We start from the raw sequence: 106176 nt of genomic DNA, 5'->3' as shown, positions 1-106176 counted from the left end.
AGGTCGAGATGGCCAGGAAGTTCGGCATGACCGACTTCATCAACCCGCGCGAGGTCGGCAACGACAAGGTCGTGCAGGCGATCGTCGACCTCACCGGCGGCGGGGCGGACTTCTCGTTTGATGCCACCGGCAACACCGATGTGATGCGCCAGGCGCTGGAATGCTGCCATCGCGGCTGGGGTGAATCGATCGTCATCGGCGTCGCCGAGGCCGGCAAGGAGATTGCGACCCGCCCGTTCCAGTTGGTCACCGGGCGCGTCTGGAAGGGCACGGCGTTCGGCGGCGCGCGCGGGCGCACCGATGTACCGAAAATCGTCGACTGGTACATGGAGGGCAAGATCAACATCGACGACCTGATCACGCACAAGCTCTCGCTCGACGAGATCAACACCGGCTTCGACCTGATGCATGAGGGCAAGTCGATCCGCAGCGTCGTCGTCTATTGAGCGGTCGCTTTCTGGCCTCATCAATGGGGCAGTGAGAGCGCCGGAATCGCCATTCGGCGTGGTTTCCGTCATGGTCGCCCTTGTGGCGACCATCCGCGTCCCTGCCGGCCCTAGATCACGGCTGGGACGTGGATTCCGGGGCCCAGCCCGGGCATGACGATAAAGGCGACCTTCCAGCGCGCGGCATCGAAAGGACACCCATGGAACTCCTCTCCAGCTCAAAGGCCTTTGGCGGCTCGCAGCGTGTCTATCGCCATGACAGCGTCGCCTGCGCCTGCCCGATGACCTTCGCGATCTTCCTCCCCCACCAGAGCGAGGAGCGCCCGGTTCCGCTGCTCTGGTATCTCTCGGGTCTGACCTGCACGCACCAGAACGTCATGGACAAGGGCGAGTACCGCGCCGCGGCAGCCGCCAACGGTATCGCCATCATCTGCCCCGACACCTCTCCGCGCGGCGAAAGCGTGCCTGACGAGCCCGACAACTGGCAGTTCGGCTCGGGCGCGGGCTTCTATCTCGACGCCACGCAGCAGCCCTATGCGAAGAACTATCGCATGGAGAGCTATATCCGCGACGAACTGCCCGATCTCGCCGCTCACCACTTCCCGCTCGACATGGGCCGGCAGGGTATCTTCGGCCATTCCATGGGCGGCCATGGCGCAATCACGCTCGCGCTGAAAAACCCGATGCGCTACGCCTCGGTCTCCGCCTTTGCGCCAATCACGCAGCCTTCCACCGCCGGCTGGTCGCGCCCGGCCCTGGAGAAATACCTGGGAACCGACGAGGCGGGCTGGCGGGCCTATGACTCGACCGCGCTGATCGCAGACGGGCATCGCGTCAAGGACCTGCTGGTCGACCAGGGGACCGCCGACGGTTTCCTCGAGGAGGGCTTGCGCCCGGCGTTGCTGGAACTGGCCTGTCTTCAGGCCGGCATCCCGCTCGAGCTCAACATGCGCGACGGCTACGACCACTCCTACAATTTCATCTCGACCTTCATGGCTCAGCACATCGCCTGGCACGCGCAGCGACTGGTGGCCTGAACGACGCTCCACCTGGAACGCGGAGAGCTCGACGACGTTGATTCCCCGCAGGCCCATGACCGGGTCCGGGGGTACGCACCATGTCGTCGACTGAACTGCTGACGGATCGCTCGCTGTTCACCCGCCTCTCGCAGGCGACGGCGCGCTGGGCCGGCAAGCCGGTCACCTTCGTCCTGGCGGTCGGCATCATCATCGCCTGGGGAATTTCGGGGCCGATCTTCGGCTTCAACGACACCTGGCAGCTGGTGATCAACACCTCGACCACCATCGTGACCTTCCTGATGGTGTTCATCATCCAGAACAGCCAGAACCGCGACACCGCCGCGATGCAGATCAAGCTGGACGAGTTGATCATCCGGCTCGAAGGCGCCCGCGAGGAGTTGATGGACCTCGAGGAGCTCGACGAGGACAAGATCGAGGCGATCCGCGCCGAATTCGAGAAGCGCGCCGCGAAGGCGCGCAGTGCGGGGACAATGGCCCCCACGTCGCCAATCAAGGGCGAAGCTGGCTCAGGCTAAATCGTCATTCCGAGCAGAGCGTAGCAATCCAGAAAAGTACAGCGCTCTGCCGCCCCTGGATTGCTTCGTCGCATGCGCTCCTCGCAATGACGGGAAGCTGTCAGACCACGACCGTCATGCCGCCATCGACCATCAGCAGATGGCCGTTGACGTAGTTCGACGCTTCCGCCGAAAGGAATATCGCCGCGCCGATCAGTTCCTTGGTCTCGCCCCAGCGACCGGCCGGGGTGCGGCTGCTGACCCAGGCCGAAAACGCCTCGTCGGCAATCAGCGCCTTGTTGATCTCGGTGGCGAAATAACCTGGGCCGATCGCGTTGACCTGGATGTTGTGTTTGCCGAGTTCGGCGGCCAACCCACGCGTCATCATCTTCACCGCGCCCTTCGAGGCGGTATAGGGCACGATGCTGGCGCGCCCGAGCTCGCTCATCACCGAGCCGATATTGATGACCTTGCCGCGGCCGCGCGGAACCATCCGCTTGGTCACCGCCTGCGCCACGTAGAACACCGAATGCAGGTTGGTCGCCATCACCTCGTGCCAGCCATCGACCGGGAACTCGGTGAAAGGCGCGCGCTTCTGCATGCCGGCATTATTGATCAGGATGTCGATCGGGCCGATCTCGGCCTCGATCTTCGCGACGCCCGCCTCGACGGCGGCGTGGTCGGTCACGTCGAACGGCGCGATCGAGACCTTGCGGCCGGTCGCCGCGATCACGGCGCGGGCGGCCTCGAGCTTGGCGGCATTGCGTCCGTTGAGCACGACATGCGCGCCGGCTTCCGAAAGTCCCTCGGCCAATGCCAGACCAATGCCCTGGCCCGAGCCGGTGATGAGGGCGACCTTGCCCTCAAGGCTGAACAGCGACAACGACATCGGCATATCTCCAGTTGGCAGTAATCGTCGGTGCGCATATTGCGTTTGCGCGGCGAACCCGTATTTCGGTAAGCACCTTTCAATCGATTAGACAACTGGCCGAAGCGGCCGCAATCTCTCGAAACCCTCATCCCGAGGAGCCGCGGTAGCGGGGCCATCACGGATATCCAGAGGGTCGCCCTGCGGCACCCGGAGACGCAAAGCCGGCGGCTTGCTCTGGGACGGAGGCAGACGATGCGGCAGGCCCGGCAGGATAGAGGAAAAATCATGCGCGCCGTCGTCATCCACTCCGAGAAGGATCTACGCGTCGAGGCAGCCAGCGTCGCGGAGATGGGCCCGCTCGACGTGCGCGTCCGCATCGAGGCCGGCGGCATCTGCGGCTCCGACCTGCACTACTACCTGCATGGCGGCTTCGGCACGATCCGGGTGCGCGAGCCGCTGATCCTGGGCCACGAGATCGCCGGCACTGTCGAGGCCGTGGGCGCCGAGGTTTCGCGCGTGAAGCCGGGCGATCGCGTCGCGGTCAATCCGAGCCGCGCCTGCGGCCACTGCCGCTATTGCCAGACCGGTCAGCAGCAGCACTGCACGGACATGCTGTTCTATGGCAGCGCCATGCGTTTCCCCCATGTGCAGGGCGGCTTCCGCGATGTGCTGGTGGTCGAGGAGCGCCAGGCCGTGAAGGTCGCGCCCGGCGTCAGCGCCGCGATGGCCGCCTTTGCCGAGCCCCTCTCTGTCTGCCTGCACGCGGCCAAGCGCGCCGGCCCGCTTCTGGGCAAGCGCGTACTCGTCACCGGCTCGGGCCCGATTGGCGTCCTCGCCATGGTCGCAGCCAAGGCAGCCGGTGCGGCCGAGATCGTTGCGACCGATGTCGTCGACGCTCCGCTTCCGACCGCACTGAAGATGGGCGCGACGCAGGCGATCAATGTCATGGCCGAGCCGGACCGGCTGAAGGCCGAGTATGGCGCCGACAAGGGCGCCTTCGACGTGATGTTCGAGGCCTCGGGCAACCAGCATGCCCTGACCGGAGCCTTCGACGTCGTGCGGCCCGGTGGCGTGATCGTGCAGATCGGCGTGGGCGGCAATTTCACGCTGCCGATGAACGTGCTCGTGGCCAAGGAATTCGACCTGCGCGGTTCCTTCCGCTTCCATGAGGAGTTCGACTGGGCCGTCGCGATGCTGGGCTCGGGCGCCATCGACCTGTCGCCGCTGCTGACCGCCTCCATCCCCGTCGACCGGGCCGTCGAGGCCTTCGATCTCGCCGCCGACAAGTCGCGGGCGATGAAGGTCCAGCTCGACTTCGCCTGAACCGCGCAGCGAGCCCTGAATCGAAACCGCCGCGCTGGCCTCCAGCGCGGCGGTTTCTCGTTGAACCCAGACCCTAGAAGAGGCCTTCGATCCGCCCTGCTCCGTCGATATGGATGCGCTCGGCGGCAGGCTCGCGCGGCAGGCCCGGCATGGTCATGATGTCTCCGCAGATCGCCACGACGAAGCCGGCTCCCGCCGAAAGCCTGACCTCGCGCACCGGCACCTGATGGCCGGAAGGCGCGCCGCGCAGCGTCGGGTCGGCCGAGAACGAGTACTGCGTCTTGGCGACGCAAACCGGCAGCGCACCATAGCCACCCGCTTCCAGTTCGGCGAAGCGGGCCCGCACCTTGGCACCTGCAACGAGGCCGGCAGCGCCGTAGATCTCGCGCGCAACCGTCTCCAGCTTCTCCCAGAGCGGCATCGCATCGGGATAGAGCGGCTCGAAATCGGCCTCGCCGCCTTCGGCCAGCGTCGCCACCTTGCGCGCGAGTTCCTCGGCGCCGGCCGCGCCCTCCGCCCAATGCCGACAGATCACAGCCTCCACACCGAGATGATTGCGGCAGAAGCTGGCGATCAGCGCATGTTCGGCGGCCGTATCGCTGCTGAAATTGTTGATCGCCACGATCGGCGGCACACCGAATTTGCGGATGTTCTCGACATGGCGGGCGAGATTGGCGAGGCCGGCCTCGACCGCAGCCAGGTTCTCCTTGCCGAGATCGTCCTTGGCGACGCCACCATGCATCTTCAGCGCGCGTACCGTCGCGACCACCACCGCGGCCGCCGGCTTAAGCCCCGCCTTGCGGCATTTGATGTCGAAGAACTTTTCCGCGCCGAGATCGGCACCGAACCCCGCTTCGGTCACCACGTAATCGGCGAGCTTGAGCGCCGCGCGCGTCGCGATCACCGAATTGCAGCCATGGGCGATGTTCGCGAAGGGTCCGCCATGGACGAAGGCGGGCGTGCCTGCCAGCGTCTGCACGAGATTGGGCATGAGCGCGTCCTTGAGCAGCACGCTCATGGCACCCGTCGCCTTGAGATCGCCGGCTGTCACCGGCCGCTTCTCGCGCCCGCGTCCGACAACAATCCGGCCGAGCCGCTTCTCGAGGTCGGCCATGTCGGTCGCCAGGCAGAAGATCGCCATGACCTCGGAGGCGACGGTGATGTCGAATCCGTCCTCGCGCGGAAAGCCGTTGCCGGCCCCGCCCAGCGAGGACACGATCGAGCGCAAGGCCCTGTCGTTCATGTCCATGACCCGGCGCCAGGTGACATGGCGGGTGTCGAAGCCCAGGCCGTTTCCCCAGTAGATGTGGTTGTCGACCATCGCCGCAAGCAGGTTGTGCGCGCTGGTGATGGCGTGGAAGTCGCCGGTGAAGTGCAGGTTGATCTGCTCCATCGGCACCACTTGCGCATGGCCGCCGCCGGCCGCGCCGCCCTTCATCCCGAAGGAGGGCCCCAGAGAAGGCTCGCGCAAGGCGATGATGCTGCGCTTGCCGATGCGCGCGAGGGCATCGCCGAGCCCGACCGTGGTCGTGGTCTTGCCCTCGCCCGCCGGCGTCGGGCTGATCGCGGTGACGAGGATGAGCTTGCCGTCGGGCTTGGCGGCGAAGCCGGGAATGGCGGAGGTATCGACCTTGGCGATGAACTTGCCATAGGGGCTCAGCGCGTCCTGCGGAATTCCGGCCTTTTCGGCAATAGCCGTGATCGGCTGTAGTGTCGCCGCGCGTGCAATCTCGATATCGGTCGGCATCGGGTCCCCTCATGGCGTGCCCGTGAACATCCCACCCATGAGCGTTCCGAAAGCGGGCGCGCTTTCGCGGGCGGGAGACTGCCGCGAAAGCGACCGGCCTGCCACTGCTTTCAAGGCTTTGCCAACAGTTCAGTCTCTGCCCGAACGTCATTTGACGCAGCCTCACGTCCGGATCGATGCTAGCAGCTCGGAGCTCTCGACCTCGGGCTCGACGAACCGATCGGCTGACTTGCGCGTCGGCTAGTGACGTGCCGCAATAGGCACCGGCGTTCGGGCTCCTGTCGATGGCATGGCGGTTCGGCCCGCGGGGGAGTGACTATGGCTAAACGGATTGGGCCGCATGGCGGCGGCGAGGTCGGCGCATTGCTGCGCGGCTGGTCCGGGCGGGAATGCGCGCTCGGCGCACCCCAGGATTGGCCAGACGTGCTGGCCTCGGCTGTGCAACTGATCCTGACCTCGCCGGCGCCCATGACCATTTTGTGGGGGGAGCCCGGCGTCCTGATCTATAACGATGCCTATTCGGTCATCGCCGGCGCCCGGCATCCCCAGATCCTGGGGCAGAGCGTGTTCGAGGCCTGGCCGGAGATCGCCGATTTCCATCGCATGGTGATGGCGCACGTCCAGAGGGGCGAGCCACTCTCCTATCGCGACCTGGATCTCGTCCTGCACCGAAACGGGGTTGCGGAAGACACCTGGCTGAATGTCGATTACGGCCCGATCTTCGATGAGACCGGCGCTGTCGCCGGTATCCTCGCCGCCGTCACGGAGACGACTGCGACCGTCAAGGCGGGCCTCGCCCGAGAAGCGGCCGAGCAGATGTTGCGCAAGCGCGAGCAGGAGCTTGCCCAGGTCCAGAAGATCGGCCGGATCGGCGGATTCGAGGTCGATCTGCGGACCGGTTTCCGGAACACCCGTTCGCCCGAGTACATGCTTCTCCACGGCCTCCCCCCCGAATCCGCGAATGAGACCCATGATGAATGGGTCCAACGCATCCACCCCCACGAGCGCGCCATGGTCGAGACGCATTTCAGGGAGACGATCGCCGGCACAACGCGCGACTATCACGCCGAGTACCGCATCATCCGCCCCTCCGATGGCGAAGTGCGCTGGATCGGCGCACTCGCGCAGATCGACCGCGACTACGACGGCTCGCCCCAGCGGCTCGTGGGCGCCCATATCGACATCACCGAGCGCAAGGAAGCGGAGGCTCAGCAGCGTCTGCTGATGCAGGAGCTGTCGCATCGCGTGAAGAACTCGCTCGCCATGGTGCAGGCGATCGCCTCGCAGACGCTTCGCAACGCGACATCCCTCGAGACCGCTCGGGTGACCTTTTCGGAAAGGCTGGCGGCCCTGTCGCGGGCGCATGACCTGCTCGTCGGCGGCGGTTGGGCCAATGCCGCGCTGTCGCAGGTCATCGAGAGCGTGGTCGCCATTCAAGGCGAGCCCGGGCGTTTCGCGATCCAGGGCCCCGAGGTCGTGCTGGGCCCCAAGGCGGCGCTCGCCCTCACCCTCATCCTCCACGAGCTCGCGACCAACGCGGTGAAATACGGCGCGCTGTCGAACGCGACCGGGCGCGTGGTATTGCACTGGCGTCTCGACGAGATCGACGGCGAGACCCAGTTCCGCCTGCGCTGGCAGGAGGAAGGCGGCCCTCCGGTCGTGGTCCCGACGCGACGCGGCTTCGGCTCGCGCCTGATCGAGCGCAGCTTCCCGACCGTGAAGGGCAGAACGCAGCTCGCGTTCCCGCCGGCCGGGATCGTCTTTACGCTGGACGCACCGGTCTCGGCCCTGAAGGACGACGACGAGGACAGCGCCTGAGGACTCGTTTCTCGCGGAGCGAGAAGGCCTGGATCGAACGCGTCGCCGGCTCAGGCCATCAGATGGGCATTCTGCGGATATAGGATCCTGCGCGCCTCGTCGTCCATTTCGGTCTTGAACGCGAAGCGTGTCTTGAGTGCCATCACCCGCTGCGCCGCCGGACGCGCCGAAATCTCGTCGAGATGGCGCTTGACGTTGGGCAGCCGCAAAAAAGCCTCGTCACCGAGCGCGAACGGGGCGCGGGTCGACCAGCCCCAGAGAGACATGTCGATCAACGTATAGCTGTCGCCCAGCATGTAGCGGTGCTTGGCCAGCCGCTCCTCGACGATGCCCCAATGCCGCTCGGCCTCGCGGGAATAGCGGTTGATGGCATAGGGAATCTTCTCCGGCGCCGCCCGGGTGAAGTGAACGGCCTGCCCGCAATAGGGGCCGATACCGGTTGCAATGAACATCAGCCAGGACAGCATCTGCGCCCGCGCCTCCGGCCTGTCGTCCGGCAGGAACTGGCCGGTCTTCTCCGCGAGGTAGAGCAGGATGGCGCTGCTGTCGAAGATGGTCGCGTCGCCATCCGTCAGTGCCGGCGTCTTGGCATTGGGATTGATCGCGAGGAATTCCGGCTTGAACTGGTCGCCCTTTCGGGTGTCGACGGGCACGATCTCGTAGGGCAGCCCGGCCTCTTCCAGGAAGAGCGCGACTTTGTCGGGATTGGGCGACGGATGGTAGTAGAATCTGATCATCGATGAACTCCCTGAAACCGGCCGCCACAGCCACTTATAGCGCTGGACGACGGCCGGCCAAGTGTCCACCCGCGTTCTCGCCCACAGCAGGCGGCTGTGCTATCCGCCTTGCGCCCGTCGATAGGCCTGAAGGATTTGCGATATGCCAAAACGCCCCGTGATGCTGATGATCCTCGACGGCTGGGGCTGGCGCGAGGAGGCCCGGGACAATGCCGTCCTGCTGGCCGACACTCCGAATTTCGATCGTTTCTGGGCAACCTCGCCGCACGCATTCCTGACGACTTCGGGCCTCGATGTCGGCCTGCCCGGCGGGCAGATGGGTAACTCCGAGGTAGGGCACCTCAATCTCGGCGCCGGCCGCGTGGTGATGCAGGACCTGCCGCGCATCAACCAGGCGATCGCAGACGGATCGATCGAGGCGGCGCTGGAACAGTCGGGCCTGCTCGCCGCACTGAAGGCGAGCGGCGGCACCTGCCATCTGCTCGGCCTGGTCTCGCCCGGCGGCGTCCATGCGCATCAGGAGCACGCGGTCGCGCTGGCGCAGATCCTGGTCCGCCACGGAATTTCCGTCAGCGTGCATGTCTTCACCGACGGCCGAGACACGCCCCCGCAATCGGCAGCGGCGTATGTGGCCGCCTTCAGCGCAGCCCTGCCGCAAGGCGCGCGCATCGCGACGCTGTCGGGCCGCTATTACGCGATGGACCGCGACAACCGCTGGGAACGTGTCGAGCAGGCCTGGCGCGCCATCGTGCTCGGCGAAGGGCGCCCCTTTGCCGATGCACAAGCCGCCATTGCCGATGCCTATGCCAGCGGAACAACCGACGAGTTCATCCTCCCGGCCGTGATCTCCGGCTATGCCGGCATCCGCGATGGCGATGGGCTGCTCAGCTTCAACTTCCGTTCCGACCGCATCCGCGAGATCCTGGCTCCGATGCTGCAGCCGGGCTTCAGCGGTTTCGAGCGGCCGCGCCGTCCGCTGCTCGCCAAGGCCGTGAGCATGACGGCCTACAGCGCCGAGCTCAGCCCGCTGATGCCTGCACTGTTCCAGCCTCAGACACTCGCCAACGGCCTCGGCGAAACCGTGTCCAAGGCAGGCCTGGCGCAGGTCCGGATGGCGGAGACGGAGAAATACCCCCACGTCACCTACTTCTTCAACGGCGGCGAGGAGACGCCCTATCCCGGCGAGGACCGCGTCATGGTGCCCTCCCCCAAGGTCGCGACCTATGATCTCCAGCCGGAGATGTCGGCACCCGAACTGACCCAGCGTGCCGTGGAGGCCATCGGATCGGGCCGCTACGACCTTGTCGTGCTCAACTTCGCCAACCCCGACATGGTCGGCCATACCGGCGTGCTGGCGGCGGCGATCAAGGCGGTCGAGACAGTCGATGCCGGGCTCGGGCAAATTGCCGAAGCGGTCATCGCGGCGGGCGGGGCGGTGCTCGTCACCGCCGACCATGGCAATTGCGAACTGATGGTCGACCCGGTCACCGGCGAGCCCCATACGGCCCACACCACGAATCCCGTCCCGATCATGCTGATCGGCGGCGACGCCTCTGCGTTAGCCGATGGCCGGCTCGGCGACATCGCGCCGACGCTTCTGGCCCTGATGGGGTTGCCGCAGCCTGCCGAGATGACCGGCCGTTCGCTGCTGCGCTGAGTCGAAAAGCGAAACGGCGCGGACCTGGGTCCGCGCCGTCGTCGATGGACGCGATCTCTCGCGATATCAGTATTTGCGGATCGTGGGAGCCGGTGCGAAGGCGACCGGACGCTCGGTCGGGCCGCAGCAATCGGGCTCGCCGAAATTCCAGCGCATGCCGATCTTGATGTCGTGGCTCTCGAGGTTCTTGGCCTTCAGCGGGGTGTAGCTCTCCGGCAGGAAGGCATTCTGGATATGGCCGGACTGCGCATCGCCGAGGTTCAGGTAGCGATACCCGACTTCGAGGGTGAGGTTCTTGTTCACCTCGTAGCCGAGACCGGCCATGAGCGCCCAGGCGACACCCGACTTGCTGCCGCTGCCAGCCGTGCCCAGCGTTGCCGAGGACGGACCGCCGGCATAGACGATGCCCTGGTCGGTCATGCCGCCGATGCGGTTGTTGGCGTAGCCGATACCGGCGCCGATATAGGGCGTCAGGCAGTTCCAGGTGCCCAGATCGACGTAGCCGTTGAAGAGCGCCACCATTGAGGTGACATTGCCCTTGTAGGTATTCGTCTGCTGAACGTTGGTGAAGCCGTTGCTGTAGGTCAGGTAGTCGTTGACGCCGACGGTCGCGCCACCGCGATACTCAAAGGTGCCGTCGATACGGAACCAGTTGTTGAAGCGATAGCCGACACCCGCGCCTGCGAAGACCGAGTGGCTCTCGCTGTCCCCGAAGAAGCTGCCGCCGGCATTGATGACGTCGCGCTGCTCGTATTTCTGGATCTTCAGCTGGCCGACGCCGAAATCGCCGCGCAGGTAGATGCCGCTGCTGATCGAACCCTTGAGGCCCAGCGGTTCCGGCGGCGGCGGGGGCGGATAGCCGAGATCGGCGGCATTGGCTAGCGCGGAGGCGCCGACAGCCATCGCGCCCGCCAGCGCAAGAGTCTTCAGGCTGCCCATGGCAGTATCCTTCGTGTTTGCGCGACGCCAAGGAACGCAGCTCGCGCGAGTTACCGATGGGAAGGACGATGCCAGATATTTCTTAAACGAGGCTTAACCCTAACCTTTAACCTCAAGAAAGCCTGAACTTCTCCTTTATACTTGCCGAATAGTTAACGCGGAAACCGCGAGGCAAGCGCCCTCGCACAGCGCGGAAGGCGCCGTATCGGCTCGTTGGAGAGCTGGAAAGATGCGGGGCGACGCGCGAAACCGACGTCGCAATGATGTCGGCGGGGGCTGCCCGCGCTTAGGCGGCAGCCTTGGTCACGGCATCGACGACATCGTCGACCGCGCGCATGACGAGGTCGCGGTCATCGCCCTCGGCCATCACGCGGATCAGCGGCTCTGTGCCCGACGGACGGATCACCAGGCGCCCGCTTGAACCCAGCAACTGGCGCGCCGCCTCGATGGCGTTGACCACGGGCTGCTCCTTGAGCGGCTGCCCCTGCTTGTAGCGCACGTTCTTGAGGATCTGCGGCACCGGTTCGAAGCAGTGGCAGATCTCCGAGACCGGCTTGTCCATGCGCTTGACCACAGCGAGCAGTTGCAGCGCCGCGACAAGCCCGTCGCCGGTCGTGGCGTAGTCGGACAGGATGATGTGGCCGGACTGCTCACCGCCGAGATTGAAGCCGTTGGCGCGCATGTGTTCGAGCACATAGCGATCGCCCACCGCAGTGCGTGCCAGCGAAAGGCCGAGCCCGGCCAGGTAGCGCTCGAGACCGAGATTGGACATCACCGTCGCGACGATGCCTGGCGCCGACAGGCGGCCGTCCTCCAGCCAGGACCGTGCGATCACCGCCATGAGCTGGTCGCCATCAACGGCCTGCCCCTGCTCGTCGACGATCAGCACCCGGTCGGCATCGCCGTCGAGCGCGATCCCGATATCGGCGCGCAATTCGCGCACCTTGGCGATCAGCGCGTCGGGCGAGGTCGAGCCGACATCCTTGTTGATGTTGAAGCCGTCGGGTTCGACGCCGATCGCGATGACCTCAGCGCCAAGCTCCCAGAGCGCCTCGGGGGCGACCTTGTAGGCCGCGCCATTGGCGCAATCGACGACGATGCGCAGGCCTTCCAGGCTCATGTTGCGCGGCAGGGTGTGCTTGGCGGATTCGATATAGCGCGCGTGTACGCTGTCGATGCGCTTGGCCCGCCCGAGCTTCGGCGAGGCCGACAGCCGGGGCGCCATGTCGGAGTCGATCAGCGCCGCGATCTCGGCCTCGACCTCGTCGTTGAGCTTGTAGCCGTCGGGACCGAACAGCTTGATTCCGTTGTCCTCATAGGCGTTGTGCGAGGCCGAGATCATGACGCCAAGATCGGCGCGCATCGACCGTGTCAGCATCGCCACCGCCGGCGTCGGCATCGGGCCGAGCAGCATCACGTCCATGCCCACTGAGGTGAAGCCGGCGACCATGGCGTATTCGATCATATAGCCCGACAGGCGGGTATCCTTGCCGATGACGACGCGGTGCCGGTACTCGCCCCGCCGGAAGGCGATGCCGGCGGCCTGGCCGACCTTGAGCGCGAGATCAGGCGTGATCACGCCATTGGCGCGACCACGGATGCCATCGGTTCCAAAGTATTTGCGTGTCATTTCAAATCCGTCCGGGCGGCGCGAGGCGCGCGATCTGGCCCTGTTCTATAGCCGCAATTGGTTTCTGCCTTCTCACGATTTGTGACGAATCCTATCGGCTGGCTGCTCCGGGGCGCTGGGGGCCGCAGCGCAAAACGAAAGAGGCGGCCCGCAGGCCGCCTCGTCCAGTTATCCAATCCGCCTGCGGTCAAACCTGCGGCTGCGGCTCCAGCGGCGCATCAGGCTCGCCGCGCTTGCGACCCTTGCCGGCGCTCGGAACGGCCGAGCCGCGTGGCGCATGCGGGGTGTCGTCGGCCTCGCGCGTCGGGCGCTTGCCGGCGATCAGGTCGCGGATCTCGTCGCCGGTCAGCGTCTCGAACTCGAGCAGCGCCTCGGCTACCGCGACGAACTGCTCGTGATGTTCGGTCAGGATTGCGGTCGCGTCGAGATAGCCCTGATGCACGAGCTTGCGCACCTCGGAGTCGATCTTCTGGGCGGTCGCTTCCGACAGGCTCTGGGTACGGCCCATCGACATGCCCAGGAACACTTCCTCCTGGTTGTCGCCATAGGCGACCATGCCGAGTTCCTTCGAGTAGCCCATCTGCGTGACCATGGCCTTGGCCATCTTTGTCGCCTGCTGGATGTCGCCGGTCGCGCCCGAGGTGACGTTCTCCATGCCGAAGGTCATCTCCTCCGCGACGCGACCACCCATGGCGACTGCGAGCTGCGAGGTGAATTCCTTGTACTTCATCGAGTAGCGATCGCCTTCCGGCAGGAACTTGACCATGCCCAGCGCACGTCCGCGCGGGATGATCGTTGCCTTGTGTACCGGGATGCCGGCCGGGACATAGAGACCGACGATGGCGTGGCCGGCCTCGTGATAGGCGGTCAGCTTCTTCTCTTCCTCCGACATCGCCATGGATTTGCGCTCTGCGCCCATCATGACCTTGTCCTTGGCGTCCTCGAACTCGGCATGGGTGACCATGCGCTTGGCGCGACGCGCCGCGAGCAGGGCCGCCTCGTTGACGAGGTTCATCAGATCCGCGCCCGAGAAGCCCGGGGTACCACGTGCCAGGATCTTGAGGTCGACGTCGGGCGCCAGCGGCACCTTGCGGACATGGACCTTCAGGATCTTCTCGCGGCCGGCAACGTCGGGGTTCGGCACCACGATCTGGCGATCGAAGCGGCCCGGACGCAGCAGCGCGGGATCGAGCACGTCGGGACGGTTGGTGGCGGCGATGATGATCACGCCTTCATTCGCCTCGAAGCCGTCCATCTCGACCAGAAGCTGGTTCAGCGTCTGCTCGCGCTCGTCATTGCCGCCGCCGAGACCGGCGCCGCGATGACGGCCGACAGCGTCGATTTCGTCGATGAAGATGATGCAGGGCGCGTTCTTCTTGGCCTGTTCGAACATGTCGCGGACACGGCTGGCGCCGACGCCGACGAACATCTCGACGAAATCCGAACCCGAGATGGTGAAGAACGGCACATTGGCTTCACCCGCGACAGCGCGTGCCGTCAGGGTCTTGCCGGTGCCGGGAGGGCCGACCAGCAGCACACCGCGCGGAATACGTCCGCCGAGACGCTGGAACTTCTGGGGGTCTCGCAGGAACTCGACGATCTCCTGGAGGTCTTCCTTGGCCTCGTCGATACCAGCGACATCTTCGAAGGTGACGCGGCCATGCGCTTCGGTGAGGAGTTTGGCCTTGGACTTGCCGAACCCCATGGCGCGGCCCGCACCGTTCTGCATCTGGCGGGACATGAAGATCCACAGGCCGATGAAGATGACGAAGGGCAGCGAGTTCACGAGCAGCGCGACGAACCAGGGCGTGCCCTCTGACGGTGCACGGGCCGAGACCTGAACGCCCTTCTGGGCCAGCGTCTTGAGCAGGGCCGGGTCGCCATAGGGAGCATAGGTCACGAAGGTCCGGCCATCGGAGAAGCTGCCGGAGATCTCCTGGCCTGCGACCACCACATTGGCGATGCGGCCGGCCTCCGACTCATTGATGAGCTGGCTGTAGGGGATCTCGTTCGTGCTGGCACGCTGGCTCGGGCTCTGGAACAGCGTCACGAGCGCCAGCACCAGGAGGAAGATCACCACCCAGAGGGCGAAATTTCGGAAATTCGGATTCATCATCTGTCCGATCAGGCCACCGGGAAGCGCCGGAGAGGCCGGGGGTTTGCCAAGCTAATCTAGGTGGCGCATGCCCCCTTGCCAAGGGAAACGGGGCAAATGCCACGACCTTATGATGGCGAAGGGTGAATGCCGCGCTTCCGCACCGGCTCGCGCCGCACCTCGAGTACTCCGTCGCGCCGCAGCGCCAGCACGCAGCCCGACAGCGTCCGCGTCATTGCGTCCCCTGCACGCACCGCTTCCCGCAGCGCAGCAAGGCAGGCTTCCAGCCGCTCAAGCCGCCCCAGCCTGTCACCGGCGACCCGGTCGAGCGCCCGTGCGACGACCCGCAAGGCTATCTCTTCGGGTTCGTCGAGCAAGGCCTGGAATCGCAGCGCGACGGTGTCGGACGCCGCATCTTCGTGAGCCAGTTCCGGCCAGAGGCGCTGGGCGCGCTGCGCCAGCGCGTCGTCCATGCGTGCGATCCGGCTCGCCAGTTGCCCGAGACGCCCGGCATCGAGCCCGGCTTCCGCCAGCGTCGGCATCAGCATCCGCCAGCGCACGCGCTCGAAGCTCCGGTTGGCGTTGCTGGGGTCCTGCGCGAAGGCAAGTCCGCGCGACTCGACGGTCGCGACCAGCCTGTCCTTCCCGACGGAGAGCAGCGGCCGGGCAATGACGAACCCGTCGCGCATGACCCGCGCCCGCATGCCTGCAAGCCCCGAAGGCCCCGAGCCGTGCGCCATCCGCATCATCAGCGTCTCGGCCTGGTCATCGAGCGTGTGGGCGGTAACGATCACCGCGCCACCCAGCCGCTTCGCCTCAATCGCCAGAAGTTCGTAGCGCGCCGAGCGCGCGCGCGCCTGCAGGGCCGTTTCGGGCTTGTCGCCCTGCCAGGTCAGTATCGCGTGTGGCACGCCTAGCCTGCCACAGAGTTCCGTGACCGCCCTCGCCTCTCCGGCGGACGCCTCGCGCAGGCCGTGGTCGACTGTGGCGGCGGCGATGCGCGGGCGGCCAGAGTATCCGGCCCATTCGCACAGCAGGGCAAGAAGAGCGACGGAGTCAGGCCCGCCGGAAACCGCGACCAGCAGGGCCTGTTCATGAACGAGCCCGGCAAAGAGCGTCTCTGCCTCGGCGGCGGTGACCGGGGCGGGTGCAACGACGATCGTGGCCGGCCCGCTCACGCGCAGCCGGAACGCCGGCGCTCGCGCTGGACGCCCTGGCGCACGGCGTTGGAGGCCGCGGGATAGTCGACATTCACCTTGGCGTAGGTGGCGCAGGCCTGGTCCTTGGCGCCGAGCCCGTTAAGCGCCATGCCCAGCCGGAGCAGGCTGTCGGGCGCCTTCGCCGAACGCGGATTTTCACGCGAGATCTTCAGGAACTGCTCGGCCGCCTCGCGATAGCGCTGGCGCTGGAGATAGCTCTCGCCGAGCCAATAGGTCGCATCGGCCGCAAGCCGGTCGCGCGGAAAGCTCTGCAGGAACTGCCGGAAGCCCATCTCGGCCTGCTCGTATTCCTTGCGCAGCACGGAAGCATAGGCGAGGTCGTAGGTCTCCTTGGCGGAAGTGGCTCCACCGGTTGCCGCCACGCTCTGGCCGCGCGGCGCGCCCTGCGGCAGCCCGCCCTGCGGCACGACACGGCCGACACCCTGAAGATCGAGGGGCCCCTGGCCGGGGCCGCCTGCGACGTCATCCTCGATGATGTCGCCGATCCCACCGTTCAGGGAGCGCGGAGCACCGGCGGCGCCCTGCTGCTGCGTCGGGTCGAAGGCGTCGCTGCGGCGCTGGCGCTGTGCCGGAGGTGCGGCCGGCGCGGCAGACGGCGCAGCGCCACCCGCACGCGCTCCGCCACGCTCGCTGAGGCGGAAGTCGACGTCTTCCTGGAACTTGCGCAACTGCTCGCTCAGCCGCTTGTTCTCGAATTGCAGCTGTTCGATCTGCCCCGAAAGCTGGCGCATCTGGTTCTCGAGACGGCCGGTGCGGATCGTGAGGTCCGAGACGTCCTGCGCCGAAGCCCCGGAGGCAAACCAGCCGGTCGCCAGGAGCGCCAGGCACATGGCGCCGAGGTTGCGGGAAATGGCGGTGCGGAAGATCATCACAATAACCAGTCTGCCAGCGAAGCTGGCCTATAACATGCGGCGACCACGGCTAAAATATGGAAAGCCGGCGCTTTCCGAGTGGGAAAGCGCCGGCTTTGGAGTGTTCAGACGGCTGGCTCGCTCAAACGCCGCCAGCGCCGTCCAGCACAGTCACCGAGCGCCGGTTCTGCGACCAGCACGAGATGTCGTTGCAGACGGCGACCGGGCGCTCCTTGCCGTAGGAGACGATGCGCATGCGGTTGCCCTGGATGCCGCGCGAGGAGAGATAGTCGCGCACCGTCTGGGCGCGGCGCGCCGAGAGCGAGAAGTTGTATTCGCGGGTGCCGCGCTCGTCGGCATGGCCTTCGACGACGAAGGTGTAGCGCGGATAGCGCTGCAGCCAGGCCGACTGCTTGTCCAGGGTCGAGACGGCGGTCGAGGTCAGGTCGGTGGAGTCGGTCTCGAAGAAGACGCGGTCGCCGACATTGACGACGAAGTCCTGGGTGCTGCCGGGCGTAGCGGCGCCGCCTGCTCCGAAGCCGCTGCCATTGGCATCGGCGTTCTGGTCCTTGGCGCAGGCGCCAAGAGCCAGCGTTGCGGCGATGGCAGCGGCGAAGCGAACGGCACGTCCGCTGGCGAAGAAAGTGGCGAGCATGGGAAACTCCGGGACGAATGAAGATGTCGACGCAAGCTCAAGAGCCTTGCACTTGCGTCATCAATGAAGCGTCAACCTAAACGAGACCTTGCCAGATCAAGGCGAAGTGGCGGCATTGCGGCGTATGGTTAACCAATTCGGATGAAATGTCGGTTCTCGCGCGATGTGGCAAATCCGCACCGCCCCGAGATCAGGAGCCGCCCGGCGTCGCTCAGCGCGCCGCGGTCAGCAGCGGCGACCAGGTCGGGTCCGAAGCGAACGCGGGGGTCGGCACCGGCACTTCGACGCGGCCAGTGATGTCGACCATGTAGAGCTTGCCACCCGACTGGCCGCCGGGATCGCGGAAGAACATGATGTACTGGCCGTTCGGAGCCCAATTCGGCGCCTCGTTGTGGAAACCTTCCGTCAGCAGGCGTTCGCCCGTGCCGTCCGGGCGCATGACGCCGATGGCGAAGCCACCGCTGCCGCGACGCGTGAAGGCGATCAGGTCGCCGCGCGGCGACCATGAAGGTTGCGAATAGGAGCCCTGCCCGAAGGATAGGCGCTTCCCCTCGCCACCGCCCGATCCCATCAAGTAGAGTTGCTGCGAACCGCCGCGATCGCTCTCGAACACGATCTGCGCGCCGTCGGGCGAATAGGACGGCGAAGTGTCGATCGCGCCCGTCGAGGTCAGCCGCGTCGTGGTGCGAGAGCCGATGTCCATCGCGTACAGGTTGGCGTTGCCGCCCTGCTGCAGACTGAGCGCGATACGCGCGCCATTGGGGGAGAAGCGTGGGCTCGAGGTCATGTCGGGGAAATTGCCGACGACCTGGCGCTGCCCGGTTTCGATGTTCAGGACATGCACGCGCGGCTGCTCGCCCAGGCGCTGCGACATGTAGGTCACTTCTTGGGAGACCGGCGAGTAGCGCGGGGTCACCACCGAGACATCGCCATTCGTCAGGTAGCGCACATTGGCACCGTCCTGGTCCATGATCGCGAGCCGCTTGCGGCGGTTCTCCTTGGTGCCGGACTCGTCGACGAACACGACGCGCGTGTCGAAGAAGCCGCCCACGCCGGTGATCTTGGTGAAGATCGCGTCCGAAATGATGTGGCCGACGCGCCGGGCATTGTTGGGGTCGGTGAAATATTGCTGCCCGTCCGTCTGCGTGCCCGTCGAGACGTCCCAGAGCCGGAACTCCGCGCGGATGCGGCCGGAATCACGCGAGACGCGACCGGTCACGAGGGCCTGCACGCCAGCGGCCTTCCAGAGCTCAAACTGCGGCGCCGCATCGAAGGGCGGGTTCTTCTCGGGGTGCCGGCCCTTGTCGATCGGCGTGAAATAGCCGCAGCGCTTGAGATTGTTGGTGATCACGCCGGAGACCAGGACACCGCCCTCGCCCGCGAAATCCGCGATCGCGATCGGCAATGGCTGGAAGGAGCCGCCGCGCAGGTCGATCACGAGTTCGGCACGCGCAGCCGCAGGCACCAGCAGCGAGGCGCCGGCCAGCGCCAGCGCGCGGCGGCGGGTCAGGCCGGTTCCAGCGACATCGGTCACATCGGACTGCGCCGACTGAAGTCCGGCCGGCAGGAATTTTGTGGGAAAGCGGGTCACAGCACGTCCCTTGCGTCGAAGTTGACGACGACGTCTCGCCAGTCGTCGTAGTAGGAGGCGAATTGAGCCGGAATGCGCAAAGGCGCGCAGCGGCGGGTTGCGGTCAGGGCCGAATCGGCCGCTACGCGAAACAGCGGATCCGACGAGGAGTTGATCACGCCGGGCGTGCCCGCCAGCGACCCGTCGGTATTGAGTTTCATGCGCACCGACGGCACGACCTGACCCTTGGCGTTGGCCAGCGCGATCGGCACGTTCCAGCACTTCAGGAGCTGGTCCTGGATGATCCCGACCAGTTGCGCCCGCAGCGAAGGGCTCAGCTTCTGCGCGGAGCCGCGCTCGGTGCCCAGCGAGGCCGTGCGATTAACCTGCGGCGCCGACGAACCCGACGATTGCGCCGGCTGCTTGGACTGAAGCAGCTTGTCGATATCGTTGGCATTGAAATTCTTGGCGATCTCGGCCTCGCGCTTGGCCTTGGCCTCAGCCTCCTGCTTGGCCTTGGCGGCAGCAGCGATCTTGGCTTTCGCCTCAGCTTCGGCCTTCGCCTTTGCCTGGGCCTCGGCCTTTTCCTTGGCCTCCTCCTCGGCTTCAGCCTTCGCAACCGCATCGGCCTTCGCCTTTGCGGCAGCGGCCTGCGCGCGCACCTTCTCGGCTTCGGCCTTGGCGAGCGCATCGGCCTTCGCCTTGGTTTCGGCCTCCGTCTTTGCCTTGGCGGCAGCCTTGGCCTCTTCCTCCGCCTTCTTGGCCTGGGATGCGAGCTCGGCCTCCTCGGCCAGGCGCGCGAGCTCCTCGCGCTTCTCCTGGGCTTCGGCCTTGGCCTGCGCCTCGCTCTTCTGCGGCGGCTGCGGCTTCACGGGCTCCGGCGGCTTGGGCAGCGGCTCAGCCTTGGGCAGCGCGGCGGCGCGCGTTGGCGGAGGCGGAGCCGTGGCATTCTCATCGGCGGTCTTGAGGTCGGCCGGGCGCGTCGGCGGCGCCGGCGTGTCCTGCTTGGCCTCGCCCGCTTCCTTACGCTCGACGATCTCGGACTGGCGCTCGGCGCGCGGGGTCGGCTGGGCCTGGACCTTCTCGGCCTTGCGCTCGCCGCGTGTGACCTGGTTCAGCGTGCTGGGGTCGACGACCTCGACGGCGATCGCCTCCTCATTCTCCGGCAAGGGCGCAGGCGCCGAGAACGCCAGCAACCCCGCGACGAGAAACGTCGCGTGGCCCAGCGCCGACATCACCATGCCCGGTTCGGAGGTCGATAGCTTCACAGCCGTTGAGCCCTCACTTATGCCAGTTCTCAGCGCGCCGGTTCGGTGACCAGCGCGACGCGCTTGAAACCGGCCGACGTGATGGTCGACATCACCGAGGCGACGCGGCCGTAATCGACCATGCGATCGCCGCGGACATAGACGCGCTGATCGTAGCCGTCCTTGGCAAGACCCTGCAGCTTCATCACCAGGTCAGGCTCCAGCGTCGGCTGGTCCTGCAGGAAGATCTGGCCCTTGCCGTCGATGGCGATGGTGATCGGCTTCTGGTCGACATTGATCGGCTTGGCGCCGGTCTGCGGCAGGTCCAGCGGCACGCCAGTCGCGATCAGCGGCGCCGCGACCATGAAGATGATCAGCAACACCAGCATGACGTCGATGAATGGCGTCATGTTGATCTCGGCGATGGCGCCGTGACGACGACCGCGCTTGCCGCGTCGTCCGCCGGACTTGGCCCTGGATGCTGCTGACATGCCCATTTCGCTAACCCCTCAGGCCGCCAGCCGTTCGTCGATCTGCCGCGACAGGATCGCGGAGAACTCGTCGGCAAAGGCCTCGAGGCGGTTCTGGGCCTTGGCGACCTCGGCTTGCAGCTTGTTGTAGGCCATCAGCGCGGGAATGGCGGCGAAGAGGCCGATCGCGGTGGCAAACAGCGCCTCGGCGATGCCCGGCGCGACGACGGCGAGCGACGAATTCTTGGAGACCGCGATCGCGGTGAACGAATGCATGATGCCCCAGACCGTGCCGAACAGGCCGATGAAGGGCGCAGCCGACGCGATCGTCGAAAGCACCAACAGCTTCGACTCGAGCCGTTCGGTCTCGCGCTGAATGGTGACGTCGAGCACCTTGTCGATGCGCTGGGACAGGCTGGCGACCGAGCGCCCGCCATTCTCGAAGGAGCGCTTCCACTCCCGCATCGCAGCGACGAAGACCGCAGCCATGTCGTTGGCCGGCTTGTTCGAGAGATCGCGATAGAGGTCTTCGAGCGAGCGCCCGGACCAGAAACCTTCCTCGAAGGCATCCATGTCCTTGCGGGTGCGGCGATACAGGATGGTCTTGTCGATGATGATCGACCAGCACCAGATCGATGCACCGATCAGGCCCATCATGACGAGCTTGACGACGATATGGGCGTGCCAGAACAGTGTCCAGAACGACATATCGATCGGCGGCGCCGCTTGCACGACATCGGCGGGGTTCATCTATGTCATTCCTTCTGCCTGGCGACCCGGCACAGCCTTGCCGCACGCGTCGCGGAAGACCCGCGCCGCCGCCCGATCCGCGATCCGGGGAACTGCCTGCCTCCGTCAATCGCTTGTGAATCCGGCGAAAGATGGGCGCAAACAGGGTTTCCTACGGAACGCTGCTCCGCACCGAGTTAAGCCTCCGGCAAGGTTAATGCCCGGTATACGCCACAGCTGAACCCGCTGCGTCGAGAGCGCGCAGGGCCAGAAAAGCAAAAAAAGCCCGCCCCGGTTTTCCGGGGCGGGCTTAGCTACTCTACGTCAGCGCATGAGAGCGTGCGGTTAGTGGGCTGGCGGAGGCGTCACATCGCCGGCGCGGCGCTCTGCCATGAACTGGTCGAACTCGGCCTTGTCGCGGGCCATGCGCAGGCGCCCAAGGAAGTCCTGGAACTCGCGCTGTTCGTCCTCGAGACGGCGCAGCGTCTCATGACGATACTCGTCGAAGGCGCGGTTTCCGCTCGCAGGACCGCGATTCCAACCGCCGCCGAAGCCTCCGCCCTCGCCGCCCATGCGCTGGCGCAGACGCTCCATCTTATCCTGCAGACGGCTCATCCTATATTCGTATCGTCCGGCATGCCCGCAACCCATGCGTCCACTCCCTAACGTAAAGGCCAGGGTCGCCAGACCCAAGGGCCACCACACGATGAAGCCGAGAACCGTGAAGGCGATCCAGGCTCCTCGTCCAAACTCGTCCAGCTTCGCAACAATCGGCATCTCGACCCTCTCTGATCAAGCGTGAATGTAAATCACATTTACATAATTGGATGCAACGGCGCGGCTTGTCAAGATCGTAGCGAAAAAAGCGCGTTTCAGGCGCCTTTGGCGGGTCCCAGGCCCAGCCCCTGCAGATAGATGAGCATGCCAGCCTCGAGCAGTTCGGCCGCCGTCATCGGCAGCGGCCGCCGGCCGCCATCCGCGCGCCCGAACAGCGCCGCAACGCCATGCGACATCGACCAGACATGCAGCGCCATCATCAGTGCAGGTGGACGATTGCCGGCCGGGAGCAAAGCGATCAGCGCCTCCGATGCCTGGCGGAGCCCCTGGAAGGCCCGATCGGCGGCGCTCCGTAGTTCCGGACTGGCATCGAGCGGCACCCCCGCCTCGAACATCGCGGAATAATAGGCGGGCTCGTCATGGGCAAAGGCTAGATAGGCCCGGCCAATGCGGTGGAAAGCCGTCTCGGGATCGGGTTTTCCCTGGTCCCAGGCGCGCGCCAGGGCGGCTTCGAAAACCTCGAAACCGCGCGCAGCGACATCGGCGAGCAGGGCATCCTTGTCGCGGTAGTGCCGGTAAGGCGCAGCCGGGCTGACCCCGGCGACCCGCGCCGCTTCGGCGAAGGTGAAGCCGTTGGGACCCTTCTCGCCGATCAGGCCGAGCGCGGCACGCACCAGCTCCTCCTTGAGGTTGCCGTGATGATAGCCGCGGGGCGGATCGGGGTTGTTGCGCTTCCAGCTCATGTATCGAGCGCTAACATGGCACTGGGCGGCCGTCGACCGCTCAGTCTTCCAGCATCAGTCGCCGGCGCAGGCCATCGGGAATGCGCCGTGCCCTGCCGCCACCGACGCAGGCGACGAGGACCTGTGCCGTGATCAGCACGTCACCGCCGCGCAGCACGCGCTGCTCCACATCCATCGTCGCCCCGCGCGCCGCCACGGATCGCGTCTCGACGGTCAGCAGGTCGTCCATCACGGCGGGCCGCAGGAAATCGATTGTCATCCTCCGGACGGCAAATCCGAGCGCAGTCTCGCCATCGAAGAGCTCGCGCTGCTCGATGCCGAGCGAGCGGATCAGTTCGGTGCGGCCACGCTCCATGAAGCGCAGATAAGAGGCGTGATAGACGACGCCCGAGAAGTCGGTGTCCTCGTAGTAGACGCGAACGGAGAGGCGGTGGGTCTGGCTCATGGTGTTCCGAAACGGATTCAGGGCGATCGGGCATGCATAAGCCAATGCCCGCTCCATCGGAATGGTCGGAACCGCCGGGCGGCCCCGGCGTTTCTCCATTTCGTGATTTCAGCAAGGGAGGTCCGGATATGGCCCAATCAAACAAGGCGACCGCGAGGCTGCTGGACAAGACCGAACGCGACCTCGTCGCCGCGACCGGGCGGACGATGATCGGCGAGCGTTCCGACGCGGAGCTGACCGACCTCGCCGCCAAGTTGCGCGAACGTCGTGACAAGGCCCGCGACGGCGCGAGGCGGCAGAAGCGCGAGATGCGCGGCAAGGCCGAGCCGAAGGGCGCAAAGGCTGCCAGCGACAACACCGGGACCAAGGCGAAGGCCGATGCCCTGACCGCCGCGCTAAAGCGCCTCGGTGCCGAGCGCACGCGCCGGGCCGAGAAGGCCAAGGCCCCGAGCCAGCGCAGCCTCGCCAGGAAGGCGCTCGCGCTCAAGCAGCGCGAACGCTCGCGCAGCCAGCCAAAAGACCGCACGCCAGGCAAGGGCATGCAGCCCATCGAAAATCCGAAAGCGGCAAAATCCGGTGCCTTGAACGATGCCGGCGCGCGGCCTGCAATGATGCGCGCCAAGATCGCTCGCCAGTGACGACCCCGGTCAGGGTGTGCAGGGCTTCTTCATGAAAGATCCGCACGAATAAGGCTGCGAAAGCGATTGGCGGACGCCGAGATCCCTGCCGTCATGGCGGTTCACGATATCGTCGATCCGCCAGTCGCCATCTTCCTCGATCAGGCTGAAGCGCACGCTCGTCGGCTGCTTGAAGCTGGTAAAGCTGGCCGTGACCTCGGCCTTGCCGCCTTCGGGCTTGCGCGTCACCGCGACGCGCAGGCCTTTGACCTCGCCGTCCTGCCCGCCGATGAACGGGTCGTAGCCGAGATGGCCGATCTCCTGCGCCTCTTCCTGGTAGAGATCGTCGCGGGCGAACATGTCCGCGAGGCCGCGGCTGATCAGCCTGTCGCGGTGGGGCGGGCGCCAGGGCGGCTCCACCCCGTCGCCGTTGGGCCCCAACTGCTTCACGACGATGGCATAGGCCTCTCGCACCGGCGCCTCGGGACCGGCGCCGGCCGCGACAGCCGCGCTCAGCGAAAGCCCGAAAACGACGACAGCACCGACCCGCCTCAGCAAACGACGCATCAATCCTCCTCCGCGTCTCCAAACAGACCGAACTGGCCGGTCTCCCGGCTCGGCTCTGGCATACCCAGATGCCGGAACGCATGCGGCGTCAGCAGGCGGCCGCGCGGCGTGCGCTGGATGAAGCCCTGTTGCAGGAGGAAGGGCTCGATGATCTCCTCGATCGCATCGCGCGGCTCCGAGAGCGAGGCGGCGATCGTCTCGATCCCGACAGGCCCGCCACCGAAATTGACGGCCACCATCGTCAGATAGCGCCGGTCCATCTGGTCGAGGCCGATCGCGTCGACATCGAGCAGGGTCAGCGCCTTGTCGGCGACCTTGCGGGTGACGATCGGGTCGCCGTCGACGATGGCGAAATCGCGCACGCGCCGCAGCAGACGGCCGGCGATGCGCGGCGTTCCGCGCGAGCGCTTGGCGATCTCGTTGGCGCCATCGTCCGACATCGCGATGCCGAATACGCGCGCGCCACGCGCCACGATGCCCTGCAACTCCTGCACGGTGTAGAACTGCAGCCGGATCGGGATGCCAAAGCGGTCGCGCAGCGGCGTCGTCAGCAGGCCTGCGCGGGTTGTCGCGCCCACCAGCGTGAACTTCGGCAGGTCGATCTTGACCGAGCGGGCAGCGGGTCCCTCGCCGATGATCAGGTCGAGCTGGTAATCCTCCATCGCGGGATAGAGGATTTCCTCGACCGCCGGGCTGAGGCGGTGGATCTCGTCGATGAAGAGCACGTCGCGCTCCTCGAGATTGGTCAATTGCGCCGCGAGGTCGCCGGCCTTGGCGATCACCGGGCCGGAGGTCGAACGGAAATTCACGCCGAGCTCGCGTGCCACGATCTGAGCCAGCGTCGTCTTGCCCAAGCCCGGCGGCCCGACGAAGAGGACGTGGTCCAGCGCATCGCCGCGCGTCTTGGCAGCGTTGATGAAGACCTGGAGATTGGCGCGCGCGGCAGCCTGCCCGGTAAAGTCGGACAGCGACAGCGGCCGCAGCGAGGTCTCGCTGTCGTCGTCGCGACGCTCAGGCATCACAAGGCGGCGCGGCTCGCTCACAATGCGATCTCCAGTTCGAGCGCATCGCGCACGGGGATGTCCATATAGCCGGTCCGCACGATCGTGGGGATCACCGAGCGATACACGTCGATTGCCTCGACATAGAGGCCCGAAAACCGAAAGCCGTGCCTTTGATAGAAGGTAAGCCCCGGAATATTGTCGTTGGTCACCATGGCGCGCAGCCTGACCGCGCCCTTGGCGCGCGCGGCGGCCTTGACGGCTTCGAGCAGCTCGACGGCGATGCCCTTGCCGGGATTGAGCGACAGCAGCGCACAGAGAAGGGCGGTGTCGCCATCGGTCGTCCAGCTTGCGAGCGCGAGCGTCGCGCCCTGATCGTCTTGGAGCCCAAGCAGGTCGATCTCGGCACAGTCATAGGTGTTCAGGCCGATCATCATGCGATGAGAGCCCCAATTGGCCATCATCAGCGCAAGGAAGTCGTGTTTGTCCTCGACCGGACGGATGATGAAGGGAGGCGCGCCGGCGCTCATTTGGAGAGCTCCTTCAGGCCCAGCTTGATCAGTTGCGCGGTACCGGCGCCCTCGCCCGCCTCTCGCGCCGCGGCAGCGACCGCGGCAACGGCCTGCGCCTGCGGATAGCCGAGATTGCTCAGCGCCGAGACGGCATCGGCCACAGGCTGAGGTAGTTTGCGATCCGCCAACGCGCCGGCGAGTTGCGCCACGCCCGGGTCGATATGGCCGAAGGCGGGCGCCTTGTCCTTGAGCTCCGCGCAAAGCCGCTGGGCGAGCTTGGGCCCGACGCCGGGCGCGCGCGCCACCGCTGCCTTGTCATTGGTGGCGATCGCGGTAGCGAGCGCGGCTGGCTCGAGCGTCGACAGGATGGCGAGCGCGACCTTGGCGCCGACGCCCTGCACCACCTGCATCAGGCGAAACCAGTCGCGCTCATTGTCGGACATGAAGCCGTAGAGACGGATTGCGTCCTCGCGCACATGCGTCTCGATCGAGAGCGCGGCCGCCTCCCCGGGCTTGGGCAGGCGCTGCAGTGTCCGCGACGAGCACTGCACGACATAGCCGACGCCCTGGACGTCGAGGATGACGTGATCCTCGCCATAGGAATCGATGACGCCTTTCAGCTTGCCGATCATATGCGGATTCCGCTGCGTTTCATCCGGGTGAGGCTCATCTCAGGCGCTCGCACGCATCTGCGCCACGAGCGAGCGCATGCCGCGATGCTGGGCATGGCAGATCGCCACGGCGAGCGCATCCGCCGCATCGGCCGATGTGGTGTTCGCCTTCGGCAATAGCACGCGGATCATCATCTGGACCTGCTTTTTGTCGGCGTGACCGACACCCACGACGGTCTTCTTGACGAGATTGGCGGCATATTCGGCGACGCTCAGCCCTGCGATTGCGGGGACCACCATCGCGATGCCGCGCGCCTGGCCAAGCTTCAGCGCCGATTGCGGATCGCGATTGACGAATGTTTCCTCGACCGCGACCTCGTCGGGTTCATAGGAGGTGATCACCCTGGCGAGGCCGTCGTGAAGCTGCCGCAGGCGCTCAGACAGCGGCAGCGTGCCGTCGCTCTCGACGCAGCCGCAGCCGACGAAGGAGAGCTTGCTGCCCTCGGAGAGGACGATCCCCCAGCCCGTCTTCCGAAGGCCCGGGTCGATGCCGAGAATGCGAATCAGTGGCGCCATGACGGGCTCAGCCTAATGCTTGTTTTCGTTTTGTGCTCGTCCAGCCTTCGCATCGATTCAGTGAGCAGATTGATAACATCACAAGGAAACGCTTGATCGCCTGCACGATCGGACGATGGTGAGCGCAGCCTTTGCCTCCGCTTGCGTGATCCGATGCCCGCCCTCCTCGCCTCAATGTTTCCCGGCCTTTCAGCGACGGGCATCGCAATCCTGCTTGCAGCCACCCTGCTCGGCGGGCTCGTACGCGGCTTCACCGGCTTCGGTTTCGCCATGGTGTTCATGCCCTTGGCCTCGATCGTGCTCGGCCCGGTCGCGGCGCTCGGCCTGATCTGGTTCATCGACCTGCCCTTCGCATTGCCCATAGCCGCGCGCAGCGCCAAGCAGGCGGAATGGCGCGAGGTGCTGCCGCTGCTGCTGACCGCGACGCTCGCCCTGCCCGCCGGCATCTGGCTGCTGATCTGGCTCGACCGCGAAACCATGCGCTGGATCCTGGCGGCGCTGGTGCTGACGGCGGTCGCGCTGATGGCCTCGGGCTGGCGCTATCACGGCCGCCCCGGCATCCCTCTTTCGCTCGGCGTCGGGGTGCTCTCGGGGCTGTTCAACGGCATGGCCTCGATCGGCGGCATGCCGCTCGCCGTGTTCTGGCTCGGCGCCCAGCGCAACGACCGTCACAAGAGCCGCGCCAACCTCCAGACCTTTTTCGGGATCTCGACGCTGATCTCGGGCGCCGTGCTCTGGTACAAGGGCATCCTCACCCTTCAGGCGGCGATGACGGCGTTGCCGTTGTTCGCAGTCTACGGAGCCGGCCTGTGGGCCGGCGTACATGGCTTTCGCGTGTCCTCGGAGGAGGGATTCCGCAAGATCGCCTATCTCGTGATCTTCCTCAGCGCCTTCGTCAGCCTGCCGTTCTGGGACGGGCTGATCGGGCGGTAGGCCTCGCCGTCATTGCGAGCGTAGCGAAGCAATCCAGGGGCGGCCGAGCTCTACGTCCGACTGGATTGCTTCGCTACGCTCGCAATGACGGTGTGCTCGATGCCTCAGGCGCCGAGCTTTGCCATGATGTCGTCGGCGATCTCGAAATTGGCGAAGACGTTCTGGACGTCGTCGTCATTGTCGAGCGCTTCCATCAGGCGCATCATCGAGGCCGCCTTCTCTTCGTCCAGCGGGGCCGTCGTGGTCGGGCGCCAGACCGGCTTGGCCGAGGCAGGCGCACCCAGCGCCGTTTCCAGCGCCTTGGAGACCTCGTTCAGGGAATCGAAGGCGCACAGGATGGTGTGGCCGTTCTCGTCGCTGATGACATCGTCGGCGCCGGCTTCGATCGCCGCTTCCATGACCTTGTCTGCGTCGCCGGCGGTCAGCGGATAGCTGACCTCGCCGACGCGATTGAACATGAACGACACCGAGTTGCTCTCGCCCATCGCGCCGCCCGACTTGGTGAAGTAGGAGCGCACGGCGGAGGCGGTGCGGTTGCGGTTGTCGGTCAGCGCCTCGACGATGACGGCGGCACCGCCGGGGCCATAGCCCTCGTAGCGAACCTCGTCGTAGTTGTCGCCCTCGCCGCCGGCCGCCTTGTTGATGGCGCGCTGGATGTTGTCCTTGGGCATGTTTTCCGCGCGCGCGGCGATCACAGCCATGCGCAGGCGCGGATTCATGTTGGGGTCGGGCATGCCCAGCTTGGCGGCGACGGTGATTTCGCGTCCGAGCTTCGAGAACAGCTTGGCGCGTACCGCGTCCTGCTTGCCCTTGCGGTGCATGATGTTCTTGAACTGGGAATGGCCGGCCATGGGAATTCAGCCTCTTGGTCTGAGATCGGTCGAGATGGCACCTATAGCTCTTGCAAGAGCGTGCGGCGGATTGTCGGCCTTATAGGCGCTTTTGCGCGCAGGCAAGACGGCATGGCGCGATGATGACGCGTAGACTTGCCTGACACCACGTTGGCGCAGCATATCATGGGTGGCGTCCCCAGCCCGAGTATCCCAATGCGTCTCGAAACACCCAACCAGCCAGCCGGCGGCTCATCCTTTCTCGGCGCCGATATCGTCTCCGTCGATGCCGTCCCCGCGGGTGCGGTCGCTACGATCGGCATTCCCGGCGCGACGCCCTATGGGTCGGGCGCCCCGCTCTGCGGCCCGGCGCCAGCGGCCATCCGCGCCGCAAGCCAGCGCCATGTCGCTAATCGCGGTCATTTCGATTTCGACCTGGGCGGCCCGCTGCTTCCCGCCGGCGCTACGCTGGTGGATTGCGGCGACATCGCCTTCGAACCCAGCGACTTCGCCGGAAACCGCGCACGCATACAGGCGACCTTCGCCGCCCTGCTCAAGCGGGGCGCGGCGCCGCTGTTGCTCGGCGGCGATGACAGCGTGCAGATTCCAGCACTCGCGGCCTTCGCCGCGCATACCGACATCACCATCCTCCAAATCGATGCGCATATCGACTGGCGCGACGAGGTCCAGGGCGAGCGCCTGGGCCTCTCGAGCACGATGCGACGGACCTCGGAACTGCCGGGCGTCAAGAAGATGGTCCAGGTCGGCGCACGCGGCATGGGCAGCGCCCGCCCCTCCGACGTCGCCGACGCGCGCATTGCCGGCGCCGAACTCATCGACATGCACACACTGCGGGCGAAGGGATTCGGCCACGCCATCCAATGCGTGCCGCAGGGCCGGCCGGTCGTCGTCTGCCTCGACCTCGACGGGCTCGACCCAGCGGTTATGCCAGCGGTTTCGGGCTTCGCGCCGGGTGGCCTCGGCTATGGCGATGTCGTCGCACTGCTCACCGGCGTCGCCGAGTGCGCGCCGATCATCGGCTTCAACATCGTCGAGCTCGTGCCGGAAAACGATATTGGCGACCTCGGCGTCCGCACGGCCTGCAAGCTGGCGATGCTGGCCGCGGGACTGCTGGCGCGGAGCGTGAGATCCTAGCCGCCCGAAGTCCTCATCCCGAGAAGCCGTTCCGGCAGGAATGGCTTCTCGGGATGAGGACTGAGGAGAAGCGGGCGGGTGGCAGCCTACTTCAGCCATCCCGTCGGCAGCGCCTCGCTCAGATGTGGCCCGACCCTGACCGGCCAGACGGCCCTGGCGAGGCCCGTAGCATCGTCGATCTCGACGGCGACGCCCGACAGGGTGCCCTCACCGGTTGCGGGCTCGAGCCTTGCACCCGGCGTCTTGTGCAGGAAGCGCCGGATCGGCTCATCCTTCTGCATGCCGAGGATCGAATCGTAGTCGCCGCACATGCCGGCATCTGACTGGTAGGCGGTGCCGCCTGGCAGGATACGCGTATCGGCGGTCGGCGAATGGGTATGCGTGCCGACGACGAGGCTGGCACGCCCGTCGAGGAAATAGCCCGCCGCCTGCTTCTCGCTGGTCGCCTCGGCGTGGAAATCGACGATCACGGCATCGGCGACCTCGCCCAGCGGGCAGGCACCCAGTTCGCGTTCCATGGCGGCGAAGGGGTCGTCGAGCGCATCCATGAAGACGCGCCCCATCGCATTGACCACGAGGACGCGGGCGCCGTTGCGGGCCTCGATCACGGTTGCACCACGGCCCGGCGTGCCCTTGGGATAATTCGCCGGCCGCACCAGCCTGTCCTGGCGTTCGATGAAGACGAGCGCCTCGCGCTGGTCCCAGGAGTGATTGCCGAGCGTGACGGCGTCGGCGCCGGCCGCGAGCAACTCGTCGCAGATCGCCTCCGTGATGCCGAATCCTCCTGCGGCGTTCTCGCCATTGATCACGACGCAGTCGAGCGACCAATCCTTGCGAAGGCCCGGCAGGCGTTCCTGCACGGCGATCCGTCCAGGACGGCCGACGACATCACCAAGGAAGAGAAAGCGCATGAGAGGGGTTCCAGAGGGGTTTCGAAGAGCAACGTTGCCGCTTCCGTGACCCGAACCGCCTCAAGAATCAACCTGAGCGCTTGAGCCGCGCGTGATCATGTCCCGCTCGGTGACAATCCAGTCCAGCCGGCGGTCATGGTCTTCATCGGGCACATTCTCGACCTCCTGGGCGGCGTAGGCGATGCCGATCGTCAGCGCCGGGCCAATCTCCGAGAGCGCGCGGTCATAATAGCCGCGACCATAGCCGATCCGGTGGCAGCGGCGGTCGAAGGCGGCCATGGGCACCAGCAGGATTCCGGGCTGTATCTCGCGCTGGGCGGGATCTGGGACCAGCGTTCCGAAGCCGCCGGGAACCAGCGGTTCATAGGGCGCCCAGCGCCGGAAGATCATGCGGCGGTCGACGATGGCCGGCAGGCACAACGGCACGCCGCGCTCATGCAGAGCCTCGAGCACCGGACGCGGATCGGCCTCCGAGCGCATCGGCCAATAAGCCGAGACCGGGCCGATATCCCGCCCATCCGCACGCGGATGGTCCACAGTACCCAGTAAGGTGTCGAAGATGGCGAGGACGCACTGCGTGATGGCGCTATCCCATTCGAGCCGGTCATCGATCTCCAGATCGTCGCGGCGCGACAGCGCCTTGGCCCTCAGGGCCGACTTGCGCATCCGGATCTCGTCGGTGGGAGCGTCTGTCATGGGAGAAAAGTGCGGAGCCACCTTGGCCGTGGAGTTTCGATCCCGGGACACCTACAAAGTAGGTGGGCGCCGTGTGTCCGGGTCCAGGGACCCAGTCAGGGACAGCTCCCTAGGGAGTCGTATGGGCCCGGGAATACATGCTCTGCACGCACCAGCCAGCCCCGCCCGGACAATGTAGGCAATGCATCGCCAAAGCGCCAGTGGCAGATTGGTCGCGATGCGCCTCAACCCACAGGGCTGGGGATCAGGCTGCGCGCGATCCCCTCGATCCGCTCGGCAGCCAGCGCCAGCGCCTCGGCAGCCCGCTCCTCGAGCTCGCCGATGCGCTGGTCGGCGGCGCCGGCATCGCCCTCGCGCGCCGACAGCTGCGTCTCGAGCGCAGCCACCCGCTGCTTCAGTTCCGAGACCTCGTCGGCCACCATCAGGGCCGCCATGACATGCAGGCGCATGTCGCCGATCTCTCCGAAGGCCTGCCTCATCTCGTCGATCTTGCCGTCATAAAGCAGGGCAAGCCCCTCCAGATGCGGCTCCTCGCCCTCGCCGCACGCCATGCGATAGGCCTTGCCGGCGATGGTCACGTTGACTTGCGGCATTCCCGCCTCCGCTCAAATGTCCTGGTCGGCAGGTTCCGGCGTCGCCCGCGCGATCACCGCGCCGACGACGTTCATGGCCCGCTCCAGGCGCTGGTCGACGTCGGCCGCGGCGGTCTCGACCGCACCCAGGCGCGACATCGCGCCGTCGAGTTCGGAGGCGAGCCTTGCGCGGTCGTCCTGCATCAGGGTCAGTTCGGTTTCCAGATTGGCGCGCCCCCGCTCCGCCTCGGTGCGGCGACGGGCAGCGGCTTCCAGCTGCGACAGCGCGCTGTCGAGGCGCGCCAGGGCGTTCTCCAGCATCAGGCTAGCCACAGTCCATCTCCCCTCTTGAAAGCCGGCTCTACGATTCGAGAGACTAGCGCAAATCGCAGCGCGAGTGTGAATCGCCGGAGGCCGCGACGCTTCCGATCCCAAGGGTTTGCTGGGGATTGCTCAGGCGATGGATGGGGCCTGCCGTCCACTGACGTTATGGCAAGGACGTCTCTATCGAATTGACTCCGGTCGCGCCCGCAGCCTAATCCGACCGCGAACGTCAGATTGCCGAGAGCATGATCAATCGACCGCCGCCGTCCTGCCGCTGCGCAGGGGCCGGTTGCGGCCTTGTCCCCATTGCCGGCGGGAGCCAGAGATACTCATGACATCGATCGACCGCACGCAGCACGACAAGCTCGCCAACGCCATTCGCGGCCTCGCCATGGACGGCGTCGAGCAGGCGAAGTCCGGCCACCCCGGCCTGCCCATGGGCGCGGCCGATGTCGCGACCGTGCTGTTCACCCGCATCATGAAGTATGACGCCGCCGATCCGCGCTGGCCCGACCGGGACCGCTTCGTGCTCTCGGCCGGCCACGGCTCGATGCTGCTCTACGCGCTGCTCTATCTCACCGGCACGCCCGGCCTGGAGCTCGACGACCTCAAGAAGTTCCGCCAGCTGGAATCGAAGACCCCGGGCCATCCCGAGAACTTCATGACCGCAGGAGTCGAGACCACGACCGGTCCCCTCGGCCAGGGCCTGGCCACCTCGGTCGGCATGGCGATGGCCGAGCGCATGCTCGCCGCCGAGTTCGGCAAGAAGGTCGTCGACCACCATACCTATGTGCTCGCCTCCGACGGCGACCTGATGGAGGGCATCAGCCAGGAGGCCATCGCGCTGGCCGGCCACCAGAAGCTCAACAAGCTGATCGTGATGTGGGACGACAACGGCATCTCGATCGACGGCCCGCTCTCGATCTCCGACAATGTCGACCAGGTCGCGCGCTTCAAGGCCTGCGGCTGGCGCTCGGAGCGCGTCGACGGCCATGATCCCGAGGCGATCGAGGCAGCGATCCGTCGCGCCCAGAAGTCGACCAAGCCCACCATGATCGCCTGCAAGACCGTGATCGGCTTCGGCGCGCCCAAGAAGGCCGGCACCTCCAAGGCCCATGGCGAGCCGCTCGGCGCCGAGGAACTCGCCGCCGCCAAGAAGGCGCTCGGCATCACCGGCGGCCCCTTCGAGGTCGCTGCCGATGTGCTCAAGGCCTGGCGCGGCTTTGGCGCTGCCGGCGCCAACGCCCATGCCAACTGGCGCAGCATTTTCGGCGTCCTGCCCGAGCGCAAGCGCAATGATTTCGAGCGCCGCCTGGCCCACAAGGTCCCCGCCAAGCTCGAGAAGGTCATCGTCGCGCACAAGAAGGCGCTGATTGCGAATCCCGTCACCGTCGCGACCCGCAAGGCCTCCGAGCTCGCGCTCGAGGTGATCGTGCCCGTGATGCCGGAAATGGTCATCGGCTCGGCCGACCTGACCCCGTCCAACAACACCCGCACCAGCCACGCGGTCGACTTCACCCTGAAGACGCCCAAGGGCCGCTATGTCCGCTACGGCATCCGCGAGCACGGCATGGCCGCCGCGATGAACGGCATCACCCTGCATGGCGGCTTCCGCACGGCGGGCGGCACCTTCCTCGTCTTCGCCGACTATGCCCGCCCGTCGATGCGCCTCGCCGCCCTGATGGGGCTGCCGGTGGTCTATGTCATGACCCATGACTCGATCGGCCTGGGCGAGGACGGCCCGACCCACCAGCCCGTCGAGCAGATCGCCTCGCTGCGCGCCATGCCCAACATGCGCGTCTTCCGCCCGGCCGACGCCATCGAGACGGCGGAAGCCTGGCAGTATGCGCTCGAGCACACCACCGGCCCGACCGTGCTCGCCCTCTCGCGGCAGAACCTGCCGCAACTGCGCACCGATGCCAACGCCACCAACCGCTCGGCTAAGGGCGGCTACGAGTTGCTCGCGGCAGAGGGCGGCAAGGCGCAGGTCTCGCTGTTCGCCTCCGGCTCGGAGCTGGAAATCGCAGTCGCTGCCCGCAAGCTGCTGGCCGAGAAGGGCGTGCGCGCCCGTGTCGTCTCCGTGCCCTCGCTCGAGCTGCTGCTGGAGCAGGACGAGGCCACCCAGGCCGCGATCATCGGCTCCGCGCCCATCAAGATCGCGATCGAGGCCGGGGTGCGCTTCGGCTGGGATGCCGTGATCGGCCATGACGGCGGTTTCGTCGGCATGAACTCCTTCGGCGCCAGCGGCCCCTACAAGGACGTCTACAAGCATTTCGGCATTACGCCTGACGCATTGGTCGAAGCCGCGATGAAGCGGCATAACGTCTGAAACTCAGGGTCGAGCTCTTGCAATCGGCCTGCTTCTGGCCGATTTGCCCCTGATCCATGACGACAAGAGCCGGAAACCGGCGAAGGAGAGGATTGAGATGACGGTCAAGGTGGCGATCAACGGCTTCGGCCGTATCGGACGCAACGTTTTGCGTGCAATCATCGAGTCGAAGCGTCGGGATATCGAAGTCGTCGCAATCAACGATCTCGGCCCCGTCGAGACCAATGCCCATCTCTTCCGCTTCGACTCTGTCCACGGCCGCTTCCCCGGCACCGTGACCGTCTCCGGCGATACCATCGACGTCGGTCGCGGCCCGATCAAAGTCACCGCGATCCGCGATCCCAAGGACCTGCCGCACAAGGCGCTGGGCGTCGACATCGCGTTCGAATGCACCGGCATCTTCACGACCCGCGACAAGGCCGCCGCACACCTTGCGGCCGGCGCCAAGCGCGTGCTCGTCTCGGCTCCCTGCGAGGGTGCAGACCTGACCGTAGTCTTCGGCGTCAACCACCACGAGCTGACGAGCGAGCATCTCGTGGTCTCGAACGCCTCCTGCACCACCAACTGCCTGGCTCCGGTGGTCCGCGTGCTTCATGACGCCGTCGGCATCGACAAGGGCTTCATGACCACGATCCACGCCTATACCGGCGACCAGCCGACGCTCGACACCATGCACAAGGATCTCTATCGGGGCCGCGCCGCCGCGCTCTCGATGATCCCGACCTCGACGGGCGCCGCCAAGGCGATCGGCCTGGTGATCCCCGAGCTCAAGGGCCGGCTCGACGGCTCCTCAGTGCGCGTGCCGACCCCGAACGTCTCGGTCGTCGACTTCAAGTTCATCGCCAAGCGCAAGACCACGGTCGAGAAGATCAATGACGCGATCATCAAGGCCAGCAAGCGCGGCCCGCTGAAGGGCATCCTGGCCGTCACCGACCAGCCCAACGTCTCGATCGACTTCAACCACGACCCGGCCTCGTCGACCTTCGCGCTCGACCAGACCAAGGTCATGGACGACAAGTTCGTCTCGATCCTGTCCTGGTACGACAATGAGTGGGGCTTCTCGAACCGCATGAGCGACACCGCCGTCGCGATGGCGAAACTCATCTGAGCCGTCTTATCAAGGCCACGTTCCTGTCTCAGGTCGTGGCCTTGTTTTTCTCAACCGCAGGAACGGACAGAGCATGGCCAAGATCGAGCCCACAGTCGCAGGTTCGCCCATCCCGGACGAAGGCATCGTGATTGCGCCGCAGCCCAATCCATCTCCCCTGTCGGTCGTTCCCAGCCCCAGCGTGAGCGTTCCCGTCGCCACGACGCCGGCGACCCCCATGACCGAGCCGCGCCAGCTCGACCAGCTCTCCCGCATCGAGGAGAAGGCCGCACGCATCGAGGAGAAGTTCGCCCGCTACGAGGCCGTCCTGACCCGCGCCGAAGCCTCGCTCGAGCGCAGCGCCCACAAGGTCGATGCCGCCGCCGGGACGATGGATTTTGCCTCTATCCGCGGCGAGATAGCCGCCATGCGTGACCGCGTCGACGCCACGCCGCGCGCAGCGACGCTCTTCACCACGGCGATCGTGACCGCCGTTCTCACCGTTATCCTCACCGTCCTGGTGCTGAAATTCGGCGTTCCAGGCGTCATGCCCAAGCTGCTGCCGTGACCGATCCCGTGACCGCCTTCAAGACCCTCGACGACGCCGATCTCTCCGGCAAGCGCGTGCTTGTCCGTGTCGACCTGAACGTTCCCATGGAGGACGGAAAGGTCACAGACAGCACCCGCATCGACCGTGTGCTGCCGACCATCAGGGAAATCTCCGCCAAGGGCGGCAAGGTGGTCCTGCTGGCGCATTTCGGCCGGCCCAAGGGCCACGACGCCAAGGACAGCCTGAAGCCGGTCGCGGTGGCGCTCTCCCATGCGCTCGAAAAGCCGGTGATCTTCGTCGATGACTGCATCGGCGAGGACGTCGCCAAGGCTGTGGCCGCCGCCAAGAACGGCGAGGTCCTGCTGCTCGAAAACACCCGCTTCCATGCCGGCGACGAGAAGAACGACCCGGACTTCGTCAAGGCGCTCGCCGCCAATGGCGACCTCTTCGTCAACGACGCCTTCTCGGCCGCGCACCGGGCCCATGCCTCGACAGAGGGTCTCGCCCATGTGCTGCCGGCCTATGCCGGGCGCTCCATGCAGGCAGAGCTCGAGGCGCTGAGCGCCGGTCTCGACAATCCCGCCCGCCCCGTGATGGCGATCGTCGGTGGTGCAAAAGTCTCCACCAAGCTCGAACTCCTCGGCAATCTCGTGCGGAAGGTCGACGTGCTCGCCATCGGCGGCGGCATGGCCAACACCTTCCTCGCGGCGCGCGGCGTCAATGTCGGCAAGTCGCTCTGCGAGCACGACCTCGTCGCCACCGCACGCGAGATCGAGGAGAAGGCCAAGGCCGCCGGTTGCGAAATCATGCTGCCGGTCGACGCGCTGGTCGCCCGCGAGTTCAAGGCCCATCCCGGCCATCGCGTCGTGCCAGTCGGCAAGGTCGACGCCGATGAGATGATCCTGGACGCAGGCCCGCTCAGCGTCGCCGAGGTCGTGCTCAAGCTCGCCCACGTCAAGACGCTGGTCTGGAACGGACCCTTCGGCGCGTTCGAACTACCGCCCTTCGATACCGCCACCGTCACCGTCGCAAAGGCGGCTGCCAAGCGTGTGCAGGCCGGCGAACTGGTGGCCGTTGCAGGCGGTGGCGACACCGTCGCCGCGATGAACCATGCCGGCGTGGCCGAGCAGCTGACCTATGTCTCGACCGCGGGCGGCGCCTTCCTCGAATGGATGGAAGGCAAGGCCCTGCCGGGCGTCGAGGCGCTCAGGAAGGCGTGAAGGAAGACCGCCGCCGCTCTCGTGGCTTGCGGCGGCACCCCCACTATTGGGGACGCTTTCTCGTGCCCAGGCCTTTCGCCGAAGCGGTGTCTCTTCAGTGCGACGCCGTCATTGGCCATTGATAGCCGAAGCGGCGGCAGGCACGGTCCGCAAGCGATCTGCCCGGCCCCTTGCCGCTGAACGCGCGTCGACAGCTGCCGCGCTGGCGGCAGGGAACCTGCTGTTCGGGCGTCACGAGCAGACGAGTTTGGTCGCGACCGACGCTCAGGGACGGACATCCGCTGAGCGCCGGCTCTGGAAAGCCGCTTCAGCCGGCTCACCGGCGCGGAATCCGAGACGATTTCTTATCTGACGGACTCGACGACAACACAGCCGTCGCCACCATCCGCGACGCAATACGCGTTTGCTCTTTTCCTGGCTTCGGCAACCGAGATATTGCCCCCCGGCCCCTTCCAGCCACACCCCTTGCTCCTGCCTTTCGCAAATGCTTTCGGAGAATCTGACGCAAAGTATTTGTCGTAGAGTTTCTCACAGGCTCGCGTCAGCCCTGCTGGTTCAGCCAGAACAGTCGGAACAGGCAGAATAAAAACGCTGATAGCTGCAGCGCAACAAAATTTAATCACGACATTCACGATAATTCCCCCCGGAAAATAACCCAGAGAGAATGCCCAGCCAAGCGAATGGGAGCAACATGAAAATCGTGATCATCGACGAAGGATCTAAGTCGGATTCGAGCTGCAACGCTTCGAGCCCTCAGGCCGTGGCTAGCGAGCGTCATGAACGTGCGGTAATGGAGCGTGACAGGTTTCTACCGGAGAGAAAAAGAACATGGCCCGCATCACGCTCCGCCAATTGCTCGACCACGCCGCCGAAAACGACTACGGCGTGCCCGCCTTCAACATCAACAACATGGAGCAGGCCCTGGCCATCATGGCCGCGGCGGACGCGACCGACGCCCCCGTCATCATCCAGGCCTCGCGCGGCGCCCGCTCCTACGCCAACGACATCATGCTCAAGCACATGATGGACGCGGTCACCGAGATCTATCCCCACATCCCCGTCTGCGTGCATCTCGACCACGGCAACGAGCCCGCGACCTGCATGACCGCGATCCAGGCCGGCTTTACCTCGGTTATGATGGACGGCTCGCTTCATGCCGACGGCAAGACACCGGGCGACTGGGACTACAATGTCGGCGTCACCCGCAAGGTCACGGAGATGGCCCATCTCGGCGGCATCTCGGTCGAGGGTGAGCTCGGCGTTCTCGGCTCGCTGGAATCCGGCGAGGGCGAGAAGGAGGACGGCCACGGCTTCGAGGGCAAGCTCTCCCATGACCAGCTCCTGACCAACCCGGAAGAGGCGGTGAAGTTTGTTGCCGAGACCAAGGTCGATGCGCTCGCCATCGCCATGGGCACCTCTCACGGCGCCTACAAGTTCACCCGCAAGCCCGACGGCGCGATCCTGGCGATGCATGTCATCGAGGAGATCCACGCCAAACTGCCGAACATGCATCTCGTCATGCACGGCTCGTCGAGCGTGCCGCAGGACCTGCAGGACATCATCAACCAGTATGGCGGCAAGATGCCCCAGACCTGGGGCGTGCCGGTCGAGGAGATCCAGCGAGGCATCAAGCACGGCGTCCGCAAGATCAACATCGACACCGACAACCGCATGGCCATGACCGGCCAGATCCGGAAGATCCTGTCGGAAAACCCCGGCGAGTTCGACCCGCGCAAATATCTGAAGCCCGCCATGGAGGCGATGACCGCGCTCTGCAGGAAGCGGCTCGAAGAGTTCAACACCGCCGGCCAGGCCAGCAAGATCAAGCGCGTCGCGACCACCGCCGAAATGGCCAAGCGCTACGCCAAGGGCGATCTCGACCCGACCTTCAGCGGCAAGGCAGCCTGATTCTCGAACCGTCATCGCGAGCGCAGTGAAGCAATCCAGCGTCGTAAAGCACGATCGCTGCTGGATTGCTTCCTCACTGCGCTCCTCGCAATGACGTGTAGGTAACGACAGCAAAACGCCCGGCATCGCTGCCGGGCGTTTCGCGTTTCGAACCCATGTGGCCCCGACGGCCCGGCTCACACCCCGATCTTGCCGCCACCTGTCCTGGTGATCGCCACCACGGACGGCCGCACCGGCATGTCGGGCTTGAAATCGGGCCAGCGCGTCGAGAGGTCCTCGTAATAGGACCGGCGGCCGAAGGCCGGCCAGTCCGGCCCGTCATCGCCGGGGTGCTGCACGGCGACGAAGGCGGTCGTGTCGTCTGGCGTGAAGCAGGGCCCGCAGAGTTCCGCGCCATGCGGCACCCGGTAGAACAGTTTCGAGGTACGCCGCGCCTCGCCTTCCGTATCGACCGCCCAGAGCCCGTCGGTGCGCCCGGTCTCGGGCAGGCTGTTGCCGTCGGTTGCGACCCAGAGCCGCCCGGCGGAATCGACGACGGCGTTGTCGGGCATGCCGAACCAGCCGTTCTTGGATGTCTCGGTCGAGAACGTGGCGCCGACCGCAGCGACCGCCGGATCGCCGCATTTCAGCAGGATTTCCCATCGGCCCGTGGTGGCGCTGAAGTCGCCGCCATCCTCGGTGATCTCGACGATATGGCCGAAGGCGTTCTTGGCGCGCGGATTGGCGGCGTCGACCTGGTCGTCCTTGCGGCTCGTATTGTTGGTCAGCATCACATAGACGCGGCCCGTCACCGCGTTGGGCGTGATGTCCTCCGGGCGGTCCATCTTGGTCGCGCCCAGCAGGTCCGCAGCCCGGCGCGTCTCGATCAGCACGTCAGCCTGGCTCTGGAAGCCGTTGGCGGCCGTCAGCGGCCCCTCGCCGAAGACGAGCGGCAGCCACGCCACAATGCCATCGGCCGAGAACCGCGCGACATGAAGCGTGCCGCTGTCGAACAGATCGAGATTGGCGGCGCGGTTGCCGGCGTCGAAGCGGCCCGCCGTCACGAATTTATAGACATAGTCGAAGCGCTCATCGTCGCCGAGATAGGCGACCACCCGGCCATCCCGGGAGACGATGCTGTCGGCGCCTTCATGCTTGAAGCGCCCCATCGCCGTGCGCTTCTTCGGCACCGAATTGGGATCGAACGGATCGACCTCGACCACCCAGCCGAAGCGGTTGGCCTCGTTGGGCTCCGTGGCGAGATCGAACCGGCTGTCGAAGCGGCCCCAGCCATAGGGAGCCGAGGGTACGGCGAGCCGCTTGTAGTTAGCCTCCTCGCGATGGCCGTCGGGCAGCTTGCCGGAGAAGTAGCCGTGGAAATTCTCCTCGCCGGAGACAAAGGTGCCCCAGGGCGTCAGCGCGCCCGAGCAGTTGTTCAGCGTCCCCAACACCTTGCGTCCCGTAGCGTCCGCGCTTGTCCTGACGCGATCATGCCCTGCGACGGGGCCGGTAAGCTGCATCTCGGTCGAAGCCGTGATGCGCCGGTTGTAGCGGGACTCGCGCACCAGCGCCCATTTGCCGTCGGTCCTGCGTATCTCGGCGACGGTCGCACCATGCGCCATGGCCTCGATCGCGAAGCGCTCGGGCGTGGCGTTCTTCATCACCGGCTTGCCGTCCTTGATCTCCACGACGCCGGGGAACATCAGATGCGGGTTGGTGTATTCGTGATTGACGAAGAGCAGCCCATGGCCGGACGGGTCGGCCGTGCCGGGCATCGGCACATAGCCGACGAAGTCGTTGTTGTAGCCGAACTGTTTCGCCTGTGCCTCGGGCGTCTGGCGCGCGGGATCGAACTCGGGCGCGTCGGGGGTCAGCGGGTCTCCCCAGCGCAGAACCACATCGGCATCGTAGCCCTCGGCGACGTGGTGATCGGCATCGACCCCGACCTCGACCTCCTTGAAGGCGAAAGCCGATCCCTTGTCCGATCCCTTGGCAGGCGCCTGCGCCCTTGCATCGTCGGCAGTCGCGAGCGCGACCGAGCCGACACTCGCCGAGATCGCCGATACCGCCAGCGCGCCCCTGAGCAGCCCCCGGCGCGAGAAGCGCTGCGAGATCAGTTCGCCCATTGTCGGGTTGTCCGTCGGGTTCTGCGGCGCAGCATCCTCATGTTCGAGCAGGCTCGCACCGAAAGTCGATTCATAGGCCGTGTCTTCGCTCATGGTCTTGGCTCCCGCGCCCGCATCAACTTCCGATTGGACGAAGTCGAAAGCTAGGGGCCGGCGTTGACAGTCCCGTGACAGGCAGGCGCGCCATGACGGGCATGCCCTTCCGAGCGCTCCCGATTTCTGATTGAACTGTGGTCCTGCCCCGCCACAAGAGCCACCATGTCGATTGTCTTTTCTGCGCTGGTCGCCGTCTTCGTCGGCTTTGCGGCCTCCGTCGCCGTCGTTCTCGCCGCCGCCCAGGCCGTGGGCGCGACGCCGGCCCAGACGGTCTCGTGGATCGCGGGCCTCGCCCTCGCCAAGGGCACGGCCAGCCTCTGGCTGTCATGGCGCCATCGCCTGCCTATCATCTGCGCCTGGTCGACGCCGGGCGCAGCCCTGATCGCCGCGACGAGCGGCATCGACTTCGCCGCCGCCATCGGCGCCTTCCTGGTCGCCGCGGCGCTGATGATGCTGACGGCCGCCTTCCGGCCGCTGGGCGCGCTGATCGAGAAGATCCCGATGCCTATCGCAGCCGCGATGCTCGCGGGGGTGATCTTCCGCTTCGTCGTCGCAGTCTTCGACGAGATGAAGCTGAACCCGGCGCTTGTCCTGCCGCTGCTGCTGGTCTTCCTCGTCGCCCGACTGCTGAACCCGTTCCTCGGCGTCATAGCCGCGCTGGCCGCAGGCATTGCGATCAGCTTCGCCGGCGGCCTTGCGAGTTGGCCTGCCGGAGGTTTGACGCTGACCGGCCTCGAATTCGTCATGCCGCGCTTCGATATTGCCGCCATGGTCGGCATCGGCATCCCGCTCTATCTCGTCACGATGGCAGCGCAGAACCTGCCTGGCTTCGCCGTGCTGCGCGCCTCGGGCTATGACAACCCACCGACATCGGCCGCGTTGTTCGTCACCGGCCTGACCTCCTTCCTGACGGCGCCATTCGGCGCCCACATGGTCAACATGGCCGCGATATCAGCCTCGATCTGCACCGGGGCCGACACCCATCCCGATCCGCGGCAGCGCTGGAAGGCCGGCGTGCTGTACGGTCTCCTGTGGATCGCCGTCGCGGGCTGCGCCGGGCTGCTGCTCGCGCTCGTCGTCGCCATGCCCAAGGCGCTGATCGTCGCGGTTGCCGGCCTTGGCCTCGTCGGCTCGCTGACCGGCGCGCTCGCGCAGGCGATGTCCTCGGATACGCACCGTTTCGCGGCCGTCATCGCCTTCAGTGTCGCGGCCTCCAGCCTGACACTGTTCGGCGTGGGCTCGGCCTTCTGGAGTCTCGTCGCCGGGCTGGCAGTCTTGACATTGGACCTCGCTGCGGGCCGTTTGCGCGCAAGATGACAAACGCACCCACACCCACTCGCCTGATGCTCGTCACCCCGCCGGTCGCGGACGCCGAGGCCATGGCCTTCCGCCTCATGCAGGCCTTTGCCGGCGGCGATGTCGCCGCCGTGCTGCTGCGCCTGACCGAGGGCGACGAGCGCAGCAAGATCGAGCGCGTCAAGCGCCTCGCGGGCCCCGTCCAGGCCAACAATGTCGCGCTGGTGCTCGAAGGCACGGCGCTCGTTGCGAGCCGTGGCGGCGCCGACGGCGTCCACCTGACAGATGGCCCGGAGGCCATCGCCGAGGCGCGCTCCAGCCTGAAGGACGAGCGCATCGTGGGCGCCGGCGCCCTGCGCGCCCGCCACGACGCCATGGATGCAGGCGAAGCCGGCGTCGACTATGTGATGTTCGGGGACCCGCGTCCCGATGGCTCGCTGCCGCCGCTGCCCGCCGTGATCGAGCGCGCCTCGTGGTGGGCCGACATCTTCGAGACACCTTGCGTCGCCTATGCGCCGGACGCCGAATCGATACCCGCCCTCGTCGAGACAGGCGCCGAATTCCTGGCACTCGGCGCCTGGGCCTTCGACGAAGGCAGCGACATCCGCGCGCTGGTCGAGCAGGCCAATGCCGCCATCGCCGCGCGCGCGGCGCGGAAATCGGCGCGATGAAATCGGCCCGCCGCGGTCTCCTGCTCGCCAGCCTGCTGTCTGCGGCAGCCGGCGCGGCGCAGGCTGCCGCGCCCGACCTCGCCTATGGCGCCTACCAGGCCGGCCACTACCGCCGCGCGCTCGAAGAGGCCCTGAAGCGCGTCGAGGCCGACACCACCGACTCCGCCGGCATGACCCTGATCGGCGAGATCTATCGCCAGGGCATCGGCGTGCCACCCAGCGCCGCCATCGCGACCGAATGGTTCGAGCGCGCGGCCGAGCGGGGCGACGTCAACGCCACCTATGCGCTCGCCAACGCTCTGCTGGACGAGCGCAACCCCAAGCGCGATCCGGCGCGTGGTGGCGCGCTGATGCAGAAGGCCGCTGCCGCCGGCCATGCCGCGGCCAACTACAATCTCGCCCTCGCCCTGCTCGCCACCGGGCGCGACGAGGACAGCGCCCGCGCCGTACCCAGCCTGCAGATCGCGGCGGCGGCCAATATCGGTGACGCCCTGCACGCGCTCGGCATCCTCGCCAAGCAGGGCCGCGGCATGCCCGAGAGCGAAACCGTTGCCGCGCAATGGATGGCCAAGGCGAGCGCCACCGGGCATGTCGCCGGCGAGGTCGAGTATGCGATCATGCTGTTCAATGGCAGCGGGGTCGCCAAGGACGAGGTCGCAGCCGCGAAGCTTTTCCTGCGCGCGGCCAACAAGGGCAACCCGATCGCGCAGAACCGGCTGGCCCGGCTCTACCAGAGCGGCCGTGGCATCCCCCCCGACTCGATCGAGGCCGCGGCCTGGCATCTCGCCGCCCGCGCCCAGGGGCTCGACGACCCCATGCTCGACCAGCTTTTCGACCGCCTGAATCCCGAGCAGCAGAACCGCGCGGCACAGCTTGCCGCAACCCGGATCGAAGGCGCGGCCTTGACGACGCCCGGCCAGACGAGCAAGTGACAGGTTCAATTCCATAATCGTGCGGCCATCTGGTCGACGCCGCGCCGCGCAGCCGCGCCAGAGGTATCCATGATCCGCTCCCCCCTGATGACCGTGATGACGGACGCCGTGATGAAGGCGTCGCGTTCCCTCAAGCGCGATTTCGGCGAGATCGAAAATCTGCAGGTGCTCGCCAAGGGCCCCGGCGACTTCGTCTCCAAGGCCGATACGAAGGCCGAGGAAATCCTCCGCGCCTCGCTCGAGCGGGCCCGCCCCGGCTACGGCTTCGTGATGGAGGAGAGCGGCATCGTCGCCGGCACCGACGAGAGCAACCGCTGGCATATCGACCCGCTCGACGGCACGCACAACTTCCTGCGCGGCATTCCGCACTGGAACATCTCGGTAGCGCTGGAGCGCGACAACCAGTTCATCGCCGGCGTCGTCTACGATGCCGCCAAGGACGAGCTGTTCATCGCCGAGAAGGGCAAGGGCGCCTATGTCAACAACCGCCGCATGCGCGTCTCGGGCCGTCGCGAGCCGGCCGAGATGCTGATCGGCATGGGCGTTCCCCATATCGGGAAGGGCGGGCATCCGCTGTTCCTGCACGAGCTCGGCGCCGTGATGACCCGCTTCGCCAATGTCCGCCGCATGGGCTCCGCGGCTCTCGACATCGCCTATGTCGCAGCCGGGCGCATGGACGCCTATTGGGAGCGCGGCCTCAACACCTGGGATTTCGCGGCCGGCGCCGTGATGATCCGCGAGGCCGGCGGCACCTTCGGCACGCTCGACGGCAAGCAGCCGACAATGGCCAAGGACATCATCTGCGGCAACGAGGTCGGCGAGCAGTCGCTGCGCGCGGCCCTCAAGACTGCTGGCTGACACCACTCCCCCTCATTCGCGCTTGATCCTTGCGGCACGGGAGGCGACAGTCCCCGTGCGGCAGGATGCTAACGGAAGACGAAGCATGGCGAATGAGGAGATGGTGGCCGAGGGAATTCCGGCCGCACCGCCGCGGGATGAAACCCGCTTTTCGCGCCCGCTGCGCTACGTCATCCGCGCAATCCTCTTTCTCGCCCTGATCGGCTTCCTCGGTTTCATCCTTCAGGGTGGGCTCCGAGGCGCGTTCATGACCAATCCAGGCCTGAACGGCCTGATTTTGGGCTCGCTCTTCGTCGGCATCCTGATCGCGCTGCGCGAACTCTGGCGCATCCACAGCGAGGCCCGCGCCGCGACGCGGCTGGCGGCCGACCCCGCACAGGCCGAAATACGGCGCGGCCAGGTCATCTCTCCGCTCGGCAGCGTGCTGCCGGCGCTCGACCGGCGCAGCCTTGCCCCCGCCCAGGCCGCGACCCTGCTCGAATCGATTGCGGTCAGGCTCGACGACGGCCGCGAAGTGCTGCGTTACCTAGGCGGTCTCCTGGTTTTCCTCGGCCTGCTCGGCACCTTCTGGGGCCTGCTCGACACCGTCTCCTCGGTCGGCAACGTCATCAAGTCGCTGCGCACCGGCGCGGAGGCCGGCGTGCTGTTCGACGAGCTCAAGGCCGGCCTTGCCGCGCCGCTCGCCGGCATGGGCCTGTCGTTCTCCTCCTCGCTGTTCGGCATTGCAGGCTCGCTGATCCTCGGCTTCCTCGAACTGCAGGTCGCACAGGCGCAGCGCCGCTTCCGCAACGAGATCGAAAGCTGGCTGGGGACCCGCACCGCGAGCGCGTCCGGCGTCGCGCAGGGCTATCAGCCCCTGGCGGACACTGCCCTGAACGAGCGCTTCGAAAAGCTCAGCAGCGCCATGATCGAGGGCGGCGCCAACAATCGCGCCGCGACGCAGGCGCTGGCCAACCTCGCGGAGGGCATCCAGGGCCTGGTCCAGCACATGCGCTCCGAGCAGCAGCTCATTCGCGACTGGGTCGAGGCACAAGCGGCCCGTGAAAAGGATCTCAAGCGCCTGATCGACCGCCTCACCGCCGACAGCGTCAGCGAGCCCTGACACCGACCCTCGCAGTGCAGCGGCGCGCCACGGCGCGCTGACCCCCAGGAGCCTCCAGCATGGCCCTTTCCCGTTCCCACCGCCGCTACGAGGTCAATTTCTGGCCCGGCTTCGTCGATGCGCTTTCGACCATGCTGATCGGCATCGTCTTCCTGCTGTCCGTCTTCGTGCTCGGGCAGTTCTTCCTGTCGCAGGAGTTGACCGGGAAGGACACCGTGCTCGAGCGCCTCAACCGCCAGATCTCCGAACTCACCGACATGCTGGCACTGGAGCGCTCGTCCAACCGGCAGGCCCAGGAAAGCCTGACGCTGCTGCAATCGACGCTCACCCGCGAACAGGGAGAGCGCAGCCGTGTCCAGGGCATGCTGGACTCGCAGACCAGCAACGCCCCTGCCCAGCTCGCCGATACCCAAAAGGCGCTTGAGGCCGAAAAGCAGCTCTCGGAGCGGGCCCAGGCGACCGTCGAGATGGTCAACCAGCAGATCCTCGCGATGCGCCGCCAACTCGCGGCGCTGGAGGAGGCGCTGAACGCGTCTGAAGCCAAGGACAAGGATTCCCAGGCCCGCATCTCGGAACTCGGCTCGCGCCTGAACGTCGCGATGGCACAGCGCGTCCAGGAACTGGCGCGCTATCGCTCGGACTTCTTCGGACGCCTGCGCCAGGTGCTGGGTACGCGCCCCGACATTCGCGTCGTCGGCGACCGCTTCGTCTTTCAGTCGGAGGTCTTCTTCGATGCCGGCCAGGCCGTGCTGAAACCGGAAGGTCGCGGCGAGCTCGACAAGCTCGCCACCATCCTGGTCGATCTCGGCCGCGAGATGCCGCCGGATATCCCATGGATCCTCCGGGTCGACGGCCACACGGACAACAGGCCGATCCGCTCGGCCCAGTTCCCCTCGAACTGGCATCTCTCATCGGCGCGTGCCATCGCCGTGGTCGAATACCTGATCACGCGCGGCCTTCCCAGCGACCGCATCGCCGCGACCGGCTTCGGAGAATACCAGCCGCTCGACGTCGCCAACACCGACGAGGCCTTCCGCCGCAACCGCCGGATCGAGTTCAAGATCACCGAGCGGTAAGCGAGTTGCTTGGCAGACCCAGAACGCCCACCCCTGCCAGCCCGGACGCATCGGAGCGGAGATCCGGGATGGAATCCCGGATCCGTGTCCAGTAGGGTTCAGGGCTGGATCCCAGGTCTCCCTGCGGTCGCCCGGGATGACTGCGCGCTTGCTCTCGAATGGAACGCGCCCTCGCGCAGCTCAGGCTTCCTCGAGCCCGAACTGCAACGCTGCCAGCCTCGCATAGAGCCCGCCCTGCGCCTTGAGCTGCGCATGCGTGCCCTCCTCGACGACGCGGCCCTCATCCATCACCAGGATACGGTCGGCCGATAGAATGGTCGCGAGGCGATGCGCCACGACCAAAGTTGTGCGCCCCTGCATCAGCGCGTCGAGCGCATCCTGCACGGCGCGCTCGCTTTCTGAATCCAGCGCACTCGTCGCCTCGTCGAGCAGCAGGATCGGCGCATCCTTGAGGACCGCGCGCGCGATGGCCAGGCGCTGGCGCTGGCCACCGGACAGGGTGACGCCGCGCTCGCCAACCACCGTGTCGTAGCCGTCGGGCAGGTTCTGGATGAAGCCGTCGGCCGCGGCCAGGCGTGCCGCCTCCTCGACTTCGGCCCGGCTGGCGTCAGGCCGCCCATAGGCGATGTTGTCGGCGACGGAGACGCCGAACACGGTCGGCTCCTGCGGGACCAGCGCGAAGCGTGCCCGCCACGCCTCCGGGTCGGCCTGGGGGGCCGCCACGCCATCGACTGTCACGCGCCCCGACGACGGGTCGTAGAAGCGCAGCGCGAGTTGCAGCACCGTGCTCTTGCCGGCGCCTGACGGCCCCACCAGAGCGATCCGCTCGCCCGGCCTGACCGTGAAGCTGAGGTCCGACAATGCCGTGACCGCGCGCGAAGGATAGTTGAACGAGACGCCCTCGAAGGCGAGTTCGCCGCGCGAAGGCTGCGGCATCGGCTTGGGGTTGGGTGGTGCCGCGATGGCTGGCTTGGTGGCGAGGATCTCGCCGAGCCGTCCAGCCGCGCCTGCGGCGGCCGAGATCTCGCCATAGACCTCCGAGAGCTGTCCCAGCGAGCTCGCCGCCATCACGGCATAAAGGATGAACTGCGAGAGCCGCCCGCCGGTCATGCGCCCCTCGAACACCTCCGTCGCGCCGGTCCACAGCACCCAGACCACGCTGGCGCTGACCAGGAAGATCGCGACGCCCGAAAGCAGCGCGCGCGAGGCCGTGGCGCTGCGCGAGGCGTCGAACGCCTCGTTGGAGGCCTTGGCAAAGCGCGCCGCCGTCTGCCGCGCTGCGCCGAAGGACTGCATGGTGCGGATCGCACCGACAGCCTCCGAGGCGAAGGCGGAGGCATCCGCCAGCCGGTCCTGCGCCGCGCGCGCGCGCCGGCGCACGGAACGGCCCGACAACACCAGCGGCAGGACGATCAGCGGGATCGCCGCGATGACGATCGCCGAAAGCTGCGGGCTGGTGAAGATCATCAGCCCGATCGCGCCGACCACCATGATGCCGTTGCGCAGCGCGATGGAGGCCGTCGAACCGAAGGTCGACTTGATCTGCGTTGTGTCGGCGGTGAGGCGCGAGACCAGATCGCCCGCGCGGCTGGAATCGAAGAAGGCCGGCTCGAGCCGCGTCAGATGCGCGAACACATCCGAGCGCAGGTCGGCGACGATGCGCTCGCCCACCGTCATAACGAGATAGAAGCGCGCCGAGCTGGCCAGCGCCAGCGCGGCCACGATTCCGATCAGCAGGATGAAGTAGCTGTTGGCCAGGCGCTGCTCGCCCCCGGAGAAGCCGACATCGATCACGCGCCGCACCGCCACGGGCAGCGCGAGCGTCGCGACGGACGCTACCACCAGCGCCAGCACGGCAAGCGCGATGCGCCCCTTCTGCGCCGCCGCATAGGGCCAGAATGAGGACAGCGAACGGAAATCTGGCCGCGGTTTCTTGTCGTCTTTATCGGCCTCGGTCACGCGTCTTTGTCCTGTCATGCTTGCACTGTCGGCGCGGCTGGGATATGTGCACGCGACTTCACGACAGGCTCATACGAATTATTCGACGGGCCGGCAAAGCACGTCTGCTCATCGATCTGCGTCCGATGGTTGATGCAGGCCCGTTTTAGGACACTGAGGATTTCGCCATGGCCAAGACCGGCATCCATCCCGATTACCACACCATCAAGGTCGTCATGACCAATGGCACCGAATATTCGACGCGTTCGACGTACGGCAAGGAGGGCGACACCCTCAATCTCGACATCGATCCGTCCACCCACCCGGCCTGGACCGGTGGCACGCAGACGATGCTCGACCGTGCTGGCCGCGTTTCGCGCTTCAACTCGCGCTTCGGTGCGTTCGGCGCGCTCGGCAAGAAGTGATCCGGTGGCGATCGAAAGATCGCCTCTGATCCTGAATCAGAAAAGGCCCGGCCTCATCGGCCGGGCCWTTTCTGTTATGGCGGCAATTGGTCGCGGATAAAGGGGACAGCCGGCAGACGTCGCGCGACGCAGTCCCGGCGACGCGACGTTTCGCCGCCGCCGGATTGCCTCGCTGCGCCCCGCGACGACGCGCAACGTCAGTGCGCCAGGCTCAGCCTTGCCTGAAGGCGCGTGAGCTGGTCCTGGACCGGATTGGCCTGCCAGGCAGGGACGATCGACATCTGGCCTTCGAGATGGCGGATGCGGTCCTGCAGCCTGATCGAATGCGCCATCAGATTGCGCAGCCCCTGGGGCAGCAGAGCGGCATCCTCATGGGCCGGCGTGACCATCGGCTCGGAAATCCGCACCTTGTTGTTTTCGGCGCGAGCCTGCTCGGCGGTCATCTCGCCCTCGGCAACCGCGCGCTGGACCAGCAGCCAGGATGCGATCTGCATCAGCCGCGTCGTCAGGCGCATGCTCTCGGTGGCGTAATTCAGCGAAATCTCGCGCGGCAGCGCCGCGGAATCAGCACGGCCCTCGCCGTCAAGATAGGCGGCGGTCTGCTCGACCAGCCCCATGCCCTCGCGGAACAGCAGCATGAACCCGTCAGATTTGACGTAGCCGCGGGCAAACGAAATCGCGCCGTCATCGATATGCGGCTCAAGCATCAACTGGTCGTTCATTCCGGTGTCCCCTCGCGGCACAATTCCGTGTGCGTCTGAGACGCAGCCACGGTTCATGCCGACAACAGCGCAAGGATAGCGCCGATGCGGTTCGGAGGCTGCGGTAAGATTGTGTTAACCTTAACGGCGGTATGAGACCAAAAAAAGAGCCGCCTCGAAGGCGGCTCGAAGGTCAACAGGGAGGCGTCAAACAGAGTGGGCAGGAGCCACTCGACATCCAGACAAACTGGATGATCAGATTCATACTTTGGAATCGTTAAGGGACGGTTAAGAGCCGTACCCACTGCCCCCTTTTCAGGCAGGCTTTCGGAAAAACGCATCCGCGGCCGAGCGCGAGGCGTCCTTCCTGGCCCGAGCCTCCCCGAGGCGCTCGATCTCGGCTTTCAGGGCCGCGACGCGCTGATCGATTTCTGCCAGCGACAGCATCGACAGGTCCTGCCCGATCTCGTGGACAGATTTGGCCTTCGGACGGTCATCCTCTGGAAAGATCGACATGGCTGCCTCACATTCGGTCTTCGATGGCGGCGCACAGTAGTCGTGTCCGCCCCGCAACTCCACACCCGGCAAGGCGCGCTCGACATCCGGCCGCGCCGGACCAGCCTACGCCTCGACAGGACCCAGCCGCCATGACCGCCCTGCCCCAGACCATGACAGCAATCGGCTTCGCGGCCCCCGGGGGCCCGGAGGTGCTCAAGCCCCAAGCCCGCCCGGTGCCGCAGCCGGGTCCAGGCGAGGTGCTCGTCGCGGTAGCAGCCGCCGGGATCAACCGCCCCGACGTCCTCCAACGCAAGGGCGGCTATGCCCCGCCGCCCGGCGCCTCCGACATTCCGGGTCTCGAGATCGCCGGCCGGGTCGTCGCCCTGGGCGAAGGCGCCAAGCGCTTTGCCATCGGCGACAGCGTCTGCGGCCTCGTGGCAGGCGGCGGCTACGCCCAATATGCCACCGTGCATGAGAGCAACGCCCTGCCCGTGCCGACCGGGTTGTCGGTGATCGAGGCGGGAGCCATCCCCGAGACCTTCTTCACCGTCTGGGTCAACGTCTTCCAGCGCGGTGGCCTGAAGGCTGGCGAGAGCTTCATGGTGCATGGCGGCACCTCGGGCATCGGCACGACGGCGATCCAGCTTGCAAAGGCGTTTGGCGCCACGGTGCTCGCAACCGCCGGCTCGGCTGAAAAGTGCCAGGCCTGCCGCGAACTCGGCGCCGAGCATGCGATCAACTATCGCGAGGAGGATTTCGTCGCCGCGGCCAGGCAGGCCACGGGCGGTCGTGGCGTCGACCTGATCCTCGACATGGTCGGCGGCGACTACATCAACCGAAATTACGAGGCCGCCGCCGAAAGCGGACGCATCGCCCAGATCGCCTTCCTCAACGGCCCCAAGGCCGAGGTCGACTTCCGCAGGCTCATGATGAAGCGCCTGAGCCATACCGGCTCGACCCTGCGTCCCCGCAGCATTGCCGAGAAGGCCGTTATCGCGGACGATCTCAAGGCACGGGTCTGGCCCCTCCTCGAGGCTGGCCGCTGCAAGCCCGTCATCCACAAGACCTTTCCGTTCGCCGAAGCAGCCGCTGCCCAAGCCCTGATGGAAAGCAACGCGCATATCGGAAAGATCGTGCTGGTGATGTGAGAATGGGTGATGCCTGCCGCTCCTGAACGCGTCATCATCATCCCGCGCGACGGGCAGACGGCCCGGACTGACGGCGGCGGAGGATGCAAGGGCCTCGCTGCACGCTTTTTCTTGGACACCTGCCCCGCCCTCGCTTATAAGCCCGCCATCCTGTTCATCGTCGATGATTTGGATGGCCGGCCGGGGAGGCCGGTCTGCGCATGAGAGCTATTGTCCGCGACGCTGATCCGGCCCAAGCCGCCGACTTTCGAGATTCAGGAGACGTCCCGTGTCACAACCCCCGCTGATGCCTAAAGCCACCGCGGTATGGCTCGTCGAAAACACCTCCCTGACCTTCGAGCAGATCGCCGAGTTCTGCAAACTGCACCCGCTCGAAGTGCGCGGCATCGCCGACGGCGAAGTCGCGGCCGGCATCAAGGGCCTCGACCCCATCAACTCCGGACAGCTCACCCGCGAGGAACTCGAGCGCGCCGCCAAGAACCCCAGCCATCACCTCAAGCTCGCCGAGCGCAAGGTGAAGGTGCCCGAGATGAAGAAGTCCAAGGGCCCGCGCTACACGCCGGTGTCCAAGCGCCAAGACCGCCCGAACGCGATCCTCTGGCTGCTGCGCAACCACCCCGAGCTCAAGGACGCGCAGGTCATCCGCCTCATCGGCACGACCAAGTCGACGATCGCCCAGATCCGCGACCGCACGCACTGGAACGCCCAGACCCTGACGCCGATCGACCCGGTCAGCCTCGGCCTGTGCTCGCAGATCGATCTCGACTTCGAGGTCGGCCGCGCCGCCAAGGACCGTCCCGCGGCGATCGCCGAGATCGGCTCGACGCTGCTGTCGGCGGAGGAAACCACCGCCCCGGCGCCCGCCCCGCTCAGCCAGACCTTCGCCGACATGGGCAAGCCCAAGCGCGAGGAAGAGGCGGCGATCGACGTCGCTTCCGTGTTCGCCAAGCTCAAGCAGATGCGGCGTCCCGCCGAAGACAAAGACGACGAGTGAGTTTCATGGGCCGCTGCTTGCAGCGGCCCATTTCTTTAGTGGGCTTAGCCATGAGCGAGACCGACGCCGCGATCGCGTTCAGCTTCCTCGGCACGGGCGCGCCGCCCGTCAGCCTGCGCCGCAGCGGGCCTGCCCACCTGATCGAGACCGATGAGTGCAAGGTCCTGATCGATTGCGGCTCCGGCGTCAGCCAGCGCCTCGTCGCGGCCGGCGCGCGTGGCGCCGATATCGATCTCCTGATCGTCACCCACGAGCATTCCGATCATCTCGTCGATTTCTACCAACTCGTCGTCTCGAGCTGGCATCAGGGCCGCAGCAAGCCCTGGCGCGTGCTTGCACCTGCCCCGGCGCTCGCGAACATGCAGGCGCAGTACCAGGCCTTCGCCCGCGAGCGCGCGCTGCGCATCGCCTTCGAGAAGCGCCCCGACGCGTCCGGCCTCCAGATCGTCTTCGAGGACTTGCGCGAAGGTCGCATCTCCGGTCTCGGGCGTCTCGCCATCGACGCTTTCCTCGTGGACCATCATCCCGTCGAGCCCGCCTTCGGACTGACCCTGTCTATGGCAGACACGCGGATCGTCTTCTCCGGGGACACGCGCCTGACGCCCGCGCTGGAGCGGGCCGCGCAGGGCTGCGACCTTCTGGTCAGCGAAGTGTTCGTTGCCAGCGAGATGCCGGTCGTTGCCGGCGTCCGCTCCGCCGAGACGGTCGCCTCGGTGCAGAGCTATCACATGACTCCGGCCGTGGTGGCGGGGCTTGCAGCGCGCACCGGCGCCAGGGCACTCGCCTTGACCCATATCGTGCCGCCGGCGGCGGATACTGCCGCACTTGCCCGCGAAGTCCGGCAGGCTGGGTATCTCGGGCCCCTGATCGTGGGCGAGGACCTCATGCGTCTGGAATGGCCAGAACGCCTGCTGCGCTGGAACGGCGCGACAATCGGCTTCTGACGCAGCACCTTTCGGCAGATCGGGCCGTCAGCCCGGGCGAAGCGAAGCGCAGACCCGGCAGCCCTATACGAGCCCCCTGCCCTTGATCACGGCGGCGATCTCGGCGAGCACGCCCGGATCCTCGATCGTCGCCGGCATGGCGTAATCCTCGCCGTCGGCGATCTTCTTCATCGTCGAGCGCAGGATCTTCCCCGAACGCGTCTTGGGCAGCCGGTTGACCGTCAGCGCCAGCTTGAACGCCGCCACCGGGCCGATCCGCTCGCGCACCAGCGCGACGAGTTCCCTCTCGACCTCGGCCGCGCTCTGGGTAACGCCAAATTTCAGCACGACGAAGCCACAGGGCTGCTCGCCCTTCAGCGCGTCCTTGATCCCGACGACCGCACATTCCGCCACGGCCGGGTGCGAGGCCAACACCTCCTCCATCCCACCGGTCGAAAGCCGATGGCCCGCGACATTGATGATGTCGTCGGTGCGGCCCATGATGAAGACATAGCCGTCCGCGTCGATATAGCCGGCATCGGAGCTGTTGTAGTAACCCGGGAAGGCCGCGAGATAGGCTTCCCTGAAGCGCGCATCGTCACGCCAGAGCGTCGGCAGCGCGCAGGGCGGCAGCGGCAGCTTGACGACGATGGAGCCCATCTTGCCAGCCGGCACGGGCTGCCCGCCCTCATCGACGCAGCGCACGTCATAGCCCGGCAGCGGAACAGTCGGCGAGCCCGGCTTCACGGCAAGATGCTCGAGCCCGATCGGGTTGCCGACGATGCAGGAACCGGTCTCGGTCTGCCACCAATGGTCGATCACCGGGACTTTCAGGATCTCGGCGGCCCAGTTCAGCGTGTCCGGATCTGCCCGCTCGCCGGCGAGGAACAGGGCCCGGAATTGCGAGAGGTCGTGCCCCGCCAGATGCCGGGCCTGCGGGTCCTCCTTGCGGATCGCGCGAAAGGCCGTGGGCGCGGTGAACAGCGCAACCGCCTTGTGCTCGGCAATGATCCGCCAATAGGCACCCGGGTCGGGCGTCCCCACTGGCTTGCCCTCGTAGAGGATCGTGGTCGCGCCCTGCAGCAGCGGTCCGTAGACGATATAGGAATGCCCCACGACCCATCCGACATCCGAGGCAGTGAACATCACCTCGCCAGGCTTCACGTCGTAAAGGTTGTCCATGGTCCACTTCAGCGCGACCATATGGCCGCCATTGTCGCGCACCACGCCCTTGGGCTTGCCCGTCGTGCCCGAGGTGTAGAGCACGTAGAGCGGATCGGTCGCCGCGACCTCGACGCAATCGGCCCTGCGCCCGTTCGCCTTGGCGGCGGCGACGAGCGCGCGCCAGTTCCTGTCGCGACTGACCCGCATCGACGCGTCGGCCTGCGGCCGTTGCAGGACCAGGCAGGCCTCCGGCTTGTGCGTCGCCAGTTCGATCGCCCCGTCGAGCAGCGGTTTGTACTCGACCACGCGCGACGGCTCGATGCCGCACGACGCCGTCAGGATCAGCCGGGGCTCGGCATCGTCGATGCGAGTCGCGAGCTCCGTGGCGGCGAAGCCCCCGAACACCACCGAATGCACCGCGCCGATGCGGGCGCAGGCCAGCATCGCGAACACCGCCTCCGGGATCATCGGCATGTAGAGGATGACGCGGTCGCCCTTGGCCACGCCGAGGTCCTGCAGCACCGCCGCCAGCGCGGCCACCTCGCCCAGCATCTGGGCGTAGCTGAAGATGGTCTTGGTGCCGGTGACCGGGCTGTCATGGATCAGCGCTGGCTGGTCGCCGCGTCCGTCCCGGACATGGCGGTCGAGCGCGTTGAAACAGGTGTTGCAGGTCGCATCGGGAAACCAGCGACCATAGGCGCCCTGCCCGGCATCGAAGATCGTCTCCGGCTGCCTGATCCATTCGATTGCCTGGGCCGCGCTGCGCCAGAATCCCTCTGGATCGGCCTGCCAGCTTGCATAGGTCTCGGCGTAGCCGCTTGCATGCGAGGCATTCATGGAACGCGTATCCTCTTCGCCCTGTTCTGGCCTACACCCGCCGGGAAGCGACAGCGGTGGAGGCTCATTTTGCGCGGGATCGTGCTCATTCGATACCGCAGGCGCAAGCGTCGTCCTCTCAGACTTTCGCCGCGCCCTCCGGTTTTGCAAGCTGCGACATCGCGAATGGGGCAGATCATCCCACGATGACTTTCGACCCCACCTTTTTCGCCGCCATGGTGCCCGCCGTCATTCTCATGGGGCTGTCGAAGGGCGGCTTCTCCGGCCTCGGCCTGCTCTCGCTGCCCCTGATGGCGCTCGTCGTCTCGCCCGTGACAGCCGCCGCCATCATGCTGCCGCTGCTGATCTCCCAGGATGTCGTCACGGTCTGGTCCTATCGCCGCGAGTTCGACCGCCGCAATCTCGCCGTGCTTGCGCCGGGGGCGCTCCTCGGCGTGCTGGCGGGCTATCTGCTGGCCGCGAAAGTCTCCGACGCCGCCGTCGGCTTCGCTGTCGGTGTGATTTCCGTTGGCTTCGCGCTGCGCAGGCTGACGAGCGCAGGCAAGCCCCCGCCGCCCGTGGCCCGCGCGACTCTCGCATCCGGGACGCTTTGGGGCTGGATCTGCGGCTTCACGAGCATGATCGCCCATGCCGGCGGACCGCCCTTCCAGATCTTCGTCATGCCGCAGCGCCTGCCACCGGCGGTCTTCGTGGGCACCGGCGCAATCTTCTTTGCCGCCATGAACCTGATCAAGGTCGCGCCCTATCTCGCTCTTGGCCAGTTCTCGCAGCAGAACCTCGTGGCCTCCGCCGCCTTGTTTCCGGTCGCGATCGCCTCGACCTTCGCGGGGGTCTGGTTGGTTCGCCGCGTTCCGGCCGAGCGCTTCTACACCATCATCTACTGGCTCCTGCTGGCGATAGGGTCCAAGCTGATCCTCGACGGGATCCTGTCGCTGGCCCGGGTCGCGTAGCCCAGCGCCGCCGAGTCCGAACCCGACCCCGGACGTCCCTGCCACGGAACCGGCCCGCGCACCCTGTCATTTGGTCGATGCCGCGCCGCCAACAAAACCGGTGACCGGATCATCCGGCAGACGCTAGGCTGCCTGCAGTCACAGGGAGAACAGCGCGACGATGGCCATCAGCGCATACGACACCGACCTCGACCGCAACCCGGCGAACTTCCAGCCGCTGACCCCGCTGGGTTTCCTGGAACGCGCGGCCAGCGTCTTCCCGGCGCATACCGCGATCATCCACGGCCCTCTGCGGCGCTCCTATGCGGAGTTCTATGCCCGTTCGCGCCGGCTCGCCTCGGCCTTGGCCAGGCACGGCATAGGCAAGAACGACACCGTCGCGGCGCTGCTCCCCAATACGCCGGCCATGCTCGAATGCCACTACGGCGTGCCGATGTGCGGCGCGGTGTTGAACACGCTCAACACCCGTCTCGACGCCGGCATCATCGCCTTCTCGCTCGACCATGGCGAGGCCAAGGCCGTGATCGTCGACCGTGAACTGGCCAGCACGATGAAGGCCGCCTTGGCGCTGTGCCAGGCCAGGCCGCTTGTCATCGACTACGATGACCCCGTCTATGATGGCCCCGGCGAGCGCATCGGCGGCATCGAGTACGAGGATTTCCTGGCGCTGGGCGATCCGGATTTCGACTGGCTGATGCCGGCCGACGAATGGGACGCGATCGCGCTGAACTACACCTCGGGCACCACCGGCGACCCCAAGGGCGTGGTCTACCATCACCGCGGCGCCAATCTGCTGGCGACCTCAAACGTCATCACCGGCGCCATGGCGAGGCATCCCGTCTATCTCTGGACGCTGCCCATGTTCCACTGCAATGGCTGGTGCTTTCCCTGGACGATCTCCGTGCTCGCGGGCACGCATGTCTGCCTGCGCCAGGTCCGCGCCAAGGCGATGTATGACGCACTCGCCGACCATGGTGTGACCCATCTCTGCGGCGCACCGATCGTGATGTCGGCGCTGCTGAACGCTTCTGCCGAGGAGCGTCGTGAGTTCACCCAGACAGTCTCCTTCTTCACAGCCGCCGCCCCGCCGCCCGAGGCCGTGCTGGGCGCGATGCAGGCCGCGGGCTTTGCAGTGACCCATCTCTACGGCCTGACCGAGATCTATGGCCCCGCCGTCGTCAACGACTGGAACCAGGACTGGGACGCCCTGCCCGCACCCGAGCAGGCCGCGCTGAAGGCGCGCCAAGGCGTGCGCTACCCCGCGCTCGAGGCGCTCGACGTGCTCGATCCCGAGACGCTGCAGCCCGTCCCGCGCGACGGCGCCACGCTGGGCGAGGTGATGATGCGCGGCAATGTCGTGATGAAGGGCTATCTCAAGAACCCGAAGGCGACGCGGGATGCCTTCGCCGGCGGCTGGTTCCATTCCGGCGATCTCGGCGTGCGCTTTGCTGACGGCTACATCCAGCTCAAGGACCGCTCCAAGGACATCATCATCTCGGGCGGCGAGAACATCTCCTCGATCGAGGTGGAGGATGCACTCTACAAGCACCCCTCGGTCCAGGTCGCCGCCGTGGTGGCGCGTCCTGACGACAAATGGGGCGAAACCCCATGCGCCTTCGTCGAGCTCAAGCCCGGCCTCAGCGCAACCGAGGCGGAGATCGTCGCCTGGTGCCGGGGCCTGCTGGCCGCATTCAAATGCCCGAGAACCGTGGTGTTCATCGAGGTCCCCAAGACCTCGACCGGCAAGATCCAGAAATTCCGGCTGCGCGAGATCGCGCGCGCCCTCTAGGCCCGACTGCGCGTACCCCAAACGAAAAAGGCCGGCCCCGAGAGGGCCGGCCTGATCTCGCTGAAAGTCCGGTTCAGCAGGCCGCCGCGGCCCGCCTGTAGTCCCTAATGGAGAGTTCGATCCGGGATCGTTTGCCGCACCCGCTCGATCTCCTCCTTGAGCATCAGCTTCTTGCGCTTCAGTTCAACCACACTGAGACCGTCCGAAGATGGGCTCGAAACCGCCTGAGCGATGGCTTCCTCGAGCTGGCGATGCTTGCGTTCGAGTTCGACGAGGTGGGTCTGAAGCGACATCTGGATCCTCCTGATGAGCGATTTGACGGTTAACTCTGACACAGAGCCGGCTTCACGTCTGCGGGGCTATCTCGCACCGCACCATGAGTTTCTGTGATCGTGAACGGCTCCTGTCCTCGAAGGCGCGAATGTGATGCGCCCCAGCCTTGCAGACGCCCGGCGCACTTGCGGGCGGGCCGGCTGGTCCGCATAGTCACCGCCAAACGCGGCGATGATGAGATGGCCTGATGGAATTCGAGATCAGCCCGGAAGAGGTCGAGGCCTTTACGGCGGAGCTGGCGCGGCTGCGCGAGGAACATCGCGATCTCGACAGCGCCATCGACGCGCTCGAGCGGGTCGGTGCCGTGAACCAGATCCAGGTGCAGCGCCTCAAGAAGCGCAAGCTCTACCTCAAGGATCGGATCTCGCAGATCGAGGATGCGCTGACCCCCGATATCATCGCCTGAAGGGCGCCAAGGCTCCGTCTGCCGGATTTGTAGTCACCGCGCCGCTGATTTCGCTGATTCGCCGCTTGCCTCCGCAGGCTGTGGCAGTCTAGATCGCGCGCTTCCCCCCTTAAGCCTCGGAAGCGTTCCGTTTCATGGCCCAGATCAGCCCACCCGTCGCCATCATCATGGGCAGCCAGTCCGACTGGGCGACGATGCGCCATGCGGCCGAGACGCTCGACGCGCTCGGCATCGGGCATGATGTCCGCATCGTCTCGGCCCACCGCACCCCGGACCGGATGTTTACCTTCGCGCGCGGCGCCAAGGCCGAGGGCTTCAAGGTCGTCATCGCCGGCGCCGGCGGCGCGGCGCATCTGCCCGGCATGACCGCCTCGCTGACGCCGCTGCCGGTTTTCGGCGTGCCCGTCGAATCGAAAGCCCTCTCGGGCAAGGACAGCCTGCTCTCGATCGTGCAGATGCCGGCCGGCATTCCGGTCGGGACGCTTGCCATCGGCCGGGCCGGAGCGGTCAATGCGGCCCTGCTCGCAGCAGCCGTGCTCGCCCTGAACGACGACGCGCTGGCCGAGCGCCTCGACGCCTGGCGCGCGCGCCAGAGCAAGGCGGTCAATGAGCGCCCCGTAAAGGACGACGCATGAGCCCGCTCGCTTCAGCCGCCCTCGCCCCCGGCGCGGTCCTCGGCATTCTCGGCGGCGGCCAGCTCGCACGCATGCTGGCTCTGGCTGCAGCCGATCTCGGCATCCGCGCCCATATCTTCGCGCCCGAGCAGGACAGCCCGGCCTTCGACGTCGCCGCAACCCACAGCATCGGCGCCTATGACGACGAGGCGGCGCTAGCCCGCTTCGCCGAGGCAGTCGACGTCGTCACCTACGAATTCGAGAACGTGCCCGCCCAGACGGCAGCCTATCTCGCCGCGCGCAAGCCACTGCATCCCGGCGCGCGTGCGCTCGGGGTGACGCAGGACCGGCTGAGCGAAAAGCGCTTCATCTCGGAGCTCGGCTTGAGCGTGGCTCCGTTCCGCGCGGTCGATTCGCTCGGCGATCTCGAGGCCGCCGTCGCCGAGCTCGGCCGTCCCAGCGTGCTCAAGACCCGCCGCTTCGGCTATGACGGCAAGGGCCAGGTCAAGATCACCGCTGAGAGCGACCTTGCCGAGGCTCACAAGGCCATTGCGGCCGCTCCAGCCGTGCTGGAGGGCTTCGTCCCCTTCACGCGCGAAGTCTCGGTCGTGGCCGCGCGAGGGGCCGATGGCGCATTCGCGGCCTTCGACGTCTGCGAGAACGAGCATCGCGACCATATCCTCGCCTTCACGCGCATCCCGGCCCGATTGTCCTCGCCAGCCCAGGCGGCCGCCATCGCCGCGGCAGGCAAGATCGGCGAGGCGCTCGGCTATGTCGGCGTCTTCGCAGTCGAGCTCTTCGTGGTGGGCGATGGCACCGACGAGCGCATCATCGTCAACGAGATCGCGCCCCGCGTCCATAATTCCGGGCACTGGACGAGCGAAGGCGCCGAGACCTCGCAGTTCCACCAGCATGTTCGCGCCGTCTGCGGCTTCCCGCTCGGCTCGGCCGCACGCCGCGGCGCCGTCGAAATGGAGAATCTGATCGGCGATGCCGTCCTGCGCTGGCCCCAGCTTCTGGCCGAGCCGGGCGCGCACCTGCATCTCTACGGCAAGCGCGAGGCGCGCCCCGGACGCAAGATGGGCCACGTCACCCGCGTTCGCGCGGAAACCGCCTGAGGACGAGTGAAGGCCGGCGCATATTTGCCGCCTTGCAGCGTGGACAGCCCGCCGGAATTCTGGTATCCGCACGGCCTTCCGTCGGGCCTTCAGGTTCGGCGTCCCGAACTTCTTTGACCAACCCGCTAAAGACGGACACTTTCACGTGCAGGTTCTCGTTCGCGACAACAATGTCGACCAGGCTCTCCGCGCCCTCAAGAAGAAGCTTCAGCGCGAAGGCGTATTCCGCGAGATGAAGCTTCGCGGCCATTACGAGAAGCCGTCCGAGAAGAAGGCTCGCGAGAAGGCCGAGGCCGTTCGTCGCGCCCGCAAGCTGATGCGCAAGAAGCTTCAGCGCGAAGGCCTGCTGCCGGCTCCGGTGAAGCCCAAGCGCCCCTGATTCTCCGCAGGACGCAGCCGTGAGGCAGCCTCCGCCGGGATCATCGCGACACGAACCGCGCCTGGAGCCAGCTCCGGGCGCTGTTGCATTTCAGGTCGCGTTAACCGAGTCTTGGCATGAGGCAGGCGTCCTGGTTGAGCGGCGCTGTCGGCTGGGGAGCGCAATCGGGTCGCGGGCATCATGCGCGACCGCAAAGGCACGGAACCGGACCGATGAGGCATAATATGGACGCAAGGCATCATCTCGAATCGATCGGCGGACTCGCCGGCGGCAAGCGCCTCCTGGCCGCTGCCTGTCTGGCGCTCGCGCTGGGTGGCTGCGAGACGGTGTCCGGCGTCGGTTCGCAGCAGGGCGTAGCGGAAGTCGATACGGTCTCGGCCGCGGATGCCAGCGTCAACATCGGCTCGCTCAGCGAGGTGATCAGCCGCAATCCCAACGACCCCAACGCCTACAACACGCGCGGCGCCGCCTATGCCCGCACCGGCCGCTTCTCGGATGCGGTCGCGGACTTCACCAAGGCGGTCCAGCTCGATCCCAATCTCGCCTCGGCCTACACGAATCGCGCCCTCGCCTTGCGCCAGAGCGGCCGCAACGACGCTGCCATGGCCGACTTCAACCGCGCCACGACGGCCAATCCGAACTACGCCCCGGCCTATATCGGACGCGCCAATCTGCTGCGCCTGCAGGGCAACGGCCAGCAGGCACTGGCCGACCTGAACACTGCCATCCGCCTGAACCCGGAATCGGCCGAGGCTTTCCATGCACGCGGGCTGGTCTACCAGAAGGAAGGCCAGCACCAGTACGCGATCTCGGATTTCGATTCGGTGATCGACCGTAATCCCTACAACGCACCGCCCTATACGGCGCGCGGCCAGAGCCTCAACGCGGTCGGCAAGTATGACGCCGCCATCGAGGATTTCACGGCTTCCCTCAACGTCGACAACCGCAATGCCGAGGCCTGGGCCGGGCGCGGCTTCGCCAGCGAGAAGCTCGGCAAGAAGACGGAAGCCAGCGAGAACTACCAGCGTGCGCTCAGCCTCGACGGCAGCAATGCGACGGCTCGCGCCGGCCAGGCCCGCCTCGGCGGCGGTGGCATCGGCGGCCTCTTCCGCAGCTGAGCGGATCGATCGCCAGGAGACATGAAAAAGGGCGGCGCAATGCGCCGCCCTTTTTTGTCCGCTGCGTTCCTCCTCAGCCGAAGCGGCGCATCGGCTCGATGTTGCTGGCTTCGCGGGTCCTCGTTGCGCCGCCGATCTTGAAGCTCTCGACGAGATCGACGAGCCGCGATGTCGCCGTCTGCAGTTCCTGCGCGACATCGGCGCTCTCATCGGCCATCGCGGAGTTGCGCTGGGTCATGTCGTCCATATGGGCGACGACCTTCGCCACCTCCTCGACCGCGCTGGCCTGCTCCTGCGAGGCGCTCGCAATGTCGGAGAGGGCTGCAGCCACGCTGTTGGAGGACGACACGATCTGCGCGAGGGCCTTGCCGACATCCTTGACCAGGCCGACCCCGGTCAGGACCTCGCCGGTCGAGTTGGCGATCAGCGCCTTGATGTCGTTGGCGGCCGCGCTGGAGCGCTGCGCGAGGGCACGGACTTCCGATGCGACGACCGCAAAGCCCTTGCCGGCATCACCGGCTCTGGCCGCTTCCACGGCCGCGTTGAGCGCCAGCAGGTTCGTCTGGAAGGCGATCCCGTCGATGACCGTGACGATCTCCGAGATCGAGGACGATGCCTTCTCGATCCGCTCCATCGCGGCGACCGCCCCCTCTGCAACCGCGCCACCCTGATCGGCAGCGGCCTTGGCCATCTCGCCGAGGCCCGTCGCCTCCGCGGCGCGTCCGGCGCTATGCTTGACGGAGGCTGCAAGCTCCTCGGTGGTCGCGGCCGTTTCCTGCAGGCTGCTGGCCTGCTCTTCCGTGCGCTGGGCGAGCGCCCGGCTGTCTCCGCTGATCCGCAGGGAGCCCTCGCCGATCGTCTTGGCAATCTCGGAGGTCGTGCTGATGATGCCCGAGACGGTCTCGACGAGATCGTTGATCCCGGAGCAGAGCGACTTGATATCGCCTGACTTGCCGTCGAGCTGGATGCGCTGGGTGAGGTCGCGATTGGCCGCAGCCTGGATGATGACGCGGGTCTCGGCCACAGCCTGCTGCAAGGCCTCCTGGGCCTCGCGCGCTGCTGTGATGTCGCTGGCGTACTTCACGACCTTGAACGGCTCGCCGAGGGCATTCATCACCGGATTGTAGGTCGCCTGGATCCACACCTTGCGGCCGCCCTTGGCGACCCGGAGATATTGGCCCTCGTCGAACTCGCCGCGCGAGAGCTTGGCCCAGAACTGCGCATAGGCAGGGCTGGTGCGCTCGCTGCTCTCGATGAACATCGAGTGGTGCTTGCCCTTGATCTCGTCGAGCCCATAGCCCAGCGCGCCCAGGAAATTCGCATTGGCATCGATGATGGTGCCCTGGAGATCGAACTCGATGACGGCCTGCGACTTGCGGATCGCGGCGACCTGGCCTTCGAAATCCGAGATCACGGCTTTGACTGCGGTGATGTCGGTCGCGAACTTCACCACCTTGAAGGGCTTGCCGCTGCGGTCGAGGATCGGCGTATAGGTGGCCTGCAGCCAGATCCGCTTGCCGGCCTTGCCGACTCGCAGGAACTGGGCTTCCGCCACCTCGCCCCGGCGCAGCCCCGCCCAGAATTCCTTGTAGGCCGCTCCCTGCACGTCCGAGGGCTCGACGAACATCGAGTGATGCTGCCCGACGATCTCGCCGAGATCATAGCCTATCGTGCGCAGGAACAGGCTGTTCGCGACGAGGATGCGACCGTCGAGATCGAACTCGATGACGGCTTGCGATCGGCGAATAGCGTCGGCCTCTGCCGCAGCCCCATTCCAGAAAATCATGAAAAGCCCCCAATTCACTTTGGTGCAATGGGCTCGCGCTGGAGCCAGTCGTTCGATCAAAAGATTCCTTGGGTCCATCCCTAACAAAGACGTCGTGAAATATTGATTAATGCCGACACTATCTCGCCAATCATGTGCGTCAGCTTGAGGCATATGCACGAGACCAGCCTATAGATTCAGAGTATATGTGAATATATACATTGATATAGGCCGCTCAGTATAAGCCAGGCCTTAGGCCTCAAACGCACCCCTCGGCGCCTCAGGTCGCATCGATCGGCGAAATCCGGCGTCATTCTTGCGGAAAACGCGTCGAGATCGGCGAAGAACGCCGGAAATCGCACAAGATCGGAGCGCCGGCGCACTGCGGTTGTCTCGACGATTGTCCTTATCTCCTTAGGTAGAGCGCAAGGTATCTCGCCGACAATGACGCTGGATGACCATGGAGTTTACCTCAATGATGCCTGCAACCGAGCGAAAGCACGTCAACCGGCCCGCGCGCTGGGTGTGCAGCGCCGACATCACGATCACCGACCATGGCGGCCGTGAGTTGTTCGCCCGCCTCGCCAACATCTCGGACATGGGCTTCATGGCCGAGGCCGAGGAGCCCGTGCGCATCGGCTCGATCATCGATGTCGAATTGCCCGGACGCGGCCCCGTGCGCGCCGAGGTTCGCTGGTCCGAGGGCTGGCGCTTCGGATGCCAGATCCTGCCGGCCTGAGCCGGCAACGCGGTCAGTCGAGGATTTTTGCCATCTCGAACGCGAAGGCCTCGAAACCAGCACGGCGATAGGCCGTCAGGGCCAGGTCGTTGCCGGTGAGCACGCCGAGCTGCAGCACCTTGCAGCCGGCTTGCCGTGCGAAGCGCTCCGCCTCCCCCAACAGCGCCTGCCCGATACCCGTGCCGCGGCTGGAAGCCGAGACGACGATGTTCTCGATATAGACGTGGTCGCGCAGGGGCTCGTTCACATAGGGACCGGTGCGCCCCTTGCGCACCGCGAGATAGCCGACGACGCTGTCATCCTGGACGGCGACGACGAGGGCGCCGCCATACTGGGCAGCCTTCTCGGTGTCGTCGGCGAGGCAGGCGGCGGCCGCCTCGGGCCCCGTAGCGCGCTGGGGGTTGAGCGAGCCCTCATGGGAGGTCAGTTCGAGCAGCAGTGCGAGCACGGCCCCCCTGTCGCTCGGCTCCATCGGACGCAGGATGAGGGTCACAAGCGTCAGGCTCCCGACAAAAAGGCCGGCGCGAGGCCGGCCCTTGCAACAAGGACGATCGCGTCGGCGCCTAGTGCGCCATCGCCTTGACGATGTCGTCGGTGACCTTCTTGGCGTCGCCGAACAGCATCATCGTGTTGGGCCGGAAGAACAGCTCGTTCTCGACGCCGGCATAGCCCGCCGCCATGCCGCGCTTGATGAAGAGCACGGTCTTGGCTTTCTCAACGTCGAGGATCGGCATGCCGTAGATCGGCGAGGCCTTGTCGGTCTTGGCCGCCGGGTTGGTCACGTCGTTGGCGCCGATGACGAAGGCCACGTCGGCCTGGCCGAATTCCGAGTTGATGTCCTCGAGCTCGAAGACCTCGTCATAGGGCACATTGGCCTCTGCCAGCAGCACGTTCATGTGGCCCGGCATGCGGCCAGCCACGGGATGGATGGCGTATTTGACCTCGACGCCCTCCTTCTTGAGCAGGTCGACCATCTCGCGCAGCGTGTGCTGGGCCTGGGCCACCGCCATGCCGTAGCCCGGCACGATGATGACCTTGGCGGCATTCTTCATGATGTAGGCAGCGTCGTCCGCCGAGCCCTGCTTGACGGGCCGCGCCTCGACCGTGCCCGCAGCAGCAGCCGAATCGTCGCCACCGAAGCCGCCGAGGATGACGGAGATGAAGCTGCGGTTCATCGCCTTGCACATGATGTAGGACAGGATCGCGCCAGACGAGCCCACGAGCGCGCCGGTGATGATCAGCGCCATGTTGCCCAGCGTGAAGCCGATGCCGGCCGCTGCCCAGCCGGAATAGGAGTTCAGCATCGAGACGACGACGGGCATGTCCGCGCCGCCGATCGGGATGATCAGCAGCACGCCGAGCGCAAACGAGACCAGCACGATCAGCCAGAAGACGACATGGCTCTCGGTCTTGATGAAGATCAGCAGCAGCACGACCAGTGCGATGCCGAGCCCGATATTGATGCCGTGGCGCTGCGGCAGCATGATCGGCTTGCCGCTCATGCGCCCGTCAAGTTTCAGGAAGGCGATGATCGAGCCGGTGAAGGTGATCGCGCCGATCGCAACGCCCAGGCCCATCTCGAACAGGCTGCCGCCATGGATGCCGCCGACGCGGCCGATGCCGAAGGCTTCCGGAGCATACAGCGCGGCTGCCGCGACCAGCACCGCCGCAAGCCCGACCAGCGAGTGGAAGAAGGCGACGAGTTGCGGCATCTGCGTCATCTGCACGCGCTTGGCCATGAAGGCGCCGATGCCACCGCCGATGGCGATGCCGAGGATCACGTAGAGCCAGCCCGAGAAGCCCGCCGGCGGAAAGAACACGACGGTGGTGGCGATGGCGATGCCCATGCCCACCATGCCGTAGAAATTGCCCTGCCGCGAGGTCGTGGGATGCGACAGGCCGCGCAGGGCCATGATGAAGAGGACGCCGGAGACGACGTAGAGAAGGGCGGACAGATTGGCGGCCATCGGCGCTCAGCCCTTCTTCTTGTACATCGAAAGCATGCGCTCGGTGACGAGGAAGCCGCCGAAGATGTTCACCGAGGCGAGGACCAGCGCGATGAAGCCGAAGATCTTGGCCCAGAGCGGCCCGTCGCCCATGGCTGGGGCAGTCGACACGCCCACCGCCAACAGCGCACCGACCACGATCACCGAGGAGATAGCGTTGGTGACCGACATCAGCGGCGTATGCAGCGCCGGCGTCACCGACCAGACCACATAGTAGCCGACGAACACCGCGAGTACGAAGATCGCGAGCCGGAACACGGTCGGATCGACGAAACCGCCTGTCGCAGCGCTGGCGCCCGCGGCGAGGCCTTCGGCGTGCTGAGCCGCGAGTTCGGCCGCATGCCGTGCGGCAGCGGCGACGGAGCGGGCCTGTTCAGCCGCCTGTTCGGGTGTCGGATTAGCCATTCTGGACGCTCCCCTCGACGACAGGCACGGGCTCAGGCGCAGGCGTCACCGCAGGCTTGGCCGCGAAATTCGGATGGATCACCGCGCCATCCCTGGTCAGGGCGGTCGCCTTCACCAGTTCGTCGTCCCAATTGACCGCAAGCGCTTTCGCGGATTTGTCGATCAGGGTCTCGACGAAGGCGAAGAGGTTCTTGGCGTAGAGCTGCGACGAGGTCGCGGCCAGCCGGCCCGGCACGTTGAGATGGCCCACGATCTTGACGCCGTTGGGCGTGACCACGGTCTCACCGGGCTTGGCGAGTTCGCAATTGCCGCCGCGCTCGACAGCCAGGTCGATGATGACAGAGCCGGCCTTCATGCTCTCGACCATCGCGGCGGAGATCAACTTTGGCGCCGGGCGTCCGGGGATCAGCGCGGTGGTGATCACGATGTCCTGCTTCGCGATATGGCTCGCGGTCAGCTCGGCCTGCTTCGCCTGATAGTCCTTGGACATTTCCTTGGCGTAGCCGCCGGCCGTCTGCGCTTGCTTGAACTCGTCGTCCTCGACGGCCAGGAACTTCGCACCCAGCGATTCGACCTGTTCCTTGGTCGCCGGACGCACATCGGTCGCGGTGACGATCGCGCCCAGGCGTCGCGCGGTGGCGATCGCCTGCAGTCCGGCGACGCCGACGCCCATGATGAAGATGCGCGCAGCCGGGACAGTGCCGGCCGCGGTCATCATCATCGGCAGCGCCCGGCCATATTCACCGGCGCCGTCGATCACCGCCCGATAGCCGGCGAGATTGGCCTGCGAGGAGAGAACGTCCATCACCTGCGCGCGGGTGATGCGCGGCATGAACTCCATGGCGAAGGCCGCGACATTGGCCTTGGACAAGGCCTCGACGGCGGCTTCGTTGCCATAGGGGTCCATGATGCCGATGACGAGAGCGCCAGCCGGAAGACCGGCGATCTCGCTTTCGGCAGGGCGCCGGACCTTGAGCACGATGGCCGCGCCGGCCAGTGCCTCGGCAGCGGTGGTCGCGATCGTCGCGCCAGCCGCCTGATAGTCCGCGTCGCTGATCCCCGAGGCGAGCCCCGCTCTGGTCTCGATCGCGACCTCGGCACCAAGGCCGATGAACTTGCGGACGGTCTCCGGCGTCACGGCGACGCGGGTTTCCGCCCCTTGCGTTTCGGCTGGCACGGCGATGCGCATGACGGCGTAACCTCTCGAACGCTCTGGGGCAGGGCTCAGTGCACGGCGGGCAGAAGAACCAGCGCCAGCAGCATCAGGACGAAAGGCACGGCAGGAGCCTTCCAGGCGATCGACTTCGAAGCGATGCCGATACCGGTGGTGACGACCGTCAGCAGCGTGCCGATCAGCGCGACGCCCCAGGCATGCTTGGTGCCGCCGACGGCGAGAGCCGCGACGATGGCGAGGCAGGCGACAGTGCCGACTTCGGCGAAATGGACGAAGCCGACATAGGTACGCTCATGCTCAGCGTAATCCATTTCCGGAATGTCGGCGGTGTGGTGTCCGTGGTCGGCCATGTAACGAGGTCCCGAGACTGAAAAAGTACTTATGCCGTGTAGCGCAGACGCGAAGGGTCTGGCAACGCGTCGCAACGCCACCGCGGTTCATCGCCGAGCACGGCATCGGGACTGGTGCCGAAGCGTCACAATCAGCGCCGGCGGCCAGTTGGTCACGGAGGCCGTCAGGCCGTCGGGACGAGCCCTGCCCGCTCGAGTGCCTGCGCCTGACGGCTGGCGACCTGGTCCAGCGAGAAATTCTCGATCTCCGCCTCGAAGAGTCGGTGGAAGTTCAACTCCGCGTCGAGATGCAGGAACACGCCGCCCAGCCCGATTGCTGCGCGATCCATGAAGACGAATTCGCGCGGCACGCGGACCGGGCCGCGCTTCTTCAGGGCCTGATGGACCTGGAAGGCCTGCTTGCGGCCATATTCGGCCGGGCTGACGCCCTCCGCGATGCGGCGCGTGCGGTCTTCCAGAAGCGGCCCGTAGATGAAGCGCGCCCAGATGTTCAGGGTCTCGACGAGCTCCTTGGTCAGCCCCTTGAAGCCCCAGGTCTCATAGGCATGGACGACGCGCGCCTCGTCGCCTTCGAGCAGCCCGCGATAGAGGTCGACGACGCCGCCGACAAAGGACGGCGGGAAGATGCGGATGCAGCCATAGTCGAGCAGGTTGATGCCCTGCGGCTCGCCGCCTTCCGAAAACACCGTGTAGTTGCCCAGATGCGGATCGCCATGGATGACGCCGTGATGACTGAAGGGCCGCCACCAGGCCTTGAACATCGCCGTCGAGATGCGGTCGCGCGCGGCCTGCCCGTCCTGCTTGTGGTCGAGGATGCGGTCGCCCTCGAGCCAATGCATGGTCAGGAGCCGGCGCGTCGAGAGCGACGTATCCAGCGCGGGCACCCGGACCTGCGGGGTGTCGGCCAGGATCTCGCGATAGAGCGCGACATGCTTGGCCTCGCGGACATAGTCGAGCTCCTCGCGAACCCGCGCCCCGATCTCCTTGGCGATCTCGCTGGTGTCGATGATCGGATCCATGCGCCGGTGCAGCGCGAACAGGATGTCGAGCTGGGCGATGTCGGCCTCGACTGCCGATTCCATGTCGGGATATTGCAGCTTGCAGGCGAGCGCGACGCCATCGCGGGTGGTCGCCCGATGCACCTGGCCGAGCGAGGCGGCGGCGGCCGGCTTCAGGTCGAACTCGCCGAAGCGTTCGCGCCATGCCGGGCCGAGTTCGGCCATCATCCGGCGCTTGACGAAGGCCGCGCCCATTGGCGGCGCCTGCGATTGCAGCTTCTGCAACTCTGCTGCGTATTCCGGCGGCACGACGTCGGGAATGGTGGCGACGAGCTGCGCCACCTTCATGATCGGGCCCTTCAGCCCGCCCAATGCCTTGGCCAGGGCCTCGGCGTTGGACAGGTTGCGGCCTTCGAGCCCGAACAGCCGGGTGCCGGCGATGCGCGCAGCTACGCCCCCGACATTGGCCCCGACGCGCGCATAACGCGCGGCGCGGGCAGAGAACCGGTTGGCTTCGCTATCGCGTTCGGACATGAGATTCTCGGGTTATCGGGCCAAAACCGTCATCTGCATGTAGGTCTGCGCGACGCGAACGCCAGTGCTGCCTATTTGCCTCAGCCGCGCGCGGCGAGGTCCGCCCGCACCTCGGCTGCGCTCGCGACGCGGCCGCCGGCAGCCTCGACCAGCCTGGCCGTTTCCGAGACCAACTGGGCATTCGTCTTGCTGCAGCCGAAATGCGCATCCTCTAGCCCGGCGCGGACATGGACGCCGCGCGCCACTGCCGGGCCGATCAGCCCGGTGAGATCGACGCCGAGCCCCGCGATCATCGCGGGCGCGCCGGGCGCATCCTCGGCCAGCAGCGCCAGATGCGCGTCGAGCGCATATTCCTTCGGCGGAAAGCCCCAGGCGAAGGTGTCGGAGAACATCAGCCGATAGATCGGCGTCGGCATCCCGGGATAGGCCTTCGCCAGGGCTGCGCCCAGACGCGTGAAGCCCGGCTCATAGATCGCGTAGCTCGGATGCACCTTGTGGCGCTGCGCTACCTCCATGCCCTCGCGGATATGTTCGCCGGGGTTCTGGTAGATGAAGCCGGGCTCGCCATCGGGAATGCCGGCGAAGGTCGTCCAGTTGCAGGAGCCGGGGTCGAGCACGCCCCACTCCGCCAAACCGCGCTTCGCCAGTTCCTCGAGATGCGTGTAGCGGCCGGAGCCGATGATATCGCCGGCATAGCCTGAGCCGAGGATCGGGATCGTCGGGTAGACGATGGCGTCGACCTTCGCTCGGATACCCTCGATCGCCTGCGCGTAGAGCTCCCAATCATCGCGCTGCCGGCCCGTCTCGAGGTCGTAGACATGCAGGTGGACGATCGACGCACCCGCCTCCACCGCCGCGATACCGTCGGCGACGATGTCGGGGATGGTGATCGGGATGCCCGGCTGGCGCTCCTTGCCCCAGGGACCGTTGATGGCGGCTTCAATCCAGATAGGCGTAGTCAAGATAGGCAATCCTTCGGCCAATTGTCGCGCATCTGGCGGGTTCCCCCGCCCGCGCCTGCCGCTCCGGCAGCGCGTTTCATCATCGCCTCCGGACCGGGTGAAAGTCCACCCGACACCGCTGCATTCCCCGCGATCTTGCCATCACGACCGGCCCGCGCGCCTAATACGGCACGGGAACGATGGACACACCTGATGCTTGAGCGCCACCAGACCTATGAGCAGACCTTCGACCGCTTCGCCTGGCACATCCCGGAGCGCTTCAATATCGGCGTGGCAGCCTGCGACCGCCATGCCGATGGTAACGGCAGGCCGGCGCTGATCTATGAGGACGGGTCCGATGTCGTCACGATCAGCTTCGACGCGCTCAAGCGCAGCAGCAACCGCCTCTCCAACACGCTCCGGGGGCACGGCATCGAGCGGGGTGAGCGCGTCGGCATCCTGTTGCCGCAGCGGCCCGAAACCGCGATGGCGCATCTCGCCGCCTACAAGATGGGCGCGATCGCGCTGCCGCTGTTCATCCAGTTCGGCCCGGAGGCCCTTGAGCACAGGCTGCAGCATAGCGGCGCCAGTGCGCTGATCACCGATACCGAGAACCTCCCCAAGATCGAGGCGATCCGCGACCTGCTGCCCGACCTCAGGCGGATCTTCGTGGTCGATGGCCGCCATGCCGCCGGGGACCATCTCGACTTCGAGGCCGAGATGGCAAAGGCCTCGGACGACTTCACTCCGGTCGATACGGCGGCCGACGACCCCGCGCTGATCATCTACACCTCGGGCACGACGGGGAAACCGAAGGGCGCTCTGCATGCCCACCGCGTCCTGCTCGGGCATCTCCCGGGCGTGCAACTGCCGCAGGAATTCTTTCCGCAAGCCGGCGACCTGTTCTGGACGCCCGCCGACTGGGCCTGGATCGGCGGGTTGCTCGACGTGCTGTTGCCGAGCCTCTATTTCGGCGTGCCGGTACTGGCCTCGCGCGCCCGCAAGTTCGATCCCGAGGCCGCCTTCGCGCTGATGGCGCGGCGCAACGTGCGAAACGCCTTCCTGCCGCCCACCGCGCTGAAGCTGATGCGGCAGGTCGGGTCGCCCCGGCGCTTCGGCTACGCGATGCGCTCGATCGGCTCGGGCGGCGAGACCCTTGGTGCCGACATGCTGGCCTGGAGCCGCGACGCCTTCGGCTTCGAGGTCAACGAGTTCTACGGCCAGACCGAGGCGAACCTGCTCGTCGGCAATTGTGCCAGCCTGTTTCCGGTCAGACCGGGCTCGATGGGCCGCGCCATACCCGGCCACCGCGTCGCGGTCATATCGCCAGACGGCGAGAGGCTGGGGCCGGGCGAGCAGGGCCTGATCGCGGTGGCTCGGCCCGATCCAGTGATGATGCTGGAATACTGGCGCCAGCCCGAAGAAACCGCGGCAAAATTCGTCGGCGACTGGCTCGTCACCGGCGACACCGGCTCATGCGACGAGGACGGCTATCTCTGGTTCGGCGGCCGCGACGACGACATCATCTCGTCGGGCTCCTACCGTATCGGCCCCGGCGACATCGAGGACTGCATCATGCGCCACCCGGCCGTGCTGATGGTCGCGGTCATCGGCGTGCCCGACCCCGTGCGCACCGAAGTCGTGAAGGCGTTCGTGCAGCCGAAGCCCGGCGTCGCGCCGACCGATGCGCTGGCCGCCGAGATCCAGGATTTCGTGAAGACGCGCCTCGCCGCCTACCAGTATCCCCGCGCGATCGAGTTCGTCACCGAACTGCCGATGACCCCTACCGGAAAGATCCGGCGCAAGGATCTGCGGGATCGGGAGATCGAGCGGACGTGTAAGGGATGATCTTGTGTCCTCCTCAACGTCATCCCGGACAAGCCGCGAAGCGGCGCCGATCCGGGATCCATTCCAGAGCCTAACCGTTATGCGGTCCGGAATGGATCCCGGGTCTTCGCTGCGCTGCGCCCGGGATGACGGCGCGCTCTTATGACTCCACTTCGAGCACCAGCTCGAAGGTCATCAGCACCGGATTGTCGCCGCGCTTGAGCCTGCCGCTGGCGGTGGCGCCGGTATAATCAACCAGCGCGACGCCGATGTCCGACGTCGCCTGACCATCCCGCACAGCGACATGGCCCGAGGTGATCGCGACCTCGGTGGCAAAGTTCTCGACGCTTCGGCCGTCTGCAAAGCGCGCGCCGATCGTCGAGCCGACGCCGCCGCGGATCGTGGCGCGCGCCACGCCCTGCGCCACGCAGAACTCCTCCAGGGCCGTCGAAAAATCGACATTCGGGCGCACCCGCACGGCAAAGAACCGCCCGTCCCGCGTCGCGCTCATGGATTGCGCGCTCACCGGTCCAAACAGCTTGAAATTGGTCTCCGGGTCGGGCGCGGCTATGAAGGCGGCACTGTCGAGCCCGACCGCCTGCACGGTGATCGCCTCGGCCAGCACGGTCTCGTCGGGCAGGATGTGACCGCCGCTGTGCTTGCCGTCGGCTTCCGTCCAGAGCGCGTGGCAGTGGAAGAACGGCGCTCCATCGCGCAGGCCGAAGGTCATCACGCCGGTCTCGATGCGCGCCACTCCGGCCGGGCGAAACATCTCGCTGTAGAAGGCCGCATGCTCGGGCGTCTTCGAGAGCGCCGGCATGACATAGACGAACGGCGCGAGCGCCGCTCCATCCACCCGCGCCACGCCGCTGCTGAAGCCGGCGGCCGCAAAGCTGCGCCGCACGGCCTCCAACAGAGTCAGGCCGGGCTGCAATTGCATGTTGAAGCGCTGGCCATGGCTCTCGACGGCGACGACGCGCTCTTCGGACGCCGGTCCCGGCTGCTGGATCCGCCTCACGAGGTTTTCCCCCGGAGCCATTCGAGTTCGCCACGCGCCTCCAGCTCGTCCCGCACCAGGCGCTTGGGCACCTTGCCGTAACCGGATTTTGGCAAGGCCTCCCAGAAGAAGAAGCGTTTTGGCATCTTGTAGCGCGCGATCTTGTCGCTCAGGAATTCGGCGATTTCGGCCTCCGTCGCGCGCTGCCCTGTTCGCGTCACGCAGACGGCCACCCCGATCTCGCCCCAGACCGGATCGGGCAGGCCGAGCACCGCGACCTCCGCGATCCCCGGATGGGTCAGGATCTTCTCCTCGATTTCCCGCGGATAGATGTTGGAGCCGCCGGAGATGTACATGTCCGAGGCGCGCCCCGTGATGTAGACGAACCCTTGCGCGTCCATATGGCCGAGGTCCCCGGTGCGGAACCAGCCGTCGCGGAAGGATTTCGCATTGGCCTCGGCGTTGTCGTAATAGCCGGCGAACACCGCCGGCCCGATCACGCAGATCTCGCCCTGCTCTCCCGCCGGCATCTCACGCCCGTCATCGCCCTGGATCTGCACCTGCATGCCAGTGCGCTCGTAGCCGCAGGTGCCGATCCGCGCATTCGGGCCGTCCTCGGGCTCGTGCAGGGCCGGCGGCAGCACGGTGATGTTGCCGGTGACCTCGCCCAGCCCGAAATACTGCACGATGACCTTGCCGAGCTTGGCCAGCGCCGCCTTCTGGTCCTCGCGATACATCGGCGCGCCGGCATAGATGATGTAGCGCAGGCTGGAATGGTCGTGGGCGTCGACGGCCGGATGCTCGACCAGCATCTTCAGGATCGTCGGCACCGTGAAGATGTTGCTGATGCGATAACGCTCGATCAGGCGGTAGGCCTCGTCGATATCGAAGCGCTCGGTGGAGAGCAGGATCGAGGGCGCGCCGCGCGCCGAAATCATCAACTGGTGTACGCCCGCGCCATGGGAGAGCGGCGCCACGACCAGCGAGGCATCCGTGTGGTCGATGCCCGGCACGAGATCGCAGAGATGGTTGGTGACGACGAAGCTCATCTGGCCATGCGTCAGCACCGCGGCCTTCGAGCGCCCGGTCGTGCCCGAGGTGAAGAAGAACCAGCAGGGATCGTCATGCTCGACGGCAACGTTCTCGACCCGCTCGCCTGTATGCCGCGCGATCACCGCGTCGGCATCGATCTCGCCGAACTCACCTCCCCCGATACGCCAGATGAAGTCGGGCGCCGGCGTCACAGCCGCGACGGCCGCCGCATGGGCCGGAAAATCGCCATGGCAGATGAAGCCCTTGGCCCCGGACGACATCGCGAGATAGGCGACCTCATCGGGCAGAAGTCGGAAATTCGTGGGCACCCAGACGGCGCCGAGCCGGAAGGTGGCGAACATCGAGACGAACATCGTCGTGCAGTTCTTCGAATGAACCAGCACGCGGTCGCCCTTGCCGATGCCGCGCGCGCGCAGGCCGGCGGCCAGCGCCGAGACCTGGCGGTCGAGTTCGGACCAGCTCCAGCTACGCTCGCCCCAGATGAAACCCGGCAGGTCGGCGTGGCGGCGTGCGTTTTGGGTGGCGATGTGGGCGAGGTTCATCACCCGCCGGGTCATCGGCGTGACGCCGCCCGCTATCGCGGAAGCAGTCTGGTTCAAATCAGGCACTCCTGAGTCTGGCAGTGGGTCGGACAGGCGCGCTCGGAGCGACGGCTGCGGCTGGGACGTGTTTGGACAGGAACATCTCTGCGAGCAGCGCCTCCATCCGGGAGACCTCCGCGGCCAGATGCTGCGCGAGCTCGATCTGGCGGCCGTGATGCATGCGGCTGTCGATGGCCGCCAGGCTGAAGGCACCCGCCACCCGTCCATCGGGATAGCGGAAGGCAGCCCCGATGCCCCAGGAACTGGCCACGAGCCGGCCCGGGTTGAGCGAGTAGCCGCGCTGGCGCGTCAGGGCGAGATCGGTCCGAATCTGGTCGGGCGGAAAGCCCGGATAATTTTGCAGCAGCACCCGTGCATTGGCGGCCATGACGCGGTCCACATCATCGTCGGGCAATCCCGCCAGCATCGCCAGAGACCCAGCTCCGACGCCGAGCGGATGCTGGTCGCCGGCCTGCAGCGCATGGGTCCGCACGGGAAAGGTGCCCTCCTCGCGGTGAAGGCAGATCGCATAGGTCTCGCGCCGGACGGACAGGAAGCTGGTGTCGAGGGTGGTGTCCGAGAGCCTGCGAAGGCTGGCCATGCCCAGTTCGAGAAGGCCATGGCGCCGCCCCGCCAGCACGCCGAGCACGAAAGCCTCCTCGCCCAGGCAATAATGCCGCGTCTTCGCCTCCTGCTCGACCAGGCCCGCGCGCATGAGCGCCATCAGCAGACGTCGGGCCGTCGGCTTGTTCAGTCCGCTTTCCGAGACGATCACGTTGAGCGGCAAGCCACCGGCAGGCTCCCGCCCGATCAGCGAGAGCAGCCGCAGGGCGCGATCGACGCTCTGCGATCCCGACGCATCGGCGCGCGATCCAATCAACTCCTGCACTCCGGCGCTTCCCTAATACCAGTCCATGATGTGGACCTTGTAATTGTCAGTGGAGCCTAGATCGGTGGTTTCCAGATTGCAATGCGATCTCGCTTGTGTAATCTCGCGGCCGTCCGACTGGGAGAACATCCACAGTATGGACCGCGCTGAAAGCTGACCAACAAGCTCGAAACGGCGCGCCAGGGAGGATTGAATGATGTCGTCGCAGGAAGTCCGCTTGCCGGGCGCCAGGCCTGTGCCTGGATACGCAGCACCGCAATCGGTCGGCGCCGACCGCGCCTGCTCGACCGGTCAAGGCTGAGCATCGCCATGGTTGATGTCGCCGACCGGATCGCCCTGCCCGAAGACCCCATGGAAACAAACGCGGTCACCTCGGGCTCCGCATTCATGCGCCCGATCGAGATCGTTGCAGCCGCTCTCGTGGCGCTGATCATCTGCGTGCTCCTGCTCGGCGTGACCTCGCGTTACGTCTTCTCCCTTCCCGTGATCTGGATCGACGAGGTCGCGTCGATCTCCTTCCTCTGGCTCGCCATGCTGGGCTCGGCGATCGCGATCGACCGCAACGAGCATCTTCGCCTGACGCTCTTCGTCGGCATGATGCCGGCGCGCCTGAGCCAGTTCGTCCAGACGCTGGCGCTGCTTCTGGTCGCAGCTTTCCTGCTGGCGATGATCTATCCGGCGATCGACTATGCCATCGAGGAAAGCTTCGTCACCTCGGCTGCGCTCAACATTCCCAACAGCTGGCGCGTTTCGGCGCTGGCCTTCGGCATCGGTGCGATGTTCCTGCTGGCGCTGCGCCATGCCGTGCGAACCGCGAAGATGTCCGACCTCGTGCTGGCAATCGCCCTGATCGCAGCAGCAGGCTGCGCGCTCTGGCTGATGACGCCGGTCTTCAAGGGCCTGGGCTACACCAATATCCTGATCTTCCTGCTGGTTCTGGTGGCGCTTTGCCTGGTGGCCGGCGTGCCGATCGCCTTCTGCTTCGGGCTGGGAACGCTGTGCTTCCTGACCTTCTCCACCAACGTGCCCGTCGTCGTCATGATCGGGCGCATGGATGAGGGCATGTCGAGCATCATCCTGCTCTCGGTGCCGATCTTCGTGATGCTCGGCTGCATCCTCGACGCCACCGGCATGGGCAAGGCGATCGTCGATTTCCTCGCCTCGATGCTGGGCCATGTGCGCGCGGGCATGTCCTATGTCCTGCTCGGCTCGCTGTTCCTGGTCTCGGGCATCTCCGGCTCGAAGGTCTCCGACATGGCGACTGTGGCGCCGGCCCTGTTCCCGGAGATGAAGCGCCGCGGCTACCAGCCCAAGGAACTCATCGCCCTGCTCTCGACGGGCGCGGCCATGGCCGACACGGTGCCGCCCTCGATCGTGCTGATCGTGCTCGGCTCGGTCGCGGGCGTCTCCATTGCCGGCCTGTTCAATGCCGGCTTTGCCATCGCCATGGTACTGCTGCTGGCACTGGCGGTTCTCGCCCGCTGGAAAGCGCGCAAGGAAGACCTCAAGGGCGTGCGCCGCGTCTCGATGTCGATCGTCGGCAAGACCGCGCTGATCGCAGGCCCGGCGCTGGTGCTGCCCTTCATCATCCGCGCCGCGGTCGGTGGCGGCATCGCGACCGCCACGGAAGTCTCGACCATCGCCGTGCTCTACGCGCTGATCGTCGGCATCGTCATGTATGGCGGCATCGGCTGGAAGAAATTTTACGCCATGCTCGTCGAGACCGCCGCCCTGTCGGGCGCGATCCTGATGATCCTGGGCACCGCGCTGGCCATGGCCTGGGCCCTGACGCAGACCGGCTTTGCCCGCGACCTCGCCAATTTCATGGTCGGCCTGCCCGGCGGCTGGCTCACCTTCATGGCCGTGACGATCGTCGTCTTCATGATCCTGGGCTGCGTGCTGGAAGGCCTGCCCGCGATCGTGCTGATGGCGCCGCTGATGTTCCCGATCGCCAAGAACCTCGGCATCAACGACGTGCATTATTCGATGGTCGTCGTCACTGCGATGAACATCGGCCTGATGACTCCGCCGATCGGCATCGGCTTCTATATCGCCTGCAAGATCGGCAACGTTTCGCCCGACGAGGCCATGGGCGCGATCTGGCCCTATCTCGTCGCGCTGCTGGCGGGCCTGATCGTCATCGCGGTCGTGCCGGGCCTGTCGACCTGGGTGCTCTGACCTAAGCGGGAAAGGGCCGCCTTATTTCCAATTGCCGGACGCAGGCGCGGCCGGCCAAGATCACCACCACCAAAACAAAAAAGCACCCCACGGAGAAACGCTCATGACCATTTCACGCCGCACCCTGCTGCAGGGCACAGCCGCAGCCTCGGCCATCGGAACCTTCTCGATCGGCCGCGCGGAGGCCCAGGCCGCCGAATTCACCTATAAGTACGCCAACAACCTGCCCGTCGCGCACCCGATGAACATCCGCGCCAACGAAGCGGCGGAGAAGATCAAGCAGGCGACCAACGGCCGCGTCGTCCTCCAGATCTTTCCCAACAACCAGCTCGGTTCCGACACCGACATGCTGAGCCAGGTCCGCTCGGGCGGCGTCGAGTTCTTCACGCTGTCGCCGCTGATCCTCTCGACCCTCGTCCCCAACGCCTCGCTCAGCGGCATCGGCTTCGCATTCCCGAACTACGATATGGTCTGGAAGGCGATGGATGGCGAGCTCGGCGCCTATGTGCGCGGGCAGATCGCCAAGGCCAACCTGCACGTCATGGACAAGATCTGGGACAACGGCTTCCGCCAGACCACGAGCTCGAAGGGCCCGATCAACACGCCCGACGATCTCAAGGGCATGAAGATCCGCGTGCCGGTCTCGCCGCTCTGGACCTCGATGTACACCGCCTTCCAGTCGGCACCTGCCAGCATCAACTTCGCCGAGGTCTACACCGCGCTGCAGACGAAGATCGTCGACGGCCAGGAAAACCCGATGGCGATCATCTCGACGGCCAAGCTGTTCGAGGTGCAGAAGTATCTCTCGGCTACCAACCACATGTGGGACGGCTTCTGGTTCCTGGCCAACAAGCGCGCCTGGGAGCGCCTGCCGGAGGACCTGCGCAAGATCGTCGCGCGCGAGCTCGACGCCGCCGCGATGCTGGAACGCGCCGACGTCGCCAAGCTCAATGCCGGCCTGAAGGACGATCTCGTCGCCAAGGGGATGGTCTATAACGAGCCGAAGGCCGACGCCTTCCGCGCCGCACTCCAGAAGGCCGGCTTCTACGCCGAGTGGAAGAAGAAGTACGGCGACGAAGCCTGGGCCATTCTCGAAAAGGCCGTCGGCACCTCGCTGAGCTGAGACCGCCATACCGTCATTGCGAGGAGGCCAAGCCGACGAAGCAATCCAGCGGGACGTAGAGCTCTACGAACTGGATTGCGTCGCTTTGCTCGCAATGACGGATTGCGCCCCCACCTCGCCATCCGGCCTTCGCAAGAGAGGGCATTCGAAAGATGCTTTTGCGTGAGCTGAAGCGTCCTTCGCGCCCCGATCCTGTCGCGCGCCTGGGATGAGGTCACATCGTACAAGAGACACCTGACATGGCCGACCGCCTCAAGGGCAAGATCGCGATCGTTTTCGGAGCCGGCTCCTCGGGGCCGGGCTGGGGCAATGGCAAGGCGGCCGCCGTCGCCTATGCGCGCGAAGGTGCCGGTGTCGCCTGCATCGACCTCAACCAGGCGGCTGCCGACGAAACTGCCGCGATCATCGAGAGCGAAGGCGGAGCCGCGCTTGCTGTCGCGGCCGACGTCACCAAGCAGGCCTCGGTCGATGCCTGCGTGGCAGCGACCGTCGCCCGCTTCGGCCGCATCGACATCCTGCACAACAATGTCGGCGTCACCCATATGGGCGGCCCTGTCGAACTCTCCGAGGAGCAGTTCAAGGCCTCGCTCGACCTCAATCTCGGGCCGGTCTACCGCACCGCCAAGGCCGTGATCCCGCATATGCTGGCAGGCGGCGGCGGCGCGATCGTCAACATCTCGTCGCTGGCGGCCATCCGCTGGACCGGGTACCCCTACTTCGCCTATTACGCGACCAAGGCTGCGGTGAACCAGGCAACCGTCGCGCTTGCGATGCAGTATGCAAAGCAGGGCATCCGCGCCAACGCGATCATGCCCGGGCTGATCGACACGCCCCTGATCTACAAGCAGATTTCCGGGCAGTATGGCTCTGTCGAGGAGATGGTCGCCGCTCGCGATGCCCTCGTCCCCATGGGCAAGATGGGCACCGCCTGGGATGTCGCGAATGCCGCCGTGTTCCTGGCCTCGGACGAGGCGAAATTCATCACAGGAGTCTGCCTCCCGGTCGATGGCGGCCAGAGCGGCGGCGCCTGAGCAGGGCCGACAACAGCCCGCAAGGCACGAGGTTGGCGCTGGTTTTCGACCGGGCGATATCAAGCGCCTGACCATGGGACAGGCGCCTGCCTCTAGCCCGAGCACATTCGCATAAGAAACATGCTTGACTGTTTGCAAAGAGAGTCGCAGCCTGCCTGAGCTTACTGGGTTGGGGTTCGGCGTGACACAGACCGGCAGACGGCGATCGCAGAAGGAAAGGAGCGCCGACACCTCGGCGCGCCTGATGAATGCGACGATCGATCTGCTGCATGACCGCGGCCTCGCCCGGACCTCGACGCCCGAAATCGCCCGCCATGCCGGCGTCTCGCGCGGCGCCCTGACCCATCATTTCGCCGGGCGTGAAGCCATCATCAGCGCCTCGGTCGCCGACATGCTCGGCAAGAGCACGCAGGATCTGCATCGGTTCGCCGAGGACTTCATCGCCCGTGGCGGCTCCAGCGACGAGATCGTCGACTACATCTGGAAGATGATGTGGGACCGGCTGTTCTACGTCACGATGGAGTACCTGCCCGAGGCCCGGCACAATCCCGATTTCCGCGCCGATCTCGTGCCGGTCGTGAAGGATTTCCATGCCGGGCTGGACGCGATCTGGACCGCGCTGGCAGCCCGCACCGGCGTCGATCCCGACCACACCCGCGTCGTGATGAACACCACCATGTGCCTGGTGCGCGGCATGATCGCCCAGACCGTGCTGCGCAGCGACCCCTACTACTACGAGGAAATGCTGCGCTTCTGGAAACAGCAGGTGCGCCAGCAATTCCCGATCGAGGCAAAGCCAGCTATGCAGGACAAGCAGACGGCATGAACACAGCCACGGCCTTGTCCATCGAGGGGCTCAAGCTCGATTTCTATGGCGTCCACGTCTTGCGCGGCGTCGATCTCTCCGTGCGCTCCCACTCGTTCACAGGCCTGATCGGCCCCAACGGCGCCGGCAAGTCGACGCTGTTCAACGCGATCTCGGGACTCTACCGCCCCAAGGGCGGCACGGTCCGCATCGGGACGACCGAGGCGACCGGCCTCGCACCCGAAAAGCTGGTGGCGGCAGGGCTGGTGCGCTCGTTCCAGCTGGCGCGCGGCTTTCCGAAGCTCAGCGTCTACCAGCACCTGATGCTCTATGGCGCGCGTCAGCCTGGTGAATCGCTCCTGCCCGCGATGTTCGGCTCGCAAGCGGCGCGGCGGCGCGAAGCGGAGCTTGCCGAGCGCGCCTTCGGCATCGCGCGGCGCCTGCGGCTCGACCATGTGCTCGACAATCCGGTCACGGCCCTGTCAGGCGGCCAGAAGAAGCTGGTCGAGATCGGCCGGGCGCTGATGGCCGAGCCAAAAATCCTGCTGCTCGACGAGCCGATGGCGGGCGTCAACCCGACGCTTGCCGACGAAATCGCCGGCCATCTCGTCGCGCTCAACCGCGACGGCCTGACGATATGCCTGATCGAGCACGACATGGCGCTGATCAGGCGGCTCTGCGACCCTGTCATCGTCATGGCCGAGGGCAAGGTGCTGACGCAAGGGAGCTTCGACGAGGTCGCGGCGGACACCCGCGTGCAGGAAGCCTATCTCGGGAGGCGGCATTGAGCACTGAGGCCACACCGCTGCTGCAGGTCGAGCGCGTCGTCGCCGGCTACGGCGCAGCCGAGCAGATCCTCAAGGGCACCTCGCTGACCGTCGCCCCCGGCGAGATCGTCTCGATCATCGGCCCCAACGGCGCCGGCAAGTCGACCCTGCTCAAGACCATCGCCGGCCTCGTCCAGGCACGCGAAGGCGCGATCGTGATGCGAGGAAGCAATGTCACCGCTGAGGGCGCCCTGGGCCGGGCGCGCCATGGCATCGGCTTCGTGCCGCAGGAGCGCAACGTCTTCGGCGCCATGACTGTGGCCGAGAACCTCGACATCTCGGGCTTCCAGGAGCCCGGCAAGGTCCGCGAGCGCAGCGACGCGCTCTACGCCCGCTATCCCATGCTGGCGACCAAGCGCCGTGCGCTCGCCCGCACGCTCTCGGGCGGCCAGCGCCAGATCCTGGCCATGGCGATGGGGCTGATGAACGCCCCTGCCCTGCTGCTGCTCGACGAACCTACCGCCGGTCTCTCGCCCAAGGCGGCCGAGGAACTGTTCGAGGCGATCGTGGCCCTGAACAAGGGCGGGCTGCCGATCCTCATGGTCGAGCAGCATGCACTCGAGGCGCTGGAGATTTCGACACGTGGCTATGTGCTCGTCTCCGGGCGCAACAGCCGCGAAGGCGCGGGCCCTGCACTCGCCGCCGACCCCGAGATCCGCCGCCTCTTCCTTGGCGGCGAATGACGATGCCGACCCATACAACTTCAAAAAAACGACAGGGGATCACCATGACGCAGTTCCTGACCGACCGTCGCCAGTTGCTGGCGGGCGCCGCCGCGCTCGCAGCCTCCGGCGCCTTGCCCAACCTTGCGCTCGCGCAAGGCGCGCCGATCAAGATCGGCACGCTGACGCCGCTCACTGGCGCCGGCGGCCCCTATGGCCCCGCGATGGTCAAGGCCGTGAAGGCGGTCGTCGACGAGGTCAATGCCGCCGGCGGCGTGCTCGGGCGCAAGGTCGAACTCATCTCGGAAGACGACCAGACCAGCCCGGAAGCCGGCGTCCGCGCCGCGCGCAAGCTGATCGACGTCGACAAGGTCTCTGCCATCCTGGGCACCTGGGCTTCGTCCGTGACCACGGCCGTCGCGCCCTTGTGCTGGGAGTCCAAGACCTTCCTGTGCACCACCTCCGGCGCCGACTCGATCACGCAGCTGCCGCATCAGGGCTATCTGATCCGGACCCAACCCAACACCACGCTGCAGGGCCGTAAGTTCGGCGAATTCTGCATCGCCGAGAAGGCCAAGCGCGTCTTCTTCCTGACGCCGCAGACGCCCTTCGCCAAGAGCCAGTTCGACAACATCAGCGCAGCGGTCAAGGCTGCCGGCGGCGAGGCCGCGACGCTGATCTATGACGACAAGAAGCCGGCCTATCGCACCGAGGTCGACGAGGTCATGCGCTTCAAGCCCGACGCGATCATCTTCGGCGGCTATACGCCCGACACCGCCGTGATGCTGAAGGATCTCTACCGCGCCGACTTCAAGGGACTGAAGGTCGCCTTCGGCTATGCGGTCAACCAGAAGCTCGTCGAGAGCGTGCCTGCCGAGGTCGTCGACAAGACCTACACCATCTCGCCCTCGCCGGCCGAAGGCTCGAAGGCCTATGACCGGCTGGTCAAGATGATCGGCATCGCCTCGCCCGATCCCTACACCACCCAGATCTACGACCACATCAACCTGGTGCTGATGGCGATCGCGATTGCCGGCGAGGCATCCGGCACCGCGATCAAGGACAATGTCCGCAAGGTCAGCCAGGCCCAGGGCGGCGCCAAGATCGACAACGCCGTGGACGGCCTGAAGGCGATCGCAGCCAAGCAGGCGGTCGACTACGACGGCGCCAGCGGCCCCTGCGACTTCACAGAGACCGGCGATATCGCCGACTGCAAGTTCCGCTACGAGCAGGTCCAGTCCGGCAAGATCGCGCTGGTCAAGATCGCCTGATGAATCCCTCGCAGCTCCGAGCCCGTCATTGCGAGCGCAGCGAAGCAATCCAGGAGGGCTCGCTCGACGGCCTCTGGATTGCGTCGCCGCCGGCGCGCCGCGCAATGGCGACTGCGAACCGTAACGGGCACGCGATCTCATGACACTCATCCTGCAGGCGCTGATCAATGGGTTGATGACCGGGGCGCTGATCGCCGTCCCGGCCATCGGCTTCTCCGCCATTTTCGCGGTGCTGCGCTACCCCAACTTCGCCATCGCATCCTATGCCACCATCGGCGCCTTCGCCGCGTGGTGGGCCAATGCGATCGTCGGCCTGCACGTCATTCCGGCCATCGCCGTCGCCTTCGTGGTGACCGGCGTAGTCGGCGTGATTGCGGAGGAAACCGCACTCAAGCGCCTGCGTGGCAATGGCGCGCTGATCGTGGCCATCGCCTCGATCGCGCTCAATCTCGTGCTCGAGAACATGGTCCGCTTCATCTTCGGCAACGACATGAAGGGCTACGACCTCCCGCTGGCGCGCGACCTGCGATTCGGCGAGCTCCGCATCGGCCCGCAGCAGATCCAGAGCCTGATGCTCTCGGTCGCGATCATGGCCGCGATGTTCCTGTTCCTGCGCTACACCCGCTTCGGCAAGGCCATGCGGGCCGTCGCCGACAACCCCGATCTCGCCCGGCTGAAGGGCATCGACCCCGCCACCATCGCTATCGTCACGGTCTTCCTCGGCGCGGGCCTCACCGGCGTCGGCGGTGTCCTGATCGGGCTCGACACCTCGATCGACCCGCTCACCGGATATCGCGTGCTGCTCTCGGTCTTCGCTGCCGCGGTACTGGGCGGGCTCGGCTCGATCCCCGGCGCCGTCGTCGGCGCGCTCGCGCTTGGCATCGCCGAGGAGCTCGCGCTGATCGTCGTGCCCGCGACCTATCGCACCGGCGTCGGCTTTGTGGCGATCCTGATCATGCTGACCTTCCGCCCGCGCGGTATTCTCGGCGAAAGGGCCGCCTGATGCTGTCCTATGTCGTCTTCACCCTGACTTTGTGCGGCATCTACGCGCTGCTGGCGCTGAGCCTGAACCTGATCTGGGGAGGTGTCGGCCTGGTCAATCTCGGCCTCGCCGGCTTCTTCGCGGTGGGCGCCTATGCCTCGGCGATCGCGACCGGCGCCGGCGCACCCGTGCTGCTTGGCTGGGGCGTGGCGATCGTGGTCGGCGCGGTCGTCGGCCTCGTCGTCACCTTCGCGACATTGCGGCTGCGTGACGACTATCTCGCCATCGTCACGCTGGGCTTTGCCGAGGTCATCAGGCTGGTCGCCATGAACGAGCGCTGGCTGACCAAGGGTTCCGACGGCATCTCGGGCATCCCCGCCCCGCTCAAGGCCGAGCTCGGCCTGCAGAACTTCTCGTTCTTCTATCTCGGCGTGGTCACCCTGGTCGTCGTGCTCGTCTGGGCCCTCCTGCGCCGGCTCGATGTCTCGCCCTATGGCCGCGCCATGAAGGCGGTGCGCGAGGATCAGCAGCTCGCGGCCTTCGCCGGCAAACCGGTACTGCGCTTCAAGCTCCAGGCCTTTGCCTTGTCGGCGGCGATCGCGGCGCTGGCCGGCGCGCTCTACGCGCATTTCCAGTCCTATATCTCGCCCGATCATTTCCAGCCGCTGATCACGATCTACATCTTCCTGGCCGTGACGTCCGGCGGCGTCGGGCGTCCCAGCGGCGCTGTCGTCGGCGCCTATATCGTCGTGATCTTCCTCGAGGCGACGCGGTTCTTCACGGAATGGATCCCCGGCCTCCAGCCCGTGCAACTGGCGGCGATGCGCGAGATGATGATCGGTCTGGCCCTGATCCTGATCCTGCATCTGCGCCCGCAGGGCATCCTGCCGGAGCGGATTCCCAAGGCCCCTGCGCCGGGCCCGGCCTGAGATCCCTGCAACGCTTCACGCGTCATCCCGGCGCTTTGCACCAGGATGACGGTGGTTCCAGTCCTATCGAACGCCCAGTTCCCCTGCCCCAACAACCCCAAAGAGCCCGCCCCATGTCAGACGATCTCGCGACCCTCTCGGCCCTGCTCAAGGAAGCCGGCCAGCCTGAAACCGTGTTCAAGGCCTTCGACGCCATCGCCAAGAAGCTGGTCGGCCATGAGCTGTTCACGCTCCTCTATGTCGACGGCTCCGAGGTGGCGCGGATCTACTCGAACCGCCCGCAGGAATATCCCGTCTCCGGACGCAAGCCGATGGGTCCGACGCCCTGGGGCAAGCATGTGATGGACGGCAAGAAGTCCTATCTCGGCAAGGACAAGACCGGCATCCGCTGGGCGTTCTTCGACCATGAGCTGATCGAGAGCATGGGTCTGGGCTCCGTCATCAACGTGCCCGCGATCTATGATGGCAAGGTCGTCGGCACGATCAACCTGCTCGCCCCCGAGCATCACTATCGTGAAGAGCACATCGCGCCGATCGAGGCCATTGCGCCGCTGCTGGTGCCTGCCTTCCTCGCCGCGCAAGCCGCCGCGCGCGCCGGCTGAACTCAGTCCGCTGTCTCGATAGAAGCGCGCGCCGTCGTCCCGGGCGACCAACCGGAGACCCGGGACCCACTCCGGAACATGTCAGGCACGCGCTCCGGAATGGATCCCGGATCTTCGCTGCGCTGCGCCCGGCATGAACGTGCGTTTCGAGAGACAATAACCAAACGTCGATTTGATCGGAGAACCCAAGTGGCTTCCACCCTCTTCACCAACGCCCACATCGTCGACGGTACCGCGCCTGAGCGGGGCGCGCCTGTCAGCGTGCTCGTCGAAGGCGACACCATCCGCGAGGTCGGCAAGACCGTCACATCGGCCAAAGCCAAGGTGATCGACCTCAAGGGCCGGACGCTGATGCCGGGCCTGATCGACGCCCATGTCCATGTCGTCGCCGGTGTCGCCGACCTCGGCCTCAACTCGCGCCTCCCCGACTCCCTCGTCATGGCCCGCTCGCTGGTGATCATGCGCGAGATGCTGATGCGCGGCTTTACCACCGTGCGCGATGTCGGCGGCGCCGATTTCGGCCTGAAACAGGCTACGGAGGAAGGCTATTTCCCGACGCCGCGCCTCGTGATCTCCGGCAAGGCCCTGAGCCAGACCGGCGGCCACGCGGATTTCCGGGGCCGCTACGACGACCGTGCCGCCGTGACCGACCGCCATCGCCTCGGCGCGCTCGGGCGCATCTGCGACGGGCTCGACCAGGTCCGCCGCGCGGCGCGCGAGGAGATCAAGGGCGGCGCCGACTTCATCAAGATCATGGCCAATGGCGGCTGCGCCTCGCCGACCGACCCGATCCATTTCTTCGGCTTCTCCGTCAGCGAGCTGGAAGCGATCGTCGAAGAGGCGCGGATGGCCGGCACCTATGTCTCGGCCCATGTCTACACCGATGACGCGATCCGCCGCTGCGTCGAGGCGGGCGTGCATTCGCTGGAACACTGCAACATCATCGGCGCCGAGACGGCAAAGCTCGCAGCCTCGAAGGGCGCGGTCGCGGTGCCGACGCTGGTCACCTACGACAAGCTCGTCAGCGATGGACCGAAGCTCGGCTTCCCGCCGGATTCCGTTGCAAAGGTCGATGTCGTCCGCTCGGCCGGCATGGAGTCGCTGGCGATCATGAAAAAGGCCGGCCTGACCATGGCCTATGGCAGCGACCTGCTCGGCGAGATGCACAAATACCAGTCGGAGGAGTTCGTCATTCGCGGTCGGGCGCTGCCGGCCCATGAGGTCATCGCGGCGGCGACCCATATCGCGGCCAAACTGCTCAAGCTCGAAGGCAAGATCGGTGCGGTGGCCGCTGGCGCCTATGCCGACCTGATCGTGGTCGACGGCGATCCTCTGAAGGATCTTTCGCTCCTGACCCGCCAGGGCAGGCACATGCCCGTGATCATGAAGGGCGGCGCATTCATGAAGCGCGCCAACCTGAACTGATCCGCGCAGAATCCGGTTCGAAAAGGTCAGCCCGGCGCCGTCAAGGCGCCGGGCTGATGTCGTCTCAGCCGCCCATGACCTTCATGGCGGCGTCCATGGCCTTCACCTTGGGATTGGCGGTGCAATAGACCTTCATCTTGCCGTCGATCTCGGCCGCCATCTTGTCCATGCTGGCATCGCCGGTCTTCGGCGTACCGCCGGAGGCGGCGACGGTCTTCAGGTAGTCGGCGCAGGTCGCCTCGGGATCGGTGACCTGAGCGATCGCGCCGGATGTGGCGCAGCAGAACAGCGCTGCAGCAAGAAGAATGCGCACGTCGAAATTCCTTGATGTGAGGATGTCGGGGATATGGTGGCGACGGGTGTCGCCGGAACTTCCAAGTCGCACAGGTCCGATCCGTGACCGGGGTCAGGGATCGCTTGGCTGCTTGGCCTGCGGGGCTGCGTGAACCTGCGTTATCGGAAACGCCATGGGTGCGAATGCGACCAGACGGTGCGGACGACAACCATGTCGATGTCCTGAAAAGCCAGGTCGCGCGGGCGAACTGCAGCCTGTTGCTCCTGCCCTTGCGAAGGGCTGAATGCAACAGGATTCAGCCGCAGACTTATAAAGTATGTGTATCGCCGAAAGTCATGCCGCATTCTTCATGCTGCGAGGCGACGCGGAGGGTTACTCCGCGTCGCCGGCCTTGATCAACGGAATTACTGTACAGCGCCGCGCTTCTCGCCGAAGCCCTCGATATAGCAGCGGCAGGGTGCGTTGATCGGGCTTGGACGCGTCTCGCATTCGCCGCGGCTCGTGACGCACATGTCGCCAAACCGGCGGGGGCGCGGCCGATCATAGCCGTAAGGCGGCGGTGGCGGCGGCGGCCGGTCATAGCCATAAGGCGGCGGCGGCGGACGACGATAGGGATCGTAATACTGGGCGTCGGCCGTAAAGGCCGGCAGCACGGCCGCAGCGGCGACGATCGCCAGGGTCAGTTTTCTTAGCAACATGATGCTCCTCCTGTCGGCCCGAGGGATAGCCGCAATGGTATGAATGAGCGGTGACCAGAACGAGGCCGATGCACGCGCGAAAGGCGGGGCCTTCCGGCTCGTCACCTTAAGCCTTGAAGAGTCCTGCCCTGCCGTGGTGGAATGAAGCAACGGCAGGGGGTACGAAGATGCATCGGAACGACCACGGCTCTGTGTTGACGCGACGCTATCCTGCCCTCGGCATGATCGCCGGCTTGAGCATGATGCTCGGGGCCTGCGGCGGCGGCAGTGACGGCCCGCCCGGAGCCGCGGTCGGCATCGCGGCCGCGCCTGCCAACATCCCCACGGAGCGGCTGATCGGCCGTTGGGGCATCGCCTCGTATCACACCGACAAGGACCGCAAGCGCACGGAAGCGCAGGCAAAGGCGCAGTGCGGCCAGCCCTATGTCATCGCCAAGGGCCCCAGCGACGGCGTCATGATGCATGTCGCAGACGACCCCAAGCTCTACGAATTGCGGCTCAAGGCAGGCCCCGGTGGCAAGACCTATCTCGGCTTCGAGGCCCCGGCGGGCGATCCGCAGGACCGCGAGATCGTCTCGGTGAGCAATTCCGAACTGGTCATGCGCTTCGTCGATCCCGATGCGAACCGGCGCTACGGCACCTTCGTCTATATGCGCTGCGGCGCGTGAACACGGCTGATCTGGCAGGGAGAGCGCGCATGATGGTCGCCTCGATGGAATGTGGGCGCAACCTCGGCCTTGCGGCGAGCGTTGCTGCTTTGCTGGCTCTGGCGGCGCCCGGCGTCGCGATGGCTCAGCTCCGGCCGCCAGCCGCCATTGGCGAGACCATGGATATCGGCGACGAGCCGGGCCGCATCTCGACCGAGGAGGTCACGATCACCGAGGGCCCCTATGCCCGACAGATGGTGTTCTTCCGCTCCAATGAGGCGCCCGGCACGGTGGTGATCCAGAGCGCCGAGCGCTTCCTCTATGTCGTCCAGCCCAACAACAAGGCGCTGCGCTACGGCATCGGCGTCGGTCGCGAGGGGTTCCAGTGGTCGGGCCTCGTCAAGGTCAGCCGGAAGGCGGAATGGCCCGACTGGCGCCCGCCGCCGGAGATGATCGCCCGCCAGCCCTATCTGCCTCGCTTCATGGCCGGCGGCCCCGGCAATCCGATGGGCGCGCGTGCGTTGTATCTGGGATCGACTGTATTCCGCATCCATGGAACGAACCAGCCCGAAACCATCGGCCAGTCCATCTCGTCAGGCTGCTTCCGCCTCGCCAATGGCGACATCATCGACCTCTACGGACGCGTCGCGACCGGGACCAAGGTCGTGATCCGGCACAAGGCCAGCCTCTGACACGCATAGCCGCGCCTTAGCTCCACGCCCGCCCAGGAGAGCCCGTCATGTCCAACGTCGCCCGCCGCCTGGCCATCGCCGCGGCCTGTTTCCTGCCCATGGCACTCGCGCTTCCAGCCGCAGCCGCGACGCTGGAGCGCGTGAAGCAGCGCGGGACCCTCGAATGCGGGGTCAGCGAAGGGCTCTACGGCTTCTCCGAAAAGGATGCGCAAGGGCGCTGGTCCGGCTTCGACGTCGATTTCTGCCGGGCCGTCGCCGCCGCCGTCCTGGGCGACCCGGCCAAGGTGAATTTCACGCCGCTATCCGCCAGCCAGCGGTTTGAGGCCCTGCGCGAGGGCAAGGTCGACCTGCTCTCCCGCAACTCGACCTGGACGCTCGGCCGCGAGGCCGAACTCGGCCTCGCCTTTGCCGGCGTGACCTATCATGACGGCCAGGGCTTCATGGCGATGCGATCACTCGGGGCCGAGGATGCTTTGGCCCTCGACAAGGCCAAGGTCTGCGTCGAGGCCGGCACGACCACCCAGCTCAACCTGGCCGACTACTTCCGCGCTAATTCGATGACCTACGAGGAAAAGGCCTTTCCGAACGCAGCCGACGCGTTGGCGGCCTTCCAGTCCGGCCAATGCAATGTCCTGACGCGCGACCAGTCGGCGCTGTATGCCGAGCGCCTGAAGCTCGCCAAGCCCGGCGACGCCGTGATCCTGCCGGACGTGATCTCGAAGGAACCGCTCGGCCCCGTCACGCGCAGCGACGATTTCGCCTGGTTCACCGTCGTCAAATGGGTGAACTTCGCCCTGGTCAACGCCGAGGAACTCGGGATTGCCTCGGCGAGCGCCGCCGAGGCCCTGGCCTCGACCAAGCCGGACGTGCGCCGTTTCGTCGGCAGCGAGGGCAATTTCGGCAAGGCGCTCGGGCTCGATCCCGACTGGGCGGTAAAGGCCGTGCGGGCCGGCGGCAATTATGCCGAGATCTACGAGCGCAACCTCGGCGTCAGCTCGCGCCTCGGCATCCCGCGCGGGCTGAACCAGCTCTGGAACATGGGCGGCGTGCTCTACGCACCGCCGCTGCGCTGACACACGTCGGCGCGCTCCGCAATCCGCGCCGGGGCACACCGGATGAGTGGCGTCCTGAGCAGTTGATTAAGAACTTCGTGCCAAAGATCAGCCGTGCGCGCCTTCTGCCAGGGTGCTCAGAAGGTGGTTGATCCGAGAGTTGGGACGATGAGCTTAGTTTCCACCAACCGTCGGCATAGCGCAGTGCCGCAGGGTGGTGCGCCGCAGGCCTATGAGCGCCGTCAGGATGGTGCCGTGGAAATCGCCCAGCTTTGGCGGGTCCTGTGGCATCGCAAGTTCCTTATAGCGGCCATTGTCGCGGCTTTCGCCGCGCTGACACTGGCTTACGGCCTGACGACGCCCTCGCTCTATACGGCCTCATCCCAGATCCTGATCGACCCGCGCGATCGCAACGTCGTCAGCAATGACGTGAACCCCAGCACCTTGTCGCCCGATGGCGGCATCGCCCAGGTCGAGAGCCAGGCGAGCGTGATCCAGTCGACCGGCGTGCTCGTGCGCGCCATCCGCGCCGCCAACCTGACCCGAGATACCGAGTTCAACAGTCCCGGGCTGCTCGGCCGCCTGTTCGGTGCTCTCTCGCCCGAGCGCGCGAGCAGCAATGGCGAGCTCAGCGATGCCGAGGCCCGCACCCTCAGCGCGCTGCGGCGCAAGCTGTCCGTCCGGCGCGCCGACAAGGTCCTCGTCGTCGACGTCGTGATCACCACCCATAACCCCGACAAATCGGCTTTGATCGCCAACGCGATCGCGGAGGCCTATCTCGCCGACCAGGCGGACTCCCGCAGCCGTTCGGCGCAGGAGGCCTCGGCGGGACTGACGGCAAGGCTCGCCGAGCAGCGCAAGCGCGTCGAGGCGGCGGAAAACGCCGTCGAGACCTATCGCGCCCAGAACAACCTCGTCGCTGCCTCGGGTCGGCTGATCAGCGACCAGCAACTGACCGAGATCTCCAATCAATTGTCGACAGCCCAGGCGCGCACCGCCCAGCTCAAGGCGCAGGTCGAGCAGATCACCCAGCAGCGCCAGCGCGGCGGCCTGGCCGGTAGCTCGTCGGAAGCGCTGCTCTCGACCGTGATCTCCCGCCTGCGCGAGCAGGAAGCGACGCTGGTGCAGCGCGAAGCCGATCTGCAGAGCCAGCTTGGGCCGCGCCACCCCTCGATCGCAGCCGTGCGCAGCCAGCTGACCCATATCCGCCAGCTCATCACCACGGAGATCTCCCGCGTCGAACAGTCAGCCCGAGCCGATTACGACCGCGCTCGCGCCAACGAGAAGCTGCTCAGCGAGCGCTTCGACACCCTCTCGCGCCAGACCCGCAACTCCGACCAGGCATCGGTGCGCCTGCGCGACCTTCAACGCGATCTCGAGGCCGTCCGCGCGGTCTATGCGACCTTCCTGCAGCGCGCCCAGGAAATCCGCGAGCAATCGACGCTCGACACCACGAATGCCCGCATCATCAGCCTCGCCCAGGCTCCGCAACAGAAGAGCTGGCCAGCAATGGGGCTGCTTCTGGCAGGCGCCATCGGGCTCGGCCTCGGCCTCGGCGCCGGTTCCGCCCTCATCCTCGAATACGCCTCGCCGACCCTTTTGTCCGTCACTCAGGCCGAGGCCGCCATCGGCGCGCCGGTAATCGGCGTGCTTCGCCCGGAACAGTCGGGCCGGAAGCAGATGCCCTGGCGCAAGCGGATCAAGGAGCCGGCCCCGCCGCCCGGCGGCGACGCGCATTCCCAGGCTATCGCCGGGCTCGCGCTCTTGCGGCTGTTCGACGGATATGAGGCCTCACGCGCGGTGGCGCGCAGCATCCTGCTGATCTCGACAGCTTCCGACGATGCCGAGCGTCTGCGGGCAGCCCTGCTCCTGACCGACGCTTCGGCTGCGCGCGGCGACCGCGTCCTGCTGGTCGATGCCGATGTCGAGCAGAAGCGAGACAACAACGCGGCGGGGCTCCTCGACGTACTGCGCGGCGATTGCAGCCTGCGCGAGGCCGTCCGCCACGGCGCCAGCACCGCCATCGCCATGATGCCCGCCGGGCGCCATGCGGCGGGACCACAGAAGCAGAACGGCCGGCAGTTCGCCACCCGCATGCTCGCCGAGGCGAGCCGCCAGTTCGACGTCGTCTTCTTCGATGGCGGCGTGCCCACGGCCAACGTCAAGATCGCGCCGCTGATATCGACAGTCGAGCAGGTCATCGTCGTCGCCCAGCTCAACCGCACGAAGCAGAAGGACCTCGACCGGGTCGTCGAGGCGACCGGGATCATGGGCCGCAAGGTCACCGCCGTCCTGCTGGTCGACCCGATGGGGCACGATGCATGAGCATCGCCCTGCCCCTGGGCGGTGGCACGAAACGCGCCGGCGCGCCGCGATGGGCAAGGCTCGACCGGCTCTCGCGCCTGGGCGTGCTCGGCACGGCGGCCATCCTGTTCAGCGTGTCAGGCGGCATGCTCTGGCTCGTCGGCTACAATTATGACGGCCTTCAAGGCAGCGCTGCGACAAAAATCCACCCTTCGACCTATCTGATCTGCCTGACCTTCGGCTGGAGCCTGATCAGTTGCGGAGATCCGGTCAGCCGCGCCATTCATTGGGCCAACCGCAGGCCGGCCACGCTGCTCATGCTCGTCGTCAGCATCGCGGTCATGATCGTTACGATCCTGCGCGAAGGCCCCGGCCTTGGCGGCATCGTCGACACCTATATCGCCGCGTGCCTCGTGGTCTTCCTTCTGGTCGACGCGGACGAGCCGACAATGGCGCGGCTCGAGCAGATCGTGCATGTGCTGATGACCGTCAACGCCCTGCTCGCCCTCGTCGAATTCCTGCTGCAGGTCCGCGTCTTCCCCTATCGCTTCGACGGCGTCGCCTTCGAGACCGATACGCGCTCGACTGCACTGCAAGGCCACCCGCTCGCTAACGCCATGCTCACGGCCTGCTATCTGATGGCGCTGCTGAACGGTCGTCGCATCCCGCGGCCGTTCGTGCAGCCGATGCTGATCGCGCTCCAGTTCGCCGCGCTGGTCGTCTTCGGCGGGCGCACCGCGATGCTGATCTCGTTGTTCTTCGGCGGGCTCTACGGGCTGGCGGCCCTGCTGCGCTCGCTCCAGCGCGGCCGCATCTCGCTGCTCGGTGCGGCGATCGGCTGTGTCATGGTGGCCTTCGTTCCGGCAGCCGTCGGCCTGCTGGTCGCGGTCGGCTTCTTCGACGATCTCGTCGCCCGCTTCATTTCCGACGGTGGCAGCGCCAATGCCCGCGCCGAGATGTTCACGCTGCTCGGCATGTTTTCGTTCCGGGACCTCGTCCTCGGCCCCGATATCCCCTTGGTCGACAGCCTGCGCCGCGTGAACGGGCTGGAATGGGGCATCGAGAACCCCTTTATCCGGATGACGCTCTATCAGGGCCTGATCGTGACCGCGATGGTCACTGTCGCCTTCTCGGCCTTCATGTACGAACTCTCCCGCGTCACCCGCGGCGGGCTCTGGTTGCCGATGATCGTCTGGATTGTGCTGCTGAACGGCGCGGAGAGCATCGCCAGCAAGACCACCTTGCCGGCGGAGTTTGCGATCATCGCGTTGTGCCTCTACCGCGGGCCTCGCAACGAATCCGCCGGGGATATCAATGCGGCAGGACGAGCCCGAGCGACCGGGTGATCTCGGGGTCGAGCCGCCGTGTGGTGTCGTCCATCACGCCCATCCCGTCGAACAGGTTCCAGAACGCCCACGGAAAGCCGAAGCGCTCGGCGCTCTCGCGGACGTCCCGGACGTAGCGCGCGCGATCGGCGGCTCCGGCCGCGACATAGCGCTCGTCCGAGCGCAGGGCTCCGAACTCGCCCATCAGGATCCGCGCCGGCGCGACCCCTTCCCGCTCGCCCCAGGCCCGGACCCTCTTGAGGTAGCCGTCGATGAACCAGCGGTCCGGCTGTGCATCGAAATACACCTTCAGGACACGCTCGGTCTCCTGGTATGCCGCACGCTTCGCCGCCTCCGAGCGGACCTGGTCACCCGCCATTTGGCTGCGGACTGCTGCCAGCGTCTGATCGAGGGTGCCCCGCGATGCGGGCCAGGGCACGCCATTCAACGCCTTGTAGACCGGCTCGGTCATCCAGGGCGCGCCCTGATGGCTGAACAGATAAGGCTCGTAGAAATGGAAGGTGAAGAGCAGGGGTTCGAAAGCCGCAAGCTCCCGTGCCCGAGCGGCCTCCAGCCCGCTGACCATGCTTCCGCAGGCACCCGTCGCGACCAGCGTCAGATCGGGAGCCGCAGACCGCGCCGCCGAGAGCAACTGCACCTGCACCGCGTTCCATTGCGGTGCGCCGCACGCGTGCCCGGGTTCATTCACCGGCTCCAGCGCTACCCGCGCTTGATCGAAGCGCGACAGCATCCGCGCAAGCTCGGCGACGAGGTCGCGATAGGCTGGAAAGGCCGGGGCATCCGTCCCCGCGAACATGCGGCCCGGATTCCAGTGATGCGTCGCGGCATTCGCCTGCACGTTCAGGACCACCGCGAGATCATGCCGCAGCGCCAGGCCGACAGCAGCCGAGACCTCGCCGAGCAGGATCTGGCGCTGGGCCGGCGAGAGGGCCAAGAACGGGCCGGGATCGACCGGGATGCGTACGAAATCGAAGCCGGCGCGCCGCAGCGTCGCAAGATCGGCAGCGGTCGGTACCGGGCGCTGGAACTGGAACGGCGGCCAGTCATAGTCGGTCCGCGGTGCCGGATACTCCCGCGTCAACGAAAACCACGGCCAGAGATTGACGCCGCGCCGCAAGCTGAGCGGCGCTGGCGTCTGGGCGCGCGCTGTTCGGGGCGCCGACAGCGCCGTGCCGGCAAGTCCTGCCAGAAAGCCGCGCCGCGCCAGCCGCATCACGCCCGCCTCATCCCGACGAGCGCCCGCTCGCCAGTGTGCCGGAGGCCGGCACGACCGGCACCGGCTTGCCCGCGAGCTTGAGCGCCTCGCGCTCGTAATGCTCCAGGATCGCCTGCCAGGCGAACTCCGAGCGAGCCCGCTCGAAGGCGGCGGCCTTCAGCCGGGCCGCCAGCGCATCGTCGGAGATCAGGGCCTCGATCGCGGTCTCGCAACTGGTTTCGTCGCTGAAGAAGACGCAGGCGTCCCCGCCGGTCCAGCGGTTATAGACATTGTCATGGGCAATGACCGGATTGCCGGCCCAGAGCGCCTCGACGAGCGAGGGGTTGGTGCCGCCCACGGTGTGGCCGTGCATGTAGCCGCGCGCATGGTGGCGCAGGGCCTGGACGATGGCGGTGTCGTAGATCGCGCCGGGCATGATGACCTCGTCGCCGGCCGCTGCCTTGACCTCGCGGTGATAGGCATTGTCGTCTGAGAAATTGCCGAGCACGACAAGCTTCATCCCGCGCCGCTTGCGCGAGAAGGCCTTGACCAGGGTCAGGATCGAATTGTCCGGCTCGATCCGCGCGATCGAGACGAGATAGCGCCCCGACGCCAGCCCCAGACTAGAAAGCAGGTCCTCGGGTGCATGGTCGATGGGATCGCCGCCATAGGGGATCATCGTGATCGCCTTGCGCGGGCGCCGGGTCGCCAGGTGATCGGCAATGATCGGGTGGTCGGCGATCAGTCGGTGCGACGACCACGCCGCGATCCACTCATTGATCCAGAACCATGCCCGAACCAACGGCGACCATTTCGGCCGCTTCCACTCGATGCCGTCCATATTGGTCAGGATCTTGCGGCCATGCAGCCGCAGATAGGGCAGGTAGATCGCGCTGTTGTAGCCAAGCACGAGGCTCACCGCCTCTCGTCGGCTGGCGTCGCGGATGCACTGCCAGTCGAATTCCAGCGTGGCGCGGGGGCCGGTGGAGGAGACCTGGGTATGGATCAGCTCGACGCCACGCCACATCTCGCTCCGGAAGCGCTGCGTGACAACGGGAACCTCGTCCTGGCAGTACACGCCGACCGACCAGCCCCGTTCGGCCAGGAACAGGGCGAGCCGCTCCGCGAAGGTCTCGAATCCGCCGTGGGCTGCAGGAATGCCGCGCGTTCCCAATATGAGAATCGAAGCGGGATGATCTGACATGACGGCGCCCAGCAGGAGAAAGATTCCCATGAAGCAGACCAGTCTTTAAGAAAACATTGCAACTCAAGCTGTTAGTTCACGACTATGCAACTTGGCGTGGCATGGCCATTGCGTTGTAGACCCCGTGGTCAGCGCGATGTGCCACCTTGGAACGGAAACGACTGTGACTTTGAAGATCGCCTGCATCCATCAGGGCTACGAACTCTATGGTTCGGACAGAAGCTTCGCCGAAAGCGTCGCGGCCCTGCGTGCAAGCTATCCCCAGGCCGAGATCGAGGTCGTTCTGCCCCGGCCCGGTCCGATTCTCAGCCTGCTCGAAGGCGTCGCCAGCAGGATCGTCTTCGAACCGCTCTGGATCCTGCGCCGCAAGGACCTCGGCCGCCTGATGGCGACAGGGATCGTCACGCTGCCCATGGCGGTTGCCCGTGCCGCGCGCCGCATGCGCGCCAGCGACATCGTCTACGTCAACACCTCGGTGATCGTGGACTACATGCTGGCGGCCCGGATGTTCAGGGGCCGGGTCATCCAGCACATCCACGAGATTCCCGAGGGTGCCACCCGCAAGGTCTTGCGGCAACTGGCCCTGTTTGGCAGAAGCCGGCTGATCTTCAATTCGCAGGCGACACGCGAGGCCTTCCAGCCGCCTGCCGGGTGCCGCTTCGACGTGATCTACAATGGTATCGACGGCCCCGCTCTCTGGTCGGCGCCCGAATATGACGGGACGCGGCCGCTCCAGGTCCTCATGTTGGGCCGTATCAACCGTATCAAGGGCCAGGAGGTGCTGCTCGCAGCGCTCGCCGCCCTGCCCAGCTCAGCACGCGCCAATGTCTCGGTTCGCATCGTCGGCAGCGCCTTCGAGGATACCAGCCTCGAGGACGCGCTGCGCGACTCCGTCCCGGCCATGGGGCTTGCCGGCATCGTCAGCATCGAGCCGTTCGTGGCCGACCCGACCGACCTGTATCGCTGGGCCGATGTCGTCGTCGTGCCTTCGCGCCGGCCGGAGTCGCTTGGGCGCGTGGCCATCGAAGCCATGGCCTTCGGCCGCCCGCCCCTGGCCTCCGCGATCGGCGGTCTCCAGGAGGTCGTCGTCGATCGCGTCACCGGCAGGTTGCTCCCGCCAAGCGATGCCGAAGCGCTTGCAGCCGCTCTGCAGGACATCCTCGCCAATCCCGGCTCCCTGGCGCCTATGGCCCGCGCGGGGCGGGACCGGTTCGAAGCCGTCTTCAGTGGCCCCAGTGTCGCGGCCGCCATCTCAGCCGTCGTCGGCGACATGACCGGCACCCGCACCAGAATGGCACATCCCGATGGGACGGGGTCTTGGGCGGCATGAACATCAAGGCAATGCGGCGCATTTTGGCACGACTCGTCCTCGTCATCGGGGGCGAGGCGATGCAGAGCGCCTTCCATCTCGGGCTCAATCTCGCACTGCTGCATGCCATCTCCGCGCATGACTACGGCATCTTCGCGCTGGTCATGGTGATCGGCGGGCTCGCACTCACCTATATCCGCTCGCTGACGGCCCTTCCGGCCAGCATCGTCATCGCACAGAGCCGTAGCATCAGCGCCGCGAACGCCCTGGAGATCAGCTTCGGCTCCGCCGCGACGCTGCTTTCGCTCGGCTTCGCGATCGTCGTCGCAGCCCTTCTGAGCGTCTGGCTCGATGAGGGCGCGCTGGCTGGCGGCTTGTTCGTGGGGCTCTGGGCCCTGCGCAGCCATCTCCGGACCGTCTATTTCGCGCGCAACCGCCAGGCGATCATCAGCCTGAGCGACCTCGCCTTCACGCTCAGCGGCACCATCGGCTCCGTACTGGTCATCCTCAATGGCCAGCACGTCCTGCGTTACGCCTTCCTCGTCATCGCTTGCGCCAACGCGCTGGGCATCGCGGTGCTGATCGGCCTCGCCCGCAAACCGGTCCGCGTCCATGCCGGCGGCCATCTCTGGCGGCGCTACACGAAACTCTGGCGCGATCTAAAATGGTCACTGCTCAGCGTCACCGTGACCAATATCCAGGGACAGGGCATGGCGTTGCTGGTGGCGGCCTTCGCAGGTCCCGAGGCCTATGCGCCGATAGCGGCAGCGCTCGTCATGTTCGTGCCTTTGCGGATCGTGACCTCGGCCTTCGTCAACATGCTGCATCCCGAAATCGCCAGCCTGTTCTCGCGCTCCGAGACCGGGAAGGTCGCCCGCTTGATGCAGGTGTGGCCGCCGGTTCTCGCCGGCATCGCGATGGCGTACGGGATCGCGGCCTTTCTCGCTCTGCCCTGGTTCCAGCCGGAAAGCCTGGAGAATGCGCGCTTCTACAAGATCGCGGCGATCGCCTGGTTCATCTCGATGATGCCGATGCTGTATTGCATGGCGCGGATCTGGCTCGAGATCACGCTCGATTTCCGCACCATCGCGATCCTCTCTGCCGTCGCCGCCGGCATCGGCCTCTCCGTCGTCCTGGCCCTGCTGCTGACGGTTGCCCCCTCGTGGGCCCTTCTGGGCGGCGCAGTCTCGGAGCTGATCGTCCTTGTCGGGTCATGGAGCGTGGTCGTTCACCGCTTGCGGGGTGCAAGGCCCCGGCTCGCGGAGGCAGATCGCCATTGACGGACTGGCGAACGTCCAGTGCCGCAGCGAGCCGGCGTCGGCACGCGAGACGTCGGCCTAGACCACATTCCCTAGAGATCAAGCCGAATGAAGCGCGGAATCAATACTTCAAGTTCAAGTTAGCGAATTGATAACGGTAGCTTCACCTAAAAATATTGCAGAACCCGAGCTTAACCTCTGGAACGATACAAGTTCGGGCCGCTACAGCCTAAATTGGAACCATGACAGATCTCATCGCTGCGATCCTCGATAAAATCTCCGGCGCCAATGCCCTGGCGGCCGGACTGCTGCTGCTGACGGCACTGGCCAGCGCCTTCATCGCCTATTGGCGCACCGCCGACAAAATGAGCTTCGCGGAGTTCTTCGAATTTGCCGTGCCGCACGAGATCATCACGCATCCCTCGGCCAAGGCGGACCTGCTGTTCTGGATCACCCGCAAGGCGTTGATGCCATTCCTGATGTTCCCGGCCGGCGTGACCTTCGTCGTCGCTGTCGGCTACGGCACGCATCAGCTTCTGACCAGCCTGTTCCATCTCGACGGCCCCCTGATGCAGGGCCCTGCCGGACCGGTCACGATCGTGATTTTCACGATCACCATGCTGATCGCCTATGACATCTCCTATTACCTCTATCATGTCGCGCAGCACCGTTTCCCGGTGCTCTGGGAACTGCACAAGGTGCATCATTCGGCCGAGGTCATGGTCGGGATCACCAAGGACCGCGTCCACCCGCTCGACGAACTGATGAACCGCGCCTGGGATGGCGTCATCCCCGGCATCTGCTTCGGCATCTGGTCGGTGGTCTCGCTGAACCTCGTCGAGCTGACGGTTTTCGGCGTCAACGTCTATGTCATGCGCAACATCCTGATGATGGACTTCGTCAGGCATACGCATTTCAAGATCTCCTTCGGTCCCCTGAACAATGTCGTGCTGTGCCCGCATTGGCACCAGCTCCACCACAGCGTCGACCCGCGCCATTACGACAAGAATTTCGGCCTGCTGTTTTCGTTCTGGGATCGCCTGTTCGGCACGCTTTACGTCCCCGACCCGAACGAGGACTTCAAATTCGGCCTGATGGAGCGCGATGTGCGCGATTATCAGTCGCTTTCGGGCCTCTATCTCATGCCGCTGAAGCGGATGGGCCGCCAGATCATGCGTCTCTTCCGCCGTCGCAGGCCGCAACGACCACCGGAAGCTCCGCAGTCATGAACGCCCACTCGGTGCTGGCCCCTGTCGACGAAGCCGCCGCGATGGAGGTCGTGACCTCGCCACAACGCCTGGCTGCGATCGCGCCGGCCTGGGAGGACCTGTGGCACCGCGCCGACGGTCTCGTCTTCCAACACCTGTCCTGGATCCAGGCCTGGTGGGAGACGGACCCGAAGCAGGACCGTCGCAGCCTGCGGATCGGCCTGCTCTGGCAAGGCGGCAGGCTCGAGGCCGTGCTCCCCTTCGCCATCATCGAGCGCAAGCCCATCCGCATCCTGGAGTGGGCCGCCAAGGACCACAGCGACTACGGCAATTGCCTGGCCTCGCCCAGCGTGACCGAGGCCATGCTGGCGGCGCTCTGGCAGAAGATCGTCTCGGCCGGCGGCTTCGACATGGTCTATCTCAACCGGTTGCTCCCGGGCGCGGATGCGCAGGCCCTTCTGGGGGCGCAGGCCCGATCGGTTCTGGCGCTGTCGCCCAACCACCGCAGCGAGATCAGCTATCGCGTCGCCGGTTCCTGGACCTCGGGTTCGCAGTGGTTCGAGAGCCAGTCGAAGAAGACCCGCCAGAACTATCGGCGCGGTCGCAAGGTCATGGAGGAAGCAGGGGCGCTGCAGTTCCGCCTGCTCGGCAATGACGAGCCGCTCGCGCCGCTGCTGGAGCGTGTCGCGGCGCTCAAGCGCAAATGGCTCGAGCGCAACGGTCGCGCATCGGACCTGTTCGACGAAGGCGCCCCCGCCCTGGCCGCATTGGTCGGGACGATGGCCGCGCTCGGCATCCTGCACATCTTTGTCCTCGAATCCGCGGGCAAGTCGATCGCGGTCTCGATCAACTTCGTCCAGCGCGGCACGATGATGGCTTTCGTCACGACCTACGATCCCGACTTCGAGCGCGCCTCGCCGGGAACCGTGCTGATGATGGACTACATCCAGTGGTCGATCGATCGCGGGTTGGTGATGGTCGACTTCCTCTGCGGAGGCGAGGACTTCAAGCGGCGCTTTGCCACGCAGTCTCAGATCCTGGAATCGGTCACCGGCAGCCGCACCATCCTGGGTCGGCTCGCGGTCGCGGCCGATGGGCTGGCCCGTCGCGCAGAGACCCTGCACGCGAACCACAAGCCATTCTGGAAGCGCGCCGACACTACGCCCGCCCGGCAGCCCGCCTCCGACGATTGATCTGCGTGGGAAGGACTTGAGTCCGGACGGCGACGCGCCGTCTGGACGCCTGCTTGCTAGAAGGGCGAGCGCAGGAAGCGACGTCTGGCCATCGCCGATCCGTCGATGAATTCGAACCCATCGGCACTGTTGAGCGTATGCAGCCTGCGCCCGGGCCAGAGCGGGCCGGCGCCGATGATGGCGTCGACGCTTTGCTCGTAACCATCCATGTCGAGCCGGGTGACGCGGGCGAGCCCCAGCGCCTTGCCATAGCCGCGCCGGCAATCCTGTACCGGTCGAAGCAATGCGCCGTCACGCGCGATCATGCGGCCGGCGGGCCGGGCGGAGGCGATATCGATCAGCACCGGGTTGCGCGGATGCGGGGTAAAGGGGCCGCGGAAATCCGGCGCGACCCAGAGATGCAGCGCGTCGGAAAAGGCTCCGCCGCCATCACGCACCGTCGCGAACAGCCACCATTGCCCCTGATGCTCGATCAGCGTCGCGTCGCTGGCAACGATATCGTCGAGCAGTGTCGTCTCCCTGACCCAGCCACCGGGAAAGGCTGTTGCACGATAGAGGTCGACACGGCCCGACTGCCAGTTTTCGGGCACCATCCAGACCTCGCCGTCCCGCTCGAACACGAACGGATACGATAGATGCCCGGGCTGCTCGAGCACCGGAACCGGCGTGCCGAGCGGGCCATCGGGGCCGAACTCGACAGCGGAAATGATGCCCTTGCCGGCCTTGTGGACGAAGTCCTCGACAAAAAGCGTCAGCTTGCCCTGGCGCAGGATCGGGAACGGGTCCGCATAGAAGCGCTCGCCGTCATCCGGAAGGGAAATCCAGCCGCTCTCGGGGTGAGCCTTGAGATCGAAAAGATCCGGCCCACCGAGCCGGCGCCAGCCGACGCGCCAATGCGGAGCATTATAGCAGGCACGGTAGGCACGGCTCGCTGCGGCGCCGATGACCTCCCTGATCAGGGACTTCGTCAGGGTTCCGGTTCCCGCGACGGCTGCGCGTGGCTCTGGCGTGTCGCCGGGCAGAGCGGGCACGGTCCTGCTCGCGCCTGTCGTGGCGGCGACGATCAATGTCACCAGGCGGCTGAGCACGTCGGAGACTGTCAGCAGCAGGACACCGCCATGTTCCGTGCCGAGGCGCCCTTCGGCAACCACCTCTCCGGCGCTGACGATCCGGGCATGCGGAACCTGACCGGCAACCAGAAGGTCGATCAGCGCATCCTCACCGGGCTGTCCGTTGAACAGGATCGTCCAGCCGGCCGCCGCGGCAGGGGAGCCAGAGGCACGCCCTCCCCGGGAGCCGAGGTCGATCACGACATCGGGAATTCCGCCGAAAGGCTTGCGATAGGCCGCGATCGCGTCGACCGGAACCCGCGCAAAGGCGCCCTCGCCTGCCAGGCCGTGAAGCCAGCGCTCACCCTGCAACAGGATCGGGAATCCCGGTCGCCCTGGGATGGCGCCCTCATCGAGTTCCGCGAAGGCCTCGCCTGCGGGGGAGGCATTCAGGCGGTTCAGGAGGTCGAGATGCCAGTGGCGAAGGGCAGCAGAATCAAGGCGCAGCAGGATCTTCATCCTGTTGCAACTTCCGGACAACTGAAGGCGGCCATCTGCATGGCGCCACCATGCATAGCTTTGATTTCAAATTGGTTAGTTTCCCCCGGCAAAAAACTGCGCGAGACCGGAACGCCCCGCCTTTGCCGAAACGCTGCCTGGACAGTTACGGCAGCGGGAAACAGTGCGCGATCCTTTGAAAGACAAACTTTATAGCAGGGTCCGCTAATATCGACTGCAACGGCACCCGATACTGCCCGCTCAACCCACGTCGAGCGCTTCGACGACCGGCTGGCCGGCGGAACCCCGTGTTCGGCTGTACGATCCTCGCTAAAGATGCTCCCGGCCCCTCCCGTGCACAGTGCCGTAGAATCGCATCCCTGCTCCCTTCGGATATCCCGATCGTTGCGCTCTCCGGGAGACGGCAATGCCCCCAGTGCCGTTCCCGAACCCTTGGGTTTCGTGCCAGAAGCACCCGCCGGGCGACGCAATATTCGCATGAGGGACCGCGAGACTGATCTGATGAGCAACTATTTCGAGGAGACGGTGCTGAGCGTCCATCACTGGACGGAGACGCTGTTCAGCTTCACCACGACGCGCGACACTGCCTTCCGCTTCAAGAACGGCCAGTTCACGATGATCGGGCTCAAGGTCGGCGAGAAGCCGTTGCTGCGCGCCTACAGCGTCGTCAGCACCAACTACGACGAGACGCTCGAGTTCTTCTCGATCAAGGTTCCCGATGGCCCCCTCACCTCGCGT

The 106176-nt window shown here is 66.2% G+C and carries 101 protein-coding genes, 1 other RNA gene and 1 pseudogene; 54 read left to right on the top strand and 49 right to left on the bottom strand.

Annotated elements, in window-relative coordinates; all coding sequences use genetic code 11:
- From AC1D2L_RS21720 to AC1D2L_RS21710, 3 genes are all read left to right on the top strand, one after another.
- Positions 1 to 446: zinc-binding dehydrogenase (locus AC1D2L_RS21720; protein WP_476847974.1), on the top strand; the 446-nt coding region annotated here is incomplete at its 5' end.
- A gap of 200 nt (positions 447 to 646) precedes the next feature.
- Positions 647 to 1483, top strand: a complete 837-nt coding sequence (gene fghA, locus AC1D2L_RS21715) for an S-formylglutathione hydrolase (protein WP_476847973.1) — start codon at positions 647 to 649, stop codon at positions 1481 to 1483.
- Between the two features lie 80 nt (positions 1484 to 1563).
- The gene (locus tag AC1D2L_RS21710) at positions 1564 to 2001 is read left to right on the top strand and encodes a low affinity iron permease family protein (RefSeq protein WP_476847972.1); all 438 of its coding nucleotides are present in this window, start codon (positions 1564 to 1566) and stop codon (positions 1999 to 2001) included.
- A 100-nt stretch (positions 2002 to 2101) separates the two neighbouring features.
- Here AC1D2L_RS21710 and AC1D2L_RS21705 read toward each other — a convergent pair whose 3' ends face one another.
- Positions 2102 to 2869 (bottom strand): SDR family oxidoreductase, encoded by a 768-nt coding sequence (locus AC1D2L_RS21705; protein WP_476847971.1) that lies wholly within the window; start codon positions 2867 to 2869, stop codon positions 2102 to 2104.
- Positions 2870 to 3136: 267 nt separating this feature from the next.
- Here AC1D2L_RS21705 and AC1D2L_RS21700 point away from each other — a divergent pair, with 267 nt between their 5' ends.
- Entirely contained in the window at positions 3137 to 4174 is a 1038-nt protein-coding gene (locus AC1D2L_RS21700) for an L-idonate 5-dehydrogenase (protein ID WP_476847970.1), read from the top strand.
- Positions 4175 to 4247: 73 nt separating this feature from the next.
- Here the strand turns inward: AC1D2L_RS21700 and AC1D2L_RS21695 are convergent, their stop codons facing one another.
- Positions 4248 to 5921, bottom strand: a complete 1674-nt coding sequence (locus tag AC1D2L_RS21695) for a formate--tetrahydrofolate ligase (protein WP_476847969.1) — start codon at positions 5919 to 5921, stop codon at positions 4248 to 4250.
- Between the two features lie 318 nt (positions 5922 to 6239).
- On the opposite strand from AC1D2L_RS21695, the gene AC1D2L_RS21690 reads away from it, so the two are divergent.
- Positions 6240 to 7739, top strand: a complete 1500-nt coding sequence (locus AC1D2L_RS21690) for a sensor histidine kinase (RefSeq protein ID WP_476847968.1) — start codon at positions 6240 to 6242, stop codon at positions 7737 to 7739.
- Positions 7740 to 7789: 50 nt separating this feature from the next.
- Here the strand turns inward: AC1D2L_RS21690 and AC1D2L_RS21685 are convergent, their stop codons facing one another.
- Positions 7790 to 8476: a glutathione S-transferase family protein gene (locus AC1D2L_RS21685; RefSeq protein WP_476847967.1), complete on the bottom strand. Its 687-nt coding sequence runs from the start codon at positions 8474 to 8476 to the stop codon at positions 7790 to 7792.
- Positions 8477 to 8618: 142 nt separating this feature from the next.
- Here AC1D2L_RS21685 and gpmI point away from each other — a divergent pair, with 142 nt between their 5' ends.
- On the top strand, positions 8619 to 10133 hold the full coding sequence (gpmI, locus tag AC1D2L_RS21680; protein WP_476847966.1) for a 2,3-bisphosphoglycerate-independent phosphoglycerate mutase: 1515 nt from the start codon (positions 8619 to 8621) through the stop codon (positions 10131 to 10133).
- Positions 10134 to 10199: 66 nt separating this feature from the next.
- On the opposite strand, the gene AC1D2L_RS21675 is transcribed toward gpmI, so the two are convergent.
- From AC1D2L_RS21675 to ybgC, 13 genes are all read right to left on the bottom strand, one after another.
- The gene (locus tag AC1D2L_RS21675) at positions 10200 to 11072 is read right to left on the bottom strand and encodes an outer membrane protein (RefSeq protein WP_476847965.1); all 873 of its coding nucleotides are present in this window, start codon (positions 11070 to 11072) and stop codon (positions 10200 to 10202) included.
- Between the two features lie 286 nt (positions 11073 to 11358).
- The gene (gene glmM / locus AC1D2L_RS21670; protein WP_476847964.1) at positions 11359 to 12702 is read right to left on the bottom strand and encodes a phosphoglucosamine mutase; all 1344 of its coding nucleotides are present in this window, start codon (positions 12700 to 12702) and stop codon (positions 11359 to 11361) included.
- Positions 12703 to 12889: 187 nt separating this feature from the next.
- Complete coding sequence (gene ftsH, locus AC1D2L_RS21665; protein WP_476847982.1) at positions 12890 to 14815, bottom strand: ATP-dependent zinc metalloprotease FtsH; 1926 nt, start codon at positions 14813 to 14815, stop codon at positions 12890 to 12892.
- A 110-nt stretch (positions 14816 to 14925) separates the two neighbouring features.
- Complete coding sequence (gene tilS / locus AC1D2L_RS21660; RefSeq protein WP_476847963.1) at positions 14926 to 15975, bottom strand: tRNA lysidine(34) synthetase TilS; 1050 nt, start codon at positions 15973 to 15975, stop codon at positions 14926 to 14928.
- Positions 15972 to 16886, bottom strand: a complete 915-nt coding sequence (ybgF, locus tag AC1D2L_RS21655) for a tol-pal system protein YbgF (protein WP_476847962.1) — start codon at positions 16884 to 16886, stop codon at positions 15972 to 15974. Before ybgF ends, tilS begins: the two co-directional genes overlap by 4 nt.
- Before the next feature lie 124 nt (positions 16887 to 17010).
- Entirely contained in the window at positions 17011 to 17523 is a 513-nt protein-coding gene (gene pal, locus AC1D2L_RS21650) for a peptidoglycan-associated lipoprotein Pal (RefSeq protein WP_476847961.1), read from the bottom strand.
- A 211-nt stretch (positions 17524 to 17734) separates the two neighbouring features.
- Entirely contained in the window at positions 17735 to 18994 is a 1260-nt protein-coding gene (gene tolB / locus AC1D2L_RS21645) for a Tol-Pal system beta propeller repeat protein TolB (RefSeq protein ID WP_476847981.1), read from the bottom strand.
- Between the two features lie 116 nt (positions 18995 to 19110).
- The gene (gene tolA / locus AC1D2L_RS21640) at positions 19111 to 20361 is read right to left on the bottom strand and encodes a cell envelope integrity protein TolA (RefSeq protein WP_476847960.1); all 1251 of its coding nucleotides are present in this window, start codon (positions 20359 to 20361) and stop codon (positions 19111 to 19113) included.
- Positions 20362 to 20390: 29 nt separating this feature from the next.
- The gene (locus AC1D2L_RS21635; RefSeq protein ID WP_476847959.1) at positions 20391 to 20837 is read right to left on the bottom strand and encodes an ExbD/TolR family protein; all 447 of its coding nucleotides are present in this window, start codon (positions 20835 to 20837) and stop codon (positions 20391 to 20393) included.
- 12 nt (positions 20838 to 20849) lie between these two features.
- Positions 20850 to 21560, bottom strand: a complete 711-nt coding sequence (tolQ, locus tag AC1D2L_RS21630; RefSeq protein ID WP_476847958.1) for a protein TolQ — start codon at positions 21558 to 21560, stop codon at positions 20850 to 20852.
- Between the two features lie 324 nt (positions 21561 to 21884).
- Positions 21885 to 22316: a DUF2852 domain-containing protein gene (locus AC1D2L_RS21625; protein WP_476847957.1), complete on the bottom strand. Its 432-nt coding sequence runs from the start codon at positions 22314 to 22316 to the stop codon at positions 21885 to 21887.
- A gap of 95 nt (positions 22317 to 22411) precedes the next feature.
- A complete protein-coding gene (locus AC1D2L_RS21620; protein WP_476847956.1) occupies positions 22412 to 23059 on the bottom strand; it encodes a TetR/AcrR family transcriptional regulator in 648 nt (215 codons plus the stop codon).
- A 40-nt stretch (positions 23060 to 23099) separates the two neighbouring features.
- The gene (gene ybgC / locus AC1D2L_RS21615; protein ID WP_476847955.1) at positions 23100 to 23504 is read right to left on the bottom strand and encodes a tol-pal system-associated acyl-CoA thioesterase; all 405 of its coding nucleotides are present in this window, start codon (positions 23502 to 23504) and stop codon (positions 23100 to 23102) included.
- 128 nt (positions 23505 to 23632) lie between these two features.
- Between ybgC and AC1D2L_RS21610 the strand changes: the two genes are divergently transcribed.
- Entirely contained in the window at positions 23633 to 24142 is a 510-nt protein-coding gene (locus tag AC1D2L_RS21610) for a hypothetical protein (RefSeq protein ID WP_476847954.1), read from the top strand.
- Between the two features lie 9 nt (positions 24143 to 24151).
- On the opposite strand, the gene AC1D2L_RS21605 is transcribed toward AC1D2L_RS21610, so the two are convergent.
- The 5 genes from AC1D2L_RS21605 to ruvC are packed head-to-tail and all read right to left on the bottom strand — an operon-like array spanning position 24152 to position 27388.
- Positions 24152 to 24688, bottom strand: a complete 537-nt coding sequence (locus tag AC1D2L_RS21605; RefSeq protein WP_476847953.1) for a DUF3828 domain-containing protein — start codon at positions 24686 to 24688, stop codon at positions 24152 to 24154.
- A complete protein-coding gene (ruvB, locus tag AC1D2L_RS21600) occupies positions 24688 to 25707 on the bottom strand; it encodes a Holliday junction branch migration DNA helicase RuvB (protein ID WP_476847980.1) in 1020 nt (339 codons plus the stop codon). Before ruvB ends, AC1D2L_RS21605 begins: the two co-directional genes overlap by 1 nt.
- 20 nt (positions 25708 to 25727) lie before the next feature.
- Complete coding sequence (locus tag AC1D2L_RS21595) at positions 25728 to 26219, bottom strand: GNAT family N-acetyltransferase (RefSeq protein ID WP_476847952.1); 492 nt, start codon at positions 26217 to 26219, stop codon at positions 25728 to 25730.
- Positions 26216 to 26833: a Holliday junction branch migration protein RuvA gene (gene ruvA / locus AC1D2L_RS21590; RefSeq protein ID WP_476847951.1), complete on the bottom strand. Its 618-nt coding sequence runs from the start codon at positions 26831 to 26833 to the stop codon at positions 26216 to 26218. Before ruvA ends, AC1D2L_RS21595 begins: the two co-directional genes overlap by 4 nt.
- Before the next feature lie 39 nt (positions 26834 to 26872).
- Positions 26873 to 27388, bottom strand: coding sequence for a crossover junction endodeoxyribonuclease RuvC (ruvC, locus tag AC1D2L_RS21585; RefSeq protein WP_476847950.1), 516 nt, complete (start codon positions 27386 to 27388; stop codon positions 26873 to 26875).
- Positions 27389 to 27541: 153 nt separating this feature from the next.
- On the opposite strand from ruvC, the gene AC1D2L_RS21580 reads away from it, so the two are divergent.
- Positions 27542 to 28321 (top strand): TSUP family transporter, encoded by a 780-nt coding sequence (locus tag AC1D2L_RS21580; protein ID WP_476847949.1) that lies wholly within the window; start codon positions 27542 to 27544, stop codon positions 28319 to 28321.
- Positions 28322 to 28425: 104 nt separating this feature from the next.
- Here AC1D2L_RS21580 and AC1D2L_RS21575 read toward each other — a convergent pair whose 3' ends face one another.
- The gene (locus tag AC1D2L_RS21575) at positions 28426 to 29172 is read right to left on the bottom strand and encodes a YebC/PmpR family DNA-binding transcriptional regulator (RefSeq protein WP_476847948.1); all 747 of its coding nucleotides are present in this window, start codon (positions 29170 to 29172) and stop codon (positions 28426 to 28428) included.
- A 195-nt stretch (positions 29173 to 29367) separates the two neighbouring features.
- On the opposite strand from AC1D2L_RS21575, the gene AC1D2L_RS21570 reads away from it, so the two are divergent.
- A complete protein-coding gene (locus tag AC1D2L_RS21570; protein ID WP_476847947.1) occupies positions 29368 to 30306 on the top strand; it encodes an arginase family protein in 939 nt (312 codons plus the stop codon).
- 86 nt (positions 30307 to 30392) lie between these two features.
- Here AC1D2L_RS21570 and AC1D2L_RS21565 read toward each other — a convergent pair whose 3' ends face one another.
- The 5 genes from AC1D2L_RS21565 to AC1D2L_RS21545 all read right to left on the bottom strand — a co-directional run bounded on the left by AC1D2L_RS21565 (position 30393) and on the right by AC1D2L_RS21545 (position 32806).
- Positions 30393 to 31217: a TIGR00282 family metallophosphoesterase gene (locus AC1D2L_RS21565; protein ID WP_476847946.1), complete on the bottom strand. Its 825-nt coding sequence runs from the start codon at positions 31215 to 31217 to the stop codon at positions 30393 to 30395.
- 60 nt (positions 31218 to 31277) lie between these two features.
- Entirely contained in the window at positions 31278 to 31913 is a 636-nt protein-coding gene (locus AC1D2L_RS21560) for a 5-formyltetrahydrofolate cyclo-ligase (RefSeq protein ID WP_476847945.1), read from the bottom strand.
- Positions 31914 to 31923: 10 nt separating this feature from the next.
- Positions 31924 to 32078: non-coding RNA, 6S RNA (gene ssrS, locus AC1D2L_RS21555), on the bottom strand.
- Between the two features lie 59 nt (positions 32079 to 32137).
- On the bottom strand, positions 32138 to 32506 hold the full coding sequence (locus tag AC1D2L_RS21550) for a cell division protein ZapA (protein ID WP_476847944.1): 369 nt from the start codon (positions 32504 to 32506) through the stop codon (positions 32138 to 32140).
- Positions 32507 to 32518: 12 nt separating this feature from the next.
- Positions 32519 to 32806: a DUF4164 family protein gene (locus AC1D2L_RS21545; RefSeq protein WP_476847943.1), complete on the bottom strand. Its 288-nt coding sequence runs from the start codon at positions 32804 to 32806 to the stop codon at positions 32519 to 32521.
- A gap of 334 nt (positions 32807 to 33140) precedes the next feature.
- On the opposite strand from AC1D2L_RS21545, the gene tkt reads away from it, so the two are divergent.
- From tkt to fba, 5 genes are all read left to right on the top strand, one after another.
- Entirely contained in the window at positions 33141 to 35138 is a 1998-nt protein-coding gene (gene tkt / locus AC1D2L_RS21540) for a transketolase (protein WP_476847942.1), read from the top strand.
- Positions 35139 to 35235: 97 nt separating this feature from the next.
- Positions 35236 to 36246 (top strand): type I glyceraldehyde-3-phosphate dehydrogenase, encoded by a 1011-nt coding sequence (gene gap / locus AC1D2L_RS21535; protein WP_476847941.1) that lies wholly within the window; start codon positions 35236 to 35238, stop codon positions 36244 to 36246.
- A 73-nt stretch (positions 36247 to 36319) separates the two neighbouring features.
- A complete protein-coding gene (locus AC1D2L_RS21530; RefSeq protein WP_476847940.1) occupies positions 36320 to 36793 on the top strand; it encodes a hypothetical protein in 474 nt (157 codons plus the stop codon).
- Positions 36794 to 36801: 8 nt separating this feature from the next.
- Positions 36802 to 37995 carry a phosphoglycerate kinase gene (locus AC1D2L_RS21525; protein ID WP_476847979.1) on the top strand — a complete coding sequence of 398 codons (1194 nt, stop codon included), beginning with the start codon at positions 36802 to 36804 and terminating at the stop codon, positions 37993 to 37995.
- An 828-nt stretch (positions 37996 to 38823) separates the two neighbouring features.
- A complete protein-coding gene (gene fba, locus AC1D2L_RS21520) occupies positions 38824 to 39903 on the top strand; it encodes a class II fructose-bisphosphate aldolase (RefSeq protein WP_476847939.1) in 1080 nt (359 codons plus the stop codon).
- Between the two features lie 176 nt (positions 39904 to 40079).
- Here fba and AC1D2L_RS21515 read toward each other — a convergent pair whose 3' ends face one another.
- Positions 40080 to 42101 (bottom strand): PhoX family protein, encoded by a 2022-nt coding sequence (locus AC1D2L_RS21515; protein ID WP_476847938.1) that lies wholly within the window; start codon positions 42099 to 42101, stop codon positions 40080 to 40082.
- Positions 42102 to 42266: 165 nt separating this feature from the next.
- Between AC1D2L_RS21515 and AC1D2L_RS21510 the strand changes: the two genes are divergently transcribed.
- From AC1D2L_RS21510 to AC1D2L_RS21485, 6 genes are all read left to right on the top strand, one after another.
- Positions 42267 to 43421 carry a benzoate/H(+) symporter BenE family transporter gene (locus tag AC1D2L_RS21510; RefSeq protein ID WP_476847937.1) on the top strand — a complete coding sequence of 385 codons (1155 nt, stop codon included), beginning with the start codon at positions 42267 to 42269 and terminating at the stop codon, positions 43419 to 43421.
- Positions 43418 to 44071: a thiamine phosphate synthase gene (locus tag AC1D2L_RS21505; protein ID WP_476847936.1), complete on the top strand. Its 654-nt coding sequence runs from the start codon at positions 43418 to 43420 to the stop codon at positions 44069 to 44071. Before AC1D2L_RS21510 ends, AC1D2L_RS21505 begins: the two co-directional genes overlap by 4 nt.
- Positions 44068 to 45003 (top strand): tetratricopeptide repeat protein, encoded by a 936-nt coding sequence (locus AC1D2L_RS21500; RefSeq protein ID WP_476847935.1) that lies wholly within the window; start codon positions 44068 to 44070, stop codon positions 45001 to 45003. Before AC1D2L_RS21505 ends, AC1D2L_RS21500 begins: the two co-directional genes overlap by 4 nt.
- Before the next feature lie 69 nt (positions 45004 to 45072).
- Entirely contained in the window at positions 45073 to 45861 is a 789-nt protein-coding gene (locus AC1D2L_RS21495; RefSeq protein ID WP_476847934.1) for an inositol monophosphatase family protein, read from the top strand.
- Between the two features lie 85 nt (positions 45862 to 45946).
- Positions 45947 to 46963, top strand: a complete 1017-nt coding sequence (locus AC1D2L_RS21490; RefSeq protein ID WP_476847933.1) for a flagellar motor protein MotA — start codon at positions 45947 to 45949, stop codon at positions 46961 to 46963.
- A gap of 59 nt (positions 46964 to 47022) precedes the next feature.
- Positions 47023 to 48039, top strand: coding sequence for a peptidoglycan -binding protein (locus tag AC1D2L_RS21485; protein WP_476847932.1), 1017 nt, complete (start codon positions 47023 to 47025; stop codon positions 48037 to 48039).
- 180 nt (positions 48040 to 48219) lie between these two features.
- Here the strand turns inward: AC1D2L_RS21485 and AC1D2L_RS21480 are convergent, their stop codons facing one another.
- Positions 48220 to 50016, bottom strand: a complete 1797-nt coding sequence (locus AC1D2L_RS21480) for an ABC transporter transmembrane domain-containing protein (protein WP_476847931.1) — start codon at positions 50014 to 50016, stop codon at positions 48220 to 48222.
- 149 nt (positions 50017 to 50165) lie between these two features.
- Here AC1D2L_RS21480 and rpmE point away from each other — a divergent pair, with 149 nt between their 5' ends.
- Positions 50166 to 50402, top strand: coding sequence for a 50S ribosomal protein L31 (rpmE, locus tag AC1D2L_RS21475; RefSeq protein WP_476847930.1), 237 nt, complete (start codon positions 50166 to 50168; stop codon positions 50400 to 50402).
- Positions 50403 to 50599: 197 nt separating this feature from the next.
- Here rpmE and rcdA read toward each other — a convergent pair whose 3' ends face one another.
- Both rcdA and AC1D2L_RS21465 read right to left on the bottom strand, forming a co-directional pair.
- A complete protein-coding gene (rcdA, locus tag AC1D2L_RS21470; protein ID WP_476847929.1) occupies positions 50600 to 51124 on the bottom strand; it encodes a protease adaptor protein RcdA in 525 nt (174 codons plus the stop codon).
- 294 nt (positions 51125 to 51418) lie between these two features.
- Positions 51419 to 51619 (bottom strand): DUF1192 domain-containing protein, encoded by a 201-nt coding sequence (locus AC1D2L_RS21465; RefSeq protein WP_476847928.1) that lies wholly within the window; start codon positions 51617 to 51619, stop codon positions 51419 to 51421.
- A gap of 131 nt (positions 51620 to 51750) precedes the next feature.
- Here AC1D2L_RS21465 and AC1D2L_RS21460 point away from each other — a divergent pair, with 131 nt between their 5' ends.
- The 3 genes from AC1D2L_RS21460 (at position 51751) to AC1D2L_RS21450 (ending at position 54687) form a co-directional block, all read left to right on the top strand.
- Positions 51751 to 52749: an NAD(P)H-quinone oxidoreductase gene (locus tag AC1D2L_RS21460; protein WP_476847927.1), complete on the top strand. Its 999-nt coding sequence runs from the start codon at positions 51751 to 51753 to the stop codon at positions 52747 to 52749.
- Between the two features lie 268 nt (positions 52750 to 53017).
- On the top strand, positions 53018 to 53743 hold the full coding sequence (locus AC1D2L_RS21455; protein WP_476847926.1) for a DUF1013 domain-containing protein: 726 nt from the start codon (positions 53018 to 53020) through the stop codon (positions 53741 to 53743).
- Between the two features lie 50 nt (positions 53744 to 53793).
- Positions 53794 to 54687: an MBL fold metallo-hydrolase gene (locus AC1D2L_RS21450; RefSeq protein ID WP_476847925.1), complete on the top strand. Its 894-nt coding sequence runs from the start codon at positions 53794 to 53796 to the stop codon at positions 54685 to 54687.
- A gap of 63 nt (positions 54688 to 54750) precedes the next feature.
- Here the strand turns inward: AC1D2L_RS21450 and AC1D2L_RS21445 are convergent, their stop codons facing one another.
- Positions 54751 to 56667, bottom strand: a complete 1917-nt coding sequence (locus AC1D2L_RS21445; RefSeq protein ID WP_476847924.1) for a propionyl-CoA synthetase — start codon at positions 56665 to 56667, stop codon at positions 54751 to 54753.
- 185 nt (positions 56668 to 56852) lie between these two features.
- Between AC1D2L_RS21445 and AC1D2L_RS21440 the strand changes: the two genes are divergently transcribed.
- Together AC1D2L_RS21440 and AC1D2L_RS21435 are read left to right on the top strand one after the other, a co-directional pair.
- Entirely contained in the window at positions 56853 to 57617 is a 765-nt protein-coding gene (locus tag AC1D2L_RS21440; protein ID WP_476847923.1) for a sulfite exporter TauE/SafE family protein, read from the top strand.
- Between the two features lie 160 nt (positions 57618 to 57777).
- Positions 57778 to 59406 (top strand): acyl-CoA synthetase, encoded by a 1629-nt coding sequence (locus AC1D2L_RS21435; protein WP_476847922.1) that lies wholly within the window; start codon positions 57778 to 57780, stop codon positions 59404 to 59406.
- Positions 59407 to 59510: 104 nt separating this feature from the next.
- On the opposite strand, the gene AC1D2L_RS21430 is transcribed toward AC1D2L_RS21435, so the two are convergent.
- Complete coding sequence (locus AC1D2L_RS21430; RefSeq protein WP_476847921.1) at positions 59511 to 59699, bottom strand: YdcH family protein; 189 nt, start codon at positions 59697 to 59699, stop codon at positions 59511 to 59513.
- Between the two features lie 227 nt (positions 59700 to 59926).
- Here AC1D2L_RS21430 and AC1D2L_RS21425 point away from each other — a divergent pair, with 227 nt between their 5' ends.
- The 5 genes from AC1D2L_RS21425 (at position 59927) to AC1D2L_RS21405 (ending at position 63374) form a co-directional block, all read left to right on the top strand.
- A complete protein-coding gene (locus AC1D2L_RS21425; protein WP_476847920.1) occupies positions 59927 to 60145 on the top strand; it encodes a YdcH family protein in 219 nt (72 codons plus the stop codon).
- Between the two features lie 134 nt (positions 60146 to 60279).
- Entirely contained in the window at positions 60280 to 60780 is a 501-nt protein-coding gene (purE, locus tag AC1D2L_RS21420; protein ID WP_476847919.1) for a 5-(carboxyamino)imidazole ribonucleotide mutase, read from the top strand.
- Positions 60777 to 61877, top strand: coding sequence for a 5-(carboxyamino)imidazole ribonucleotide synthase (locus AC1D2L_RS21415; RefSeq protein WP_476847918.1), 1101 nt, complete (start codon positions 60777 to 60779; stop codon positions 61875 to 61877). The genes purE and AC1D2L_RS21415 overlap by 4 nt, the downstream gene beginning before the upstream one ends.
- Before the next feature lie 145 nt (positions 61878 to 62022).
- Positions 62023 to 62256, top strand: coding sequence for a 30S ribosomal protein S21 (rpsU, locus tag AC1D2L_RS21410; RefSeq protein WP_069693011.1), 234 nt, complete (start codon positions 62023 to 62025; stop codon positions 62254 to 62256).
- 224 nt (positions 62257 to 62480) lie between these two features.
- Complete coding sequence (locus AC1D2L_RS21405) at positions 62481 to 63374, top strand: tetratricopeptide repeat protein (protein WP_476847917.1); 894 nt, start codon at positions 62481 to 62483, stop codon at positions 63372 to 63374.
- 73 nt (positions 63375 to 63447) lie between these two features.
- Here the strand turns inward: AC1D2L_RS21405 and AC1D2L_RS21400 are convergent, their stop codons facing one another.
- Positions 63448 to 65160, bottom strand: a complete 1713-nt coding sequence (locus AC1D2L_RS21400; protein WP_476847916.1) for a methyl-accepting chemotaxis protein — start codon at positions 65158 to 65160, stop codon at positions 63448 to 63450.
- Positions 65161 to 65614: 454 nt separating this feature from the next.
- On the opposite strand from AC1D2L_RS21400, the gene AC1D2L_RS21395 reads away from it, so the two are divergent.
- Positions 65615 to 65878: a PilZ domain-containing protein gene (locus AC1D2L_RS21395; RefSeq protein WP_476847915.1), complete on the top strand. Its 264-nt coding sequence runs from the start codon at positions 65615 to 65617 to the stop codon at positions 65876 to 65878.
- Between the two features lie 13 nt (positions 65879 to 65891).
- On the opposite strand, the gene AC1D2L_RS21390 is transcribed toward AC1D2L_RS21395, so the two are convergent.
- From AC1D2L_RS21390 to AC1D2L_RS21360, 7 genes are all read right to left on the bottom strand, one after another.
- Positions 65892 to 66371 carry an N-acetyltransferase family protein gene (locus tag AC1D2L_RS21390; protein ID WP_476847914.1) on the bottom strand — a complete coding sequence of 160 codons (480 nt, stop codon included), beginning with the start codon at positions 66369 to 66371 and terminating at the stop codon, positions 65892 to 65894.
- A gap of 70 nt (positions 66372 to 66441) precedes the next feature.
- Positions 66442 to 67845, bottom strand: a complete 1404-nt coding sequence (locus AC1D2L_RS21385; RefSeq protein WP_476847913.1) for an NAD(P)(+) transhydrogenase (Re/Si-specific) subunit beta — start codon at positions 67843 to 67845, stop codon at positions 66442 to 66444.
- Between the two features lie 6 nt (positions 67846 to 67851).
- The gene (locus AC1D2L_RS21380; protein WP_476847912.1) at positions 67852 to 68289 is read right to left on the bottom strand and encodes an NAD(P) transhydrogenase subunit alpha part 2; all 438 of its coding nucleotides are present in this window, start codon (positions 68287 to 68289) and stop codon (positions 67852 to 67854) included.
- A complete protein-coding gene (locus AC1D2L_RS21375) occupies positions 68282 to 69478 on the bottom strand; it encodes a Re/Si-specific NAD(P)(+) transhydrogenase subunit alpha (RefSeq protein WP_476847911.1) in 1197 nt (398 codons plus the stop codon). Before AC1D2L_RS21375 ends, AC1D2L_RS21380 begins: the two co-directional genes overlap by 8 nt.
- 35 nt (positions 69479 to 69513) lie before the next feature.
- Positions 69514 to 69813, bottom strand: a complete 300-nt coding sequence (locus AC1D2L_RS21370; protein WP_476847910.1) for an aa3-type cytochrome c oxidase subunit IV — start codon at positions 69811 to 69813, stop codon at positions 69514 to 69516.
- Between the two features lie 164 nt (positions 69814 to 69977).
- Positions 69978 to 71345, bottom strand: coding sequence for an ABC1 kinase family protein (locus AC1D2L_RS21365; protein WP_476847909.1), 1368 nt, complete (start codon positions 71343 to 71345; stop codon positions 69978 to 69980).
- An 80-nt stretch (positions 71346 to 71425) separates the two neighbouring features.
- Positions 71426 to 72307 carry a beta-keto acid cleavage family enzyme gene (locus AC1D2L_RS21360; RefSeq protein WP_476847908.1) on the bottom strand — a complete coding sequence of 294 codons (882 nt, stop codon included), beginning with the start codon at positions 72305 to 72307 and terminating at the stop codon, positions 71426 to 71428.
- Between the two features lie 192 nt (positions 72308 to 72499).
- Between AC1D2L_RS21360 and AC1D2L_RS21355 the strand changes: the two genes are divergently transcribed.
- Complete coding sequence (locus tag AC1D2L_RS21355; protein ID WP_476847907.1) at positions 72500 to 74134, top strand: acyl-CoA synthetase; 1635 nt, start codon at positions 72500 to 72502, stop codon at positions 74132 to 74134.
- A gap of 139 nt (positions 74135 to 74273) precedes the next feature.
- Here the strand turns inward: AC1D2L_RS21355 and AC1D2L_RS21350 are convergent, their stop codons facing one another.
- The 3 genes from AC1D2L_RS21350 to AC1D2L_RS21340 are packed head-to-tail and all read right to left on the bottom strand — an operon-like array spanning position 74274 to position 77621.
- On the bottom strand, positions 74274 to 75131 hold the full coding sequence (locus AC1D2L_RS21350) for a PCC domain-containing protein (RefSeq protein WP_476847906.1): 858 nt from the start codon (positions 75129 to 75131) through the stop codon (positions 74274 to 74276).
- A complete protein-coding gene (locus AC1D2L_RS21345; protein ID WP_476847905.1) occupies positions 75128 to 76762 on the bottom strand; it encodes an acyl-CoA synthetase in 1635 nt (544 codons plus the stop codon). The genes AC1D2L_RS21350 and AC1D2L_RS21345 overlap by 4 nt, the downstream gene beginning before the upstream one ends.
- Before the next feature lies 1 nt (position 76763).
- Positions 76764 to 77621, bottom strand: coding sequence for an IclR family transcriptional regulator (locus AC1D2L_RS21340; protein WP_476847978.1), 858 nt, complete (start codon positions 77619 to 77621; stop codon positions 76764 to 76766).
- A 321-nt stretch (positions 77622 to 77942) separates the two neighbouring features.
- On the opposite strand from AC1D2L_RS21340, the gene AC1D2L_RS21335 reads away from it, so the two are divergent.
- From AC1D2L_RS21335 to AC1D2L_RS21285, 11 genes are all read left to right on the top strand, one after another.
- Entirely contained in the window at positions 77943 to 79811 is a 1869-nt protein-coding gene (locus AC1D2L_RS21335; protein WP_476847904.1) for a TRAP transporter large permease subunit, read from the top strand.
- Positions 79812 to 79914: 103 nt separating this feature from the next.
- On the top strand, positions 79915 to 80934 hold the full coding sequence (locus AC1D2L_RS21330; RefSeq protein WP_476847903.1) for a TRAP transporter substrate-binding protein: 1020 nt from the start codon (positions 79915 to 79917) through the stop codon (positions 80932 to 80934).
- A 239-nt stretch (positions 80935 to 81173) separates the two neighbouring features.
- Complete coding sequence (locus AC1D2L_RS21325; protein WP_476847902.1) at positions 81174 to 81965, top strand: SDR family NAD(P)-dependent oxidoreductase; 792 nt, start codon at positions 81174 to 81176, stop codon at positions 81963 to 81965.
- A 244-nt stretch (positions 81966 to 82209) separates the two neighbouring features.
- Positions 82210 to 82791, top strand: coding sequence for a TetR/AcrR family transcriptional regulator (locus AC1D2L_RS21320; RefSeq protein ID WP_476847901.1), 582 nt, complete (start codon positions 82210 to 82212; stop codon positions 82789 to 82791).
- Positions 82788 to 83558, top strand: coding sequence for an ABC transporter ATP-binding protein (locus tag AC1D2L_RS21315; RefSeq protein ID WP_476847900.1), 771 nt, complete (start codon positions 82788 to 82790; stop codon positions 83556 to 83558). Before AC1D2L_RS21320 ends, AC1D2L_RS21315 begins: the two co-directional genes overlap by 4 nt.
- Complete coding sequence (locus AC1D2L_RS21310) at positions 83555 to 84280, top strand: ABC transporter ATP-binding protein (protein WP_476847899.1); 726 nt, start codon at positions 83555 to 83557, stop codon at positions 84278 to 84280. Before AC1D2L_RS21315 ends, AC1D2L_RS21310 begins: the two co-directional genes overlap by 4 nt.
- Before the next feature lie 44 nt (positions 84281 to 84324).
- On the top strand, positions 84325 to 85530 hold the full coding sequence (locus AC1D2L_RS21305) for an ABC transporter substrate-binding protein (protein WP_476847898.1): 1206 nt from the start codon (positions 84325 to 84327) through the stop codon (positions 85528 to 85530).
- Positions 85531 to 85669: 139 nt separating this feature from the next.
- On the top strand, positions 85670 to 86533 hold the full coding sequence (locus AC1D2L_RS21300) for a branched-chain amino acid ABC transporter permease (RefSeq protein ID WP_476847897.1): 864 nt from the start codon (positions 85670 to 85672) through the stop codon (positions 86531 to 86533).
- Positions 86533 to 87441, top strand: coding sequence for a branched-chain amino acid ABC transporter permease (locus AC1D2L_RS21295; RefSeq protein ID WP_476847896.1), 909 nt, complete (start codon positions 86533 to 86535; stop codon positions 87439 to 87441). Before AC1D2L_RS21300 ends, AC1D2L_RS21295 begins: the two co-directional genes overlap by 1 nt.
- A 113-nt stretch (positions 87442 to 87554) precedes the next feature.
- Positions 87555 to 88043 carry a GAF domain-containing protein gene (locus AC1D2L_RS21290; protein WP_476847895.1) on the top strand — a complete coding sequence of 163 codons (489 nt, stop codon included), beginning with the start codon at positions 87555 to 87557 and terminating at the stop codon, positions 88041 to 88043.
- Positions 88044 to 88232: 189 nt separating this feature from the next.
- Complete coding sequence (locus AC1D2L_RS21285; protein WP_476847894.1) at positions 88233 to 89468, top strand: metal-dependent hydrolase family protein; 1236 nt, start codon at positions 88233 to 88235, stop codon at positions 89466 to 89468.
- A 64-nt stretch (positions 89469 to 89532) separates the two neighbouring features.
- Here the strand turns inward: AC1D2L_RS21285 and AC1D2L_RS21280 are convergent, their stop codons facing one another.
- Both AC1D2L_RS21280 and AC1D2L_RS21275 read right to left on the bottom strand, forming a co-directional pair.
- On the bottom strand, positions 89533 to 89781 hold the full coding sequence (locus AC1D2L_RS21280) for a hypothetical protein (protein WP_476847893.1): 249 nt from the start codon (positions 89779 to 89781) through the stop codon (positions 89533 to 89535).
- A gap of 386 nt (positions 89782 to 90167) precedes the next feature.
- Complete coding sequence (locus AC1D2L_RS21275) at positions 90168 to 90461, bottom strand: hypothetical protein (protein WP_476847892.1); 294 nt, start codon at positions 90459 to 90461, stop codon at positions 90168 to 90170.
- A 167-nt stretch (positions 90462 to 90628) separates the two neighbouring features.
- Here AC1D2L_RS21275 and AC1D2L_RS21270 point away from each other — a divergent pair, with 167 nt between their 5' ends.
- The 5 genes from AC1D2L_RS21270 to AC1D2L_RS21250 all read left to right on the top strand — a co-directional run bounded on the left by AC1D2L_RS21270 (position 90629) and on the right by AC1D2L_RS21250 (position 96502).
- Complete coding sequence (locus AC1D2L_RS21270; protein ID WP_476847891.1) at positions 90629 to 91129, top strand: hypothetical protein; 501 nt, start codon at positions 90629 to 90631, stop codon at positions 91127 to 91129.
- Between the two features lie 32 nt (positions 91130 to 91161).
- Positions 91162 to 91800 carry a L,D-transpeptidase gene (locus tag AC1D2L_RS21265; protein ID WP_476847977.1) on the top strand — a complete coding sequence of 213 codons (639 nt, stop codon included), beginning with the start codon at positions 91162 to 91164 and terminating at the stop codon, positions 91798 to 91800.
- Positions 91801 to 91847: 47 nt separating this feature from the next.
- Positions 91848 to 92873, top strand: a complete 1026-nt coding sequence (locus tag AC1D2L_RS21260; protein ID WP_476847890.1) for an amino acid ABC transporter substrate-binding protein — start codon at positions 91848 to 91850, stop codon at positions 92871 to 92873.
- Between the two features lie 147 nt (positions 92874 to 93020).
- Complete coding sequence (locus AC1D2L_RS21255) at positions 93021 to 95177, top strand: GumC family protein (protein ID WP_476847889.1); 2157 nt, start codon at positions 93021 to 93023, stop codon at positions 95175 to 95177.
- Positions 95174 to 96502 (top strand): VpsF family polysaccharide biosynthesis protein, encoded by a 1329-nt coding sequence (locus tag AC1D2L_RS21250; protein WP_476847888.1) that lies wholly within the window; start codon positions 95174 to 95176, stop codon positions 96500 to 96502. Before AC1D2L_RS21255 ends, AC1D2L_RS21250 begins: the two co-directional genes overlap by 4 nt.
- On the opposite strand, the gene AC1D2L_RS21245 is transcribed toward AC1D2L_RS21250, so the two are convergent.
- Positions 96468 to 97715 (bottom strand): glycoside hydrolase family 5 protein, encoded by a 1248-nt coding sequence (locus AC1D2L_RS21245; protein WP_476847976.1) that lies wholly within the window; start codon positions 97713 to 97715, stop codon positions 96468 to 96470. The two genes, AC1D2L_RS21250 and AC1D2L_RS21245, sit on opposite strands and share 35 nt — an antisense overlap.
- Positions 97716 to 97725: 10 nt before the next feature.
- Positions 97726 to 98901 carry a DUF1972 domain-containing protein gene (locus AC1D2L_RS21240; RefSeq protein ID WP_476847975.1) on the bottom strand — a complete coding sequence of 392 codons (1176 nt, stop codon included), beginning with the start codon at positions 98899 to 98901 and terminating at the stop codon, positions 97726 to 97728.
- 163 nt (positions 98902 to 99064) lie between these two features.
- Between AC1D2L_RS21240 and AC1D2L_RS21235 the strand changes: the two genes are divergently transcribed.
- The 4 genes from AC1D2L_RS21235 to AC1D2L_RS21220 all read left to right on the top strand — a co-directional run bounded on the left by AC1D2L_RS21235 (position 99065) and on the right by AC1D2L_RS21220 (position 103870).
- On the top strand, positions 99065 to 100231 hold the full coding sequence (locus AC1D2L_RS21235) for a glycosyltransferase family 4 protein (RefSeq protein ID WP_476847887.1): 1167 nt from the start codon (positions 99065 to 99067) through the stop codon (positions 100229 to 100231).
- Positions 100228 to 101490: a lipopolysaccharide biosynthesis protein gene (locus AC1D2L_RS21230; protein ID WP_476847886.1), complete on the top strand. Its 1263-nt coding sequence runs from the start codon at positions 100228 to 100230 to the stop codon at positions 101488 to 101490. The genes AC1D2L_RS21235 and AC1D2L_RS21230 overlap by 4 nt, the downstream gene beginning before the upstream one ends.
- A 221-nt stretch (positions 101491 to 101711) precedes the next feature.
- Positions 101712 to 102698 (top strand): sterol desaturase family protein, encoded by a 987-nt coding sequence (locus AC1D2L_RS21225; protein WP_476847885.1) that lies wholly within the window; start codon positions 101712 to 101714, stop codon positions 102696 to 102698.
- The gene (locus AC1D2L_RS21220) at positions 102695 to 103870 is read left to right on the top strand and encodes a GNAT family N-acetyltransferase (RefSeq protein WP_476847884.1); all 1176 of its coding nucleotides are present in this window, start codon (positions 102695 to 102697) and stop codon (positions 103868 to 103870) included. Before AC1D2L_RS21225 ends, AC1D2L_RS21220 begins: the two co-directional genes overlap by 4 nt.
- Positions 103871 to 103926: 56 nt before the next feature.
- Here AC1D2L_RS21220 and AC1D2L_RS21215 read toward each other — a convergent pair whose 3' ends face one another.
- Positions 103927 to 105438, bottom strand: a complete 1512-nt coding sequence (locus AC1D2L_RS21215) for a glucosamine inositolphosphorylceramide transferase family protein (RefSeq protein WP_476847883.1) — start codon at positions 105436 to 105438, stop codon at positions 103927 to 103929.
- A gap of 501 nt (positions 105439 to 105939) precedes the next feature.
- On the opposite strand from AC1D2L_RS21215, the pseudogene AC1D2L_RS21210 reads away from it, so the two are divergent.
- Positions 105940 to 106176 (top strand): annotated as a pseudogene (locus tag AC1D2L_RS21210) (ferredoxin--NADP reductase); the annotation flags it as partial.

The organism is Allobosea sp. P1_B10, assembly GCF_056406735.1.
This window is presented reverse-complemented; position numbering and strand designations above follow the sequence as displayed.

Excerpts from the sequence above, each read along its gene's own strand:
- AC1D2L_RS21690 (WP_476847968.1), top strand. The coding sequence starts at position 6,240 with ATGGCTAAACGGATTGGGCCGCATGGCGGCGGCGAGGTCGGCGCATTG.
- AC1D2L_RS21370 (WP_476847910.1), bottom strand. The coding sequence starts at position 69,813 with ATGGCCGACCACGGACACCACACCGCCGACATTCCGGAAATGGATTAC.
- AC1D2L_RS21415 (WP_476847918.1), top strand. The coding sequence starts at position 60,777 with ATGAGCCCGCTCGCTTCAGCCGCCCTCGCCCCCGGCGCGGTCCTCGGC.
- AC1D2L_RS21300 (WP_476847897.1), top strand. The coding sequence starts at position 85,670 with ATGACACTCATCCTGCAGGCGCTGATCAATGGGTTGATGACCGGGGCG.
- AC1D2L_RS21380 (WP_476847912.1), bottom strand. The coding sequence starts at position 68,289 with ATGGCTAATCCGACACCCGAACAGGCGGCTGAACAGGCCCGCTCCGTC.
- fghA (WP_476847973.1), top strand. The coding sequence starts at position 647 with ATGGAACTCCTCTCCAGCTCAAAGGCCTTTGGCGGCTCGCAGCGTGTC.
- AC1D2L_RS21705 (WP_476847971.1), bottom strand. The coding sequence starts at position 2,869 with ATGTCGTTGTCGCTGTTCAGCCTTGAGGGCAAGGTCGCCCTCATCACC.
- AC1D2L_RS21365 (WP_476847909.1), bottom strand. The coding sequence starts at position 71,345 with ATGTCCGAACGCGATAGCGAAGCCAACCGGTTCTCTGCCCGCGCCGCG.
- AC1D2L_RS21295 (WP_476847896.1), top strand. The coding sequence starts at position 86,533 with ATGCTGTCCTATGTCGTCTTCACCCTGACTTTGTGCGGCATCTACGCG.
- AC1D2L_RS21550 (WP_476847944.1), bottom strand. The coding sequence starts at position 32,506 with ATGCCGCAAGTCAACGTGACCATCGCCGGCAAGGCCTATCGCATGGCG.
- AC1D2L_RS21270 (WP_476847891.1), top strand. The coding sequence starts at position 90,629 with ATGCATCGGAACGACCACGGCTCTGTGTTGACGCGACGCTATCCTGCC.
- AC1D2L_RS21530 (WP_476847940.1), top strand. The coding sequence starts at position 36,320 with ATGGCCAAGATCGAGCCCACAGTCGCAGGTTCGCCCATCCCGGACGAA.
- AC1D2L_RS21440 (WP_476847923.1), top strand. The coding sequence starts at position 56,853 with ATGACTTTCGACCCCACCTTTTTCGCCGCCATGGTGCCCGCCGTCATT.
- AC1D2L_RS21405 (WP_476847917.1), top strand. The coding sequence starts at position 62,481 with ATGGACGCAAGGCATCATCTCGAATCGATCGGCGGACTCGCCGGCGGC.
- AC1D2L_RS21435 (WP_476847922.1), top strand. The coding sequence starts at position 57,778 with ATGGCCATCAGCGCATACGACACCGACCTCGACCGCAACCCGGCGAAC.
- AC1D2L_RS21500 (WP_476847935.1), top strand. The coding sequence starts at position 44,068 with ATGAAATCGGCCCGCCGCGGTCTCCTGCTCGCCAGCCTGCTGTCTGCG.
- AC1D2L_RS21250 (WP_476847888.1), top strand. The coding sequence starts at position 95,174 with ATGAGCATCGCCCTGCCCCTGGGCGGTGGCACGAAACGCGCCGGCGCG.
- AC1D2L_RS21430 (WP_476847921.1), bottom strand. The coding sequence starts at position 59,699 with ATGTCGCTTCAGACCCACCTCGTCGAACTCGAACGCAAGCATCGCCAG.
- AC1D2L_RS21330 (WP_476847903.1), top strand. The coding sequence starts at position 79,915 with ATGACCATTTCACGCCGCACCCTGCTGCAGGGCACAGCCGCAGCCTCG.
- AC1D2L_RS21320 (WP_476847901.1), top strand. The coding sequence starts at position 82,210 with ATGAATGCGACGATCGATCTGCTGCATGACCGCGGCCTCGCCCGGACC.
- AC1D2L_RS21505 (WP_476847936.1), top strand. The coding sequence starts at position 43,418 with ATGACAAACGCACCCACACCCACTCGCCTGATGCTCGTCACCCCGCCG.
- AC1D2L_RS21495 (WP_476847934.1), top strand. The coding sequence starts at position 45,073 with ATGATCCGCTCCCCCCTGATGACCGTGATGACGGACGCCGTGATGAAG.
- AC1D2L_RS21635 (WP_476847959.1), bottom strand. The coding sequence starts at position 20,837 with ATGGGCATGTCAGCAGCATCCAGGGCCAAGTCCGGCGGACGACGCGGC.
- AC1D2L_RS21215 (WP_476847883.1), bottom strand. The coding sequence starts at position 105,438 with ATGAAGATCCTGCTGCGCCTTGATTCTGCTGCCCTTCGCCACTGGCAT.
- glmM (WP_476847964.1), bottom strand. The coding sequence starts at position 12,702 with ATGACACGCAAATACTTTGGAACCGATGGCATCCGTGGTCGCGCCAAT.
- AC1D2L_RS21565 (WP_476847946.1), bottom strand. The coding sequence starts at position 31,217 with ATGCGCTTTCTCTTCCTTGGTGATGTCGTCGGCCGTCCTGGACGGATC.
- rcdA (WP_476847929.1), bottom strand. The coding sequence starts at position 51,124 with ATGAACGACCAGTTGATGCTTGAGCCGCATATCGATGACGGCGCGATT.
- AC1D2L_RS21485 (WP_476847932.1), top strand. The coding sequence starts at position 47,023 with ATGGCCCTTTCCCGTTCCCACCGCCGCTACGAGGTCAATTTCTGGCCC.
- AC1D2L_RS21255 (WP_476847889.1), top strand. The coding sequence starts at position 93,021 with ATGAGCTTAGTTTCCACCAACCGTCGGCATAGCGCAGTGCCGCAGGGT.
- AC1D2L_RS21605 (WP_476847953.1), bottom strand. The coding sequence starts at position 24,688 with ATGCGTCGTTTGCTGAGGCGGGTCGGTGCTGTCGTCGTTTTCGGGCTT.
- AC1D2L_RS21395 (WP_476847915.1), top strand. The coding sequence starts at position 65,615 with ATGATGCCTGCAACCGAGCGAAAGCACGTCAACCGGCCCGCGCGCTGG.
- AC1D2L_RS21620 (WP_476847956.1), bottom strand. The coding sequence starts at position 23,059 with ATGAGCTGGAAGCGCAACAACCCCGATCCGCCCCGCGGCTATCATCAC.
- ruvA (WP_476847951.1), bottom strand. The coding sequence starts at position 26,833 with ATGATCGGCAAGCTGAAAGGCGTCATCGATTCCTATGGCGAGGATCAC.
- AC1D2L_RS21675 (WP_476847965.1), bottom strand. The coding sequence starts at position 11,072 with ATGGGCAGCCTGAAGACTCTTGCGCTGGCGGGCGCGATGGCTGTCGGC.
- tolQ (WP_476847958.1), bottom strand. The coding sequence starts at position 21,560 with ATGAACCCCGCCGATGTCGTGCAAGCGGCGCCGCCGATCGATATGTCG.
- ybgF (WP_476847962.1), bottom strand. The coding sequence starts at position 16,886 with ATGATCTTCCGCACCGCCATTTCCCGCAACCTCGGCGCCATGTGCCTG.
- AC1D2L_RS21220 (WP_476847884.1), top strand. The coding sequence starts at position 102,695 with ATGAACGCCCACTCGGTGCTGGCCCCTGTCGACGAAGCCGCCGCGATG.
- AC1D2L_RS21465 (WP_476847928.1), bottom strand. The coding sequence starts at position 51,619 with ATGTCGATCTTTCCAGAGGATGACCGTCCGAAGGCCAAATCTGTCCAC.
- AC1D2L_RS21400 (WP_476847916.1), bottom strand. The coding sequence starts at position 65,160 with ATGATTTTCTGGAATGGGGCTGCGGCAGAGGCCGACGCTATTCGCCGA.
- AC1D2L_RS21355 (WP_476847907.1), top strand. The coding sequence starts at position 72,500 with ATGCTTGAGCGCCACCAGACCTATGAGCAGACCTTCGACCGCTTCGCC.
- AC1D2L_RS21515 (WP_476847938.1), bottom strand. The coding sequence starts at position 42,101 with ATGAGCGAAGACACGGCCTATGAATCGACTTTCGGTGCGAGCCTGCTC.
- AC1D2L_RS21490 (WP_476847933.1), top strand. The coding sequence starts at position 45,947 with ATGGCGAATGAGGAGATGGTGGCCGAGGGAATTCCGGCCGCACCGCCG.
- ruvB (WP_476847980.1), bottom strand. The coding sequence starts at position 25,707 with ATGCCTGAGCGTCGCGACGACGACAGCGAGACCTCGCTGCGGCCGCTG.
- AC1D2L_RS21450 (WP_476847925.1), top strand. The coding sequence starts at position 53,794 with ATGAGCGAGACCGACGCCGCGATCGCGTTCAGCTTCCTCGGCACGGGC.
- AC1D2L_RS21625 (WP_476847957.1), bottom strand. The coding sequence starts at position 22,316 with ATGCCGATTGTTGCGAAGCTGGACGAGTTTGGACGAGGAGCCTGGATC.
- AC1D2L_RS21375 (WP_476847911.1), bottom strand. The coding sequence starts at position 69,478 with ATGCGCATCGCCGTGCCAGCCGAAACGCAAGGGGCGGAAACCCGCGTC.
- AC1D2L_RS21275 (WP_476847892.1), bottom strand. The coding sequence starts at position 90,461 with ATGTTGCTAAGAAAACTGACCCTGGCGATCGTCGCCGCTGCGGCCGTG.
- AC1D2L_RS21595 (WP_476847952.1), bottom strand. The coding sequence starts at position 26,219 with ATGAGCGCCGGCGCGCCTCCCTTCATCATCCGTCCGGTCGAGGACAAA.
- AC1D2L_RS21260 (WP_476847890.1), top strand. The coding sequence starts at position 91,848 with ATGTCCAACGTCGCCCGCCGCCTGGCCATCGCCGCGGCCTGTTTCCTG.
- AC1D2L_RS21560 (WP_476847945.1), bottom strand. The coding sequence starts at position 31,913 with ATGACAGACGCTCCCACCGACGAGATCCGGATGCGCAAGTCGGCCCTG.
- purE (WP_476847919.1), top strand. The coding sequence starts at position 60,280 with ATGGCCCAGATCAGCCCACCCGTCGCCATCATCATGGGCAGCCAGTCC.
- AC1D2L_RS21245 (WP_476847976.1), bottom strand. The coding sequence starts at position 97,715 with ATGCGGCTGGCGCGGCGCGGCTTTCTGGCAGGACTTGCCGGCACGGCG.
- tkt (WP_476847942.1), top strand. The coding sequence starts at position 33,141 with ATGACATCGATCGACCGCACGCAGCACGACAAGCTCGCCAACGCCATT.
- AC1D2L_RS21265 (WP_476847977.1), top strand. The coding sequence starts at position 91,162 with ATGGTCGCCTCGATGGAATGTGGGCGCAACCTCGGCCTTGCGGCGAGC.
- ftsH (WP_476847982.1), bottom strand. The coding sequence starts at position 14,815 with ATGAATCCGAATTTCCGAAATTTCGCCCTCTGGGTGGTGATCTTCCTC.
- AC1D2L_RS21545 (WP_476847943.1), bottom strand. The coding sequence starts at position 32,806 with ATGCTGGAGAACGCCCTGGCGCGCCTCGACAGCGCGCTGTCGCAGCTG.
- AC1D2L_RS21230 (WP_476847886.1), top strand. The coding sequence starts at position 100,228 with ATGAACATCAAGGCAATGCGGCGCATTTTGGCACGACTCGTCCTCGTC.
- AC1D2L_RS21695 (WP_476847969.1), bottom strand. The coding sequence starts at position 5,921 with ATGCCGACCGATATCGAGATTGCACGCGCGGCGACACTACAGCCGATC.
- AC1D2L_RS21385 (WP_476847913.1), bottom strand. The coding sequence starts at position 67,845 with ATGGCCGCCAATCTGTCCGCCCTTCTCTACGTCGTCTCCGGCGTCCTC.
- rpmE (WP_476847930.1), top strand. The coding sequence starts at position 50,166 with ATGGCCAAGACCGGCATCCATCCCGATTACCACACCATCAAGGTCGTC.
- AC1D2L_RS21710 (WP_476847972.1), top strand. The coding sequence starts at position 1,564 with ATGTCGTCGACTGAACTGCTGACGGATCGCTCGCTGTTCACCCGCCTC.
- ruvC (WP_476847950.1), bottom strand. The coding sequence starts at position 27,388 with ATGGCGCCACTGATTCGCATTCTCGGCATCGACCCGGGCCTTCGGAAG.
- pal (WP_476847961.1), bottom strand. The coding sequence starts at position 17,523 with ATGCTCGCCACTTTCTTCGCCAGCGGACGTGCCGTTCGCTTCGCCGCT.
- AC1D2L_RS21335 (WP_476847904.1), top strand. The coding sequence starts at position 77,943 with ATGGTTGATGTCGCCGACCGGATCGCCCTGCCCGAAGACCCCATGGAA.
- AC1D2L_RS21480 (WP_476847931.1), bottom strand. The coding sequence starts at position 50,016 with ATGACAGGACAAAGACGCGTGACCGAGGCCGATAAAGACGACAAGAAA.
- AC1D2L_RS21325 (WP_476847902.1), top strand. The coding sequence starts at position 81,174 with ATGGCCGACCGCCTCAAGGGCAAGATCGCGATCGTTTTCGGAGCCGGC.
- gpmI (WP_476847966.1), top strand. The coding sequence starts at position 8,619 with ATGCCAAAACGCCCCGTGATGCTGATGATCCTCGACGGCTGGGGCTGG.
- AC1D2L_RS21225 (WP_476847885.1), top strand. The coding sequence starts at position 101,712 with ATGACAGATCTCATCGCTGCGATCCTCGATAAAATCTCCGGCGCCAAT.
- fba (WP_476847939.1), top strand. The coding sequence starts at position 38,824 with ATGGCCCGCATCACGCTCCGCCAATTGCTCGACCACGCCGCCGAAAAC.
- AC1D2L_RS21460 (WP_476847927.1), top strand. The coding sequence starts at position 51,751 with ATGACCGCCCTGCCCCAGACCATGACAGCAATCGGCTTCGCGGCCCCC.
- AC1D2L_RS21445 (WP_476847924.1), bottom strand. The coding sequence starts at position 56,667 with ATGAATGCCTCGCATGCAAGCGGCTACGCCGAGACCTATGCAAGCTGG.
- ybgC (WP_476847955.1), bottom strand. The coding sequence starts at position 23,504 with ATGAGCCAGACCCACCGCCTCTCCGTTCGCGTCTACTACGAGGACACC.
- gap (WP_476847941.1), top strand. The coding sequence starts at position 35,236 with ATGACGGTCAAGGTGGCGATCAACGGCTTCGGCCGTATCGGACGCAAC.
- AC1D2L_RS21425 (WP_476847920.1), top strand. The coding sequence starts at position 59,927 with ATGGAATTCGAGATCAGCCCGGAAGAGGTCGAGGCCTTTACGGCGGAG.
- AC1D2L_RS21290 (WP_476847895.1), top strand. The coding sequence starts at position 87,555 with ATGTCAGACGATCTCGCGACCCTCTCGGCCCTGCTCAAGGAAGCCGGC.
- AC1D2L_RS21305 (WP_476847898.1), top strand. The coding sequence starts at position 84,325 with ATGACGCAGTTCCTGACCGACCGTCGCCAGTTGCTGGCGGGCGCCGCC.
- AC1D2L_RS21510 (WP_476847937.1), top strand. The coding sequence starts at position 42,267 with ATGTCGATTGTCTTTTCTGCGCTGGTCGCCGTCTTCGTCGGCTTTGCG.
- AC1D2L_RS21610 (WP_476847954.1), top strand. The coding sequence starts at position 23,633 with ATGGCCCAATCAAACAAGGCGACCGCGAGGCTGCTGGACAAGACCGAA.
- AC1D2L_RS21315 (WP_476847900.1), top strand. The coding sequence starts at position 82,788 with ATGAACACAGCCACGGCCTTGTCCATCGAGGGGCTCAAGCTCGATTTC.
- AC1D2L_RS21575 (WP_476847948.1), bottom strand. The coding sequence starts at position 29,172 with ATGGCCGGCCATTCCCAGTTCAAGAACATCATGCACCGCAAGGGCAAG.
- AC1D2L_RS21700 (WP_476847970.1), top strand. The coding sequence starts at position 3,137 with ATGCGCGCCGTCGTCATCCACTCCGAGAAGGATCTACGCGTCGAGGCA.
- AC1D2L_RS21570 (WP_476847947.1), top strand. The coding sequence starts at position 29,368 with ATGCGTCTCGAAACACCCAACCAGCCAGCCGGCGGCTCATCCTTTCTC.
- AC1D2L_RS21240 (WP_476847975.1), bottom strand. The coding sequence starts at position 98,901 with ATGTCAGATCATCCCGCTTCGATTCTCATATTGGGAACGCGCGGCATT.
- AC1D2L_RS21685 (WP_476847967.1), bottom strand. The coding sequence starts at position 8,476 with ATGATCAGATTCTACTACCATCCGTCGCCCAATCCCGACAAAGTCGCG.
- AC1D2L_RS21580 (WP_476847949.1), top strand. The coding sequence starts at position 27,542 with ATGCCCGCCCTCCTCGCCTCAATGTTTCCCGGCCTTTCAGCGACGGGC.